This is a genomic window from Ensifer sp. Root954 (assembly GCF_001429005.1).
GTDB lineage: Bacteria > Pseudomonadota > Alphaproteobacteria > Rhizobiales > Rhizobiaceae > Ensifer > Ensifer adhaerens.
Window position 1 is genome coordinate 275,367 of record NZ_LMJM01000027.1, and the last position, 107,585, is coordinate 382,951.

The 107,585-nt window shown below is 63.0% G+C and carries 100 protein-coding genes, 1 pseudogene and 1 riboswitch; of the genes and pseudogenes, 50 read left to right on the forward strand and 51 right to left on the reverse strand.

The annotated features are described in order from the left end of the window. Positions 1 to 319: 319 nt before the first annotated feature. The gene (locus tag ASE71_RS23235; protein WP_060520717.1) at positions 320 to 6,991 is read right to left on the reverse strand and encodes a kinesin; all 6,672 of its coding nucleotides are present in this window, start codon (positions 6,989 to 6,991) and stop codon (positions 320 to 322) included. Positions 6,992 to 7,528: 537 nt separating this feature from the next. On the opposite strand from ASE71_RS23235, the gene ASE71_RS23240 reads away from it, so the two are divergent. Both ASE71_RS23240 and ASE71_RS23245 read left to right on the forward strand, forming a co-directional pair. After that, positions 7,529 to 7,897 (forward strand): Hpt domain-containing protein, encoded by a 369-nt coding sequence (locus ASE71_RS23240; protein WP_034794621.1) that lies wholly within the window; start codon positions 7,529 to 7,531, stop codon positions 7,895 to 7,897. A gap of 246 nt (positions 7,898 to 8,143) precedes the next feature. Next, the gene (locus ASE71_RS23245; protein ID WP_034794619.1) at positions 8,144 to 8,464 is read left to right on the forward strand and encodes a 2Fe-2S iron-sulfur cluster-binding protein; all 321 of its coding nucleotides are present in this window, start codon (positions 8,144 to 8,146) and stop codon (positions 8,462 to 8,464) included. Between the two features lie 436 nt (positions 8,465 to 8,900). On the opposite strand, the gene ASE71_RS23250 is transcribed toward ASE71_RS23245, so the two are convergent. Continuing rightward, entirely contained in the window at positions 8,901 to 9,530 is a 630-nt protein-coding gene (locus ASE71_RS23250) for a DUF922 domain-containing Zn-dependent protease (protein WP_060520718.1), read from the reverse strand. A gap of 107 nt (positions 9,531 to 9,637) precedes the next feature. Here ASE71_RS23250 and folP point away from each other — a divergent pair, with 107 nt between their 5' ends. The 3 genes from folP to folK all read left to right on the forward strand — a co-directional run bounded on the left by folP (position 9,638) and on the right by folK (position 11,486). Next, positions 9,638 to 10,489 (forward strand): dihydropteroate synthase, encoded by an 852-nt coding sequence (gene folP / locus ASE71_RS23255; protein ID WP_060520719.1) that lies wholly within the window; start codon positions 9,638 to 9,640, stop codon positions 10,487 to 10,489. 114 nt (positions 10,490 to 10,603) lie between these two features. Next, on the forward strand, positions 10,604 to 10,972 hold the full coding sequence (gene folB, locus ASE71_RS23260) for a dihydroneopterin aldolase (protein ID WP_034794609.1): 369 nt from the start codon (positions 10,604 to 10,606) through the stop codon (positions 10,970 to 10,972). Beyond that, entirely contained in the window at positions 10,962 to 11,486 is a 525-nt protein-coding gene (gene folK / locus ASE71_RS23265) for a 2-amino-4-hydroxy-6-hydroxymethyldihydropteridine diphosphokinase (RefSeq protein ID WP_060520720.1), read from the forward strand. Before folB ends, folK begins: the two co-directional genes overlap by 11 nt. A 78-nt stretch (positions 11,487 to 11,564) precedes the next feature. On the opposite strand, the gene ASE71_RS23270 is transcribed toward folK, so the two are convergent. Further along, positions 11,565 to 12,116: a hypothetical protein gene (locus tag ASE71_RS23270; RefSeq protein WP_034794604.1), complete on the reverse strand. Its 552-nt coding sequence runs from the start codon at positions 12,114 to 12,116 to the stop codon at positions 11,565 to 11,567. Between the two features lie 237 nt (positions 12,117 to 12,353). On the opposite strand from ASE71_RS23270, the gene ASE71_RS23275 reads away from it, so the two are divergent. Both ASE71_RS23275 and ASE71_RS23280 read left to right on the forward strand, forming a co-directional pair. Beyond that, positions 12,354 to 13,217 (forward strand): cytochrome b/b6 domain-containing protein, encoded by an 864-nt coding sequence (locus ASE71_RS23275; protein ID WP_060520721.1) that lies wholly within the window; start codon positions 12,354 to 12,356, stop codon positions 13,215 to 13,217. Then, the gene (locus tag ASE71_RS23280; RefSeq protein ID WP_060520722.1) at positions 13,214 to 14,005 is read left to right on the forward strand and encodes a molybdopterin-binding protein; all 792 of its coding nucleotides are present in this window, start codon (positions 13,214 to 13,216) and stop codon (positions 14,003 to 14,005) included. Before ASE71_RS23275 ends, ASE71_RS23280 begins: the two co-directional genes overlap by 4 nt. A gap of 13 nt (positions 14,006 to 14,018) precedes the next feature. Here ASE71_RS23280 and ASE71_RS23285 read toward each other — a convergent pair whose 3' ends face one another. The 3 genes from ASE71_RS23285 to ASE71_RS23295 form a co-directional block, all read right to left on the reverse strand. Further along, positions 14,019 to 15,104 (reverse strand): YcjF family protein, encoded by a 1,086-nt coding sequence (locus ASE71_RS23285; RefSeq protein WP_060520723.1) that lies wholly within the window; start codon positions 15,102 to 15,104, stop codon positions 14,019 to 14,021. Next, on the reverse strand, positions 15,101 to 16,597 hold the full coding sequence (locus tag ASE71_RS23290; protein WP_060520724.1) for a YcjX family protein: 1,497 nt from the start codon (positions 16,595 to 16,597) through the stop codon (positions 15,101 to 15,103). The genes ASE71_RS23285 and ASE71_RS23290 overlap by 4 nt, the downstream gene beginning before the upstream one ends. A gap of 147 nt (positions 16,598 to 16,744) precedes the next feature. Then, entirely contained in the window at positions 16,745 to 17,248 is a 504-nt protein-coding gene (locus tag ASE71_RS23295; RefSeq protein WP_060520725.1) for a SixA phosphatase family protein, read from the reverse strand. A 403-nt stretch (positions 17,249 to 17,651) separates the two neighbouring features. On the opposite strand from ASE71_RS23295, the gene dksA reads away from it, so the two are divergent. After that, entirely contained in the window at positions 17,652 to 18,071 is a 420-nt protein-coding gene (dksA, locus tag ASE71_RS23300) for an RNA polymerase-binding protein DksA (RefSeq protein ID WP_034794589.1), read from the forward strand. Positions 18,072 to 18,247: 176 nt separating this feature from the next. Here the strand turns inward: dksA and ASE71_RS23305 are convergent, their stop codons facing one another. Next, positions 18,248 to 19,249 (reverse strand): flagellar biosynthetic protein FliO, encoded by a 1,002-nt coding sequence (locus ASE71_RS23305; RefSeq protein ID WP_060520726.1) that lies wholly within the window; start codon positions 19,247 to 19,249, stop codon positions 18,248 to 18,250. A gap of 267 nt (positions 19,250 to 19,516) precedes the next feature. Here ASE71_RS23305 and cckA point away from each other — a divergent pair, with 267 nt between their 5' ends. Next, positions 19,517 to 22,135: a cell cycle histidine kinase CckA gene (cckA, locus tag ASE71_RS23310; protein ID WP_060520727.1), complete on the forward strand. Its 2,619-nt coding sequence runs from the start codon at positions 19,517 to 19,519 to the stop codon at positions 22,133 to 22,135. 62 nt (positions 22,136 to 22,197) lie between these two features. On the opposite strand, the gene ASE71_RS23315 is transcribed toward cckA, so the two are convergent. From ASE71_RS23315 to ASE71_RS23325, 3 genes are all read right to left on the reverse strand, one after another. After that, positions 22,198 to 22,476 (reverse strand): hypothetical protein, encoded by a 279-nt coding sequence (locus tag ASE71_RS23315; RefSeq protein WP_060520728.1) that lies wholly within the window; start codon positions 22,474 to 22,476, stop codon positions 22,198 to 22,200. Positions 22,477 to 22,551: 75 nt separating this feature from the next. Beyond that, positions 22,552 to 23,481 carry a pseudouridine-5'-phosphate glycosidase gene (locus ASE71_RS23320; protein WP_034794581.1) on the reverse strand — a complete coding sequence of 310 codons (930 nt, stop codon included), beginning with the start codon at positions 23,479 to 23,481 and terminating at the stop codon, positions 22,552 to 22,554. 31 nt (positions 23,482 to 23,512) lie between these two features. Next, entirely contained in the window at positions 23,513 to 24,460 is a 948-nt protein-coding gene (locus tag ASE71_RS23325) for a carbohydrate kinase family protein (RefSeq protein WP_060520729.1), read from the reverse strand. 319 nt (positions 24,461 to 24,779) lie between these two features. On the opposite strand from ASE71_RS23325, the gene recA reads away from it, so the two are divergent. From recA to ASE71_RS23345, 4 genes are all read left to right on the forward strand, one after another. Further along, positions 24,780 to 25,868, forward strand: a complete 1,089-nt coding sequence (recA, locus tag ASE71_RS23330) for a recombinase RecA (RefSeq protein ID WP_060520730.1) — start codon at positions 24,780 to 24,782, stop codon at positions 25,866 to 25,868. Positions 25,869 to 26,099: 231 nt separating this feature from the next. Beyond that, a complete protein-coding gene (alaS, locus tag ASE71_RS23335) occupies positions 26,100 to 28,763 on the forward strand; it encodes an alanine--tRNA ligase (protein ID WP_060520731.1) in 2,664 nt (887 codons plus the stop codon). A 333-nt stretch (positions 28,764 to 29,096) separates the two neighbouring features. Beyond that, positions 29,097 to 29,948: an AraC family transcriptional regulator gene (locus ASE71_RS23340; RefSeq protein ID WP_060520732.1), complete on the forward strand. Its 852-nt coding sequence runs from the start codon at positions 29,097 to 29,099 to the stop codon at positions 29,946 to 29,948. A 209-nt stretch (positions 29,949 to 30,157) separates the two neighbouring features. Next, a complete protein-coding gene (locus tag ASE71_RS23345) occupies positions 30,158 to 31,153 on the forward strand; it encodes a carbon-nitrogen hydrolase family protein (RefSeq protein WP_060520733.1) in 996 nt (331 codons plus the stop codon). Between the two features lie 151 nt (positions 31,154 to 31,304). Here ASE71_RS23345 and ASE71_RS23350 read toward each other — a convergent pair whose 3' ends face one another. Continuing rightward, positions 31,305 to 32,519 (reverse strand): NADP-dependent isocitrate dehydrogenase, encoded by a 1,215-nt coding sequence (locus tag ASE71_RS23350; RefSeq protein ID WP_034794552.1) that lies wholly within the window; start codon positions 32,517 to 32,519, stop codon positions 31,305 to 31,307. Between the two features lie 278 nt (positions 32,520 to 32,797). On the opposite strand from ASE71_RS23350, the gene ASE71_RS23355 reads away from it, so the two are divergent. From ASE71_RS23355 to murI, 3 genes are all read left to right on the forward strand, one after another. Beyond that, on the forward strand, positions 32,798 to 34,774 hold the full coding sequence (locus ASE71_RS23355; RefSeq protein WP_060520789.1) for an FUSC family protein: 1,977 nt from the start codon (positions 32,798 to 32,800) through the stop codon (positions 34,772 to 34,774). 64 nt (positions 34,775 to 34,838) lie between these two features. Continuing rightward, the gene (locus tag ASE71_RS23360) at positions 34,839 to 35,669 is read left to right on the forward strand and encodes an RNA methyltransferase (protein WP_060520734.1); all 831 of its coding nucleotides are present in this window, start codon (positions 34,839 to 34,841) and stop codon (positions 35,667 to 35,669) included. Then, positions 35,656 to 36,501: a glutamate racemase gene (gene murI / locus ASE71_RS23365; protein WP_034794546.1), complete on the forward strand. Its 846-nt coding sequence runs from the start codon at positions 35,656 to 35,658 to the stop codon at positions 36,499 to 36,501. The genes ASE71_RS23360 and murI overlap by 14 nt, the downstream gene beginning before the upstream one ends. Before the next feature lie 37 nt (positions 36,502 to 36,538). Here murI and ASE71_RS23370 read toward each other — a convergent pair whose 3' ends face one another. Beyond that, positions 36,539 to 36,724 carry a hypothetical protein gene (locus ASE71_RS23370; protein WP_060520735.1) on the reverse strand — a complete coding sequence of 62 codons (186 nt, stop codon included), beginning with the start codon at positions 36,722 to 36,724 and terminating at the stop codon, positions 36,539 to 36,541. A 304-nt stretch (positions 36,725 to 37,028) separates the two neighbouring features. Between ASE71_RS23370 and ASE71_RS23375 the strand changes: the two genes are divergently transcribed. After that, complete coding sequence (locus tag ASE71_RS23375; RefSeq protein WP_060520736.1) at positions 37,029 to 38,546, forward strand: ATP-binding protein; 1,518 nt, start codon at positions 37,029 to 37,031, stop codon at positions 38,544 to 38,546. A gap of 77 nt (positions 38,547 to 38,623) precedes the next feature. Here the strand turns inward: ASE71_RS23375 and ASE71_RS23380 are convergent, their stop codons facing one another. Then, positions 38,624 to 38,959 (reverse strand): cupin domain-containing protein, encoded by a 336-nt coding sequence (locus tag ASE71_RS23380; RefSeq protein ID WP_034794649.1) that lies wholly within the window; start codon positions 38,957 to 38,959, stop codon positions 38,624 to 38,626. 117 nt (positions 38,960 to 39,076) lie between these two features. Here ASE71_RS23380 and ASE71_RS23385 point away from each other — a divergent pair, with 117 nt between their 5' ends. The 5 genes from ASE71_RS23385 (at position 39,077) to ASE71_RS23405 (ending at position 43,382) form a co-directional block, all read left to right on the forward strand. Beyond that, positions 39,077 to 39,604 (forward strand): MarR family winged helix-turn-helix transcriptional regulator, encoded by a 528-nt coding sequence (locus ASE71_RS23385; protein WP_060520737.1) that lies wholly within the window; start codon positions 39,077 to 39,079, stop codon positions 39,602 to 39,604. A 227-nt stretch (positions 39,605 to 39,831) separates the two neighbouring features. After that, positions 39,832 to 40,449, forward strand: a complete 618-nt coding sequence (rpsD, locus tag ASE71_RS23390; RefSeq protein ID WP_034794529.1) for a 30S ribosomal protein S4 — start codon at positions 39,832 to 39,834, stop codon at positions 40,447 to 40,449. A 153-nt stretch (positions 40,450 to 40,602) separates the two neighbouring features. Beyond that, a complete protein-coding gene (locus ASE71_RS23395; protein WP_060520738.1) occupies positions 40,603 to 41,550 on the forward strand; it encodes a glutaminase in 948 nt (315 codons plus the stop codon). 129 nt (positions 41,551 to 41,679) lie between these two features. Then, positions 41,680 to 42,561: a tRNA 2-thiocytidine(32) synthetase TtcA gene (gene ttcA / locus ASE71_RS23400; protein WP_034794511.1), complete on the forward strand. Its 882-nt coding sequence runs from the start codon at positions 41,680 to 41,682 to the stop codon at positions 42,559 to 42,561. Continuing rightward, positions 42,558 to 43,382, forward strand: a complete 825-nt coding sequence (locus ASE71_RS23405; RefSeq protein WP_034794509.1) for an inositol monophosphatase family protein — start codon at positions 42,558 to 42,560, stop codon at positions 43,380 to 43,382. The genes ttcA and ASE71_RS23405 overlap by 4 nt, the downstream gene beginning before the upstream one ends. A gap of 78 nt (positions 43,383 to 43,460) precedes the next feature. Here ASE71_RS23405 and ASE71_RS23410 read toward each other — a convergent pair whose 3' ends face one another. The 6 genes from ASE71_RS23410 to purL form a co-directional block, all read right to left on the reverse strand. Then, positions 43,461 to 44,753: a multidrug effflux MFS transporter gene (locus tag ASE71_RS23410; RefSeq protein WP_034794494.1), complete on the reverse strand. Its 1,293-nt coding sequence runs from the start codon at positions 44,751 to 44,753 to the stop codon at positions 43,461 to 43,463. Positions 44,754 to 44,834: 81 nt separating this feature from the next. Then, on the reverse strand, positions 44,835 to 46,073 hold the full coding sequence (locus ASE71_RS23415) for a multidrug effflux MFS transporter (protein WP_060520739.1): 1,239 nt from the start codon (positions 46,071 to 46,073) through the stop codon (positions 44,835 to 44,837). 475 nt (positions 46,074 to 46,548) lie between these two features. Further along, on the reverse strand, positions 46,549 to 46,887 hold the full coding sequence (gene grxD / locus ASE71_RS23420; protein WP_034794485.1) for a Grx4 family monothiol glutaredoxin: 339 nt from the start codon (positions 46,885 to 46,887) through the stop codon (positions 46,549 to 46,551). A 131-nt stretch (positions 46,888 to 47,018) separates the two neighbouring features. Then, positions 47,019 to 47,264 (reverse strand): hypothetical protein, encoded by a 246-nt coding sequence (locus ASE71_RS23425; RefSeq protein WP_060520740.1) that lies wholly within the window; start codon positions 47,262 to 47,264, stop codon positions 47,019 to 47,021. A 6-nt stretch (positions 47,265 to 47,270) separates the two neighbouring features. After that, complete coding sequence (locus tag ASE71_RS23430) at positions 47,271 to 47,504, reverse strand: BolA family protein (RefSeq protein WP_034794447.1); 234 nt, start codon at positions 47,502 to 47,504, stop codon at positions 47,271 to 47,273. Positions 47,505 to 47,729: 225 nt separating this feature from the next. Continuing rightward, positions 47,730 to 49,961 (reverse strand): phosphoribosylformylglycinamidine synthase subunit PurL, encoded by a 2,232-nt coding sequence (gene purL / locus ASE71_RS23435; protein WP_060520741.1) that lies wholly within the window; start codon positions 49,959 to 49,961, stop codon positions 47,730 to 47,732. Here purL and ASE71_RS35910 point away from each other — a divergent pair. Beyond that, positions 49,948 to 50,115: a hypothetical protein gene (locus ASE71_RS35910; protein WP_156400741.1), complete on the forward strand. Its 168-nt coding sequence runs from the start codon at positions 49,948 to 49,950 to the stop codon at positions 50,113 to 50,115. The genes purL and ASE71_RS35910 overlap by 14 nt on opposite strands. Before the next feature lie 43 nt (positions 50,116 to 50,158). Here ASE71_RS35910 and ASE71_RS23440 read toward each other — a convergent pair whose 3' ends face one another. Together ASE71_RS23440 and ASE71_RS23445 are read right to left on the reverse strand one after the other, a co-directional pair. Beyond that, positions 50,159 to 50,740 carry an acyloxyacyl hydrolase gene (locus ASE71_RS23440; RefSeq protein ID WP_060520742.1) on the reverse strand — a complete coding sequence of 194 codons (582 nt, stop codon included), beginning with the start codon at positions 50,738 to 50,740 and terminating at the stop codon, positions 50,159 to 50,161. A gap of 92 nt (positions 50,741 to 50,832) precedes the next feature. Then, complete coding sequence (locus ASE71_RS23445; RefSeq protein WP_034794440.1) at positions 50,833 to 52,251, reverse strand: PLP-dependent aminotransferase family protein; 1,419 nt, start codon at positions 52,249 to 52,251, stop codon at positions 50,833 to 50,835. A 130-nt stretch (positions 52,252 to 52,381) separates the two neighbouring features. Between ASE71_RS23445 and ASE71_RS37065 the strand changes: the two genes are divergently transcribed. Next, the gene (locus ASE71_RS37065) at positions 52,382 to 52,588 is read left to right on the forward strand and encodes a DUF1127 domain-containing protein (protein WP_060520743.1); all 207 of its coding nucleotides are present in this window, start codon (positions 52,382 to 52,384) and stop codon (positions 52,586 to 52,588) included. 93 nt (positions 52,589 to 52,681) lie between these two features. Here ASE71_RS37065 and ASE71_RS23455 read toward each other — a convergent pair whose 3' ends face one another. The 4 genes from ASE71_RS23455 to purC form a co-directional block, all read right to left on the reverse strand. Continuing rightward, the gene (locus tag ASE71_RS23455; RefSeq protein ID WP_034794436.1) at positions 52,682 to 53,089 is read right to left on the reverse strand and encodes a hypothetical protein; all 408 of its coding nucleotides are present in this window, start codon (positions 53,087 to 53,089) and stop codon (positions 52,682 to 52,684) included. 54 nt (positions 53,090 to 53,143) lie between these two features. Next, on the reverse strand, positions 53,144 to 53,815 hold the full coding sequence (purQ, locus tag ASE71_RS23460; protein ID WP_034794430.1) for a phosphoribosylformylglycinamidine synthase subunit PurQ: 672 nt from the start codon (positions 53,813 to 53,815) through the stop codon (positions 53,144 to 53,146). A 168-nt stretch (positions 53,816 to 53,983) separates the two neighbouring features. Further along, on the reverse strand, positions 53,984 to 54,226 hold the full coding sequence (gene purS / locus ASE71_RS23465) for a phosphoribosylformylglycinamidine synthase subunit PurS (RefSeq protein WP_034794427.1): 243 nt from the start codon (positions 54,224 to 54,226) through the stop codon (positions 53,984 to 53,986). A 17-nt stretch (positions 54,227 to 54,243) separates the two neighbouring features. After that, entirely contained in the window at positions 54,244 to 55,008 is a 765-nt protein-coding gene (purC, locus tag ASE71_RS23470) for a phosphoribosylaminoimidazolesuccinocarboxamide synthase (RefSeq protein WP_034794646.1), read from the reverse strand. A 332-nt stretch (positions 55,009 to 55,340) separates the two neighbouring features. On the opposite strand from purC, the gene ASE71_RS23475 reads away from it, so the two are divergent. After that, on the forward strand, positions 55,341 to 55,655 hold the full coding sequence (locus tag ASE71_RS23475; RefSeq protein WP_034794424.1) for a DUF1476 domain-containing protein: 315 nt from the start codon (positions 55,341 to 55,343) through the stop codon (positions 55,653 to 55,655). 59 nt (positions 55,656 to 55,714) lie between these two features. On the opposite strand, the gene ASE71_RS23480 is transcribed toward ASE71_RS23475, so the two are convergent. Together ASE71_RS23480 and ASE71_RS23485 are read right to left on the reverse strand one after the other, a co-directional pair. Then, complete coding sequence (locus ASE71_RS23480; RefSeq protein ID WP_060520744.1) at positions 55,715 to 58,237, reverse strand: EAL domain-containing protein; 2,523 nt, start codon at positions 58,235 to 58,237, stop codon at positions 55,715 to 55,717. 177 nt (positions 58,238 to 58,414) lie between these two features. Next, positions 58,415 to 58,969 (reverse strand): RBBP9/YdeN family alpha/beta hydrolase, encoded by a 555-nt coding sequence (locus ASE71_RS23485; RefSeq protein ID WP_034794640.1) that lies wholly within the window; start codon positions 58,967 to 58,969, stop codon positions 58,415 to 58,417. A gap of 260 nt (positions 58,970 to 59,229) precedes the next feature. Between ASE71_RS23485 and ASE71_RS23490 the strand changes: the two genes are divergently transcribed. Further along, positions 59,230 to 60,045, forward strand: a complete 816-nt coding sequence (locus ASE71_RS23490; RefSeq protein WP_060520745.1) for a DUF2189 domain-containing protein — start codon at positions 59,230 to 59,232, stop codon at positions 60,043 to 60,045. 97 nt (positions 60,046 to 60,142) lie between these two features. On the opposite strand, the gene ASE71_RS23495 is transcribed toward ASE71_RS23490, so the two are convergent. The 7 genes from ASE71_RS23495 to ASE71_RS23525 all read right to left on the reverse strand — a co-directional run bounded on the left by ASE71_RS23495 (position 60,143) and on the right by ASE71_RS23525 (position 66,114). Continuing rightward, positions 60,143 to 60,448, reverse strand: a complete 306-nt coding sequence (locus ASE71_RS23495; protein ID WP_034794416.1) for a PilZ domain-containing protein — start codon at positions 60,446 to 60,448, stop codon at positions 60,143 to 60,145. Between the two features lie 154 nt (positions 60,449 to 60,602). Beyond that, on the reverse strand, positions 60,603 to 61,904 hold the full coding sequence (gene purB / locus ASE71_RS23500) for an adenylosuccinate lyase (protein ID WP_060520746.1): 1,302 nt from the start codon (positions 61,902 to 61,904) through the stop codon (positions 60,603 to 60,605). A gap of 63 nt (positions 61,905 to 61,967) precedes the next feature. Continuing rightward, the gene (locus tag ASE71_RS23505) at positions 61,968 to 62,528 is read right to left on the reverse strand and encodes a hypothetical protein (protein ID WP_060520747.1); all 561 of its coding nucleotides are present in this window, start codon (positions 62,526 to 62,528) and stop codon (positions 61,968 to 61,970) included. Then, complete coding sequence (locus ASE71_RS23510) at positions 62,525 to 63,268, reverse strand: DUF2259 domain-containing protein (RefSeq protein WP_060520748.1); 744 nt, start codon at positions 63,266 to 63,268, stop codon at positions 62,525 to 62,527. The genes ASE71_RS23505 and ASE71_RS23510 overlap by 4 nt, the downstream gene beginning before the upstream one ends. After that, on the reverse strand, positions 63,265 to 63,942 hold the full coding sequence (rpe, locus tag ASE71_RS23515) for a ribulose-phosphate 3-epimerase (RefSeq protein WP_034794395.1): 678 nt from the start codon (positions 63,940 to 63,942) through the stop codon (positions 63,265 to 63,267). Before rpe ends, ASE71_RS23510 begins: the two co-directional genes overlap by 4 nt. Before the next feature lie 76 nt (positions 63,943 to 64,018). Further along, complete coding sequence (locus ASE71_RS23520; protein ID WP_060520749.1) at positions 64,019 to 65,026, reverse strand: P1 family peptidase; 1,008 nt, start codon at positions 65,024 to 65,026, stop codon at positions 64,019 to 64,021. Further along, positions 65,023 to 66,114, reverse strand: a complete 1,092-nt coding sequence (locus ASE71_RS23525) for a branched-chain amino acid ABC transporter substrate-binding protein (protein WP_060520750.1) — start codon at positions 66,112 to 66,114, stop codon at positions 65,023 to 65,025. The genes ASE71_RS23520 and ASE71_RS23525 overlap by 4 nt, the downstream gene beginning before the upstream one ends. Positions 66,115 to 66,375: 261 nt before the next feature. Between ASE71_RS23525 and ASE71_RS23530 the strand changes: the two are divergent. The 7 genes and pseudogenes from ASE71_RS23530 to ASE71_RS23560 all read left to right on the forward strand — a co-directional run bounded on the left by ASE71_RS23530 (position 66,376) and on the right by ASE71_RS23560 (position 72,220). Beyond that, a pseudogene (locus tag ASE71_RS23530) lies at positions 66,376 to 66,902 on the forward strand (flavin reductase family protein). 125 nt (positions 66,903 to 67,027) lie between these two features. Continuing rightward, the gene (locus ASE71_RS23535; protein ID WP_060520752.1) at positions 67,028 to 67,957 is read left to right on the forward strand and encodes an AAA family ATPase; all 930 of its coding nucleotides are present in this window, start codon (positions 67,028 to 67,030) and stop codon (positions 67,955 to 67,957) included. Further along, positions 67,957 to 69,252, forward strand: coding sequence for a vWA domain-containing protein (locus ASE71_RS23540; RefSeq protein WP_060520753.1), 1,296 nt, complete (start codon positions 67,957 to 67,959; stop codon positions 69,250 to 69,252). The genes ASE71_RS23535 and ASE71_RS23540 overlap by 1 nt, the downstream gene beginning before the upstream one ends. Then, on the forward strand, positions 69,249 to 69,581 hold the full coding sequence (locus ASE71_RS23545; RefSeq protein WP_060520754.1) for an XdhC family protein: 333 nt from the start codon (positions 69,249 to 69,251) through the stop codon (positions 69,579 to 69,581). Before ASE71_RS23540 ends, ASE71_RS23545 begins: the two co-directional genes overlap by 4 nt. Positions 69,582 to 69,583: 2 nt before the next feature. Continuing rightward, positions 69,584 to 70,285 (forward strand): XdhC family protein, encoded by a 702-nt coding sequence (locus tag ASE71_RS23550; RefSeq protein WP_060520755.1) that lies wholly within the window; start codon positions 69,584 to 69,586, stop codon positions 70,283 to 70,285. After that, positions 70,282 to 71,910, forward strand: a complete 1,629-nt coding sequence (locus ASE71_RS23555) for an NTP transferase domain-containing protein (protein ID WP_060520756.1) — start codon at positions 70,282 to 70,284, stop codon at positions 71,908 to 71,910. Before ASE71_RS23550 ends, ASE71_RS23555 begins: the two co-directional genes overlap by 4 nt. Next, positions 71,903 to 72,220 carry a TfoX/Sxy family protein gene (locus ASE71_RS23560; RefSeq protein ID WP_034794374.1) on the forward strand — a complete coding sequence of 106 codons (318 nt, stop codon included), beginning with the start codon at positions 71,903 to 71,905 and terminating at the stop codon, positions 72,218 to 72,220. The genes ASE71_RS23555 and ASE71_RS23560 overlap by 8 nt, the downstream gene beginning before the upstream one ends. A 189-nt stretch (positions 72,221 to 72,409) precedes the next feature. Here the strand turns inward: ASE71_RS23560 and ASE71_RS23565 are convergent, their stop codons facing one another. The 6 genes from ASE71_RS23565 to ASE71_RS35915 form a co-directional block, all read right to left on the reverse strand. After that, positions 72,410 to 72,841: an NUDIX domain-containing protein gene (locus ASE71_RS23565; RefSeq protein ID WP_060520757.1), complete on the reverse strand. Its 432-nt coding sequence runs from the start codon at positions 72,839 to 72,841 to the stop codon at positions 72,410 to 72,412. A 9-nt stretch (positions 72,842 to 72,850) separates the two neighbouring features. Beyond that, positions 72,851 to 74,359 carry a DEAD/DEAH box helicase gene (locus ASE71_RS23570; RefSeq protein ID WP_034794369.1) on the reverse strand — a complete coding sequence of 503 codons (1,509 nt, stop codon included), beginning with the start codon at positions 74,357 to 74,359 and terminating at the stop codon, positions 72,851 to 72,853. A 185-nt stretch (positions 74,360 to 74,544) separates the two neighbouring features. Beyond that, positions 74,545 to 75,879, reverse strand: coding sequence for a M23 family metallopeptidase (locus tag ASE71_RS23575; protein ID WP_060520758.1), 1,335 nt, complete (start codon positions 75,877 to 75,879; stop codon positions 74,545 to 74,547). Positions 75,880 to 75,983: 104 nt separating this feature from the next. Further along, complete coding sequence (locus ASE71_RS23580) at positions 75,984 to 76,811, reverse strand: ferritin-like domain-containing protein (RefSeq protein WP_034794364.1); 828 nt, start codon at positions 76,809 to 76,811, stop codon at positions 75,984 to 75,986. An 8-nt stretch (positions 76,812 to 76,819) separates the two neighbouring features. Beyond that, a complete protein-coding gene (locus tag ASE71_RS23585; RefSeq protein WP_060520759.1) occupies positions 76,820 to 77,287 on the reverse strand; it encodes a peroxiredoxin in 468 nt (155 codons plus the stop codon). 55 nt (positions 77,288 to 77,342) lie between these two features. Continuing rightward, positions 77,343 to 77,570: a hypothetical protein gene (locus ASE71_RS35915; protein ID WP_143034188.1), complete on the reverse strand. Its 228-nt coding sequence runs from the start codon at positions 77,568 to 77,570 to the stop codon at positions 77,343 to 77,345. Between the two features lie 128 nt (positions 77,571 to 77,698). Between ASE71_RS35915 and ASE71_RS23590 the strand changes: the two genes are divergently transcribed. Then, positions 77,699 to 81,091, forward strand: a complete 3,393-nt coding sequence (locus ASE71_RS23590) for a DUF3971 domain-containing protein (protein WP_060520760.1) — start codon at positions 77,699 to 77,701, stop codon at positions 81,089 to 81,091. Positions 81,092 to 81,241: 150 nt separating this feature from the next. On the opposite strand, the gene tyrS is transcribed toward ASE71_RS23590, so the two are convergent. After that, on the reverse strand, positions 81,242 to 82,495 hold the full coding sequence (gene tyrS / locus ASE71_RS23595; RefSeq protein WP_034794357.1) for a tyrosine--tRNA ligase: 1,254 nt from the start codon (positions 82,493 to 82,495) through the stop codon (positions 81,242 to 81,244). A gap of 100 nt (positions 82,496 to 82,595) precedes the next feature. Between tyrS and ASE71_RS23600 the strand changes: the two genes are divergently transcribed. After that, positions 82,596 to 83,717 carry an anhydro-N-acetylmuramic acid kinase gene (locus ASE71_RS23600; protein ID WP_060520761.1) on the forward strand — a complete coding sequence of 374 codons (1,122 nt, stop codon included), beginning with the start codon at positions 82,596 to 82,598 and terminating at the stop codon, positions 83,715 to 83,717. A gap of 140 nt (positions 83,718 to 83,857) precedes the next feature. Next, entirely contained in the window at positions 83,858 to 85,057 is a 1,200-nt protein-coding gene (locus tag ASE71_RS23605; protein ID WP_060520762.1) for a sensor domain-containing diguanylate cyclase, read from the forward strand. Positions 85,058 to 85,068: 11 nt separating this feature from the next. Here the strand turns inward: ASE71_RS23605 and ASE71_RS23610 are convergent, their stop codons facing one another. Then, the gene (locus ASE71_RS23610; RefSeq protein ID WP_060520763.1) at positions 85,069 to 85,887 is read right to left on the reverse strand and encodes an alpha/beta fold hydrolase; all 819 of its coding nucleotides are present in this window, start codon (positions 85,885 to 85,887) and stop codon (positions 85,069 to 85,071) included. A gap of 204 nt (positions 85,888 to 86,091) precedes the next feature. Further along, positions 86,092 to 86,769, reverse strand: a complete 678-nt coding sequence (locus ASE71_RS23615) for an alpha/beta hydrolase (protein ID WP_034794344.1) — start codon at positions 86,767 to 86,769, stop codon at positions 86,092 to 86,094. A gap of 224 nt (positions 86,770 to 86,993) precedes the next feature. Here ASE71_RS23615 and ASE71_RS23620 point away from each other — a divergent pair, with 224 nt between their 5' ends. The 9 genes from ASE71_RS23620 to ASE71_RS23660 all read left to right on the forward strand — a co-directional run bounded on the left by ASE71_RS23620 (position 86,994) and on the right by ASE71_RS23660 (position 96,263). Further along, complete coding sequence (locus ASE71_RS23620) at positions 86,994 to 88,160, forward strand: cysteine desulfurase family protein (RefSeq protein WP_060520764.1); 1,167 nt, start codon at positions 86,994 to 86,996, stop codon at positions 88,158 to 88,160. 149 nt (positions 88,161 to 88,309) lie between these two features. Beyond that, positions 88,310 to 89,779, forward strand: coding sequence for a Fe-S cluster assembly protein SufB (sufB, locus tag ASE71_RS23625; protein ID WP_060520765.1), 1,470 nt, complete (start codon positions 88,310 to 88,312; stop codon positions 89,777 to 89,779). A gap of 80 nt (positions 89,780 to 89,859) precedes the next feature. Then, a complete protein-coding gene (gene sufC / locus ASE71_RS23630; RefSeq protein ID WP_034794631.1) occupies positions 89,860 to 90,615 on the forward strand; it encodes a Fe-S cluster assembly ATPase SufC in 756 nt (251 codons plus the stop codon). 22 nt (positions 90,616 to 90,637) lie between these two features. Further along, positions 90,638 to 91,918 carry a Fe-S cluster assembly protein SufD gene (gene sufD / locus ASE71_RS23635; RefSeq protein WP_034794325.1) on the forward strand — a complete coding sequence of 427 codons (1,281 nt, stop codon included), beginning with the start codon at positions 90,638 to 90,640 and terminating at the stop codon, positions 91,916 to 91,918. 129 nt (positions 91,919 to 92,047) lie between these two features. Beyond that, positions 92,048 to 93,289 carry a cysteine desulfurase gene (locus tag ASE71_RS23640; protein WP_034794323.1) on the forward strand — a complete coding sequence of 414 codons (1,242 nt, stop codon included), beginning with the start codon at positions 92,048 to 92,050 and terminating at the stop codon, positions 93,287 to 93,289. Between the two features lie 69 nt (positions 93,290 to 93,358). After that, positions 93,359 to 93,739 carry an SUF system Fe-S cluster assembly protein gene (locus ASE71_RS23645; protein ID WP_034794321.1) on the forward strand — a complete coding sequence of 127 codons (381 nt, stop codon included), beginning with the start codon at positions 93,359 to 93,361 and terminating at the stop codon, positions 93,737 to 93,739. Between the two features lie 93 nt (positions 93,740 to 93,832). Next, positions 93,833 to 94,225 carry a Fe-S cluster assembly scaffold SufA gene (gene sufA, locus ASE71_RS23650; protein WP_034794319.1) on the forward strand — a complete coding sequence of 131 codons (393 nt, stop codon included), beginning with the start codon at positions 93,833 to 93,835 and terminating at the stop codon, positions 94,223 to 94,225. A gap of 92 nt (positions 94,226 to 94,317) precedes the next feature. Further along, positions 94,318 to 95,823, forward strand: coding sequence for a sensor histidine kinase (locus tag ASE71_RS23655; protein ID WP_060520766.1), 1,506 nt, complete (start codon positions 94,318 to 94,320; stop codon positions 95,821 to 95,823). A gap of 11 nt (positions 95,824 to 95,834) precedes the next feature. Then, complete coding sequence (locus ASE71_RS23660; protein WP_127889067.1) at positions 95,835 to 96,263, forward strand: response regulator; 429 nt, start codon at positions 95,835 to 95,837, stop codon at positions 96,261 to 96,263. Positions 96,264 to 96,405: 142 nt separating this feature from the next. On the opposite strand, the gene gcvP is transcribed toward ASE71_RS23660, so the two are convergent. The 3 genes from gcvP to gcvT are packed head-to-tail and all read right to left on the reverse strand — an operon-like array spanning position 96,406 to position 100,788. Further along, complete coding sequence (gcvP, locus tag ASE71_RS23665; RefSeq protein ID WP_060520767.1) at positions 96,406 to 99,270, reverse strand: aminomethyl-transferring glycine dehydrogenase; 2,865 nt, start codon at positions 99,268 to 99,270, stop codon at positions 96,406 to 96,408. Next, positions 99,270 to 99,632, reverse strand: a complete 363-nt coding sequence (gcvH, locus tag ASE71_RS23670) for a glycine cleavage system protein GcvH (RefSeq protein ID WP_034794310.1) — start codon at positions 99,630 to 99,632, stop codon at positions 99,270 to 99,272. Before gcvH ends, gcvP begins: the two co-directional genes overlap by 1 nt. Positions 99,633 to 99,648: 16 nt before the next feature. After that, positions 99,649 to 100,788 carry a glycine cleavage system aminomethyltransferase GcvT gene (gene gcvT / locus ASE71_RS23675; RefSeq protein WP_060520768.1) on the reverse strand — a complete coding sequence of 380 codons (1,140 nt, stop codon included), beginning with the start codon at positions 100,786 to 100,788 and terminating at the stop codon, positions 99,649 to 99,651. A gap of 140 nt (positions 100,789 to 100,928) precedes the next feature. Beyond that, positions 100,929 to 101,016, reverse strand: a riboswitch (glycine riboswitch). A gap of 162 nt (positions 101,017 to 101,178) precedes the next feature. Between gcvT and ASE71_RS23680 the strand changes: the two genes are divergently transcribed. Both ASE71_RS23680 and ASE71_RS23685 read left to right on the forward strand, forming a co-directional pair. After that, the gene (locus ASE71_RS23680; protein ID WP_034794303.1) at positions 101,179 to 101,568 is read left to right on the forward strand and encodes a hypothetical protein; all 390 of its coding nucleotides are present in this window, start codon (positions 101,179 to 101,181) and stop codon (positions 101,566 to 101,568) included. 95 nt (positions 101,569 to 101,663) lie between these two features. Beyond that, positions 101,664 to 102,650 (forward strand): copper chaperone PCu(A)C, encoded by a 987-nt coding sequence (locus ASE71_RS23685; RefSeq protein ID WP_060520769.1) that lies wholly within the window; start codon positions 101,664 to 101,666, stop codon positions 102,648 to 102,650. Between the two features lie 22 nt (positions 102,651 to 102,672). On the opposite strand, the gene ASE71_RS23690 is transcribed toward ASE71_RS23685, so the two are convergent. Continuing rightward, positions 102,673 to 103,029 carry a hypothetical protein gene (locus tag ASE71_RS23690; protein ID WP_034794298.1) on the reverse strand — a complete coding sequence of 119 codons (357 nt, stop codon included), beginning with the start codon at positions 103,027 to 103,029 and terminating at the stop codon, positions 102,673 to 102,675. A 199-nt stretch (positions 103,030 to 103,228) separates the two neighbouring features. Between ASE71_RS23690 and ASE71_RS23695 the strand changes: the two genes are divergently transcribed. After that, entirely contained in the window at positions 103,229 to 103,657 is a 429-nt protein-coding gene (locus ASE71_RS23695) for a nuclear transport factor 2 family protein (protein WP_060520770.1), read from the forward strand. On the opposite strand, the gene ASE71_RS23700 is transcribed toward ASE71_RS23695, so the two are convergent. Both ASE71_RS23700 and ASE71_RS23705 read right to left on the reverse strand, forming a co-directional pair. Beyond that, complete coding sequence (locus tag ASE71_RS23700; RefSeq protein WP_060520771.1) at positions 103,654 to 103,968, reverse strand: chaperone modulator CbpM; 315 nt, start codon at positions 103,966 to 103,968, stop codon at positions 103,654 to 103,656. The genes ASE71_RS23695 and ASE71_RS23700 overlap by 4 nt on opposite strands. Before the next feature lie 3 nt (positions 103,969 to 103,971). Then, a complete protein-coding gene (locus tag ASE71_RS23705) occupies positions 103,972 to 104,886 on the reverse strand; it encodes a DnaJ C-terminal domain-containing protein (RefSeq protein ID WP_060520772.1) in 915 nt (304 codons plus the stop codon). Positions 104,887 to 105,113: 227 nt separating this feature from the next. On the opposite strand from ASE71_RS23705, the gene ASE71_RS23710 reads away from it, so the two are divergent. Further along, positions 105,114 to 105,356, forward strand: a complete 243-nt coding sequence (locus ASE71_RS23710) for a hypothetical protein (RefSeq protein ID WP_060520773.1) — start codon at positions 105,114 to 105,116, stop codon at positions 105,354 to 105,356. 193 nt (positions 105,357 to 105,549) lie between these two features. Beyond that, complete coding sequence (locus tag ASE71_RS37425) at positions 105,550 to 105,675, forward strand: hypothetical protein (protein WP_255380881.1); 126 nt, start codon at positions 105,550 to 105,552, stop codon at positions 105,673 to 105,675. 90 nt (positions 105,676 to 105,765) lie between these two features. On the opposite strand, the gene ASE71_RS23715 is transcribed toward ASE71_RS37425, so the two are convergent. Continuing rightward, positions 105,766 to 107,439: an ABC transporter ATP-binding protein/permease gene (locus tag ASE71_RS23715; protein WP_060520774.1), complete on the reverse strand. Its 1,674-nt coding sequence runs from the start codon at positions 107,437 to 107,439 to the stop codon at positions 105,766 to 105,768. Between the two features lie 25 nt (positions 107,440 to 107,464). Continuing rightward, a partial coding sequence (locus ASE71_RS35920; RefSeq protein WP_156411758.1) for a glucoamylase family protein occupies positions 107,465 to 107,585 on the reverse strand: 121 nt, incomplete at its 5' end.

The window sequence follows — 107,585 nt, forward strand, 5'->3', positions numbered from 1 at the left end:
CTGCGTTGAGCCGGTCCAGTCAGCACGCGTCGCCAGGCGCGGCTAAAGCATGTCGACAGCCCGTTGTTCACGACACCCGCCTACGAACCCAAATCCCCTTCGCGCAGCCGTGATTAGCGGGTAGTGGCTCGAACTTGCGACAAGGGGCAGAGTCCGGTCGTACGCGTGCCGGGAGCGCCTTAAGGAGCGCTCTGCATCATAAGGGATCGCCAGTATCTTAGCGGAAGTGATCCGTCGCTTTTCTTCTCTGATATCCCTGCAAACGAAAACGGCCCCGTCGCAAGACGGGGCCGTTTTGATTGTTTCTATCCGGGCTCGCTTAGCTGAAGCGACCGGCGGCGTGGGCGAGCATCGTATAGACCTTGCCGGTATCCGACGTCAGGTAGGTCTGGGTGATGCGCTTGTCCGGGTCGTTGCGGGCGACATCGGCGAGCAGCTTTTCGAAATCTGCGATGTAGCGGTCGACAGCGGTGCGGAATTCCGGCTCGCGGTCGTACTTGCGCTTGATCTCGTCGAAGGTCTGCTGGCCCTTCAGCGTGTAGAGGCGACGCGTAAAGACGTCGCGCTCGCCGCGCTGGTAGCGGCGCCACAGATCGACCGACGCATCATGATCGATGGCGCGGGCGATATCGACCGAAAGCGAGTTCAGCGATTCAACCACGTGGCGCGGGTTGCGGCTGTCGCCGGCCCGTGCCGTCGGCTGAGCCTCGGCCGGACGCTGCGGCGCGGGCGAGGGTGCCTCTTCGCGCGACGCCGCACGGAGCAGGTCACGCATCCAGCCACCACCTTCGGCGACCTCGTTGCTCACAGCCTGCGTCGGCGCCGGCTGGCGAACGGCGGGCTGCTCGATACCGAGGCTGCCGCGCAGCGCCGGCGCCGGTTCCTGACGGCGCGGCTGCTCGATGACGGGCTGCTGCGCTACAGGCTGCTGTGCCACCGGCTGCTGTGCCACTGGCTGGGGCTGCGGCTGTGCGACCGGTTGCGGCTGCGGGGCTGCCTGCTGCTGCACCGGACGGGCGACCGGAGCGGCGGCCGGCTGCTGGCGCAGCGGCTGGGCCACTTCGAGCTGCGTCGAGGACTTGCCGATGATGTCGGACAATTCCTGCAGCGCCTTGATCTGCTCGCCGACGGCACGACGCATGACGGCCGCATTTTCCTTGGCTTCTTCCGGCAGGTCGAAGGCGCCGCGCTTCAGCTCTTCGCGGGTCATGTCGAGTTCCTTGCGGATCTCGCCAGCCGAGCGACGGATTTCGTCAGTCGCGCCGCTGAAGCGGCCGATCGCCTCGTCGATTGCGACGCGAACGGCGTCACGCAGCTGGTCTGCGACGCCATCGGACTTCTTGCCGCTTTCGGCAAGCATGCGCTCGATGTCGGACACCGAGGCCGCAACGCTGCCGCGCAGACGCGAGGCGACTTCCTTGGAGCGCTCCTCGGCATTGGCAAAGGCACCCTCGATCGAGGCACCGGCATCTTCACCGACCTTGGCGATCGCCTGGCGAAGGGCTTCCGATGCGCCGAGCGCACGGCCTTCGACGGAGGAGAGCGTCTTGTTGACGTCGGCAAAGGAGGTCTCGACGCCCGAGCGAAGCGTGTTGGCGATCTGGCGCGAACGCTCTTCGGCACGGCTGAAGACCTGCTCGACCGAGGCGCCGGCTTCGTCACCGGCCTGGGCGAGCGTGTTGCGCATCGATTCAGCAGCTTCCGCCGCGCGCTGTTCGGCGTTCGTCAGCAGGCGACCGACATCGGCGAAGGACTGCTGGATACCGCTGCGCAGGTTGCCGGCAACGTGGCCCGAGCGTTCTTCGGCCCGCTGGAAGGCGCCGTCGACGAAGCCTTCGAGCGCACGCATCGTGCGTTCGATCTCTTCCGAGCGCTGGACGAGGCCGACCGACAGGGTGCGAAGCGCATCCTGGCGTTCCTCGAGCGTGCTGACGAGGTTCGACTGGGCCGCGCCGAGCAGGTCGGAGGCCTGGCCGAGAACGCGCGAGTGGTCTTCGAACCGGCCGACAATGCCGCCGATCTGCGACAGGGTCGAGGCGGAGATATCGGAGAGCTTGTCGACCTTGCCTTCGATGAGGCGGGTGGAGGTCGACAGCATGTCGGAGGCCTGACGGGTCGATTCCGACACGCGGGCGATCGTCGATTCCAGACGCTGGTCCATTTCGCCGAGGTTGCTGCTCGCCTGGTCGATGACCGTGGCAATGGCCGCATTGTTGTTGGCGAGCTGGTCGATCAGGCCAAGGGCGGTCGACTGCAGACGGTTTTCGACCATCTTCATCGCCTTTGCCGTCTCTTCGGCGCGGTAGGAGATCGCGTTCAGCGTCTCGCCCGTGCGCTCGGCGATGGCGTTGACGAGGGCGGCGTTTTCCGCACGCAGGCGGTCGGCGCTTTCCTGTGTCACGGCAGCGATGCGCTCGGCTGCCTCGCGGCCGGTGGCGGCATACTGGTCGATGACAGGGCGTGCCTGCTCGTCGATCAGGCGCGACAGCTCCATCGAGCGGCCGGCGAGCATCGAGTTGAGTTCGCGGGTGCGCTCGTCGAGCGTGGTGCGGATTGCTTCGCCACGGGCTTCCAGCGCCTTCTCCGTATTGCTGAGGCCCTGGTGGATGTTGTCGGCGTGGTTGGCGATCTGGCTGTGCGTTGCGGCCAGCCGTGCGCTTGCGGTGTCGGCCGCGTCGGCGATCGAGCGGGCAAGCTCGGCATGACGTGCAGCGGTCGCTGCCGCCTTCTGCTCGATCGAGTTGGCAAGCTCGGCGTGGCGCGCGGCGGTGGCGGCTGCCGTCTGGTCGATCGTGTTGGCGAAGTCTGCCTGGCGAGCGGCAAGTGCGGAGGCGAAATCGTCGCCTGCCTTCGACAGCAGCCCGGCCGAGCGGACAGCTTCCGCGTCGATTTCCTGAGCTGCACCGCTGATGGCGCCGCGCAGGCTGTTCACAAGGCCGGCGGCCTTGTCTTCCATGCGCAGTGCCTCTGCGTCGAGTTCCTGGGCGACGTCGCCAACCGCGCTACGAAGCGTGTTGACGAGGCCGGCAGCCTTGTCTTCCATGCGCAGCGTTTCTGCGTCGAGTTCCTGCGCGACATCGCCAACGGCGCTGCGGAGCGTGTTTGCGAGACCGGCTGCCTTGTCTTCCAGGCGCACGGCTTCGGCATCGAAGTCCTCAGCCACGCCGCCGACTGCGCTGCGCAGATTGGCGACGATGTCGGACGTCTTGCCTTCCAGGCGATTGGCTTCAGCGTCGATATCCTGCGTCGCCTCGTGAACGGCGCCGCGCAGGCTGGTGACCAGAACGGCCGCCTTGCCCTCGATCGTGCGGTTGACGTTATCAAGGCCGATGTTGAGGGCACGATCCATGGTGCCGAGGCGTTCGGCGATGCGTTCCGCACCGGACTCGATGGCGCCGGTGATCCGGGTTGCCGCAACTTCGCTCATGCGGTCGATGTCGCCAGCGCGGTCACCAAGGCTGTCGGCGATGCGCTGTCCGGCGCCGTCGACGATCTGGTTGACGCTGCCGACGCTGTCGCGGACCCGATCTTCCAGCGAGCTGAGGCTGACTTCCAGGCGCAGGCCGGTATCGTCGACCAGGGTGTTGACGTCGTTGACGCTGCCGCGGATGCGGTCCTGAAGGGCGCCGAGACTGTTTTCGATCAGTGCACCGGTCTCGCCGACGATCGCGTTGACGCCGCTGACGCTGCCACGGATACGGTCTTCGAGCGCGCTGAGTCCACCTTCGACACGGGCCGCCGCATCATCAACGACGGAGCCGACATTGGTGACGCTGCCGCGAATGCGGTTTTCGAGGGCACCGAGATTGCTCTCGATCCGTGCGCCGGTGTCGTCGACCACGGCGCCGACATTGCCGACGGTGCCACGAATACGGTCTTCGAGGACGCCAACGCGGGTCTCGAGATGCATGCCGGTTTCGTCGACGATCGAGCTGATGTTGCCGGCGCTCTCGCGCATGCGCTCTTCGAGTGCGCCGAGGCTGGTTTCAACGCGCATGCCGGTATCGTCAAGGCGATCGTTGAGGCCGTTGATCGACAGGTCAACGCGGTTGGTGAGGCTGTCGGCCGCCAGGCTGATCTGGTTGGCGGTTTCGGCCAGGCGCTCGGCAATATGGCCCGTGGTCGAGCGCATACGGCTGTCGAGCACTTCGCCGCTGCGGTCGATTGCGCCGGCGAGTGCCGACTGGCGCTCTTCGAGCGACATTTCCAGCATGCCGGCGCTGGTGGCGAGCGTCGTGGCGATCGCGGTCGACTGATCGGCAAGCATGCCTTCGAGCTGCTCGCGGCCCTGGCCGACGGCAAGGTTGATGGCATTGATGCGGTCGTCGAGCGTGACGCGGATCTGTTCGTGCGTGGACGAGAGCGTATCGCGCAAGTGCTCGGCGCGGCCGCTCAGCGTCTCCTCGATTTCCGCTGCCTTGCCGGCAAGCGACGCGGTCGCTTCGGTGGTGCGCGCGGTCAGCGCATCGGCGATGTGCGCGCTGGTCTCGGTCAGCGTATCGGAGATCTTGCTGACACGGCCGCTCAGATCCTCGGCGATGCGGGCACTCGTCTGGGTGAGCGTATCGGAGATCAGGCTGACGCGGCCGCCCAGGTTTTCGGCGATCGTGTTGACGCTCTCGGAGAGCTTCTGCTCGATATCACCGACGCGATCGGTCATGGTTTCGGCGACGGCGGTTGCCCGGAAGGTCAGGCTGTCGGCCACGTCTTCGGCGTGACGGCTCAGCGTATTGGCCATCTCGTTGGCACGCGACGACATCGTCGAGGTGATGGCGGCGGCGCGCTCGGCGAGTACGCCGTCAAGCGCCGTCGTCTGGTTGGTGAGCGCGTCGGAGATCGCTTCGCCGCGTTCGGAAAGGACGCGCTCCAGCCGGTCGGCCGTGCCGCTGACGGCGGTGTCGATCGAGTCCGCGCCCATGGAGAGGATCGTCGAAAGCGCGAGCGTGCGTTCCGACAGGGTGTTATCGAGGCGGTGCTGGCTGGCAGCGATCGCGCTGGTGATCTCGTCGGTCGAGCCGTGCAGGGTCTGCTCGATGCGGGCGTGCGCGGCCTGCAGGCCGTCGACGAAGGCAGCGGTACGGCTGTCGAGACCTTCGGTCAGGCGCTGTTCGCTCGTCGTCAGTGCGCTCGAAAGTGCGTCCGCACGCTGGCCGAAGCCGTTTTCGATGCGGTCCTGTGCCTGGGTGAGGGCACCCATGAGGCCGCTGGTCTTTTCGGAGAGCACGCTGTCGATGCGGGTGTGCGCATCGCCGATCATGTTGCCGAGTTCCGTGGTACGGCTCGCGATCGTCTCTTCGATGAAGTCCTGGGTCGCGCCGAGCGTGGTCGCAAGCGTCAGCGACTGGTCGGAAAGCGCCGAGCCGATCTTCTCGATGCTGCTGTCGAGCGCGCCGCCGATCGCTTCCGAACCGCCGGAGACGGTCTCGTTGATGCGGTGCAGGCTTTCCATGAGCTTGGTGTCGAGCAGGCTCGCACGCTTGTCGAAGGCGGAGGCAAACTCGTGGAACCGCTCGTCGAAGGCGGTTGCCAGCTGGCCGACGGTCGTCTGCAGCTTCTCTTCAAAGAAGCCGCCGCGAAGGTCGAGGTCCATGATCGCGTCGTCGGCGCTGGAGCGCAGGCTCTGGCGGAAGCTCGCGCCCTTTTCGTCGAGCGTGGCGTTGAGCGAGGCGAGCACGTGGTCGAGACCACCGGTGATGGCGTGCTGGCCGACGCTCAGGCTTTCGTTGAGGTCGCGGGTGCGGGCGATCAGTGTTTCGTTGAGCTGGCGGGCGCGTTCGTTGAGCGCCGCATTCAGCTTCTCGGTGCTGGCGTCAAGCGAGGAGGCGCGCGTTTCGAACTGGCTGAGCAGGTCTTCGCCGCGCTTCGTCAGCGTGTCGCTGAGCTGGTCAAGCCGGGTGTCAAATTCAGTGCTGAGACCAAGGCCGGCAGCGGTCAGGCCCGAAAGCAGCGCATCGGTGCGGGTCGTCAGCATGCTGCCGATCGACTGCAAGGCGCCGTCCGACTTCTCGCTGAGGGCAGCCGCGCGGGTGTCGATCAGCGAGGCAAAGGCTTCGCCCGAAATTGCAATGCGCGAAGCAATGTCTTCGCTTGCCTGTTCCAGGTCGTCCTTCAGCTTGCCATGCGCACCGGAGATGGCCGAACGGATACGCTCCGAATGGCCGATGATGGCTTCGCGCTCAAGCCCGAGTTCCTGCACCAGGGTGCGCACGCGCAGTTCGTTTTCGCTGTAGCTGCGTTCGAGCGCGTTGACCTCGGAATGAACCAGCGTTTCGAGTTCGGTGGCGCGGGCAATCGTGCGTTCGATGCCTTCGTTCATCGCCGAGACTTCGCGACGGACGGCCTGGCCGACCGTCATGACGCGATCGGCAGCAGCCGTTTCCGGCTCGGCAAGGCGCAGGGCGACTTCCGCCATCGAGCGCGCGGCGTTGCGCAGTTCCTGCGCGCGGGCGATCATGATGGCAAAGGAGAAGAAGAGCATGATCGGCAGAACGATGCCGATCGCGACGCCGACGGCGCCAGGGGTGGCGGCAAGGTCGCTCAGCGAACGGATCTGCCAGATCTGCGGCCCGTAAAGAAGGTTGGCGACACCGAGGCCGGCAACCGCCCAGATGACGGACACCAGCGCAGCAACGCGGATCGCGGCGCGATTGGAGCGCACGTCGAGCGCACGCAGCATCGCAGCCGGCGAACGGCGACCATCGTCGTTGGCGGCGGAAAGGGACGGGGACTTGGGCGCAGGTTCCGGAGCGAGCGTCTTGGCCGCTTCTGCAGCACGTGCCCCGCGGGACTGTTCCGGCTGAGGCCGTGCTTTCTTATTCTGATCGGGCGTCGCCGCCTGATTGGTGGGCTGAGACACATTTTCCTCCGGATCATCCAAGGAAGTCTTGTCATTCGGGCTCGATGCAAGCTCGTCGAAATCAATCTTCAGGGCAGCTTCCAGAGCCTGGAACGCCTTTTCGTCGATCGACTCATTGCTCTTTTTCGTCGCCATAGGGATACGCCTCATTACCTTTTGCCCAGAACGGAAAGCGCCTCTGGCCCGTTAGCGGGCAGGGTCTCTTCCTCATGGGCGGTGACGGCAAGATACGCGCATCGGATCTACGCAATACCCTACTGATCACCCACTGCATTGCCTCGACGGATAGTCGCATTTGTGGCCGAATGGGACCACGCGTCGAGCTTATCCACCGGAACGGTTGCCATTTTCGTACGCGGGTCCGTTCCTAAGCGTATCGTAGTGACACATTAGCTGGGTTCTTACAATTAAGAGCGCTTGGGGTTGATTAAAATCCTAATGAAATCTTAATGCGATGCAGGTCTAAAAGCCGGAAAAGATAAGGAAATCAGAGAGTTTAACGGACGTTAACCATTTTCCCAAAATACTGCCTATATTGCGCCCGGATTTGAGCCAATAGGTGCCGGAGCCCGCCGAAGATGGAAGTCTGAACAGTGCGGGCGGTGGCACCGCTCCCGATGAAGCGATGCCGGAAACAGGCCAACATCAAACAAACAATAGGGAAATTGGCTCATGGCGGCCCTCAGGATTGCCTTTGAAGCCCCGGATAGTCCGGGAAACTCTTCTGCGTCAGGCAAAAAGCCGATCGACTTTGCTCACCTCGCCGTCCAGACGATGGGTGACAAGGCGCTCGAAATCGAAGTGCTGCAACTCTTTGCGCGCCAGGCGCGCCAGGTCTTGAAGGAAATCGCCGAAGGCGAGGGCACGCCCCGTGCCCAGGCAGCCCACCGGCTAAAGGGCGCAGCCCTTGCGGTTGGTGCCGTCGACGTTGCAAGCGTTGCCGGCGCGATCGAACACAATCCGGCCGAAGCCTCGCTCTGCGACCAGCTCGCATCGGCCGTGCTCGAAGCCGAGCTCTTCATTCTGAAGCTCTGCCGCTAGCGGCTCCGAGCAGGCAGGGGGCCTAACCGACCCCTGTCTGCCGCACGATGCCCGCGCCTCGCATAGAGGGCGCCGTGCCGGCAGCCATTGCTACCGGCACGATCTGCGGCGACGCACAGAATGACGGCCGTTGTTGACTGGCCGGCCGATTTGTTGGAAGAACTTTCCCTGAATTTGCGCCCGCGGGGTTCTTTTCTCAACAGGCCTTGCGCCCGGCCAATCCACCAGTTCATTCCGGAAAGAGACATGACAAAACTTACGATCGTTGCCTTTGATGGCGCGCGCCACGAACTTGATGTCGAGAACGGCTCGACGGTCATGGAAAACGCCGTTCGCAATTCGGTTCCCGGCATCGAAGCGGAATGCGGCGGAGCCTGCGCCTGTGCGACCTGTCATGTCTATGTCGACGATGCCTGGGCTCAGACCGTCGGCGCTCCGGAAGCCATGGAAGAAGACATGCTGGACTTTGCCTACGACGTCCGCCCGACGTCGCGGCTTTCCTGTCAGATCAAGATGAGCGATGCGCTCGACGGTCTCGTCGTGCACGTGCCGGAGCGCCAGGCCTAACGCCTGCGTCCCACGCCCCTTCCTTCAGACCTCCGCACAAAAAAAGCGCCTCGCCGGTCGTTGGACAAGCGAGGCGAGGAGGGCGCATCGCATACAGATGAGGGAGGGAACATCTGCTGCACCAAGACACGCCAGGAGAACCCGTTCCGGCTCCGCTGTTCGATTTCTTCTTTTTCTTTTCAAGTGAACAACGTTGCGCAATTCAAAGTAAAGGCAACATCTAAGCTTTTCGCGCCGCAATCGCGTCGCGCATAACCTATTCAATTTGTGGGGCTAGTCTTTGTCCCGGCCCCTCTCTCATTGGTTTGAATATAGATGAGTCGCCGGCCGGCAGCCATCGTTATATTTCACCAATAAAATACTGTGGGTATTGCCGCTGAAATGGCCCGAGCCGTGACTATAGTCAGGCTCTTCTTCGGGGTTCCGGCTTTGCTATCTACTGTTGCGCTTTCTTCAGCGTCTCCAGCCTGTATTGCAGAAGACGGATCATGCGCTTGTCGAAGTTGGCGGCTTCGGTGCGGTCGAAGCGAGCCTGATCCTTGTCATGCGCCTCTATCGCGGTTGCGCTGACGCGGGCAACGCTTTCCTGCATCTCTTCGCACGTGTCCTGCGGCTTCAGCGCCAGGAACATCTTCTCCATCCGCCGCGCGTGATTGCGGGCGATTTCCGCGTGGCGCTCCTCGTGGCGTTTGATGTCGCTCGACAGCGTGTCCCACACGAGGGCGAGGTCACGTCCGGCCTGGCGGCGATACTTCCATTTGGGCAGAATGATGCGCGTGTTGAGCGTGACGCGGGCCGCGCCGACGGCGCAGCGTCCGTTGCGGCTGACATAGGTGATCGAGCCGCCGAACTTGATGCGGGTCGCGCCCGGATGCCGTGCGCCGGTCGATTTCATCATCGGGCCGCTGGCCGAGAGTGCCTTGTCCAGTTCTTCCGCAGTCCGGCCGCCGATCGAAAAATAGGAGAAGCTCTTGTTCACCACGGTTTCGCCCGAGGCCGTGCCAAGCGGGGCGGCAACCAGGAGAGCAAGAAGGGCGACTTTGAACGGGACGCGTACTCGGGACATCAATGCGTGGTTCTCTTCGGTTGAACTTCGATCAAGCTTGGGGCATAGCCAGCGCTGGCGCAACAGCAAAACGATGGCTCCCGGCCGTATGCGGATGGTGAGGGAAAATGACTTACAATCCATTTCAGAAATTTAGCTGGAAGCTGGCGCATGGACGCAGCCTCGAACTGGGGCCGCGTGGCGTTTTGATGGCGATCGTCAATGTTACCCCGGATTCTTTTTCCGATGGCGGCCGTTTTATCGATGCCGTTGCCGCGGTGGCGCAAGGGATGCGCTGCCTGGAGGAGGGCGCCTTGATCCTCGATATCGGCGGTGAATCCACACGCCCCGATGCGGCGCCCGTCAGCGCCGAGGAAGAACAGGCGCGGATCCTGCCTGTCATCGCAGCGCTTGCCCGTGATACCGATGCGCTGATTTCCGTCGACACTTACAGAGCCTCGACCGCCCAGCTTGCGGTCGACGCCGGCGCGCATATCGTCAACGATGTGCACGGCCTTCAGCGCGAACCCGACATTGCCGCTGTCGCCGCCAAGAGCGGCGCTGGCATCTGCGTCATGCATACGGGCCGGGGCCGTGAAAAACTCGCAGACGTGATCGCCGATCAGTTTCATTTTCTCGACCGGTCGCTCGAGATCGCGGCTGCTGCCGGCGTGGAGCGGGATCGCATCATTCTCGATCCGGGCTTCGGCTTCGCCAAGGACACGGATGAGAACCTGGAATTGATGGCGCGCTTCGCAGAGTTGCACCGTTTCGAGCTGCCATTCCTGGTCGGAACGTCGCGCAAGCGCTTCGTCGGCGCGGTCAGCGGCCGAGAGGCGGCCGATCGCGACATGGCGACGGCCGCGACAACGGCTCTTTTGCGCGTTGCCGGCGCCTCAATTTTCCGCGTACACGATGTCGCAAACAGCAAGGATGCACTGGCGATGGCGGATGCTATGCTGCACGCCAGAGCGAGGTGAGATTATCTCGTCCGCATTCCGCCTGAACCTGTGACGACCAATCACGCGCATGACTGCTGAGCGGCTCGACCGCGCAATCATGGCGATCCAAGAAAGCCGATGGGACTGAGAAGCATGAGCGCGACCTATATCATCACCCTCAAGAACTGCGCCTTCTTCGCGCGCCACGGCGTCTTCGATGAGGAGGAGCTTCTCGGTCAGCGCTTCTTCGTCGATGCCGAGCTCGAAGTCGAACAGGGAACGGCGCTGGTCGACGACTCGATCGAAGACACCGTGCATTACGGCATCGCCTTCCAGGAGATCGAGCGCATCGTCACCGGCCGCCGCCGCTATCTGATCGAGGCGCTGGCGCTGGAAGTGGCCAAGACGCTCTGCGTGCGCTTCCCGCAGATCAAGCGCGCCAAGGTGTCGATCCGTAAGCCGAATGCGCCGGTTCCGGGTGTGCTCGATTATGTCGAAGTGACGGTCGAGCATGTCGTCTGAGGTGAGTTGGCGGGCAGCGACACTCGGGCTTGGCGGCAATCTCGGCGATCCCCGCAAGGCGATGGCCGAAGCGCTTCGCCTGCTCGATGCCCGCGACGACTGCGTGGTCAAGGCCGTCTCGCGCCTTTATCGCACGCCGCCCTGGGGCAAGACGGACCAGGCCTGGTTCTACAATGCCTGCGCCAAGGTCGACACGACGCTCGAGCCCGAAGCCCTGCTCGACGCCTGCCTTGATATCGAACGGTCGATGAAGAGGGTTCGCGACGAGCGCTGGGGGCCGCGCACGCTCGACATCGATGTGCTGACCTTCGAGGGCATGGCGCAAGCGGGCGGGCGACTGGAGTTGCCGCATCCGAGGATGACCGAGCGCGGTTTCGTACTGATGCCGCTTGCCGATTTCGCCGCCGACATGGCTGTCGGCGGCCGTCCGGTCGGCGACTGGCTGCAGCAGGCTGACGTCGCAGGCATCGAGGTTGCGGATGGTGACATGAGCTGGTGGCGCGCAGGCGCCTGAACAGGACCGCAACATAATCCACAAACGACAAAGCCCCGGTCGATGCCGGGGCTTTGTCGTTTAATCGGGTGTTGAACGTTACTTGATCGAGCCGACAGCGATCGCGTCGATCTGGCGGTTGAGGCTGACGCCGATAACCGGCACCATCGTTTCTTCGACCTTGACCGAAATGGTGATGTTCATCGTCTGGTCGTCCTGCAGACGGGCGATCATGGCGCCATTCAGCTTCTTGCGATTGATGCCGACGACGACCTTGTCCTTGGCGACGTTGCCGGAAATGATATCCAGGCCCTTGCCCTCAGCGCCGTCGAGAAACTTGCCGGTATAGGTGTTGCCCTTCTGTGTGATCAGCGCCGACATCGGCTGCTTGAACACGCCGACACGGCAGAAGCCGTCGAGCTTGATGCCGGTGTCATCGCCCGCAACCGGTTCGCCCGAGAGATCGCAGGTGAACTTGGTGCCCTTGTACTTGCCCGCGACGATCTCGCCCGGGCCCTTCCACTGGCCCGCGACCTTCTCGAAAAAGACCTTGTCCTTGGCGCCGGAAAAAGCCGGTGTCGCAAGGCCGACGGTGGCTGCAAGCGCGAAGGCGGCAGCGCCGCGAGCGATCAAAGAAGGGCGCGAGAACATAAACGATCCTTGATGGGTCAACGTCCGAAACTGAAAGCCACATTTGCGCGCAAATGGTTAACGGACGGTTTCTGCGCGGTGCGCGGCGCGGCTTCTTTGTGGCCGAAAAGCGGATTGACCACAGCATTTTTGGCTTAGGAAATACAGTGGGTTGGCGGATTTCGGCGAGCATTGTGCGGGGACACGAAACTTGCCCCAATCGCGCTACGTATAACCATGGGAAACGGGAGATTTCCCATGGTAGCAGCAGGACATGATTCCGAATCGACCGCGTCAAACGCACAGCAGAGCCTGGTGATATCGCGGCACCGGCTGACAACCCGGCTTACCCATTGGGGATGGGCCGGCGCGCTGTTCTTTCTGTTTCTCAGCGGCCTACAGATCTTCAACGCGCACCCGGCACTCTATGTCGGGCAGCAGTCGGGTTTTGCCTTCGACAACAGCATCCTGTCGATTGGGCCTGTGCGTGAACGAAGCGGCGAGGTTCGCGGCCTGACGACAGTCTTGGGGCTGAGCGTTGACACCACCGGTGTCCTGGGCGTCAGCGGGCCGGAACAGGAGCGGGCCTATCGGGCTTTTCCGGCCTGGTTGACCGTGCCGTCCTACCAGGACCTCGCCACCGGCCGCGTGGTGCACTTCTTCTTCGCCTGGATGTTTGCCGTCGTCTATTCCATCTGGCTGGTCGCAAGCGCGATCAACGGTCACCTGCGGCGGGACATTCTTCCCGCTTTGGCCGACATCCGCGCCTTGCCCGCGACCTTCATCGCGCATCTGCGGTTGCGCTTCGAACATGACGGGCGTTACAACAGCTTGCAGAAACTCTCCTACGGCATTGTTCTCCTGGTCTTTTTTCCTCTCATGATCGCGACAGGGCTGACGATGTCGCCGGGCATGGACGCCGGCTGGCCCTGGCTGGTTCAACTTTTTGGCGGCAGGCAGACGGCCCGCACGATCCATTTCGTCGTGATGCTGCTGCTCGTCGGCTTCTTCACTGTGCACATCGCCATGGTTTTTGCCGCTGGTCCAATCAACGAGATGCGGTCGATGATTACTGGGCGTTATCGCATCAGGCGTTCGGTGGACCGGGGAGGAAGGACATGAGCGCGTTCCTCCTCAGTCGCCGGCGCTTCCTGGCGGCGGCGGGGGCGACGGCCTCGTCGTTGCCGCTCGCCGGGTGCGACGCGCTTGATGGCCTCGTTGGCAACGGCAGTCGCGTGCGCGACTTTCTCGCATCCGCCAACAGCCTTACTTACCGAGCACAGCGGCTGCTGGTGCCGGCTGATCGGCTGGCGCCGGAATTTGCCGAGAGCGAGATCCGGCAGGGGCAACGACCGAACGGCTCCACCGACCCGGGTGATGCGACCTATCTCGCGCTGAAGCAGGACGCCTTTGCCGGATACCGGCTTCGTGTTTCCGGCCTGGTCGAGCGACCGCTTCACCTGACGCTTGCAGAGCTGCGAAACATGCCGTCGCGCACCCAGATCACCCGACACGACTGTGTCGAGGGCTGGAGCTGCATCGCCAAGTGGAGCGGCGTTGCCCTTACTCGCGTCCTCGATGAAGCCCGGGTGAAGCCCGAGGCGCGTTACGTGGTCTTTCATTGCTTCGACAGCATGCCGCTCGGCCTTGGCGGCTCGGTCGCCTATTACGAATCGATCGATATGCTCGATGCGCATCACCCGCAAACGATCCTCGCTTATGGCCTGAACGGCGCGGCTTTGCCGGTCGCCAACGGTGCTCCACTGCGCGTCCGGGTCGAACGCCAGCTGGGTTACAAGATGGCGAAATACATCAAGGCGATCGAAGTCGTTGCCAATCTCGCGCCCTTCGGTCGAGGGCGCGGCGGCTATTGGGAGGATCTCGGCTACGACTGGTATGCGGGGATCTAGTTTCGCGACCGCGCTATTTCTCGCCGCTTTCGCCAATCACGCGTCCGGCGCCGGGGCTGAGGTCGGCGAGAAAATCACCGATTCCGGGACGCTTCAGCGCGCGAAACGGCATCGGGCGGCAAAGGTCCATCGCGGCGATGCCGATGCGTGCGGTCATCAGGCCGTTGATCACGCCTTCGCCCAGGCGCGCCGAGAGCTTCGAAGCCAGCCCGTGGCCGAGCACCTGCTGGATCAGGCTGTCGCCGGCGGCAATCGAGCCGGTGACGGCCAGATGAGCGATCACGTCGCGCATCAGCCGCAAGAGGCCGAGCGTGCCGGGGCGACCGCCGTAAAGTTCGGCCATGGCGCGGATCAGACGGGCGGATTCGTAGAGGACGTAGCCGAGGTCGACGAGCGCCCGCGGGCTGACCGCCGTGACGATCGACACGCGCTTGGAAGCCGCGAGAATGAGGCGCCGCGCCTCGCGGTCGAGTGGGCTGAGCAGCTCGCGCTCGGTGAGTTCGATCACGTGCGGACCGTCGATGATCTCGCCTTCGCTTTCCTTCAGCCGTGTGCGCCCGCGCGCCGTCCGCGGATTGCTGGCCAGCAGATGGACGAGCTTTGCCTGCGCCGCGCGCGCGGGTTTCGCACTGGCCAAAGCGGCCGCCGCTTCCGTTTCCGCTTTCAGCTTCTGGATCGCCGTGAGCTGCATTAGCCCCGAAAATTCGCGGCCGACGACGATCAGCAGCGCCAGCAGACCGATCGCGACGACAGCAAGCGCGGCGTAGCCGAGCCAATCGGCACGCGCGAAGAGATCGCGAAGCAGGCGGTCGACCCAGAGGCCGGCAGCCAGTGACAGGATGATGCCGAGGGCGCCGGTCGCGATCTTGCCAACTGACAGGCGGCGCTTGCGAGGACTTGCTTCTGGCAAGGCGAGGGCCTCAACCGCAAGCGTGGTCTCGCGGAACGGGTCTTCCGCATCGGGTGTCAGCACCACATTGTCGTCGAAACTTGCGGGCGCGCGTCGCGCGCGCAGCTGCGGACCGGCCTCGGCGGGCTTGTCTTCGCCAACTGAAAAGGCGCCGGGACGGCGGCTGCGACCGTTGCTGTCGTCACTCATGCGAGCCGGTCTCCGAACAGGAATTGCATGGCCCGGTCGAGGCGGATATGCGGCACCGACAGTTTCAAGCCGCCGCCGGTTTCCTCAAGATGTGGCGGGCGGAAGCGAACAAAGCTGAGTTCCGGCAGCGGATGAGCGCTTTCGATATAGGTCGTCGCGCCGGACCGGGTCTCCAACGTCTTGAAAAGAACTTCAGGATCTTCCGGCAAGTCACCGGGAAATATCGCTGTTTTCCTTTCTCCATCGAAGATTTCGCCGTTGATCTTCTCGCCGGCAATCGGGGTGCCGACGATGACCGGCAGCGCATGGCCGTCGTGGTTGACGGTCGCTTCGCGGGTGGCCCGGACCGATGCGAGCGCCATGACCTCGAGGCCGGCGCCGCTCAATCCGATGCTTTCGGCGGCGCGATCGACGAGGCGCGCGGCGATGCGCTCCAGCCGGTCGTGGCTTTCGTGATGCAGGTGATCCGCCTTGGTTGCTGCGATCAGCACCTTGTCGATCCGTCGCGTCAGCAAGGACGAAAGCCAGCTGTTGGTCCCCGGACGGAAGCAGGCAAGCACGTCGGCCAACGCCTGCTCGAGATCGAGCAGCGCCTCCGGGCCGTTGTTGATCGCCTGCAGGGCATCGACGAGCACGATCTGCCGGTCCAGGCGCGCGAAATGCTCGCGAAAGAACGGGCTGACGACATGTTTCTTATAGGCTTCGTAGCGCCGCTCCATCATGGCCCAGAGCGAACCCTTTGGTGCGCGGCCCTCGGCTAGGTCCGGAAGCGGCGAGAAGGTGAGCGCCGGCGAACCTTCGAGATCGCCCGGCATCAGGAAACGTCCAGGCGGCAGGGTTGAGGGCGAGCGTTCGTCCGCCTTGCAGGCCCTGAGATAGCCGGTGAAGCTCTCGGCGAGCCGGCGGGCGCTGCTTTCGTCGGCGGTCGCCGTCGAGCCAGCCGACGACGCAAGCGTCAGCCATTCGGCCGACAACTTCGCACGGCCAGGTGCACGGGCGCGCGCCACCGAATTGTTGCTGAACTCGCGGAAGTCCTGCGCGAGCAGGGGCAGGTCGAGCAGCCATTCGCCGGGATAGTCGACGATGTCGAGCGACAGCCGGCCCGGCGAGAACAGCCGGTTCCAGCCGCTGGCGCTCTCATATTCAAGGGTTATGCGCAGCTGCGAGATGGCGCGCGTGGAGTCTGGCCAGATGCGATCGCGCACCAGGGCTGCGATATGATCCTCATACTGGAAACGCGGCACGGCATCGTCGGGCTGCGGCTCGAGCCTGACCTTCGAGACCCGGCCCGAACGCACCGCCTCGAACACCGGCAGGCGCCCGCCGTTCAGCAGATTGTGCACCAGGGACGAGATGAAGACGGTCTTTCCCGAACGGGACAGGCCGGTAACGCCGAGCCGGATCGAGGGATTGACGAGGCCGGAGGCGCGGTCGGTGAGGTTGTCGAGCGCGATCAGCGCGTCGTCTTTGAAGCTGGTCAGGTTAGGCGCCAAGTCTTGGTCTTTCTTGCGGCGTGTTTCCCGGGGTCGTTCGCATCGTCAGGCCCGCCGAACGACGATCGGCTGCGGGCTGCCTCCGCGATATAGGCACTAATTGCGGCGCCGCAACGCGCACGTGTCAATTCTTCTTACGGTGCGCCTTCATGGCGTCGGCAACAGCAGCGATATCAGGCGGGCGGAGGCAGCGTCAGACGGCAGATCCAGAATGGCCAGGCCAGCCGGCGGATATCCATCGGGAAGCGCTTCGCGGGCGGCCTCGTCGCCCACCAGGCTGCAGAGCAATTGTTCGATCATCGGATTGTGGCCGACGAGCATCAGCGCGTTTACATGCCGGTGCGCATCGATGAGGTCGAGATAGATGCTCGTCGGACCGGAGTAGAGCGCATCGATGTAGCGGATATCCAGCTCTTCGCTGACCGTGCGGAAGAACGGCTCGGCCGTTTCGCGGCAGCGCACCGCCGTCGAACAGAGGATGCGGTCGGGGCGGATGCCCTGGTCTGCGGCCGTCTGGGCAAGCCGCTCCGCATCGATGTAGCCGACCTCGTCCAGCGACCGATCGAAATCGCGCTGGCCCGGCAGGGCCCAGCCGGAACGGGCGTGCCGCAGGAGGTAGAGGCGGAGAGCCTTGGGGGCGCTGTCTTGCATCGATCGGTTCCGGCGTTGCCTGCCGGTTGCAGCGACAGGGCAGAATTTTCTCGGCTTTCATGTCGGCCGGCAGACCGTCACCTTTCCCCGCACGCACCATAAAGATCAAGCTGGCCGCCGTGATTTTTTCGGGGACTGCCGGTGCTGCGCTTTGCCGCGGTCGTGAATGGACGGTAAAATGGCGCAAACACGTCATTGTCACTTTTCAGCGAGCAGAGGCGGCGGCTTCGGTGGGCGCAAGTTGGAAATCAAGATCCGATGTGTAATTTTGATGAAATATTCGTCAGTTAGCCTGAAACGCTAGCAACATTAAAATACGGTTGAGTGTCTGTTGCGAGGCTTGAATCACAGCTTCCATAGGTCTATACACCGCCGCAATGAGATGTTCTTCAGGAGAATCGCGTTGAGTGAGAAGATCGATCTTAGTACCTTCGTCCTTTCCGAGGACGATGAATTCATGAATGCCAACCACCGGGCGTACTTCCGGGCCAAGTTGAACGCTTGGAAAAACGACATCCTTCGCGAGGCACGCGAGACACTGGATCACTTGGCAGAGGAGAGCGCCAATCATCCGGATCTCGCAGACAGGGCTTCTTCCGAAACTGATCGGGCAATCGAGCTCAGAGCCAGGGACCGCCAGCGCAAGCTGATCTCCAAGATCGATGCGGCGTTGCAGCGTCTCGACGAAGGTACCTACGGCTACTGCGAAGAAACAGGCGAGCCGATCGGCCTGAAGCGACTGGACGCCCGTCCGATCGCGACCCTCTCGATCGAGGCGCAGGAGCGCCACGAGCGGCGGGAAAAGGTCTACCGGGACGAATAAGCTTTCGGGCTTTCGTAACAGTCTGAAAAAAAAGGCGCGGGTCAAACCGCGCTTTTTTCCGTTGTCCCGAATTTCTTCCGAAACATCGAAGCGGCTCTTCGCTTCGATGCCTGGGCTCAGACAAGTATCTCGCTGCCGTCGCGATGCCTGACGTCGCCGCCAGGCCAATGCGGCAATCAGGGCTTCCGCCCGGCGGAAATGTCGGCCAGCATGCGGTTCATCTCTTCTTCGATTGTCGGCTCCTTATGACCGCCGTCGGCGACAGGCGCGCCAAGCGTCGGCTCCTGACGGCCAGAATGGGCCGGCGCACGGTTTTCCGGAGTGACCGATGTTGCCGGACCCAGGCGCTGCAGGTCGCCGGTGATCTCCGCGTCGAGAAGGCGCTCGAAATCAGAAAGGGCGGTCGCAGGAGCCGGCTGCGGTTGGAGCTGAGGCTGCGACTGGATGATCGCTGCGGGGCGCTGAAGCTGCTGGGCCGGCTGCATCTGAATGGGTTGCGGCTGTACAGCCTGCGCCATTGCCACAGGGCGGTTCATGGCTGCATCGACGTTGACCGCGGGTGCTGCGACGGAGGTGATAGACGGGCTCTCGGGTGCGGGCTGGGCGACAGGGCGAGCGAGAGGGCGCTGCTCTGCAGCAAGGACAGGTGCTGCCACCGGGCGCTGTTCGGCCGTAACGCGCATGGGTGCCACCGGCTCGACGCGAGCGACCGGCTGTTCCTCTGTCCGGGTGATGGGGCGAACCGGCGTCGCGACGACGGGTTCGGCCTGCATCGTCGGCGCGGGCTGCTGAACGGGTTCCCTGACTGCCGGACGGCTTTCAGCCACCGGTTCGGCCACCTTGCGTTCGATGACAGCTGAGCGTTCGCTGACGGCCGGGCGCTCGTCGCCGCCGGCGACGATCCGGCTTTCGATGACGATATCCGTCGGCCCGCCAATCATGATCAGGTGCTCGACATCGTCGCGGCGCACGAGCACGAGACGGCGCCGGGTGTCCACAGCGGCAGCATCGAGCACGGCCAGGCGCGGCTGGCGGTTCTTGCCGCCACGGATGAATGGCGAGGAAGGACGGTTGCGCATGATCCAGAGCACAGCCACGAGGCACAAAAGTCCAATCGCGACCGCTGCAGCGGCGACGACGAACCGGCTGCCGTTGTCGGCGATGATCGTTTCCATCATAGGGTGAACTCCTTCTGCCTTTCGAGTGGCAGTATTTGACGGCTTTTTTCGGGCTCGGACAAGCACTTCGCCGACATTCCCTGTGAATTGGCTCGAATGCTTCCGCACAGGTGCTTTTTGCTGTTATCTCTGATTGTTAAAGATGATTCTTGTCCGAATGATCGAGGGCGTGTCGGCTATGGCCGATTTTGCCCGGCGGTTTGAGCGGATGCCGGCCGGAAGGGCTGGGCCGCGCCGCGCGCGGCGCCGGCCGCGTAAGAGGACCCGATGACGAAATTGCGGCAGTCAGGCGACTACCAGATGCCGGTTGTTGACCGTGGCGTCAGGCCCGGAACCGTGCTGCGGATCGTGCTGCTCGCGATCGTCCTCACCGTCTCGGCCATCGCCTTCGTGATCTTCCGGAACCAGATGGAAAACGAGATCGTGCTCGGCATCCTCGGCGTTCTCGCCATGGTCGGCATCTTCTTTCTCGTGTCCTCGGTCATCGGCTTCATCGAGGTGATGCCGCAATCGCGCCCGGACGAACTGGCGCGCGCCTTTCTCGATGCGCATGAGGATGGCACGATCGTCACGGACCGGAAGGGCCGGATCATCTACGCCAACGCCGCCTATGGCGCGCTCACGGGCGCGAGGAACGCTGCCGGCATCCAATCGCTCGAAACGATCCTGTCGCGCAATCGCGAGGCGACGGAAGCAATCTACCGGCTGACCAACGGCCTGCACGAGGGCAAGCAGGGGCATGAGGAATTCCGCCTGCTGAAGCCGCTTGCGACCGGTGCGGCCACCGGCTCCGGCGCCCATTGGTTCCGGCTGAAGGCACGCGTGCTGCCGCTCGAAGACAGCGAGCGCAATCCGCTCTATCTCTGGCAGATCGCCGACATCACTGCGGAACGCGATGACCAGGAGCGCTTCTTCAAGGAATTGCAGAACGCGATTGATTATCTTGATCACGCACCCGCCGGCTTCTTCTCCGCCGGCCGCAAGGGCGAGATCTTCTATATCAACGCCACGCTTGCCGACTGGCTCGGCATCGATCTCACCAAGTTCCAGCCGGGCTCGATAAGTATTGGCGATCTGGTGGCCGGTGAGGGGCTGACGCTCGTCCAGGCGGTGCAGGCCGAACCGGGTCTGAAGAAGACCAAGATGCTCGACCTCGACCTGCGCAAGTTGAACGGCCAGAGCCTGCCGGTGCGCATGATCCACCGTGTCTCCTCGACCCGCGACGGCGCGCCCGGCGAAAGCCGCACCATTGTCATGTCGCGCGACGGCGGCGAGGACAGCGACCAGTCGGCGTCGAGCGCAGCGATGCGTTTTACCCGCTTCTTCAACAATACGCCGATGGCGATCGCCTCGGTCGATGGCAATGGCCGGATCCTGCGCACCAACGCGCCGTTCCTGAAGCTGTTTTCCGGTCTCGTCTCGCAGGACGACGTCGAGCGCGGCGCGCTGATCGATGCCGTGGTGCACGAAACCGAGAAGCTTCGCCTGCACGACGCGCTGGCGGCCGCCAAGGACCGGCAGGGCGACATCGCGCCGATCGACGCGCTGCACCCGACCGATGGCGAGCGCCATTTCCGCTTCTACGTCAATGCCGTGATCGACCAGACCGATCAGGCGCCGGAGGAAGCGGCGATCATCTATGCGCTGGAGATTACCGAGCAGAAAGCGCTCGAAAACCAGATGGCGCAGACGCAGAAGATGAACGCCGTGGGCACGCTTGCCGGCGGCATCGCGCACGACTTCAACAACGTGCTGACGGCGATCCTGCTGTCGTCCGACCACCTGCTTCTGTCTGCCCGGCCGGCCGACCCGAGCTTCGCCGACCTGATGGAGATCAAGCGCAACGCCAACCGTGCCGCTGTTCTCGTGCGGCAGCTGCTTGCTTTCTCGCGCAAGCAGACGATGCGGCCGACGGTGCTCAACATGACCGACGTGATCGGCGACCTGCGCATGCTGGTCGACCGCATGACCGGAACGAACGTCAAGGTCGAGGTCGACTATGGCCGCGATCTCTGGCCGGTCCGGACCGATCTCGGCCAGTTCGAACAGGTGCTTTTGAACCTCGCGGTCAACGCTCGCGACGCCATGCCCCAAGGCGGCATCATCACACTTCGCACCCGCAATCTGCCGGCGGCTGAGGTTTCGGCCTTCGGACGCCGTGAGCTGCCGGACGAAGACTTCGTGATGGTGGAAGTTTCCGACCAGGGAACAGGTATTGCGCCCGAAATCCTCGACAAAATCTTCGAGCCGTTCTTCACGACCAAGGAAGTGGGCAAGGGCACCGGTCTCGGCCTGTCGATGGTCTATGGCATCGTCAAGCAGTCGGGCGGCTACATCTATCCGGAATCGGAAGTGGGCAAGGGCACGACCTTCCGCATCCTCTTGCCGCGCCATATCGAGGTGCCGGTTGCGCCCGAGGAGCCCGCGCAGGCAGGCACCGGAACCGTTGCTGCGCCGGTGGTGCAGACGATAGCGGCTCCCGTGGTCAAGAACGAGGAGCCGACCGATCTGACCGGCGATTCGGCAGTCGTGCTGCTCGTCGAGGACGAGGAGGCTGTTCGTCGCGGCGGCAAGCGCATGCTGGAAACGCGCGGCTACACCGTCTACGAAGCGGGCTCCGGCGTCGAGGCGCTCGACATCATGGACGAGCTCAACGGCGCCGTCGATATCGTCGTATCCGACGTGGTGATGCCGGAAATGGACGGACCGACGCTCCTGACCGAACTGCGCAAGAAGTACCCGGACCTGAAGTTCATCTTCGTCTCGGGCTATGCCGAAGACGCCTTTGCCCGCAACCTGCCGGCGGATGCCAAGTTCGGCTTCCTGCCCAAACCGTTCTCGCTGAAGCAGCTGGCGGTTTCCGTGCGCGAAATGCTCGATTCCTAGGGCCGTTGAACGCAAGGGAATATCGACCGGGGTCCGGCGCTGGGTACGTTAGGGTTCCGCCCCTAGTCGTTCTGCTGCCTTGACCAAGGCCCATTGGCCGAGGCGCGCGTTGCCGACCAGCCGGGAGGAAGATCGGCGATCTCGTCAAGGTCGGTGTGGCGCTCGACGACCTCCGCCATCGCGACCACCAGCACTTTCGCCATGTCGATCGGTGCGCCATCTGTAAACGCCCATGAATGATCGTCTTCATGATGTGTTGCGACGAGAACCGTGTGCCCCGCGAGCACCGAGCGGCAGGTTACGCAGGCAACATCAGGTGCTTGATCAAACTTCCAACGCATCGTCAGCCTTCGCCAATGTAAAAAGCCCGGCGCTTGCGGGCCGGGCTTCTCTATTTCTCGCCGTTTCTTACCGGATTACTTCACGTTCAGCGCGACGGCGATCTCGCCGGCAAGCCGGGCATTGTTCTCGACCAGCGCGATGTTGGTCTCGAGGCTGCGGCCCTCGGTCATTTCAAAGAGGTTGCTGAGCAGATAGGGCGTGACCGCCTTGCCGGTGATCTCGTCGTTCTCGGCATTGTCGAGCGCGCGGGCGATATAGATTTCCATCTCTTCGCGCGGGATCTCGGCAGCTTCCGGAACCGGATTGGCGACCAGCATGCCGCCTTCGACGCCGAGCAGCTCGCGCATGGTCTGGAAGTTGGCGATCGCGGCCGGGCTGTTCAGCATCAGCGGGCTCTTGAGGCCGCTGTCGCGCGACCAGAAGGCCGGGAAGATTTCGCTGTCATAGGTGACGACCGGAACGCCGCGGGTCTCGAGCACTTCGAGCGTCTTCGGAATGTCGAGGATCGCCTTCGCGCCGGCGCAGACGACGATGACACCCGTGCGGGCGAGTTCATCGAGGTCGGCGGAGATGTCAAAGGAGAGCTCGGCGCCACGGTGCACGCCGCCGATGCCGCCGGTCGCAAAGACGCGGATGCCGGCGCGGGCAGCTGCGATCATCGTCGCGGCGACGGTGGTCGCGCCGGTGCGGCGCTCGGCGATCGCGAAGGCGAGATCGGCGCGCGAGACCTTCATCGCGCCCTGGGTCTTGGCCAGTTCTTCGAGCTTGGCATCGTCAAGGCCGATATGCAGTACGCCATGAATGACGGCGATGGTCGCCGGCACGGCACCCTGTTCGCGGATGATCGCTTCAACGCTGCGGGCCATGTTCAGGTTGCCCGGGTAGGGCATGCCATGGGTGATGATGGTCGATTCCAGCGCCACGATCGGCGCGCCACGCGCCTTGGCGGCTGCGACCTCGTCGGAATATTCCATCGGCAGGAAGGGGGAAGCGGGTTTGGTCATGGTCTTTCCTTGGGAGTTCTGCTGGCAAATGTCATGACAGCATTTGGGGCGCGGGCACAAGGGCCAGCGCCTGTTCGAGATTGGCCGCGGACATCTCTTCGGATGCGGCCAAGGGAGAACGCAACGTTAAACCGGCGGCTGCGATGCCGTGCCGCAGGCAATCGGCGATATCGCGGCCGGCAAGGCGGGCGGAAAGGAAGCCGGAGGCGAGCGCGTCGCCGGCGCCGGTGACGTCGGCAAGGGCGGGCAGGGCCGGCGGCACGACGACACAGGCGCTGTCGCCCTCGAAGGCAACGACCGCACGGCCGCCCCGGGTCACGACGCCTCCGTTGATGCCGAGACCGCGCAACAGGGCCGGCCATTCTTCCGCCTCGGCGGCCTCCTTGCCGGTCAGCGCCCGCGCCTCGGATTCGTTCATGAACAGGAACGAGAGATGCGAGAGGCACGGCCGGTAGCGGATGACCTTGGCCGGCGAAACAGCGATCCCGGCGACGATGCGGCGGTTGCCGGCAGCCGACTGGGCAAGTGCGGCGATCGTTTCTTCCGGCAGGTTGGCGTCGGTCAGCACCAGCTTGCTCGCGGCGATGACCTCGCGGAGCGCCCGCCGCTGCAACTGCCGTGGCGAGAACAGCCGGTAGAGTTCCATGTCGGCAAGCGCAATCACCAGATTGCCGTCGTTTTCGAGGATCGCCGTATAGCTCGGCGTCTGGCGGTCAAGAAAGGTCAGGGGACTGTCGATGACGCCAGCGGCGGCCGCGGCTGCGGTCACCATCTCGCCGGCCGCATCACCGCCGCGGGTGCTGATCATGCGCACGCTGTGGCCAAGCCGCGCCAGGTTGCGCGCGGCATTGAAACCACCGCCGCCCGCTTCTTCGAACCAGCTTCCCGGATTGCTCGACCCGGGCGCTGTCGTTCCCGATATACGGCCGCGCCTGTCGATATGCGCGCCACCGAAAACGGCGATGTCAGCTTGCGTCATGAATGTTCCTCTGCTTGGCCGATCGGCCGAATATCTGTTGGCATCCTGCAATGCCGCGTCGCAAAGCGCCACGCGCCCGACCTGCTCAAAGTCTCATGCGCAGGCGAATCGGCCGAGCCTTGCCGGGCAGGTTCGAAGGGCTTGCGCCAACATTCGAAAACTCTGGTTTCGTTCCGTGAACAAGAATCGAACGTATCGTTGAAAGCTATTGTTTTTCAATGTGTTGTCGCGCTCTTGCAAATACGGAACAAAACATGTACAAAAACTCCTGCGGCGGCTTCATTGCCTCGGTAGCTTCAATAACCTAAAGGTGGACCAAATGGCACAAAACTCTTTGCGGCTCGTAGAGGACAAATCGGTGGATAAAAGCAAGGCACTTGAAGCGGCACTTTCCCAGATCGAACGTTCGTTCGGTAAGGGATCGATCATGAAGCTCGGTGGGAAGGACAGCATCATTGAGATCGAGACGGTTTCGACCGGCTCTCTCAGCCTCGACATCGCGCTCGGCATTGGCGGCCTGCCGAAGGGCCGCATTGTTGAAATTTACGGCCCGGAAAGCTCGGGTAAGACGACGCTGGCGCTGCAGACCGTCGCCGAAGCACAGAAGAAGGACGGCATCTGCGCCTTCGTCGACGCCGAACACGCGCTCGATCCGGTCTATGCCCGCAAGCTCGGCGTCGACCTCGAAAACCTCCTGATCTCGCAGCCCGACACCGGCGAACAGGCGCTTGAGATCACCGACACGCTGGTGCGTTCCGGCGCGATCGACGTGCTGGTCGTCGACTCGGTCGCCGCGCTCGTGCCGCGCGCCGAAATCGAAGGCGAAATGGGCGACAGCCTGCCGGGCATGCAGGCCCGCCTGATGAGCCAGGCGCTGCGCAAGCTGACGGCGTCGATCTCCAAGTCGAACTGCATGGTCATCTTCATCAACCAGATCCGCATGAAGATCGGCGTGATGTTCGGTTCGCCCGAAACCACCACCGGAGGCAACGCGCTGAAGTTCTACGCCTCGGTTCGCCTCGACATCCGCCGCATCGGCTCGGTCAAGGAGCGCGAAGAGGTCGTCGGCAACCAGACCCGCGTCAAGGTCGTCAAGAACAAGATGGCCCCTCCCTTCAAGCAGGTCGAATTCGACATCATGTATGGCGAGGGCGTATCGAAGACCGGCGAACTGGTCGACCTCGGCGTCAAGGCCGGCATCGTCGAAAAGTCGGGCGCCTGGTTCTCCTACAACAGCCAGCGTCTCGGCCAGGGCCGCGAGAACGCCAAGACGTTCCTGCGCGACAATCCGGATCTCGCGCGCGAAATCGAAACGGCGCTGCGCCAGAACGCCGGCCTGATCGCTGATCGGTTCCTCGAGAATGGCGGTCCGGAAGCGGACGACGGTGACGAGCCGCCGGAAGCATAAGCCGCTCGGCCCACTGAGGTTACCAGAAAACCGGTCGTCCCGTGGGCGGCCGGTTTTTTGCTGGCGTCTGGACAGTCGGATATGTGAGCGATAAAAGCCTTTGGTTCCGGCGACCCAGCGCGTTGGAGGGTGCGGTCACCACGGGTGGCCGCAGGGTTTAGGGACGATGGCTTAGTGGCGCGGCGTGGGCCGTACCCGGGCCGGAATCGGTGCTTAAGAATAGGACGCAAGATGAGCGGCGTGAATGAAATCCGGTCGACCTTTCTCGACTATTTCCGCAGGAACGGTCACGAGGTCGTGTCGTCGAGCCCGTTGGTGCCGCGCAATGACCCGACATTGATGTTCACCAATGCCGGCATGGTGCAGTTCAAGAACGTCTTCACCGGCCTGGAGCAGCGCCCCTATTCGACGGCCGTTACGGCGCAGAAGTGCGTTCGCGCCGGCGGCAAGCACAACGACCTCGACAATGTGGGCTACACCGCGCGTCACCACACCTTCTTCGAAATGCTCGGCAACTTCTCCTTCGGCGATTACTTCAAGGAGAACGCGATCGAGCTCGCCTGGAACCTGATCACCAAGGAGTATGGCCTCGACGCCAAGCGCCTGCTGGTCACGGTTTACCACACCGATGACGAGGCCTTCGATCTCTGGAAGAAGATCGCCGGTTTCTCCGACGACCGCATCATCCGCATCCCGACCAGTGACAACTTCTGGGCCATGGGCGATACCGGCCCCTGCGGCCCGTGCTCGGAAATCTTCTACGACCACGGCGACCATATCTGGGGCGGACCTCCGGGCTCGGCCGATGAAGACGGCGACCGCTTCATCGAGATCTGGAACCTCGTCTTCATGCAGTACGAGCAGATCACCAAGGAAGAGCGGGTCAACCTGCCGCGTCCGTCGATCGACACCGGCATGGGCCTCGAGCGTCTCGCAGCCGTGCTGCAGGGCGAACACGACAACTACGACATCGACCTCTTCCGCGCGCTGATCGCCGCATCGGAAGAAGCGACCGGCGTCAAGGCTGAAGGCGACCGTCGCGCCAGCCACCGCGTCATTGCCGACCACCTGCGTTCGTCCGCCTTCCTGATCGCCGACGGCGTGCTGCCGTCGAACGAAGGCCGCGGCTACGTGCTTCGCCGCATCATGCGTCGTGCGATGCGTCACGCGCAGCTGCTGGGCGCCCAGGATCCGTTGATGTGGAAGCTCTTGCCGGCACTCGTCGGCCAGATGGGCCGCGCCTATCCGGAACTGGTGCGCGCCGAAGCGCTGATCTCCGAGACGCTGAAGCTTGAGGAAACCCGTTTCCGCAAGACGCTGGAGCGCGGTCTCAATCTGCTGTCCGACGCATCTGCCGATCTGTCTGAAGGCGACCAGTTCAACGGTGAAACCGCCTTCAAGCTCTACGACACCTACGGCTTCCCGCTCGACCTGACCCAGGACGCGCTGCGCGCCAAGGGCATCACCGTCGATACCGACGCCTTCTCGGTTGCCATGGAGCGCCAGAAGGCCGAAGCCCGCGCCAACTGGGCCGGTTCCGGTGAAGCTGCGACCGAGACCATCTGGTTCGAGATCAAGGAAAAGCACGGCGCGACCGATTTCCTCGGCTATGACACCGAGACCGCCGAGGGCGTGATCCAGGCGATCGTGCGCGATGGCGCTGTCGTAGCAACCGCCGCCAAGGGCGACACCGTCCAGGTGGTGCTCAACCAGACGCCGTTCTACGGCGAATCGGGCGGCCAGATGGGCGATACCGGCACGATCACGACGGAAAGCGGCAAGCTCACCGTCACCGACACGCAGAAGCGCGGCGAGGGGCTCTTCGTCCACTTCGCGACCGTGGCCGAAGGCACGGTCAAGACCGGCGACGCCGCCCAGCTCGACGTCGATCACGCCCGCCGCTCGCGCCTGCGCGCCAACCATTCGGCAACGCACCTCCTGCATGAGGCGCTTCGCGAAGTGCTCGGCACCCACGTGGCCCAGAAGGGCTCGCTGGTAGCGCCGGAACGCCTGCGCTTCGACGTTTCTCATCCGAAGCCGATGACGGCCGAGGAGCTGAAGGTCGTTGAAGAGATGGCCAACGAGATCATCGTCCAGAACACGCCGGTGACCACGCGTCTGATGAGCGTCGATGATGCGATTGCCGAAGGTGCGATGGCGCTCTTCGGCGAGAAGTACGGCGATGAGGTTCGCGTCGTCTCGATGGGCCGCGGCATCCACGGCTCCAAGGCCAACCGCGCTTACTCCGTCGAACTCTGCGGCGGCACGCACGTGTCTGCCACCGGTGACATCGGCCTGGTGCGCGTCGTCTCGGAAAGCGCCGTCGGCGCCGGCGTTCGTCGCCTCGAGGCGCTGACCGGTGAAGCGGCACGCGCTTATCTGAACGAGCAGGACGAGCGCGTGAAGACGCTCGCCAACACGCTGAAGGTTCAGCCGGGCGACGTGCTCGGCCGCGTCGAGGCGCTGCTCGACGAGCGCCGCAAGCTGGAACGCGAGCTGACTGAGGCCAAGAAGAAGCTGGCACTCGGTGGTGGCGGCGAAGCGGGTTCGGCCGATGCCGCCCGCGAAATCGCCGGCGTTCGCTTCCTCGGCAAGGTCGTTTCGGGCGTCGAGCCCAAGGATCTGAAGAGCCTGGCCGATGACGGCAAGAAGAGCCTCGGCTCCGGCGTCGTTGCCTTCGTCGGCGTTTCCGGCGATGGCAAGGCAAGCGCGGTCGTTGCCGTGACCGACGACTTGACCTCGAAGCTCAGCGCCGTTGACCTCGTTCGCGTCGCATCCGCCGCTCTCGGCGGAAAGGGCGGCGGCGGCCGTCCCGACATGGCCCAGGCCGGCGGTCCGGATGGCGACAAGGCGGCCGAAGCGATCGAAGCGGTGGCCGTCGCACTCGCCGGCTGATTGGTACCCGCAGCAGAACAGGAAAAGGGGCGTCCGTTGCGGCGCCCTTTTTGTTTGCATCGGGCAGGGCTTGTGTAGCTTCACGCTCGCGGTCCCGCGAGCCCCCTCCGGTCGTGCGTGTCATACCCCGCCGGATCACCAGCCCACACGAACAGAGCCTCGGCGCCTCGGACGGTCAAACCGAAACGTGATTGCTGGCCAAGGCACCGTTCTGGGGTCCTATATCGCGGAAGGCTCGTACAAATCTCAGTCGAAGCACGCCCGCAACTCCGCAGGATTTGTCAAATTGATCTATGGTCTACCCATCCGTGAGCAAAGCGCGAAAGGTTGGACATGGAAGAGCGGGTAGCGTGGGCGACCTATGAACGGCGTCTGCACCGGGTCAGCGACTACATCTACGGTCATCTCGACGGCGATCTCGACCTCGATCGCCTTTCCGAGATTGCCTGTCTGTCGCCGCACCATTGGCACCGGATCTACCGGGCCGTTCACGGCGAGACGCTGGCAGGAACGGTGAAGCGGCTGCGGCTGCAGCGGGCAGCGGCCGATCTCGCCCAGACCGATCTTCCTGTCGAAACGATCGCGCAGCGCTCTGGCTATCCCAATCTGCAATCCTTCAACCGCACCTTCAAGGCCGCCTATGGGCTGCCGCCGGCGCGATACCGCAAGGAGGGGAGCCATGTCGCCTTTGAAACCGCTTCAACGGAAGGAATTCCAGACATGTATGAAGTCACCCTGAAGGACGTCGAAGCCTTCGACCTCGTCGGCGTCGCCCACACCGGCTCCTATATGGAGATCGGCAAGGCGTTCGAGACGCTCTATGGCACCCTCTTTTCACGGCAATTGTTCCGGCCGGACATGGAGATGATCGGCATCTACCTAGACGATCCGGAACTGGTGCCCGCGGAAAAACTGCGCTCCTTTGCCTGCGTCAGCGCGCGCGGACCGATGCCGGCGGAGGCGCCGTTAATCCCGCAGCATCTCGACGGCGGCCGCTATGCGGTGCTTCGCCACAAAGGCCCTTACGCGGATATGCCGAAGGCCTACCAATGGCTCTACGGCACATGGCTGCCGCAGTCCGGCCGCGATATCCGCGACAGCCTGATGTTCGAGAAATATCTCAACAATCCCCGCGAAGTTGCGCCGACCGAACTCTTGAGCGAGATCTATCTGCCTTTGAAGTGACCGACACCCGAGCACACACCCGCAATTGACGAATCAGTGTCCGAGCGGCACCTTTTGGTTCGGCGTGGCCTGCGCCGAACCTCCAAAGATCGTCCCCAGCACGATCCTTTCACGGAGGCAAAGGGGCTTCAGTCTCGGGTCGCAATCTCGGTCCCACCGTTTCGGGTCCGGTTGCTGGGGAACTTGCCCGAGACGCGAAAGGCCCTGTGATGACTGAAAACCGAAATTTCAAACGGCGTGTTCGCGCCCGTGCCGCCAATTCCGGCGAATCCTATACAACTGCACTCATGCATCTTCGCCAGGCTTCGGCGGAAGACTTGGTGGCGCAACCAAGATTGCTGCGTCTGGCCGTGGCGCAATCCGGCTATTTCGACGATCCCCGCGATGCGGCGGCACTTCACCATGCCGGCGAAGGGATCCGACACCTGATGCGGGAGGCGCATCGGGCCGGCGCGCGGGTGCTGCATTTCCCCGAGGGCGCGACGTGCTTTCCGAACAAGCGCATCATGTCGACGATCGGTCCGCGCGAAATAGGCCCGTCCGATTGGCGCCGTTTCGAGTGGACGGTTCTGCGCAAGGAGCTTGATGCCATACGGACGTTGGCGCGGGACCTCGGGCTATGGACGGTCCTTGGATCCGTTCACAAGCTCACCGAACCGCATCGCCCGCACAACAGCCTCTATGTGATCTCGGATAAGGGGGCGGTCGCGACACGCTACGATGAGCGCATGCTGTCGAACACCAAGGTCTCGTTCATGTACACGCCCGGAACGATCCCTTTGACGTTCGAGGTCGACGGCGTCCGCTTCGGCTGCGCGCTCGGCATCGAGTGCCACTTTCCCGAGATTTTCGGCGAATACGAACAGCTGAACGTCGATTGCGTGCTGTTTTCGACCTCCGGCGGCGCTCTGGCGAACGACATTGCCTTTGCCGCCGAGGTGCAGGGGCATGCTTCGATCAATCGCTATTGGGCGAGTTTTGCGGTTCTCGCGCAGCCCGGCCTGACGGCTCCTTCAGGGATTGTTTCGCCCGACGGGCAATGGGCGGTCCGATGCAGCGGGGATGGACCATCGATCGTCGTGGCGGATATCGGCAGGGACCCCGTCGATCCGGCCCGGCCATGGCGCCGGAGCGCGAGAGGCGGGATCTACGACCCACATATCGTCAGCGACGATCCGCGCAGCAGCAGCCGCGACATGTTCTAGCAGTCGCTGCCGGTAGCATGGCCGCGCTCGCCTTGAAGTCGTGCGAGTACCGGCTGCAGTCCGGCGCCGATCCGCGTTCCGGAATTTTGATCGGTCCAAAAAAGAAACCCGGCGCGAGGCTGGGTTTCGTTGTCTCTTCGACTGGAGCCTATCAGGCAGCCATGGCCTTCTGCAGGTTCTCGTCGATCTTGTCGAGGAAGCCGGTGGTCGAGAGCCACGGCTGATCGGGACCGATGAGGAGCGCCAGGTCCTTGGTCATGAAGCCGGCTTCGACGGTGTCGACGCAGACCTTCTCAAGCGTTTCGGAGAACTTTGCGAGTTCGGCGTTGCCGTCGAGCTTGGCGCGATGAGCGAGACCACGGGTCCAGGCAAAGATCGAGGCGATCGAGTTGGTCGAGGTTTCTTCGCCCTTCTGGTGCTGGCGGTAGTGGCGGGTAACCGTGCCGTGCGCGGCTTCGGCTTCGACCGTCTTGCCATCCGGCGTCATCAGAACCGAAGTCATCAGGCCGAGCGAGCCGAAGCCCTGGGCGACGATGTCCGACTGCACGTCGCCGTCGTAGTTCTTGCACGCCCAGACGTAGCCGCCGGACCACTTCAGGGCCGAAGCGACCATGTCGTCGATCAGGCGGTGTTCGTACCAGATCTTCAGTTCCTTGAACTTCTCGGCGAATTCGGCGTCGAACACCTGCTGGAAGATGTCCTTGAAGCGACCGTCATAGACCTTGAGGATGGTGTTCTTGGTCGACAGGTACACCGGAACCTTGCGCTGGATACCGTAGTTGAACGACGCGCGCGCGAATTCGGTGATCGAATCGTCCAGGTTGTACATACCCATGGCAACGCCGGCCGACGGTGCGTCGAAGACGTCGTATTCGATTTCCTTGCCGTCTTCACCGACGAACTTCATCGTCAGCTTGCCCTTGCCCGGGAACTTGAAGTCGGTGGCGCGGTACTGGTCGCCGAAGGCGTGACGGCCGACGATGATCGGCTTGGTCCAGCCCGGAACCAGGCGCGGAACGTTCTTGCAGATGATCGGCTCGCGGAAGATGACGCCGCCGAGGATGTTGCGGATCGTGCCGTTCGGCGACTTCCACATCTTCTTCAGCTTGAACTCCTCGACGCGGGCTTCATCCGGCGTGATCGTGGCGCACTTGACGCCGACGCCGTGCTTCTTGATCGCGTTGGCGGCGTCGATCGTTACCTGGTCTTCAGTAGCATCGCGGTTTTCGACGCTGAGGTCGTAATATTCCAGATCGACGTCGAGGTAGGGATGGATCAGCTTGTCCTTGATGAACTGCCAGATGATGCGGGTCATCTCATCGCCGTCGAGTTCGACGACCGGATTGGCGACCTTGATCTTTGCCATGAATATGCCTCGTAGCTTATGCGGGACAGCGGGAGCGATGTCCCTTCCTCTCTGAAAAATCCTGTGCCCTATAGCACTCAGAACCGACAAGGCAAAGCATGCTTGGCTGAAACTTTGGATGGAGGTGGAGACGGACCTCGGACGGCTCTTCGCCACCGCTTTTCGACGCCTGCTTTCGTCGCGCCGGCCTTGCAAAGATCGCATCTGCCGCTATGCAGGAAGAACCGGCGAAGGCGGCGCGCGTCCACAGGCGGCCGCGGGACAGGCAAAGGCTTCCGATGGCACTTCGTTCCCGTATGCGCGATTGGCTTCTTGCCAACGATCCGGCCTTCTCCCGCCTGCGGCAGGCCTCGCGCATCACCGCGACGATCGTCGTTTCCATCCTGCTGCTGATGGCGTTTCATTACCTCGTCGCACCGCTGCCGCCGGCCGCCTTCGGGCTTGCGGCGTCGCTGTCGATCGAAGGGGGACTGGCGGTGCGCGATCGCACCATTGCCGGCCAGCGGCTCACCCGCATCATCGCCGTCCTCGTCGGCGTTTCGATGGTGGGGCTTGCGTCGGTTCTCGAGAATCACCGCTACGTTTCCGACGTCGTCTTCCTGCTGATCATCTTTCTCGCGGTCTATGGCCGCTCCTTCGGCCCCCGCGGTTTTGCCGTCGGCATGTTCGCCTTCATGTCCTATTTCACCGGCGCCTATCTGAGGCCCACGCTCGACCAGTTGCCAGCCCTGTTCTTCGGAGCGGCCGTCTCGGCCACCGTCGCGCATCTCGTCCGCACGCGGCTGTTGCCGGATGATCGCTATCGCGACCTCCTGCGCGCCACCGCAAGCGTGCAGCGTCGCGTAGACCAGATGCTGCTGCAACTGGCGGAGATCGCCCGCAAGCCCGTTCTGTCACCGGCCGATCGTCGTCAGCTGCATGCGGCCGAAGAGCGGCTGAAGGAAGCGGTGCTGATGGCGGAAAGCTTCATTCCGACGGAAAACCGGCGGCCGGAACCGCAGCCCGGCCTTACGACCTCCGACCTCGTCATCAACCTCTTCGACCTGCATCTTGCGGCCGAAAGCGTGATGGTCGTCAGCTTCCAATCGATGCCGCCGCCGGCACTGGTGGAGGCGATGGTGGCGCGCGACGGCGGACGGATCGACGCGGAGATCGCGCGGCTCGGCGATGCCGCTCCGCGCCGCGAAGAAACGGTGAAGGCGCTGCTGTGGCTGCGCAACGTCCGGCAAAGGCTCGCCCGAAGCCTTGCAAAGCTGACGCCGGCCGATCTGGAAGAGCCGCCACTGCACTTGAGCGGCGTTGCCGCCCGCTGGAGGCCGTCGCTGAACGATCCCGCCTTGAAGGCGGCGATCCAGATCACGCTCGCTTCGGGCATCGCCATGGTGTTCGGGTTGATGCTGTCGCGGGAGCGTTGGTTCTGGGCGGTGCTTGCGGCGTTTCTCGTCTTCACCAACACGCGCTCGCGTGGCGATACGGCGGTCAAGGCGCTGCAGCGCTCGGCCGGCACACTGTTTGGCATTGTGGTCGGCATCATCGTCGGCACGCTGGTAGCCGGCAATATCTACCTGGTGCTGCCGCTCAGCGCACTTTGCGTCTTTCTCGCCTTCTATTTCCTCGCCGTCTCCTATGCGACGATGACCTTCTTCATCTCCGTCGTTCTGTCGCTGGTCTATAGCCTGATGGGCGTGCTGAGCCCGCATCTGCTGCAACTGCGCCTGGAGGAAACCATGATCGGCTCGATCGCCGGTGCGGCGGTCGCCTTCGTCGTGTTTCCGACGCGCACCCGCACGACGCTCGATGCCGCCGTCGCAACCTGGTGCGACGAACTCAAGGGCCTGCTGCAGGCGGCGCGGGACGGGGCATCGGGTCTGGTGCTCATTACCCGCTCGCAGGCGCTCGACCGCGCCTATCGTGACCTGGCCGCCGCCGCAAAGCCGCTCGGGCTTCCCTGGCAGTTGGTGACGCGTCCCGGTCATGTGCGCCAGGCGCTGGCGATCTTCATGGCCTGCACCTACTGGGCACGGGTTTTCGCGCGGCGTGTCGGCACGGATGCGGCGCTGGAAGGAACCGATTTCAAGGCGGACATCGACGCCAATCTCGCGCTCGTCCAGACGGTGCGCGACAAGGCCTCGGCCTATTTCTACCAGGTCGGCCGGATCGGTGCGCCGGTCGATCGCCACCTGCCGATTTCGAAGGACGATGCGGAGCTTGGTCTGGAAATGATCGGGGTGTCTCTCAACCGGCTTCATTTGTAGTGGACTTTAATTTCGCCCGCATTTGTGCAAGGGAAACGCCGAACGAAAGGCGAAGGCTAAGGAAATGGCAGGAACGAACAGCGAGCGCGAACTTCTGGCGGAAGGACCGGCGATCATTCTCGCCTATCCGCAGCTCGGCGAAAACATCGGTATGGTCGCCCGCGCGATGGCGAATTTCGGCCTGGCGGAGCTTCGGCTCGTCAATCCGCGCGACGGCTGGCCGAGCGAAAAGGCACGATCAGCCGCAAGCCGTGCCGACCACGTGATCGACGCTGCCAAGCTCTATGGTTCGGTCGAAGAGGCGATCGCCGATCTCAATTTCGTCTATGCCACGACCGCCCGCGACCGCGATGGCTACAAGCCGGTGCGTTCGCCGATCGTCGCGGCGCGCACGCTCCGTCAGCGCTTCCAGACCGGAGAGAAAACCGGCATCCTGTTCGGACGCGAGCGCACGGGCCTCACCAACGAAGAGGTGGCTCTGGCCGACGAGATCGTGACCTTTCCGGTCAATCCCGCTTTCGCCTCGCTCAATCTCGCCCAGGCCGTGCTTCTGATGTCCTATGAGTGGCTGAAGACCGGCATGGAGTCTGAGGACCAGACCTCGTTCCAGGCGATCGAGCAGCGGCCGGCGACCAAGGAACACCTGCAGGGTCTGTTCGAGCATGTCGAGGAAGCGCTTGAGGCGCGCAACTACTTCCGTTCCGCCGACAAAAAGCCGAAATTGGTCGAGAACCTGCGCGCGGTTCTGACCAGGCCGTCCTTTACCGAATCCGAAATCCAGGTGCTGCGCGGCGTCATTTCTTCGCTCGACCGGTTCACGCGGGAAAACCCGCGCGGCTCCGGCGCTCCGGGTGAACACAGCAGGAAAGCGCGAGACAAAGGTGACAGCGAGTGAACTGAAACCCATCCTCGTCTTCGACAGCGGCATCGGTGGCTTGACCGTGCTGCGTGAGGCGAGGGTGCTGATGCCCGAGCGGCATTTCATCTATGTCGCCGACGATGCCGGCTTTCCCTATGGCGGCTGGGAAGAGGCGGCGCTGAAAGAGCGCGTGATCGCGCTCTTCGGCCGGCTGCTTTCCGAGCATGATCCGGAAATCTGCGTGATCGCCTGCAACACCGCCTTCACGCTGGTCGGCGCCGATCTGCGCGCGGCCTTTCCTCAGATGACCTTTGTGGGCACGGTGCCCGCGATCAAGCCGGCGGCAGAGCGCACACGCTCCGGCCTTGTTTCGGTGCTGGCGACCCCGGGTACCGTCAAGCGGGCCTATACGCGCGATCTCATCCAGTCCTTCGCCAGCCAATGCCATGTGCGGCTCGTCGGCTCCGAAAACCTCGCCAAGATGGCGGAGGCCTATATCCGCGGCGAGAAACTGGACGACGAAACGGTACTAGCCGAGATCGCACCGTGTTTCGTCGAGATGGACGGCAGGAAGACCGATATCGTCGTGCTTGCCTGCACCCACTATCCCTTCATGGCGAACGTCTTCCGCAGGCTGGCACCCTGGCCGGTCGATTGGCTGGATCCGGCGGAAGCGATTGCCAGACGGGCGCGCTCGCTCGTGCCGCAGCCAAACGGCTTCGAGCCGCTGAACGGCCAGGACCCGGCGATCTTCACCTCCGGCAAACCGGATTTCGCCACGCGGCGGCTGATGCAGGGCTTTGGCCTGACGGTGGCACTTGATGCCATCGGGGAAAAGCGAGCAGGGCATGCCGAAGCGATCGGGTAGTGCCCCGTTCATGCGTTCCTATGGCCGGCACGGTGCTTTAAAGGAAGATCGCCAGCAACAGGCCGATCAGAACAGCTAGCACGCAGGCGGCGCGAAAGCGTATGCGGCTGGCGCGTTCGGCGTCGTCTTTCGAGGCGACCCGTTGCGTGTCCTTGTAAGCATCGCGCATACGGCGATCGAGATTGTTCAGTTCCATCTGCTGCGCTGTTTCGTGGTGCTGCATTCCTGCCCCGGCAAATCGCTTCGACCAAATCGCATATGGGCGTCCGTGCCTTCTCGCAAAAGTACGACATTCAACTTTATATTGTGACCGCCAGATTCTACATCTGGTTCTTTTCCGAGGAGACTTTCCAAAGCGTATTCCCTGTGGGTTATGTGCGCCGACGGCAGGATTTCCGGGAAATCCGTGCTAGGTGTCGCCCGATAGGCGGTCTCCGCGTGATCGCGAATCAATCAAGAGTATTCAGGCACAGTGCGCAACGGTATCGCATCCGGACCTGCGTAAGATTTAACATGACGAGGTGGAAATGAAGGTCGGCATCGACATGGGAGCGACGTCCGAAGGGACATCGGCCTCGCTCGATATCGAGGAGCTTCTGGCCACCCGTCTCTTGGTGCAGGGCAATTCCGGTTCGGGCAAGTCGCATCTGTTGCGCCGGCTGCTGGAACAGTCCGCGCCATGGGTGCAGCAGTGCATCATCGATCCCGAGGGTGATTTCGTCACGCTCGCCGACAAGTTCGGCCATGTGGTGGTCGAGGGTGAACGCACCGACGCCGAGCTGATCGGCATTGCCAACCGCATTCGCCAGCATCGTGTTTCCTGCGTGCTCTCGCTTGAAGGTCTCGATATCGAGCAGCAGATGCGCAATGCCGGCGTGTTCCTGAACGCCATGTTCGATGCGGATCGCGAGTTCTGGTATCCGGTGCTGGTCGTCGTCGACGAGGCGCAGATGTTTGCGCCGTCGGTTGCCGGCGACGTCACCGAAGAGGTGCGCAAGATTTCGCTCGGCGCCATGACCAACCTGATGTGCCGCGGCCGCAAACGCGGCCTTGCCGGAGTGATCGCCACGCAGCGCCTGGCAAAGCTCGCCAAGAACGTGGCGGCGGAAGCCTCGAACTTCCTGATGGGCCGCACCTTCCTCGACATCGACATGCTGCGCGCAGCCGATCTGCTCGGTATGGACCGGCGCACGGCGGAAATGTTCCGCGACCTCAAGCGCGGTTCCTTCGTCGCGCTTGGCCCGGCGCTGTCGCGCCGGCCGCTCAAGGTGACGATCGGCGCGGTCGAGACCTCGGCGCGCTCGACGAGCCCGAAGCTGATGCCGCTGCCGGAAGCGCCGCAGGACGTCGAGGATCTGATCTTCACGCCGGATCCGGAGGAGCTGACGCGGCCCATCATGCGCCGCGCCGTTGCGCCGCCGCGCCCGACGACCGACATCCTGGCCGAGCTGTCCCGCCCGCGGCCCGAGCCTGCCGCGCCGGTCGAGGCAAGGCAGGCGCAGCCGGAACTTTCCGCCGAGGAAAAAGAGAGCCTGCTCGACAGCGTCTTTGTCGAAATCCTCAGCAATCCGGAAGCAGCCTTCCGCCCCGATGCAGAACTGTTCCAGGATTTTCTGGTGCGATGCCGCATTCGCCGGCTGCCATCCGGTGCAGCCCTGTCGCTGAGCGCCTTCCGCCGCAAGATGGCCGTCGCGCGCTCCGGCATCGACGCGGAGACGGCGGCAACGGAAACCTGGGCGCAGGCCTTGCAGCTTGCCGATCGCGTTACCGAGGACTTGCAAGCCGTGTTCCTGATGATGGCGCAGGCGGCCGTCCGCAGCCTGCCGTGCCCTTCCGACGCGATGATCGCGCGCGCCTATGGCACGCACTCCGCAAGGCGGGCCCGCCGTCTGCTCGGCTACTTCGAGGAGCATGGGTTGATCGTCATCCATGCGGATTTTGCCGGAAAGCGCATCGTCGCGTTCCCGGACCTTGGCAGCGAGACCGCTCCAGGCGACGCCAACGGGCCGGATGTGACGGCTGCGGCTGCCGCTGCGGCGGAGTGAACCTCGACCTTTCGCGTAAAGGCATCAGCTATTCCGACCACGCTCAGACGGCGCTGGCGCGTTACGGTGTCGTGGCGTCAGACCCATTCCTGGATAACGTGATCGGACGCGTGGATGCAGGTCATCTGCAGGCGGCCGGTGCCGGTATTGACGAAGCGGTGCGGCGTCTCCGGATCGACGACGATGATATCGCCGGCCTTACCCATGATCTTCTGCTCTCCGACGGTGAACTCCGCTTCGCCCGAGTGCACGATCCATGTTTCCGGATAGGGATGAACGTGAAGGGCGGGCCCCTGGCCAGGCTCGGCATCCATCAGGAACAGCGAGATCGGCGTGCCGAATTGCCCACCTTCAAACAGGATCGTGCGGTTTGGGCTCTGCTTCTGTTCTGTAAGGGGAATGACATGAAACATGCTGGCCTCCATCGTCGTCCGGGTTGGCTTCCCAATGGGAATGAATTATCTTCACGAGAAGATATTATCCGAAACTATCTTCTCGTAAAGATATATTGACCGATGCCGAGGTGAACGATGCAGAATGAGAATGAGGGAAGGGACCATGTGGACCGTCTGCAAGCGCAGTGGGCGGCCGAACTGCCCGACCTGAATACCGAGCCTATGGCCATCCTCGGGCGCGCCTACCGGCTTTCCAATCTGGTGCGCCCCTCGATCGAGGAGACCTTCGCCTCTTTCGGCATCGACCGCGGCGAGTTCGACGTGATCTCGACGCTGCGGCGATCCGGCCCGCCTTACCGGCTGACGCCGACGGATCTCTATACGCTGCTGATGATTTCGTCCGGTGGACTGACGCACCGGCTCGACCGGCTGCAGAAGGCAGGATTGATCCAGCGGGAACGCTCGGCGTCCGACGGCCGCAGCAGCGTCGTCGGGCTGACGGAAAAGGGAATAGCCCTTGCGGAAACCGCCTTTCGCGCCGACATGGCGAGCGAGTCGCGCTACCTCGAGGTGCTGAACAAGCAAGACCGCACGGCGCTGGCGGCGCTCCTCAGGAAACTGCTGATTTCGTTGGAGCAAGCGCCACCGAGTGATCCGGCCTGATCAACGGCTGTTTGTCACGATTTCGTTTGACAACAGGAGCCGGACCCACTAAAGCCGCCCCAACGCCGGGCAGAAATGTCCGGTGTTTCATTTGACATGTCCCGTGGCTTCTCCGTCTGCGTGATCGTGAGAAACCTGTCAGAGCCCCGAAAATGGGTTCAGAGGAGGGCGTGTTTCCTTGATCCGGTTTGGAAACAGGCCGGTGTAACTGTTTGAAAGGAAATGCGATGAGCAAGCGCGAATCGTCCAAGTACAAAATTGACCGCCGTATGGGCGAAAACATCTGGGGCCGTCCGAAGTCCCCGGTAAACCGCCGCGAATACGGCCCGGGCCAGCACGGCCAGCGCCGCAAGTCCAAGCTCTCGGACTTCGGTGTACAGCTGCGCGCCAAGCAGAAGCTCAAGGGCTACTACGGCGACATCCGCGAGAAGCAGTTCCGCGCGATCTTCGCCGAAGCTGACCGCCGCAAGGGTGACACCCCGGAAAACCTGATCGGCCTGCTCGAATCGCGCCTCGACGCGATCGTCTACCGCGCCAAGTTCGTTCCGACGGTCTTTGCTGCCCGTCAGTTCGTCAACCACGGCCACGTCAAGGTCAACGGCGTCCGCGTCAACATCGGTTCCTACCGTTGCAAGCCGGGCGACGTCATCGAAGTCAAGGAAAAGTCCAAGCAGCTCGTAACCGTTCTCGAATCGGTTTCGCTCGCTGAACGCGACGTTCCGGACTACATCGAAGCCGATCACAACAAGATGGTCGCGACCTTCGTCCGCGTACCGGTTCTCTCCGACGTGCCTTACGCCGTCGTCATGGAACCGCACCTGGTCGTCGAATTCTATTCGCGTTAATCCGAGGCTCACGCCTTGTAACGTTTCGAAAGCCGCCCGGAAACGGGCGGCTTTTTTGTCAGTGCCGATCAGCATCCGCGCTACCGCGGACCCCAGCGAATAAGCGCCTTATCGTCGCCTCGATCCGAAAGCGATGACCAAGAGGGAAGCCCGATGCCCGAAGAGCAGAAGCCGCAGGATCTGCAGGCGATCATCGACGACATTCATCGGGACCTGAGCCCGCGGTTCGGCCAGGGCAAGGTCGCCGACTACATTCCACAGCTCGCGCGCGTGGACGCCAAGCATTTCGGCATGGCGATCGTGACCACAGGCGGCCAGATCTATCGCGTCGGCGATGCCGAGGTGCCGTTCTCGATCCAGAGCGTTTCCAAGGTTTTCACGCTGACGCTGGCGCTCGGCAAGCACGGCGAGAACATCTGGCACCGTGTCGGCCGCGAGCCCTCAGGCTCCGCCTTCAACTCGATCGTCCAGCTCGAGCAAGAGGGCGGAAAGCCGCGCAACCCCTTCATCAATGCCGGCGCCATCACCATCAGCGACCTGATCCTTGCCGGCCATACGCCGCGGGAACTGATCGGCGAGATCGTGCAGTTCGTCCGTTATCTCGCCGACGACGACCAGATCGTCATCGACCATGAGGTCGCGCGTTCGGAGACGGCCACCGGTTATCGGAACTTCGCGCTTGCCAATTTCATGCGCTCCTTCGGCAAGCTCGACCACCCCGTCGACCACGTGCTCGGCGTCTATTTCCATCACTGCGCGCTTTCCATGACCTGCAGCCAGCTTGCGAAAGCCGGGCTGTTTCTGGCCGCCGGCGGCAGCAATCCGCTGACCGGCCATAACGTCGTCTCGCGCCAGCGGGCGCGGCGCATCAACGCACTGATGCTGACCTGCGGCCACTATGACGGCTCGGGCGATTTTGCCTATCGCGTCGGCCTGCCGGGAAAGAGCGGCGTTGGCGGCGGCATTCTGGCGGTGGCGCCTGGCAAGGCGTCGGTTGCCGTCTGGTCGCCTGGCCTCAACGAAAACGGCAATTCGCTGCTCGGATCGCTGGCGCTCGAAATGCTCGCGGCGCGCACTGGCTGGTCGGTCTTCGGTCCCTGAACTCCTCCGACTAGGGCGATCTGCACGGTGCGGCCGATTTCCCTTGATCTTGACGGCTGGAGCAGGCAAGTGCTGGCCCAAGATTAGCCGGGCGCCGGTTGCGCCTGCCTGCCGCACAGGATCCCCGCCATGGACCTTTCGCTCAACGCGTCGCAAGACCAGGCCGAAACCATTTTTGAGACCGAAATCGACGCCGGCGCGCATCCGTTGTTCAGCCGTATGCCGTCCTCCGTCTCGTTTAACAAGCTGCGCAAGCGCCTTCTTCGCCAGACCCGCCAGGCGCTCGACGACTTCGGCATGCTGAAGGGCGCCAAGCGCTGGCTGATCGGCCTTTCCGGCGGCAAGGACAGCTACAGCCTGCTGGCGCTGCTCATGGACCTGCAATGGCGCGGGCTGCTGCCGGTGGAGCTCATTGCCTGCAACCTCGACCAGGGCCAGCCGAACTTCCCCAAGCACATCCTGCCGGAATACCTGGCATCGATCGGCGTCAAGCATCGCATCGAGTATCGCGACACCTACTCGATCGTGAAAGAGAAGGTGCCGACGGGGGCGACCTACTGTTCGCTCTGTTCGCGGCTGCGCCGCGGCAACCTCTATCGCATCGCCCGTGAAGAGGGCTGCGACGCGCTGGTGCTCGGCCACCACCGCGAGGACATTCTCGAAACCTTCTTCATGAACTTCTTCCACGGCGGCCGGCTGGCTTCGATGCCGGCAAAGCTCTTGAACGACGAGGGCGACCTGATGCTGCTTCGGCCGCTCGCCTATGCGGCCGAGGACGATCTCGCCAAGTTCGCCGCGGCCATGGAGTTTCCGATCATCCCGTGCGACCTCTGCGGCTCACAGGACGGCCTCGAGCGCAATGCGATGAAGGCGATGCTGGCCGATATCGAGCGACGCATGCCGGGCCGCAAGGACACGATGCTGCGGGCGCTTGGCCACGTGAACCCGTCGCACCTGCTCGATCCCAAGCTGTTCGATTTCCAGTCCCTCACACCGGAGCCTAAAGAATGAGCCATTCCGTCGACATTGCCGGCCTTGCCAATCTGCTGCAGGAAGCGGCGGTCAAAGAGATCCTGCCGCGGTTTCGCAATCTTGAAGCCGGCGACGTCAGGGTGAAATCGGAAGCGATCGACCTCGTAACCGAAGGCGACGAGGCGGCCGAACGGCTGATCAAGGCACGCATCGAAGACGTCGCGCCGGGCGCACTTTTCGTCGGCGAAGAATCGGTTGCGGCCGACCCGGCGCTGCTCGACAAGCTCGCCGATGCCGATCTCGCCGTCGTCGTCGACCCGATCGACGGCACCTTCAATTTCGCCGCCGGCGTGCCGCTCTTCGGCGTTATGGCAAGCGTCGTCGCCAAGGGCGAGACGGTTGCCGGCATCATCTACGATCCGCTCGGCAACGACTGGGTGATCGCCGAGAAGGGCTCCGGCGCCTGGATGTGCCGCGCCAATGGATCGCAGGAGCGCCTGTCGGTCACCGCAGGCGTGCCGCTCGAGGCCATGGTCGGCGGTGCCTCGACCGGTTTTTACAAGCAGGAAGCACGCCGCGAAGTCATGGCCAACATGGCCAAGGTTCGCATTGCCACCAGCTACCGCTGCGCCGCGCATGAATATCGCATGCTTGCCGGCGGTCACATCCACTTCCTGATGTACCAGAAGCTGATGCCGTGGGACCACCTGGCCGGCACGCTGATTTCGCAGGAAGCCGGCGCCTATGCCGCCCGCTTCGACGGCTCGCCCTATCTGCCGTCGCATCTCAATGGCGGCCTGCTGCTTGCCACCGACAAGGAGAGCTGGGAGACGCTGCGCCGCGAGGTCTTCACGGTCTGAGCCGTACGAAGCAGCCCAAAATAAAAAGCCCGCCCGGATCGCTCCGGGCGGGCTTTTTGTTTGCCTTACGGCGGCCGGTTACATATGGCCGCCGCCGTGATCCATGCTGACGTCCTTGTCGCCGGGATGGGTGAAGAGCTTGCCCTTCTCGGCCCAGAGCGTTGCCAGGATGGTCAGGGCCCCGAAGAGGGCGAAGCCGCCGAACAGCGGCTGCAGCGTGCCGTTGAAGAGCTGGCCGACGGCGCCGCCGATGAGCGCGCCACCGGTCGTCGAGACGAAGCCGGTGATCGCCGTAGCGGTGCCGGCAAGGTGACCCATCGGCTCCAGGCTGATCGCGGTGAAGTTCGTCGCGATGACCGCGAAAAACATCAGGAGCACCGAGAACATCAGATAGCTGACGACGAAGGCCGGCGTGCCGGAGAGCGACATCACGAAGCCCGCGACCGAGATCAGCGTAAACAGGATCATCGAGACATGCGAGATGCGGCGCATGCCGAAGCTGCGGACGAAGAAGCCGTTGGCGAAGTTGGCGACAGCAATCCCGCCGGCCGTACCTGCAAAGGCGATCGGCAGCCAGTCACCGAGGCCGTAGACCTCGCCGAAGATCTGCTGGACCGTGACGATGTAGGCGCAGATGACGGCGGTAAACATCGTCATGCCGATCATGTAGCCGCAAGTGATGCGGTTGGTGAGAACGGTCTTGAAACCCGACGCGACCGCACCGACGGAGAGCGGCATGCGCTCTTCGCGCGGCAGGGACTCCTTCATGCGGGAAAAGGCCCAGACGAAGAGGATTGCGCCGATGACGCCGATCAGGATGAAGATCCAGTGCCAGTTGGCATAGAGGATGACGAGCTGGCCGATCGACGGAGCGACGATCGGTACGATCATGAAGACGATCATCACATAGGACATGACGCGCGCCATCTCGCGGCCGCCGAAGCAGTCGCGCACGATCGCCATGGTGGTGATGCGGATGGCCGCAGCACCGATGCCCTGGATGAAGCGCAGGATCAGCAGCGTCTCGAAGCTCTGGGTGAGGGCGGCGGCAAACATCGACACCGTGAAGAAGGCGAGGCCGCCGAGCAGCACCTTGCGGCGGCCGAAGGCATCAGACAGGCTGCCGAAGAAGATCTGCGAGATGCCGAAGCCGAGGAAGAAGACGCCGATCACCAGCTGGCTGTCGTTGGTGTTGGCGACGTTCAGCGACTGGCCGATTGCCGGCAGAGCCGGCAGCATGCTGTCGATGGCGATGGCGACGCTCGCCGTCATGACGGCGATGGTGATGATGAATTCGACGATGCCCATGTTGAGGCGCTCGGCCCCCGAGACCCCGTCGACATGTTCGGATTGATTGGTGATGGTGGACATTGGGAAAACCCGTAAATTCAATCTTTGGAAAAGGCTGGCCGGCCGTTTAGAGCGCGACAGCGACAGTTGGCGCTTTAGAGATCAGCCGGCCGGCTGATGGTGCGGTTTGAACAGCTTGCCGCGTTCGGCGATGAGCACGAAGACGAGGCCGATGGCCGCGACGGTGAAGTAGCCGGTGGCAAGCGGGGTGGCCGTTCCGTCGAAGGACTGGCCGATGAAGGCTCCGATCACGCTCCCGCCGATCGTCTGCATGAAGCCGAGAACCGAGGACGCCGTGCCGGCGACATGGCCGAGCGGCTCCATGGCCATGGCGTTGAAGTTTGGCGCGATCAGCCCGAACTGGAACATCGTGGCGCAATAGAGGACCACGAAGACCGGGAAGGGCAGCGGCGCATAGAGCGAGGCCGACATCCAGATGAAGCTTGCGAGCGTAAAGCCGCAGAGGGCCGCATGGGACAACGGCCGCATGCCGAAGCGGCGGACGAGGCGGGAGTTGGTAAAGGAAGCGACCGCCATCATACTCGCGAAAGCCGCAAAGACAAGCGGAAACCACACGCCCAGATCGTAGACGCCGACCAGCACCTGCTGCGCCGAGTTGATGAAGCCGAAGAGCGCGCCAAGGATAACCGAGGTCGCGAGCGTATAAAGCAGCGACAACCGGTTGGTCAGCACGATGCGGAAACCGCTGAGGATTACCGACGGCGTGAAGGCGCGGCGGTGGGCCGGATCAAGCGTTTCGCCGAGCTTCGACAGCACGATTGCGATGTTCATCACCGCATAAAGCGCGACGATGACAAAGATCATATGCCACTCGGCAAAGCTGATGATGAGCTGGCCGATCGACGGGGCGATCACAGGCACGATCATGAACACCATCATGACCAGCGACATCACCTCGGCCATCTGCCGGCCGCCATAGACGTCGCGGACGATCGAGATAGTGATGACGCGCGTAGCAGCCGCACCCGCGCCCTGCACGAAGCGAAGGGCGAGCATGAGGCCGAAGGTCGGCACCATGGCAATTGCCACCGCACAGACGGCATAAAGGGCAAGGCCCGCCAGAAGCGGCGGCTTGCGCCCGAACCGGTCCGACAGTGGGCCGAAGAACAGCTGCGCCACCCCCATGCCGAGCAGGTAGGCGGTGATGATGTATTGCCGCTCGTTTTCCGACGCCACGCCCAGGCTGGCCCCGATTTCCTGGAGGCCCGGCAGCATGATGTCGATCGAAATCGCGTTCGTCGCCATCAGTGTGGCCATCAGCGCGATGAACTGGAATTTCGTGAGGCCGGGCAGGGCATCGTCGTTGGTCGTGCTTGTCATTTCAAAAGTCCTAGCGGCGCGGTGGGCGCCAAGCGAAACAGGTCTGGGTCCGGACCGCTCCGGAAAAAGAAGGATGTCGGCTGGCTAAATGCCGGTCGGCACAGGGATGTCAGGCGGGAGCGACCGGGAAGCCGCACCACATGGACCGGGCCTGCAGGAAGCGGCGGGAGCATCGATTGGCAGCGACGGGGTCATTTCCGTGCCGGGAGGCCGGAGCGGGAACCGCTGCTGCTTATGCCGAACGATCGCGACTGCTTCATGACAGGCCGAAAATGCGGCCCCAGGCCTCGCTGCAGAACGCCGGAAACGTTTCAGGAAGGAAGCCTGCTTTCACAAACATTCAAACGGTCATTGCGCGAACCAAGCGCGCAAAGCCTTTGGGAAGACAACAAAAATCGAGATCCGGACGGAACGTCCGAATCAAAAAAGGCGGTTGCCCGCCTTCTCCGATGGATCGGGACAAGGCGTCCTTGGATCAGGCGACAGCGCCCTTGACGGCGATACCCTGCTCCGAAAGGTGGGACTGAAGTTCGCCGGCCTGGAACATCTCACGCACGATGTCGCAACCGCCGACGAATTCGCCCTTGACGTAGAGCTGCGGGATCGTCGGCCAGTTGGAATAGTCCTTGATGCCCTGGCGCAGGTCCGCGTCGGCGAGCACGTTGATGCCCTTGTAGTCGACGCCGATGTAGTCGAGAATCTGGACCACCTGACCGGAGAAGCCACACTGCGGGAACTGCGGCGTACCCTTCATGAAGAGCACCACATCGTTCGTCTTGACTTCGTTGTCGATGAATTCGTGAATTCCGCTCATCCTGTCTTCCTTCCTGCGCCGGCTTCAAGGGCCGGATATCGATTGGGCCTTAGATAGCATGCATATTGGTGATTTTCACCACCCAATCGCAACAAATATTGATGGGCCTCAAGATGTGGTTTTAATACCACTCAAGCCGTGCGGCGCCGCGTCTTGCTGCGCGCCGCCGAGGTTTTCCGCCGGCTGACCTGTTTCTTCGCCGGCTTGCGGATGGCGGCTTCAAGGATATCCGCGAGGATGCCGCCGCCAGAGGCCGCCGGCCGCGTCCGGCGCTTCGTCCGCTTGGTGGTCGTGCGCTTGACGCCGGTCTTCCTCAGAATTTCCTTGAGCGCGCTGTCAACGACGCCGCTGACGAGTTCCTTGATCAGGTCAGCCACGCCAGCTTACTCCGGCGCGCTCGTCTGAAGTGCCAGGGCATGTAGCACGCCGCCCATATTGCCCTTCAGTGCGTTGTAGACCATCTGGTGCTGCTGCACGCGGCTCTTGCCACGAAACGCCTCGGCCACGACTTCGGCGGCATAGTGGTCGCCGTCACCGGCCAGATCGCGGATCGTGACCTTGGCTCCGGGAATCCCCGCCTTGATCATGTCTTCGATGTCGCCTGGTGTCATGGGCATGATACGCCAACTCCCTTTTTATTCTGCAACGTCAGCAGCCTGCCGACGTTGTCCATGAAACAAGGGAACCACGATTCAGGGGCGGAACGCAATTGCTGAATTGGGTGAGGGAGGGTAGTTGCCAGCGCTGACACGATCAAATGATCGCCGTCGGCAGCGCCTGCAAGCAGGCACGCAATAGGGGTGACGGGAGCCGCAGAAAGTGCGGCTCCCGTCATCGATCTCTCAGTTTTCAGGCGCGAGGTCGCCCTGCATGAAATCCGGGAACCAGCCTTCATGGGCGGCGCGGAGATCCGCAACCGAGACGGCCCTGGCGTCGCCAAGCTTGACGGCGTCGCCGCCGGTCTTGCCGATGACGGGGAGCGAGACGCCGGCAGCCTTGGCACGAGCGGCAACCGCGTCGAGCGCGCCGGCGGCAACCGTCACGACGTAGCGACCCTGGTCTTCGCCGTAGAAGGTCGCGATCGGATCATGGCCGGCAACAGCGTCGACCGAGGCGCCGATGCCCGAAGCCATCGCCATTTCGGCAACGGCAAGTGCCAGGCCGCCCGACGAGCAATCGTGCACGGCGGTTACAAGACCGTCGACGATCAGGCCGCGGACGAAGTCGCCAACCTTGCGCTCATGCGCCAGATCGACATGGGGCGCCGGGCCATCGGTGCGGCCGTGAACGTCGCGCATATAGACCGACTGGGCGATGTGCGAGCCGAGACCGGCCGGAGCGCCGGCGACGAGGATCGTTTCGCCTTCAGCGGCAAAGCGGATGCGCGCCATCTTCGACCAGTCCTTGATCAGGCCGACACCGCCGATGGTCGGGGTCGGCAGGATCGCCTGGCCGTTTGTCTCGTTGTAGAGCGAGACGTTGCCCGACACGATCGGGAAGTCGAGTGCGGTGCAGGCTTCTCCGATGCCCTTGATGGCATGAACCAGCTGGCTCATGATCTCAGGGCGTTCCGGGTTGCCGAAATTGAGGTTGTCGGTGGCTGCCAGCGGCAGCGATCCGGTTGCCGTCAGGTTGCGCCAGCATTCGGCGACCGCCTGCTTGCCGCCTTCGTAAGGATCGGCTTCGACGTAGCGCGGCGTCACGTCGGAGGAGAAGGCAAGCGCCTTGGAGGCATGACCTTCGACGCGCACGACACCGGCGTCGCCGCCCGGCAGCTGCAGCGAGTTGCCCTGGATCAGCGTGTCGTACTGCTCGTAAACCCAACGGCGCGACGAATTGTTGGCCGAACCGACGAGCTTGACGAGCGCGTCGGCGACGTCGGCTGCCGGAATGTCGTTGGTTGCGAGCGGTGCCGCGGTCTTGGCCGGGGTCCAGGGACGATCATATTCCGGCGCTTCGTCGCCCAGTTCCTTGATCGGCAGGTTCGCAACCTCTTCGCCCTGGTGCAGGATACGGAAGCGCAGGTCGTCGGTCGTCTTGCCGACGATTGCGAAATCGAGGCCCCACTTGACGAAGATCGCTTTGGCGACCTCTTCCTTGGCGGGCTCGAGCACCATGAGCATGCGCTCCTGGCTTTCCGACAGCATCATTTCATAGGCGGTCATGCGCTCTTCGCGCACCGGAACGGTGTCGAGGTCGAGCTCGATGCCGAGGTCGCCCTTGGCGCCCATTTCGACGGCCGAACAGGTGAGGCCGGCTGCACCCATGTCCTGGATGGCGATGACGGCGCCGGTCGTCATCAGCTCGAGGCAGGCTTCGAGCAGGCACTTTTCGGTGAAGGGGTCGCCGACCTGAACGGTCGGGCGCTTCTCTTCGATCGACTCGTCGAACTCGGCGGACGCCATGGTCGCGCCACCGACGCCGTCGCGGCCGGTCTTCGCACCGAGATAAACGACGGGAAGGCCGACGCCTTCGGCCTTGGAGTAGAAGATGGCATCGCTCTTGGCGAGGCCGGCGGCAAAGGCGTTGACCAGAATGTTGCCGTTATAGCGGGCATCGAACTCGACTTCGCCGCCAACGGTCGGAACGCCGAAGGAGTTGCCGTAGCCGCCGACACCGGCAACGACGCCGGAAACGAGGTGGCGGGTCTTCGGGTGGTCGGGCGAACCGAAGCGCAGCGCGTTCATCGCTGCGACGGGACGGGCGCCCATGGTGAAGACGTCGCGCAGGATGCCGCCGACGCCCGTTGCCGCGCCCTGGTAGGGCTCGATATAGGACGGGTGGTTGTGACTCTCCATCTTGAAGACGACGCAGTCGCCGTCATCGATGTCGACCACGCCGGCGTTTTCGCCCGGGCCCTGGATGACGCGCGGCCCCTTGGTCGGCAGCGTGCGCAGCCACTTCTTGGAAGACTTGTAGGAGCAGTGCTCGTTCCACATGGCCGAGAAGATGCCGAGCTCGGTGAAGGTCGGCTCGCGCCCGATCAGGCCGAGGATGCGCTCGTATTCGTCAGGCTTCAGCCCGTGCGATGCGATGAGGTCCGGGGTAATGGGGCGGGTGTTGGAAATCGTCATCGTCGACCGTCAAATCCTTCGGGCGGCGCGCAATCCACTAATGAGGAATATGGCGCGTGCGAACCGCAACAGAAACAGGGGGCGCTTTGCGGCTTCTTTAACCTATGCTGCGGCGCGGCGCGACAGAAAAATACGGGCGATCAACAGCGGTTGATGCCCGTATGAAGCTTTGTTGAGCGCGACTGCGCAGGCCTGCGTCAGAACTTGTAGCCGAGGGCGAGGCCGGCGCGTGTCAGGCCGTTGTTGGGACCGTCGCAGAGATTGGCATGCGACGCATGTTCAACGGTCGCCGAGACGTTCCAGTGTTCGTCGAGGCGCACGCCCGCGGCGGCGTATTCGCGGAAGAGGAAGCGGCAGCCGAGTTGCGGACCGGAACCGTTGGGATCGTCGAGATCGCCGTCGTGAACCGTGCCGCCCGCGCCGAACTCCACGAAGAGGCGTTGCGTCATGTCGAAGGTCCAGCTCAGGCCGGCATAGGCCTGGTTGACGCCGTTCGACGACGTGGCCACGGCAGCACCGGTATAGACGCGTGGACGCAGCAGCTTTTCGCCGAGATCCGCGGCGCCGTCCGCATTGAACGGATCGAAGTAGAGCGTGAACGACGGAAACACGCCGTCTTCCTGCTTGCCGCCGCTGGCGATCGATGTCGTCACGCCGAAGCGCATTTCGTCGAAGACACCATCTTGAGCCGCCGCCGGCGCGGCGATGACGGAGGTGGTCGTGACGAAAAGAAGGGATGCAATCAGGCGGGACGGAACCGGGCGAAGCGATAGCGGCATGCGAAATCCTTGAGGGCGAATCATCTACGCAAGACTGCTAAAACAGTATGATGCGGAAGCTTGCGCGAAAGTCACCCCGTCGATTTCGATAGTCACTCGAAACTGTCGTAGCCGGCTCGGCCGCTGTCGAGCAGCCGCTTCAGCGTCTGGAATCCGGCTCTCACCTCGGCGCGCTGCGGTGGCGAGGAAAAGCCGATGCGGATCCGATGGAAGACGCGATCGGTACGGCCGGCCTTGAACTCGTCCTCGTCGTCGACGAGCACGCCTTCCTGAAGAGCCGCCTGCTTGAAGGTTCCTGACAGCCAGGGGTCAGGCAACTTCATCCAGAGGAACGGAATGCAGGGATGGGACGCGAACTCGATACCCTCAAAGACCTCGCGCGCCATTGCTTCGCGGGCGCGAACCTCCTCGATGCCCTGGCTGCGCAAGGCTGCAGCCGAGCCGGAGAGCACCAGCCGGGCGCAGAGTTCCGCCAGGATGAACGGCAGGCCGCCGCTGACCATCTTGTGGGCGATGCGGATGCGCTGGCCGAAATGCGGAGGGCAGGCGACCCAGCCACCGCGAACGCCTGCGGCAACCGACTTCGAAAGACCGCCGACGAGGAAGGTGCGTTCGGGCGCAAGCTCGGCGAGCAGCGGCGTTTGATCGCCGGTCATGGCGCCGTAAAGATCATCCTCCACCAGCCAGACGCCGTATTTGCGGGCGATATCGGCGATCGCCTGGCGGCGGGCGAGCGGCATGACGGCCACTGTCGGGTTCTGCGCGCTCGGCATCAGGAAGGCGAGCTTCGGATGCTGCTGCGCGCAGACGCGCTCGAAGTCGTCGGGGATCATGCCGAAGGCGTCGGATTCGACCAGCGTCGTGCGGCGACCAATCAGGCCGGCGCTGCGGCTGACCTGCGAATAGGTGAGCGTCTCGAAGGCGATGCGGTCACCTGGGGCCGTCACCGCCGCGATTACGGCAACGACGGCCGCATGCGCACCGAGCGTCGGCACGATGTTTTCGGGCTTAGGACGAAACCCTCCGCGCGCCAGCCATTGGCAGCCTGCCTCGAACCAGTGATCCGGGAAGTTCCGCGCGTAGCTGGCAATATCGGCGTGATGCTCGTGACTGATTTCGCTCAACACTTCGCTCAGCACCGTTCCCTGGCCGATATCCGGCGCGGCGGTGCTGTCGAACCTGAGCTTGCCAACGGGCGCGACCAGGGGCCGGGTGCCGGCAAGGGACGTCGTCAGCGGGTCCGCCTGCTCCGGCGGCCGGCTTTCGGGATGGTCGAGCACATAGGTGCCGCGCCCGACTTCGCCGCTCACAAGCCCGCGCTCGCGGACAATATTGTAGGCGCGCCCGATCGTGCCGATTGTCACCCCGATATCGTAGGCGAGGTTGCGTTGCGGTGGCAATTTGGCGCCGACGGGCAAGGCCCCGTTGCCAATTGCCAGTTCGATTTGATCGGCGATCCGTGCGTAGAGCGGACCGTGACCCTGCTGAATGTCGGGGAGCCAATTTGTCATAGTGACAATTCTTTAGATTACAGCGGAAAATATGTCAATTATCACCAAGACAACGATAGCAATCGCTGCATTGGGATTGTCAATGAGTACAATAGATACAATTTGTTTGTCCCGCTCGGAAGCGACGTCCGTGGGCTGCACCGGCACATTACTGGGCGGCGACTATTCGGACGAACGCGATGGTCTGCTGAAGCGGCTTTGGACCCGCTATTGCGAGCTGGCGGCGAAGCGACGCGGCCGGTTGGCGCTTGAGGAGATGAGCGAGTGGCAGCTCAAGGATATCGGCGTTTCGGAGAAGGACGCGCGTCAGGAATCGACTGTCCCATTCTGGCGCTAACCGATCGGATAGGACCGACTGTCCGAAATGCAAAGGGCCGGCAACCTTGAGGTCAACCGGCCCTTTAATCAATTCGACAAGTTCAGCTTGGGGCTATTTGCAGCCCTGTCCGCCAGCGGCCCAGCGCTTGATGTCTGCGGCCATGCGCGTTCCCGTCGGCTCGCTCATCAGCGGCCCGAAGGCCTGCAGGCGGGCCGGATTGCCCTCGGCCTGAACGACGGCGAGGGGGCGTGCCTCCGGCGACTTGCGCGGCACGATCAAGATGCGCGGACGGCCGGAGAAGGAATTGAGCTCGGGCGCCAGGCGATAAGACTTGAATTCCGCATCGCCCGACTTGAACCAGCAGCTGTTGGCGCCGAGCGCCACGCGCTCCATGGTCGGCAGCGCCGCCGTGTTCGGGCTCGGGGCCGGCGGCTTCGGCGATTGGCACGAGGCCAGAAGCATTAGGCCGAAGGCCGTGCAGGCAAGGCCGGTCAGGCGTGCAGGGGCAAATGAAGGCATCGACGGTCTCGCTCGCAAATGGGAATGGGTCGGATGCCTTCTACAGCCCGATGGTTAAGCGGCGATTACTTCGAGCGCAGACGCGAAGAGGCCGCGGCCGTCGGAACCGCCATGGGCGGCTTCGATCAGGTTTTCCGGATGCGGCATCATGCCGAGAACGTTACCCGCAGCGTTCATGACGCCGGCGATATCGTTCATCGAACCGTTCGGATTGGTGCCTTCGGCGTAACGGAAGACCACCTGGCCATTGCCTTCGATCGTCTTCAGCGTCTCGGCATCGGCAAAGTAGTTGCCGTCGTGATGGGCGACCGGCGAACGGATGACCTGGCCCTTGGAATAGGCGCGGGTAAAGTCGGTGTCGGCGTTGACAACTTCGAGCTTGATCTCGCGGCAGACGAATTTCAGCGAGGCATTGCGCATCAGCGCGCCGGGCAGGAGGCCGGCCTCGACGAGGATCTGGAAGCCGTTGCAGACGCCGAGAACCTTCACGCCCTTTTCGGCCTTGGCCTTGATCGCCTGCATGACCGGCATGCGTGCAGCGATCGCGCCGCAGCGAAGGTAGTCGCCATAGGAGAAACCGCCGGGAATGACGATCAGGTCGACATCCGGAATCTCGGTCTCGGTCTGCCAGACGGTGACAGGCGCCTTGCCGGAGATCTTGGTGAGGGCCGCGATCATGTCGCGGTCGCGGTTGAGGCCCGGAAGCTGGACGACGGCTGACTTCATATCTCTGTCTCCGATACGGCGAGATCAATCTTGATGGCGCGCTCCGAAGAGCTGGCATCTGCTGCGACTATGGCAGCGGCGTTCCCGAGGGGACCAGCGGCTGCTCCGGCATTTCGTAACGTCTGGTTCCGCGCCCGAAGACGCGGAACGATTCCGTCGCCTGCAGGATCAGGCGAAGGAGATGCTGTAGTTCTCGATCACCGTGTTGGCGAGCAGCTTTTCGCACATGGCCTTGAGGTCTTCCTCGGCCTTGGCCTTGTCTGCGGATTCGATCTGCAGGTCGAAGACCTTGCCCTGGCGAACCTGGCCGATGCCGTCGAAGCCGAGTGCGCCGAGCGCACCTTCGATTGCCTTGCCCTGCGGATCGAGAACGCCGTTCTTCAGCGTCACGGTTACACGTGCCTTGATCACTTTGATTTTCCCCGAAGTTACTTCACGAGAACCGGACCGGTGCCGCGCACGGGTTCGTTCTCATTCATGATGCCGAGACGGCGGGCGACTTCCTGGTAGGCCTCGACGAGGCCGCCGAGGTCGCGGCGGAAACGATCCTTGTCGAGCTTCTCGCGCGTCTCGATGTCCCAGAGACGGCAGCTGTCCGGCGAGATCTCGTCGGCAAGCACGATGCGCATCATGTCGCCTTCGAACAGCCGGCCGCACTCGATCTTGAAATCGACGAGCTGGATGCCGACGCCGAGGAACAGGCCCGAGAGGAAGTCGTTGATGCGGATGGCGAGCGCCATGATATCGTCGAGTTCCTGCGGGCTTGCCCAGCCGAACGCGGTGATGTGCTCTTCGGAGACCATCGGGTCTTCGAGCGCATCGGCCTTGTAGTAGAACTCGATGATCGAGCGGGGAAGGACCGTGCCTTCCTCGATGCCGAGACGCTTGGCCAGCGAGCCGGCGGCGACGTTGCGCACGACGATCTCAAGCGGGATGATCTCGACTTCCTTGATCAACTGCTCGCGCATGTTGAGGCGGCGGATGAAGTGCGTGGGGATGCCGATCTTGTTGAGGTGCGTGAAGATGTACTCGGAAATCCGGTTGTTCAGCACACCCTTGCCGTCAATGACGTCGTGCTTTTTCTTGTTGAAGGCGGTCGCGTCGTCCTTGAAGAACTGGATGAGCGTGCCCGGCTCTGGACCCTCATAGAGGATCTTGGCCTTGCCCTCGTAGATACGGCGGCGACGATTCATGGATTTTGTCTCTGTAGTTGTTGGCGCTCTCGGGACGCGCGTGGAACATCTCTCGGGGTCCATAGCCGAAAAGAACCGATTTCACAATCGGCGTATCTGCCCGTTCCCCTGATTTGCATGGGGCGCCGCGCGCCTTCTCAAAGTGCGCCAAGGTTGCTGCCGCCTCACGAAGCGGCGATGTCCTGATCCTTGATCAAATGCGATCTGAGGAACCGCACAAAGGGTAACATGAAAGTCATCAAACCGGAAAAGTTCACATTGCAGTTTGACCCGCGTTTTGATTTATGGCGATAAACTGATTTCAGACATGGAATTCTCAGGGAGATTGATTGATGACGTCGATGCAGGATCGCGAAAAGGCCTTCGAAGCAAAGTTTGCGATGGACGAAGAGCTTAGGTTCAAGGCTGAAGCGCGTCGCAACAAGCTGCTCGGTCTGTGGGCCGCCGGCCTGCTCGGCAAGGCCGACGCCGACGCCTATGCCAGCGAAGTGGTGGCTGCCGATTTCGAAGAAGCGGGCCATGAAGACGTCGTTCGCAAGATCAAGGCGGATTTCGACGCGGCAGGCGTTGCCCAGACCGAAGAGCAGATCCGCGTGCGGATGCTCGAACTGCTCGGCGAAGCCGTCCAGCAGCTCCAGAGCAAGTAAGCCGAAAGGCTGTTGCCGCATTCATTGAAGCGCCGCCCGTCCATCTGGCCGGGCGGTTTTTATTTGTCCGGACCGCCGAACACCGGCTTCCAGCCGCGGCGCAAACGCTGCTCCAGCTCCAGCCGATCCATCGGCCTCGCAAGCGCATAGCCCTGCAGCACGTCGCAGCCGAGGTCCCGCAGCATCGCCGCGTGCTCCCAGGTCTCCACGCCTTCGCCGACGACAGCGATGTTGAGCGAGTGGCCGATGTCGACGATCGCCCGCACCAGCTTCGCCTGCTTGGCACCTTCGGTCATCGGTCCGACGAGCGCCCGGTCGATCTTGAGCCGGGCCGGATTGAGGTTGAGCAGGCCGATGATCGAGGCATGCCCGGTGCCGAAATCGTCAATCTCGATTTCGATGCCGAGGTCACCGAGTGCTGAAATGGTCCCGGCGATTTCGTCTTCCGGGTCATCGAGGAAGATGGACTCGAGCAGCTCGAAGGAAAGGATGCCCGGCGGGATCCGCATGTCGCGCAGATCGGCGATCAATCCTGGGTCGCGCAGCCGCGGCGACGACATGTTGACCGAGATCTTGGGAACGCCGAGCCCTTCGTTTTGCCAGGACTGAAAGTCGCGATAGGCGAGCTCGACCACCTTCCTGTCGATCGCCGGCAGGACGTTGATCTCTTCGGCCACCTTCAGGAAATGGAAGGGGGTGAGGATGCCGCGCTCCGGGTGGTTCCACCGCACCAACGCCTCGACGCCGGATATCTCCAGCGAGCGCGCATGGAACTGCGGCTGGTAATAGACGGTGAACTGCCCTTCCTCGATCGCCTGGCGAATATCGTCGCCGATGCGCTTGGCGTTGAGGATCTGGGTTTGAATGAGCTCGGAGAACACTTCGACGCGATCGCGCCCGACGCTCTTTGCCCGATAGAGGGCGATGTCGGCATTCATCAGCAGCTGTTTGGCGTCGATGTCTTCGCCCCCCTTGAAGGCGATGCCGATGCTTGCGCCCAGGCGGCAGAGCTGACCGTCATAGGGAATGGGGCGGCGGAAGGCATGGACGATGCGCTCGGCAAGCTCGGTCAGCTGCGGCAGGTCGCGGTCCCGGCGGCAGAGGATGACGAACTCGTCGCCGCCGATGCGGGCGATAAAATCGTCGTGGCGGGCGTGGGCACGCAGGATCGCGGCCGCATGCGTCAACATCGCGTCTCCGGCCTGGTGTCCGAGCGTATCGTTGATCTGCTTGAAGCGGTCGAGATCGATATGCAGGATCGCGTTGACTGCGACATTCTCCGTCAGCATCTGATCCAGGTAGCGACGGTTGGGCAAGTCGGTCAGGTAATCGTGCAGCGCGTTGTACTCGATCCTGATCCGCGCCTGCTCGAGTTCACGGTTGCGCGCTTCGGCCGAGGCTTTCGCCTGGCGCAGTTCTTCCTGCAGCGCGATGTCCTCGGTAACGTCCCAGTTGGCGCCGATGAGCTTGCGCGTTCCGAGATGATCGACATAGGTCGCGGCATTGGAGCGGATGTGGCGGACGGAACCGTCCGGGCGCACGATACGGAAAGCATTGCTGTAGGGTTTACCCGAGGCGATGCCTTCGTTGGTTCTGAGGACCACGGCATCGCGATCGTCGGGGTGAAGGGAGTTTTCCCAGGTCTCAGAGCTTGGTGCGCCATCGGCGGGGTCGAGACCATAAATCTCGAACATGCGCTCGTCCCAGTCGTCGCGCAGTGCATCGAGATTGAAGTCAAACACGCCAATCTTCGAGACGCCGAGCGCCAGCCTCAGTCGGCGGGAGACCTCCTCGAGCCGGGCCTCGGCCTCCTTGCGGGCGGTGATGTCGGTATCCGTCCCGATGATGCGGCTCGGCCTGCCATCCGGCCAGTAGGCAACCGAGGCGCCGCGGCTTTCGATCCAGATCCAGTGACCGTCGGCGTGACGCTCTCGATACTCGAAAGTGTTGAAGATCGCCTCGCCGGAATCCTGCCGCTCGATCGCGGCGCGCACATGCGCATGATCGTCGGGGTGAACGTTCTGGATCCAGTTTTCAAGGGTACCATCCACCTGGGCGTCTTCGGACAACCCACGAAGCCGCCTCCAGGTGGCCGAGTAAAACAGGTCTCCGGTTTCGAAGTCGTGATCCCAGACACCCTCAAGCGCGCCGTCCAGGGCATATTTCCAGCGGGTCTCGTCGTTGCGCAATCCGGCGATCTCGTTGACGAAGTCATCGGCCGGCAGCATCAGCAGCAGCGAGGCGGCTTCATCCGCGAACCGCACCGGCGAACAGGCAACGAGCATCGGCACGGAGCGGTCGGGACCAAGGAAATGGATCGTCTCGGCGACCGTCGATGTGGCGCGCGGCGGCACGCGCGACCGGTCCTCTTCCGCCACGAAGTCATTCAGAAAGGCGTGTCGCAACTGTACAAGCGTGCGGCCGAACACTTCGCCGGCAAGGACGTTAGCGGCCAGGATCCGTCTGTGCGCATCGACAACGACAGCGCCTGCCGGCAACCGTTCCAAGGTGGCCTGCGTCAGAGCATCCGGATGCGCCGGTGCGCCTTGCGCACCTTTGGTGAGACGTTCGTTTACGGCCACTTCCCATGTCCAGTATCTGCGGCCGGGCAACCAAGCGGAACGATCCGGTCAATGCCGGCGCAGATCAAGGTTGACAGCGCTCGGCACCATCATGAGACGAGTCGCGTCGTGCCGGCGATGATGACCGCGGACAATGAACGTCGGATTAATAAGGCGTCGACAGGTTGATCGGGCGCGTCAGGGTTTAAGCCGGCTCAAGAACTGGGCGAACACCATCGTTCCCTCCGGCCACGGCCCGTGGCCGGACTCGGTGTTGATGTGGCCGGACTCTCCGGCATCGACGAGCAGCGAACCCCAGGCGTTGGCGATGTCGTCCGCATGCTCGTAGGAACCGAACGGATCGTTGCGGCTGGCGACCATCAGCGACGGGAAGGGAAGCGGATCGCGCGGGTAGGGACCGAAGGTCATCAGATGCTTCGGACGGATCGCCGGGTTGGCAACATCCGGAGGTGCCACCAGGAAGGCGCCGGCGATCGGCTTGGTGAAATGGGGTAGGGCGTGCACGGCGGTTGCGACGCCAAGCGAATGGGCGACGATGACCACAGGCTTTTCCGCCGCATTGACCTCTTCGATCATGCGCGCCACCCAATCCTCGCGGACAGGCTTTGCCCACTCCGCCTGCTCGACGCGGCGTGCGGTCGACATCTTGCGCTCCCAGCGGGTCTGCCAGTGCTCCGGTCCGGAGTTGGTGTAGCCTGGAACGATGAGGATATGAGCGTCGGATACTTTCATGGTGGCCGCGATGTGGCGCTGAAAGGCGCGGAAGTCAAGACCTTCAGCATTACCCGTGCTTCAGGGCCTCGAAGCCACCCATGGGAGCCCGCCCGACGAGCCCGATGTTCGCGTTCCAATAGGCCGCTTAACGCGGCGAGAGGCGGCAGGCGACAGCGGTCGCATTTTCTGTATAATCGAAGGGACGGTCGCGGATGGTGCGGCTTGGTTCGTCGCATCTTTGTTCCGTGGCCGCTCTGGTTCGTTGAGGAGTGTGAGCCATGACAACATTCCATGTCCTGTCGGGAGCGGACGCGAGTGTCGCCCATCCCGGAATAAAAAAGATTGGCGTCGCGGATGTATTCGACGCCTTACGCTTGGGCTTTGACGATTTTCGCGAGAAACCATCGCACTACGTCTTTCTTTGCCTGATCTACCCGATCGCCGGTGTCGTTCTGATCACCTGGAGCGCTGGCGCCAACATGCTGCCGCTGCTTTATCCTCTTGTCTCCGGCTTCGCTCTGATCGGCCCAGTCGCTGCGATCGGGCTTTATGAAATCAGCCGACGGCGAGAACTCGGCATGGACTACTCCTGGCCGCACGCCCTTCGCCTGCACCGCTCTCCGGCGCTGCCGTCGATCATGGCCGTCGCCGCCATGCTGTTCGTTGTCTTCATCATCTGGCTGCTCGTCGCCCAGGCGCTCTATGTGCAGATCTTCGGGGCGGAACCGCCGGATTCGATTGCAGCCTTCTGGAACGGTATCATCGGCACTGATCAGGGCTGGAACCTGATCCTCGTCGGCAACGCCGTCGGCTTCGTCTTCGCCGTCATCGTTCTGGCGACATCCGTCGTGTCGTTTCCGTTGCTGATCGATCGGGACGTCGGCGCCGTATCGGCGGTCGAGACTTCCATTCGCGCAACGCTCGTCAACCCGGTGCCTGTCGCCATCTGGGGCTTCATTATCGCCGCCGGCCTGGTCATCGGCTCGATCCCGGTCTTCGTCGGCCTCGCCGTCATCATGCCGATCTTCGGACACGCCACCTGGCACCTCTATCGCAAGATGGTGGAGCCCGGTCCGCGCGCGCGTTCACACTGATCGCCGACAGCCGAAGGCGGGATGTAACCGCTCAACGAAAAAGCGCCGCATGTCGATCGACCTGCGGCGCTTGTGGCGTGTCGCCGAGAAGTCCGGCCTAGCGAAAATGCTTGTAGTAAGATGAGATCTGCGCCGCGGTGTTGGACGACAGGTTGAGCTTGATGCCGATCTTGTCGCCGCGATACCAGCGCACCATGCCGGTCAGGAAGCCGAGTTCCTCGCTTCTGATCGTCACTTCCTGTCCCGTCTTGGCGCCGATGTCGAAGAGCAGCTGAAAGCAGATGCCCTCGGCAGAAAGGTCCTTGACGATGCCGCTGCTGGAGCCGGACTTGACGGTCACCGTACCTGTAATTTTCGTTTGCGTGCGCTGCGTCGCCCGCTCGACACTGTCCTTGTAGGCCATGTGATCCTCAGAACCTGGATTGACAGGCCCTGAGCTTTGCACGCAATGCGTGAATTTCCTGCTAACGCAAATGCCCGCATTTGAGCGATGTGCTCCAAATGCGGGCATGGCAACAAAAACCAAAGGCCTACGGCCGTCCGCTCAGCGCAGAACCTCAGCCGAAGACGCGCTTGAAGATCGTGTCGACGTGCTTGGTGTGATAGCCGAGATCGAACTTTTCGCGGATATCTTCTTCAGAAAGGGCCGCACGGACTTCCGCGTCGGCGAGCAGTTCTTCGAGGAAGTCCTTGCCCTGTTCCCAGACCTTCATGGCGTTGCGCTGCACGAGGCGGTAGGCGTCCTCACGCGACACGCCGGCCTGCGTCAGCGCCAGCAGCACGCGCTGCGAATGCACGAGCCCACGGAACTTGTTCATGTTGTTGATCATGTTCTCGGGGTAGATGAGCAGCTTGTCGATAACGCTGGTCAGACGAGCGAGCGCGAAGTCGAGCGTCACCGTTGCATCCGGGCCGATCATGCGCTCGACCGAGGAGTGCGAAATGTCGCGCTCATGCCAAAGCGCAACGTTTTCCATGGCCGGGATCGAGAAGGCGCGAACCATACGGGCGAGACCCGTGAGGTTTTCGGTCAGAACCGGGTTCCGCTTGTGCGGCATCGCCGACGAGCCCTTCTGGCCCGGCGAGAAATACTCCTCCGCTTCGAGCACTTCGGTGCGCTGCAGGTGACGGACTTCCGTCGCCAGGCGCTCGATCGACGAGGCAATGACGCCGAGGGTGGCGAAGTACATGGCATGGCGGTCGCGCGGGATGACCTGGGTCGAAACCGGTTCCGGCTTCAGCCCGAGCGCCTCGGCTACGTGTTCTTCAACGCGCGGGTCGATGTTGGCGAAAGTGCCGACGGCGCCGGAGATCGCGCAGGTGGCGACTTCTTCGCGTGCGGCCAGCAGGCGCTGCTTGCAGCGGTCGAACTCGGCATAGGCGAGCGCCAGCTTGACGCCGAAGGTGGTCGGCTCGGCATGGATGCCATGCGAACGGCCGATCGTCACAGTATCCTTGTGTTCAAAGGCGCGGCGTTTCAGCGCTTCGAGCAGCTTGTCGAGGTCGGCCAGCAGCAGGTCGGTCGCGCGGACCAGCTGCACGTTGAAGCAGGTATCCAGAACGTCGGACGAGGTCATGCCCTGGTGGATGAAGCGGCTGTCCGGGCCGACGAATTCGGCGAGATGCGTCAGGAAGGCAATGACGTCATGCTTGGTGACGGCCTCGATCTCGTCGATGCGAGCGACGTCGAAAGTGGCAGCGCCGCCTTTTTCCCAGATCGTGCGCGCAGCATCCTTCGGGATCACGCCGATTTCGGCAAGCGCATCGCAGGCGTGGGCCTCGATCTCGAACCAGATGCGGAATTTCGTTTCCGGCGACCAGATGGCCACCATTTCCGGTCGGGAGTAACGGGGGATCATGGGCTTAAGCTTTCGTCGTCAGTGGAGGGATGGTCGTGCCTCTAGCAAAGATAGCCGCGAAGCTCAACGCCGTTGCGCACGGCGATCGCTTGCCAGCCACAGGCAGACGGCGAGCAGTATAACACCGCCGATCGGCAAATAGAGGCGAAGGCCCATGACGAGAAACTGGTAGAAGGCGATCAGCGTCGTAAAGGCGAACTGGAAGAGCCAGGTCGTGGTTCCGATCGGGGCGTGCCACTGCGCATAGAACTCGCGGTAGTCGAGCGCAAAGAGCAATGCCGTCATCCCGATCGTGCCGAGCGAAAGGAAGAAGAGATAGGCGGCGAAACGCGTTTCTATTCCGCGTCCGATCGCCGCGAAGCGGGCCAGAAACAGCGCCGGCGGCCAGGCGAGCAAAGCGCCGGCCCCGAAGACCCAAAGAAGTTCGGCCAGATGAAAGGTCACGTCCCGTTCCCGCAGCCACAGCGCAAACCACGCCGATAGCGTCATCGACACGCTCCACAAGGGGGCGCCAAGGAGCAGCAACGGAACGCTCGGCACGGACCGGGCAAGGCGGGTCCGCTTCCGGGCACCGACCGCCGCACGCCCTGCTTTCGCTTCGACGCTGGCGGCCGCTTCGTTCATTTCGCGATCCGCGTCGGGACCGCGATCCAGCGCCCGTCCGTCGTGCCTTCAAAGCCGAGCGACTTCACAAGCACCATGATCACATGGGTTTCCGAACCGTCGTCGTTGCGGTGGGTGATGGCGCCACCCACCTGGTAGCCGGTGGGGCAACGGCGGCTTTCCGGTATGCGACTGTCGTCCTGAAGCATGTCGCTTGCCGGTGCGCCCGCCTTCATCGTCATCGACAGACGGAAACCCTTGGCTTCCTTCAGGAAGTCTTTGCAGATGCCGTCCGGCTCGAAGGTCTTTTCCTCGAGCGTTACCGTATAGGTCTCTCGGAACGCCTCATCGGCTGCAAAAGCATCGTAGGTCAGCGAGTGCGGCTTGGCGTTGGCTTCCGTGATCGGGTTGAAGGCTGCGAGCAGCCCGGGCGCATCGGCCAGGCGATAGGCATCGATCAGGGGCGCAGCCCGACGGCGGGCTTCATGGCGCGCCTTCGACAGCGGGCTGCCATCTTCGCGACTGACAGCGCGCACCGGTGCACCCGGCAGGAAGCTGTCATTGCGCGTGTCGATCACATAGATGGTCGAATAGGGAAAGCCGGAGCCGTCCTGAACGCCATATTCCTCGAAGGCAAAGACATTGCCATCAGCGGAAAAGCCGATCGGCTGAAGCGCGGCATAGTCGCCAGCAAGCGCCGGCGACGCAGTGGCGGCCGCGGCCAGGCAACAAAGGCCGGAAATTGCCGCGCGTGTCGTCATCGATAAGCCTTCTCGGCCGGCGCACGGATCGCTTCGATCGCCGAGCGATAGGCCTCGACCGAACCGCCCTTGAAGATCGCCGAGCCGGCAACGAGAACATTGGCGCCGGCGCCGGTGGCAATGGCTGCCGTTTCAGGCGCAATGCCGCCGTCGACTTCGATCTCGATCGGTCGATCGCCGATCATCGCCTTGATGCGACGGATCTTTTCCGCGGTGGCGTCGATGAACTTCTGCCCACCGAAGCCCGGATTGACGGTCATGACGAGGATCAGGTCAAGCTGATCGAGCACGTATTCGATCGCGCTTTCTGGCGTTGCCGGATTGAGCGACACGCCGGCCTTCTTGCCGAGCGAACGGACCGTCTGCAGCGAGCGGTGCAGGTGCGGACCGGCTTCCGCGTGAACCGTCAGGATATCGCAGCCGGCCTTGGCGAAAGCTTCGAGGAACGGGTCGGCCGGCGAAATCATCAGGTGGCAGTCGAACGTCGCATCGGTGTAGCGGCGCAGAGACTTGATGACATCCGGGCCGAAGGTGATGTTCGGCACGAAATGACCGTCCATGACATCGAGATGGATCCAGTCCGCGCCGGCATCGACGACATCGCGAACCTCCTGGCCGAGCTTGGAGAAATCGGCCGCCAGGATCGACGGGGCAATGCGGATAGGGTGGGTCATGGCGCACTCCAGCGTGTTTTCCGCGGGAATAGCACCGCCGAGCCCCGCAAACAACATGCCTGCGATCAAAGCTGCGTCAGCTACGCTCTGACCAACATGGCATGAGATCGTTTTCCGCCGGCGTTGCGTCGTGGACGCCGCGGGCGATCGCGCGCGCCATGGTCGAGGCTGCAACGGCGCCGAGATCGATGAAATCCTCTGTTGTCGGCGTCTTGCCGCTGGCGCCGGTCGCAAGCGCGAAGATCAGATCGCCGTCGAGCGGCGTGTGCGCCGGCCAGAGCCCGCGGGCGAAGCCGTCATGGGCGGCAATCGCCAGGCGCTTGGCTTCGGCCTTCGTCAGCACGGCGTCCGTCGCAATGACCGCAATTGTCGTGTTGGCGACGGCGGCCTGACGGTCGCGGAACTTGATGCGGATGTCGGCCGCATCGGCCGGCATCGGGTGGGGCAGGCCAAGTCCGCCGAACTCGCTCTCCAGTTCGAAGGGCGCAGACCAGAAATGCCCGGTGTTGCCGACGGTGGCGGATCCAAGCGCATTGACGGCGACGAGGGCGCCAATGGTGATACCGTTCGGCAGAACCGTGGATGCCGAACCGAGACCGCCCTTCAGGCTCGCGGTCAGCGCGCCTGTGCCGGCGCCTGCCGAACCGGTCGAAAATGTCGCGCCGGCCCGCCCGACGGCCTCGAAGCCGAGTTCGCGATAGGGCGGGAAGCGGCCCCAATCCTTGTCGCCACCGTTGATGAGGTCGAAGAGGATCGCCGTCGGTACGATCGGTATCCGGTGTGGGCCGACGGCGAAGCCGCGACCCATTTCCCTGAGCGCCGCCTGAGCACCGGACGCGGCATCGAGCCCGAAGGCCGAACCGCCGGAAAGAACGAGCGCATCGACCGTCTGTACCGTATTGTGCGGATCGAGCAGGTCGGTCTCCCGGGTTCCCGGCGCACCGCCCAGGACCTGGACCGCAGCCGTCGCCGGCGGGTCGCAGACGATCGCGGTGACGCCCGATTTCAGGCGATGGTCCTCGGCGTTGCCGACCGTCAGACCTTTGACATCGGTGATCAGGTTCAGCGGTCCGGGACGCATCATGGGGCGGCTCCTTCAGCGGCCGCGGGCGCGAAATGGCCGCCTTGCCACTGCATCAAACGGTAGGGATTGTCGGCGCGCTCGTGCCCAGCGTTGAAGGCGGTGAGGCCGAGAACGGTCGGGTAGGGCCCCTTGCCGGCGATCGCTTCGATCAGCGACTTGTCGTCCTGTGCTGCCCGGTCCTTGGCTTCCTCCAGCAAAGCCATCACGGCGAAAGCCGGCATCACATAGCCTTCCGGCTCGATGCCGGCGGCGCGCATCTCGTCGGCAAAGGGCTTGCCCTCCGGCGACTGCGCCGCATCCGGCAGCGTTACCGCAAGCACGCCATCGGCAAGCGGGACAGTGAGATCAGCTGCGTTCAAGGCATCGCCGCCAAGCAAGGTGAGGCTCGCGCCTTCGCCAAGGGCATCGCGGGCGATCACGGCGGTATCCTGCCGGTCGCCGCCGGTGAAGACGTGGGTTGCACCGCTTTTCACCAGGCGCCGCACGAGGTTGATCTGCTGCTCCTGCGCCGGCCGGTAGGTGTCGCTGAAGACCGGCGTCATGCCGATTTCGGCGAGTGCTGCGCGCACCGCCTCGACCAGTTCCCGGCTGTGAATCGTGCCATCGTCGACGAGCGCGATGGGCTTGTCCTTCCAGCGGTTGACGATGGCATCGACGATCGCCGTAGCCTCGGCATTGCCGCTCGGCGCGAGGCGGAAGAGCGGCCATTTGTTCTTGAGCGCGTCTTCCATCAGGATATCGGAGCGCACGCTGAGCGTGATCGCCGGCAAGCCCGCCTCGGTCAGTGCCGGAAGCGCCGCATCCAGGCTTTCGGTGCAGAGAAAGCCGACTGCGGCCTCGGCACCTGCGGCAAGCAGCGCTTTGGTCAGTGCCTCGCTGCCGGCGGTATCGCAGGTCTCGGGAATGACGACGATCTCGCTGCCACGATCACCGGCCTTGAAGCCGGCGCCGTCGACAATCTGCTTGCCGAGCGGCGCGAACGGACCTTCCACAGGCGCCACGACCGCCACCTTGATGCCGGCCGCCAAAGCCGGCGTTGCCTGTACCAGTCCGGCAAGGATAAGGCTGCTGACAATGGATCGACGCATTCACTTACTCCGCCGCCGCAGGCTTTCCCGACCGAACCGATCCGGGGCAAAGTCCTACGGCGAGCCACCACAGCTTCCTGTTCCGTTGCCGCTCGCGTCAGACGCGAGGCACGGTCGTTGCCGCATGTTTTAAGGATGTGCCTCCCGGCGTCAAAGGAAAAGATGCCGCTCCTGGCGAAGAAGGTTCAATCTGCGTCACGGCCACGTCGCAGATGTGCAAGATTCTCCCTCCGGCGGGTTTCATATTTTCCGCCAGCGTCTATGTATGTGCCTGACATCGCCCGGAGAAAGATGTGTTGGAGAAGACCCGGCTGGACCCTATCAGTTATCGCGACGCGATGAGCCGCCTGGCCGGTCACGTGCAGATCATCACCGCCGCTGACGGCAGCGAGCGGCGCGGCGTCACTGTGACTGCGGCCTGCTCGGTTTCCGACAGCCCGCCGACGGTTCTCGTCTGCCTGAACGGCGCCAATCCGCGCAACGATATCTTCACGCGCAGCGACAGCTTTGCACTCAACCTGCTCGGCGACGAGCACCGGGCGCTTGCCCATGGCTTCTCCGGCCGCGACCAGCTCGACATGGATCTGCGTTTTGCGCTCGGACAGTGGACGCGGCTTACAACCGGTGCGCCAATCCTCGTCAATGCCACCGCCGCTTTCGATTGCCGTCTGGTCGAGGTGAAGACGATCGCCACGCATCTGGTACTATTTGGCGAGGTCGTCGACGTCGCGATCGGGCCGTCCCGCCCGCCGCTTATTTATGTGGACCGCGGATACCACTCGCTATAAGTTTTTTGCTCAGCGGTCGACTGCTCATCGCAACATGAGAAGATCGCTCTAAGTCGTTGAGTTGGCCGGTGGATTTTGCCCCCTTCCAGCATCCAGCGATCGATTCGGGCCGCGGTGGAGGAGACATGGCGACACAGGCGGCAACGGGCCTGCCACAGTCCATCGAAGAGACGATGGCACTGCTGGAGGCACATGATTATCTCGCCGGCACGGCGCTGGCGACGGTGCTGTTTCTTGCACTCCGGATGAAGCGCCCGCTTTTTCTTGAGGGCGAAGCCGGCGTCGGCAAGACGGAGATCGCCAAGGTTCTGGCCAAGGCGCTCGACCGGCCGTTGATCCGGCTGCAATGCTACGAAGGTCTCGACGTCGCCTCGGCCGTCTACGAGTGGAACTATCCGGCGCAGATGCTCGAAATCCGCCTGTCGGAAGCATCCGGCAAGGTCGACCGCAAGCGGGTCGAAAGCGACATCTTCTCCGAACGTTTCCTGATTCGCCGCCCGGTTCTGCAGGCCATTTCCTCCAATTCGGGACGTGCGCCCGTTTTCCTGATCGACGAGCTCGACCGGACAGATGAAGCCTTCGAGGCGTTCCTGCTGGAAGTTTTGTCCGATTTCCAGGTGACAATTCCGGAACTTGGTACGATCCGGGCGGACGAACCGCCTGTTGTCATCATCACCACCAATCGCACCCGCGAGATCCATGACGCACTGAAGCGCCGCTGCCTCTATCATTGGGTCGATTATCCCAAGGCGGCGCAGGAACTGGAGATCATTCGCCGCAAGGTTCCCGGCTGCAATGCCACCTTGTCACGGGAAGTCATCGCCTATGTGCAGCGGCTGCGCACGATCGACCTCTTCAAGAACCCGGGCGTTGCCGAAACCATCGACTGGGCAACGGCGCTGACGGAACTCGACCGGCTGGCGCTCGATCCAGAGACGATCGCCGACACGCTTGGCACCCTACTCAAATACCAGGACGACATCGCCAGGATAGAGGGGGCAGAGGGGCGAAAGCTGCTCTCCGAGGTCAAGGCGGAATTGCTGGCGGCAAGCTGATGACGGAGGCGCGGGAACAGCACAGGGACGATGTTCCCCCGCAAATCGCGACAGGCGACGGACGGCTTGCCGACAATATTGTCTTCTTCGCGCGCGCGCTCCGGCGCGCCGGCATCAAGATCGGGCCAGGCGCCATCGCCGACGCCATCGATGCGGTGGCGCTGATCGGGATCGGTGGACGCGACGCGTTCTACGCCGCGCTGCAATGCGTCTTCGTCAAACGTCACGAGGACCAGCCGGTCTTCGACGAGGCGTTTCGCTTGTTCTGGCGGTCGCGCGGTCTCGTCGAAAAAATGATCGCGATGATGTCGCCGCTGGCGCCGGAACGCGAGAGCGAACGGCAGCAGCGCCGGGCAGGCGAGACCCGCGTCAGCGACGCGCTGCTTTCTGGCCACGAGGCCGATCGACCGCCGCGCGACGAGCCGGAGATCGAAGTCGATGCACGTTTCACGGTCTCCGGTCGCGAGCTTCTGCGCCGGGCCGACTTCGCGCAGATGAGCGCTGCCGAGCTTGCCGAGGCCAAGCGCGCGCTTTCGGCATTGACACTACCGATGGACCGCGTCGTCACGCGCCGCTTCCGCCCCTCGAAGCGTCAGATCCGCATCGACCCGCGCGCCACCATGCGCGACGCCATGCGCTTTGGCGGCGAACTGATCCTGCCGCGGTTTCGGGAGCGGCGCGTCGTCCATCCGCCGCTTGTCGTCCTCGCCGACATCTCTGGCTCGATGAGCCAATACACCCGCATCTTTCTGCACTTTCTGCATGCGCTGACCGAGGAACGGCGGCGCGTTCATACCTTCCTCTTCGGAACCCGGCTGACCAATGTCTCGCGCCAATTGCGCAATCGTGATCCCGATGCGGCGATCGACGACTGCGTGGCTACGGTCAAGGACTGGTCCGGCGGCACGCGCATCGGCGAGACCTTGCATGAGTTCAACCGGCGCTGGTCGCGGCGCGTGCTCGGGCAGGGCGCGATCGTGCTTCTGATCACCGACGGTCTGGAGCGCGATGACGTCGCCGATCTCGAAATCGAAATCGACCGCCTGCACCGATCCTGTCGGCGGCTGATCTGGCTGAACCCGCTGCTGCGCTTCGACGGCTTCGAGGCGCGGGCGCGCGGTGTGCGGGCGATGCTGCCGCATGTTGACGAATTCCGGGCCGTGCACAATCTTGAATCGATTGGCGAACTGGTGAAGGCGCTGTCCGGGCAGCGCTCCCGCCAGGCGGACCCGCGGCGGTTCCTAGATCCTGGCCGGGCCACGGTGACCGGCGCGCATGGGAGGTGGCACGCATGAGGCAGGCAGTGAATGTTCTCGATCCGCTCGACATCGCCGAAGCCTGGCTGAAGGAAGGACGCCGGGTGGCGATCGCAACAGTGATCGAGACCTGGGGCTCGGCACCACGGCCGGTCGGCAGCCATCTGGTGATCGATAGTGACGGCAATTTTCAGGGCTCTGTTTCGGGAGGATGCGTCGAGGGCGCGGTCATCACCGAAGCGGCCGACGTGATCGCCTCTGGCACCTCGCGCGTTCTCGACTTCGGCGTCGCGGACGAGACCGCCTGGCGCGTCGGGCTTTCCTGCGGCGGCCGGATCCGGGTCCTCGTGGAACGGGTTAACGGCTGACGATGGAACAGGCGATCCTGGAAACACTCAATCTTGCGCGCGCGGCCCGCCGCGCCGCCGTCACCGTCAGCGATCTTACCGGTGGTGTCCGCGTCTACCTCGAAGGTGACGACTGTCCAGAACCCTGGGGCGAAGCCGTTGCCCGTGCCTTGCGGTCCGGCCGGGCCGGCATCGTCGAGACCGGGCAGGGCTCCTTCTTCCTCAATGTCTACCTGCCGCCGCCGCGCATCCTCGTCATCGGCGCGGTGCATATTTCACAGGCCCTGGCGCAGCTTGCGCCCGTTGCCGGCTTCGACATGACCATCATCGATCCGCGTACGGCCTTTGCCACGCCGGAACGTTTTGCGGGCGTCGACCTCATCGCCGATTGGCCGGAGGACGCACTGAAACTCAGACCGCTCGACCGCTTCACGGCACTTGCAGCCGTGACGCATGACCCGAAGATCGACGACGAACCGATCCGGGCGGCACTGTCGGCCGGTTGTTTCTATGTCGGTGCGCTCGGCAGCCTCAAGACACATGCCACACGGATCGAAAGACTGCGGCGTGCGGGTGTCGCCGATGCCGACATGGCTCGCATCCGTGCGCCGATCGGTCTCGATATCGGCGCGGCAAGTCCCGCCGAAATCGCGGTTGCGATCCTCGCCGAAATCATCGAGGCGCTGCGACGGCGGGACGTTGCTTCCGCAGGGAGTGGAGTATGAGGTTCGGCCCGATCAAGGTCGCAGAAGCAGAGGGCGCGATGCTCGCGCATGCGGTGAAGGTCGGTGATGCCAGGCTGCCGAAGGGGCACCGGGTCACAGCCGCCGACATCGTCGCTTTGACCGCTGCAGGCGTCGAGCAGGTGGTGGCCGCCCGCCTTGATGCCGGCGACCTCCCGGAAGATGAGGCGGCCACGCGCATTGCCGCGGCCGTAGCCCCCGATCATCTCCGGTTTTCGCGGGCAGCGACCGGCCGCGTCAACGTCTATTCCGAGGTCGCAGGCCTCTTCGTTGCGAGCCGCGAAATTGTCGATCGCTTGAACCGCCTAGATCCCTCCATCACCTTCGCCTGTCTCGACGACCATATGCCGGTGCAGCCCGGCGATATGGTCGCAACGATCAAGATCATCCCGCTTGCGGTCGCAGGCGCCTTCGTCGAGCAGGCGGAGAGGCTTCTGCGCGACCATCGCGCCTTCGAGGTCAAGCCGTTTGCGCCGCGCCGCGCGGCCTTGATAGCAACGGAGTTGCCGAACCTCAAATCCCAGGTCATGGACAAGACCCATGCCATCCTCGCGGCACGGCTGCGACAGGCCGGAAGCGAACTCTTCACCGAACGGCGCGTCGCGCATAGGGAAGACGCCGTGGCGGCGGCGATCGCCGAAATGCGATCAACGCACGACCTGCTGATCGTCTTCGGCGCTTCGGCGGTTGCCGATCCCGAAGACGTCATTCCGGCGGCGATCCGGCGGGCCGGCGGCGTGGTCGATCATGTGGGAATGCCTGTTGACCCCGGCAATCTTCTCGTTCTCGGCCGCGTCGGCGAAACGCCGGTCATCGGTGCACCCGGCTGCGCCCGCAGCCCGCGCGAGAATGGTTTCGACTGGATCCTCGACCGTATCCTTGCCGGCGAGTGGCCGAGTTTCGACGATATTACCGGCCTTGGCGTCGGCGGCTTGTTGAGTGAGATCCCGACCCGGCCGCAGCCACGCGAACATGCAACGGAGTTGTCATCCGGCTCGGTTTCAGTCGTCGTTCTGGCCGCTGGCCGGGCCAGCCGTATGGGCGCTGACGGCGGGCACAAACTTCTCGCAACTTTCGATGGCGTGCCGCTCGTGCGCCGCAGCGTCGAAGCCGCGCTTAAGGCCGCTCCGGGCAAGGTCAGCGTCGTGACCGGCCACCGCGAGGCCGATATCCGCCACGCGCTGCAAGGGCTGCCGGTGACGTTCGTTTCCAACCCCGACTACATTTCGGGCATGGCCTCTTCGCTGACGGCCGGGCTTTCGGCAGTCGGGGCGCGGGCGCCGGGCATGCTGGTGATGCTTGCAGACATGCCCGGGATAACCGGCGACGATCTGCGCCGGCTCATCGAACGTTTCGTCGCCGAAGGTGGCCGCTCCATCATCCGCGCGACCGCAGGCGGACAGCGCGGCAATCCGGTGATCCTGCCGCGACAGACATTTTCAGCGATCAAGCAACTGGTCGGAGACGTTGGTGCAAGGCACATTATCGAAAAGAGCGGGCTGCCGGTCATCGATGTCGAACTCGGCGCGGCGGCGCGCCTCGATCTCGACACGCCGGAACAGATCGTCGCCGCCGGCGGTATCTTGGAGGAACAGACGCGTGGATAATGCCGCAATCGAAGACATGTTCGCGGTCCTCGGGCCGGTGACCATCAAGCGGATGTTCGGCGGCAAGGGCATTTATTGCCAGGGTGTGATCTTCGCCCTTGAGGTCGATGGCGAAATTCTGCTGAAGGGCGACGAGCAAACAGCGCCGGCGCTGGAGGCGGCCGGTTCGCGGCAATGGGCCTATGACGGCAAGGGCAAGCCGGTGAAGATGCCCTATTGGAGCATTCCGGACGACGCATTCGACGATCCCGACGAGATGGCGCGGTGGGTGCGGCTTGCCTATGAGGCGGCGCTACGCTCCAGGAAGTAAGCCGTCAAGCCTATGCGCGGCAGCTGCGCCTCAGATGAAAATATTGACACGATCACCACGTTTGCCATCGTCGCGCCTAAGTGACATCGGCCGGATCCGTTGGTGCCCGCGGAACGCCGCCAACAACGGCACCAGCAATGCGCAGAACGAGGGACGTACGAAGAATACCGGCCCCCCGGTGGGCGGCTGCTATGCGGCGACGCCCTGTTCATGCCTGCGCAAGGCTTCGACGGCATCGGCGGTAAAGCGGGATAGCGGTTGGGGCAGGGCGTCGAGGCTAAACCAGCCGAATTCGGAAAGCTTGTCCGGCTCGGTGAGTTGAGGTTCACCTGAGAAATCCCGGGTCACATAGATCATAGAGATCCAGTGCTGGCGGTCGGCGTCGATCACCTGTTCGCTGAGGCAGAGGAATTCGGTCGAGCCAATCTTGAGGCCGGATTCTTCTTCGGCCTCGCGGCAGGCCGCAGCCTGCGAACGCTCCATGTGATCGACCTTGCCGCCGACGATGTTCCAATGCCCGGCCTCAGGCGCATTGACGCGCCTGTAGAGCAGAATCTTGCCATCGCGCACGATGACAAGTCCGCAGCCGAAGCCCGGAAAATCGATGCCCGGCTGGCCCATCCTTTCGGATCAGGCCTTGCCGGCAATCAGCATGAAGGCAGGGATTTCGTCGCCGAAGCCGACGGGCGTCGGGCCGTCGTCATAGTCGCGGCGGTGACGGTTGCGGCGGTCGCGATTGTCGTCGTTGGCAGGGTTCGATGCACGCACCGGACGATCGCCACGGTTGTTCTGTGCCTGCTTGTTCTCTGCGCTGCGTGCCGGTTTCACCGATTCCGCCCTTTCCACGACTGTTTCAATTTCGGCCTCACTATCGGCGCGCACGGTATCGGATTTATGATCGGAACGGGCCTTGGAGCCGCGATCCCCATCTTTTTTCCGGTCCTTGCGGCCATCACGACCGCGTTCACGGCGGCCGGTATCGTGGCTTTCCATCGGCTCAGGCAGATTGGAAAGGTCGCCGTTCAGCCATTCGACCTTCTGGCCGATCAGCTTTTCGATGGCGTCGGAGAATTTCGTGTCGCGCTTGGTCACCAGCGTGAAGGACGCGCCCGAGCGGCCGGCACGGCCGGTACGGCCGATGCGGTGGACGTAGTCTTCCGCATGGATCGGAACGTCGAAGTTGAAGACGTGGCTGACATCAGGGATATCGAGGCCGCGGGCCGCAACGTCGGAGGCGACGAGCAGCTTGATGTTGCCGTCCTTGAAGTTGGCCAGCATCGTCATGCGCGACCGCTGGTCCATGTCGCCATGGAGCGCACCGACGGAGAAGCCGTGGCGGTCGAGCGAACGGAAGAGGTCGGCGACATCCTTCTTGCGATTGCAGAAGATGATCGCGTTCTTCAGTTCGTCCTGGGCGCGAATCAGATCACGCAGTACCGCGCGCTTCTCGTAATCCTTGGCATGCGCTGCAACGAAGCGCTGCGTCACCGTCTGAGCCGTGGAAGCCGGGCGGGCGACTTCGACGCGCTCCGGGTTCTGCAGGAAGCGGTCGGCAAGCTTCTGGATTTCCGGCGGCATCGTCGCCGAGAAGAACAACGTCTGGCGCGTGAACGGGATCAGCTTGGCGATGCGCTCGATATCGGGAATGAAGCCCATGTCGAGCATACGGTCGGCCTCGTCGATGACCAGGATTTCCACGCCGCTCATCAGCAGCTTGCCGCGCTCGAAGTGGTCGAGCAGGCGGCCGGGCGTGCAGATCAGCACATCAGCGCCACGCTCAAGCTTGCGGTCCTGCTCGTCGAAGGACACGCCGCCGATCAGAAGCGCGATGTTGAGTTTGTGGTTCTTGCCGTACTTGTCGAAGTTCTCTGCGACCTGTGCGGCGAGTTCGCGCGTCGGCTCCAGAATGAGCGTACGCGGCATGCGCGCGCGGGCGCGGCCCTTTTCGAGCAGCGTCAGCATCGGCAGCACGAACGAAGCGGTCTTGCCCGTGCCCGTCTGGGCGATGCCCAGAATATCACGACGCTGCAGCGCCGGCGGGATAGCGCCTGTCTGGATCGGGGTCGGGATTGTGTAGCCCGCATCGGTGACAGCGGAGAGAACTTTTTGGCTCAGGCCAAGGTCAGCAAAATTGGTCAAAGGGAAATCTGTTTCCGTTCCGGTTCAATAGAACACTGATCGATCGATGGAAAACGCACGAGCACGTGGCCGCGCTCTTAAGCTGAACGCCGCCGAAAGTCAAGAAATCCAGCACGTTGAAGCAGTAAAAGGTAAATAGTGGCGAATCTGTCGCATTTCTTGTCAAGCGGAACCACGCGGCAGCGTCAGTTCATATAGCTCGCAAGCTTGGTGCTCGCATCCAGAAACCGCATGGGGTCCACGGCATTGCCGTTCAGCCGGATTTCATAGTGCAGGTGCGGACCGGTGGAGCGCCCGGTGTTGCCGGACTTGGCAATGACTTCGCCAGCCTTCACCCGGTCGCCGGCTTTCACCAGCACGGTGGAAAGGTGGGCGTAGCGCGTCGCGACACCATTGCCGTGGTCGATCTCGACCATGTTTCCATAGCCGCCCGTCAACCCTGCATTGGTCACCGTTCCAGGCGCTGCCGAGCGGATGCGCGTGCCGACCGTTGCGCGAAAGTCGATGCCGGCATGCAGCGCCAGACGCCCGAGAAACGGATCAAGCCGGTTACCGAAATCGCTGGTGATGTCGCTGGCCGGCGAGGGGTTGCCGAAGGGCAGCTTGCGGACCTCGGCGCGCGTGCGGTCGAGCTCCAGGAGTGCGGTATCGAGCGCGGCAAGCGAACGGCCAAAATCGTCATCGTTCACAGGCTCGACGAAGGGACCGCCGATCGCCGAGTCGGCCGAGCCGGATATGTCGTTGGCCGGAATCAACTCGGCGACATCGTCAACGGGCAGGTCGACACCGGTGCGCCCGACGATCGAGCGAATCGCATCCGACGTCTTCGCCGCACCGTCCGTCAGTCGCTGGACCCGTGTCATCTGCTCGCGCTCGACATCCTTCAGCGAGAGCGTCACTTTTGAGAAAATCCGGTCGGCGCGGTCGGAACTTGATTCGCCCGCATCGGGTGCTGCATAGGCGAGGGCGGGGACAGCCGCAGCACTGACCGGCGCAACGGTCAGTCCCATCAGCTTCTCGATCGCCTTGACACTGCCGCTGCTGCTCGCATCGGCGCGTTTTTCATAGGCAAGCGGCTCGACGGCCGCAGGCGCATCGGTTGCGGTCGTGACGCCGGAATTTTCGGCCCTTTCGACCAGGGCGCCGAGCTTTCCGTTGCGCGAGGTCAGCGCCATCTGCTGGCGCAGCAGCTTCTCGACCTTTTCCTCGACCACCTGCTGGTCGAGCAGTTGCCGGCTGGTGACCCGATCGACCTGCGCCCTCAGCGCGGTGATCCGATCCTCGTATTCATGCTGCATGCGGGCCTGGCGGGCAATCGTGCCGCCGATCAGGTCGTCGCGCAAAACCAGATAGGAAGTGGCCGCGAGATAGCCGATGCTGCAGACGCCTGCAAAGGAGACAGCGATCGCCGCCATCCACGGGCGCACGGTCATGTGCCGGACCTTGTCGCCGCTGGCCAGGATCAGGACGTGATTCTGCTTGCGTTTTCCAAAGGTACGATTTGCCTGATGTCCAGACACCCGTTCTCTCCCGCCATGTGCGCGTTGCCTCGCATCACCTGGGGATCATTACACTTTGTTAGGGTTAACAATCGGTAAGCAAGATTGCGGGAAGGTGATGTCCGCTATCGATTGGTCGAAGCGGTCATCGAGCGGTAGAACGACGGCGTCAGGCCGGCCTCGGCGCGGGCGATATCGTTGAACGGCGCCTTCAGGGGACCGCGGAAATTGGCGCGCACCAGCTGCTGGAAGGTCGCTGCCGGGTCCTTCTTCTCGCGGGCGCAGAGGAAGCGGAACCATTTGGCGCCAACGGCGACGTGGCCCTTCTCGTCCTCGTAGATGACGTCGAGCACGGCCGCACTCTCGAAGTCGCCGGTTTCGCGCATCTTGGCCTGAAGCGCTGGCGTCACGTCGAGACCGCGCGCTTCGAGAATGAGCGGCACGACGGCGAGCCGCGCCGTCAGGTCGTTGCGCGTATCGTGCGCCGCCTGCCAGAGGCCGTCATGGGCAGGCAGGTCGCCATAGTCGGCGCCGAGGTCGTTCAGGCGCTGGCGGACCATGCGGAAGTGCTTCGCCTCTTCGAAGGCGACACGCATCCAGCCGTCGAAGAAGGAATTGGGCACCGGCTCGGTTGCAAAGCGGGCGACGATATCAAGGGCGAGATCGACGGCGTTCAATTCGATATGGGCGATGGAGTGCAGAAGTGCGATTCGGCCCTTCAGCGAACCGAGAGACCGGCGCTTGACCTGCGTCGGTGGCGTCAGCACCGGCTTGTCCGGTCGGCCCGGGCGCACCGGCACCGGCCGGTCGAGCGGCGAGCGCAGCGACAGCGTGCGGCGCTGCCAGCGCCGGGCGGCTTCCTGCGCGAGCGCCGTCTTGACCTCGAGGTCGGCGGCGCGGATCGCTTCGACTGCACCGCCCCGCAGGCTGTGGAACACGGGCAACTCGGTCATCGGCGCCCTCAGATCGCCTTTGCGGCGTCAAGGACCTCGCGGGCGTGGCCGTCCACCTTCACCTTTTCCCAAACCCTGACGACGACGCCGTCGGCGCCGATCAGGAAGGTGCTGCGCTCGACACCCATGTACTTGCGCCCGTACATCATCTTCTCGACCCAGACGCCATAGGCTTCGACGACCGATTTCTCCTCGTCGGCAGCGAGCGGCACCGTCAGGTTGTGCTTCTTGGCGAAGCGGTCGTGCTTCTTCACTGAATCGGGCGAAAGCCCGATCAGGGCAATGCCGGCTGCGGCGAATTCGTCGGCAAGTTCCGAAAACGAGATCGCCTCAAGCGTGCAGGCCTGCGTATCGTCCTTCGGATAGAAGAACAGAACAACCGGGCGCCCGCGCAGGGCCGAGAGCGAAATCGTACCGCCGCCGTCACGCGGCAGGGTGAAGTCGGGAGCGACATCTCCGGGAGCGGGTCTTGCCATGATTAAACCTTCCTTCCGCCAAGTTTTGCAGACAATCGCGCGCTACTGCATGTTTTCATTGGTCTTTGCCGACCAGAGGGCAAAACGTGCAGTGCTCAAGGTAGTCGAGCGACATTTGCGCGCCACAAGGCGCGCGGCGCTCTTGGGCATAGCGAAAATCGTCGACTGCCGTCCAGCGCATTTGTGCTAGATTCGACAGGTTTCGGACGGCATGGGCCGCTACGAAACGTTGCAGTCGCCTGCGCGCGCGAATTCCATCGCAGGTGGTCGCTTTCCACAGCATGGTCCCGCGTCCCTTGGTGACTCGGCACGATGACATGTGGTCTACAAGAAGCGAGAAGTGGTCGCCCCGAAATGACAGAGACGGAGGGCGACGACGAAGCTCGTATCGTATGGAGGACGCCCGCGCTGATGAGTGAGATCCGCGGCGAAAAAGTCGGCTTTCGCAAGAAAGACATCGTCGCGTTGCATGCGTTGCCTTCGGCGCAGGCGCACGAACCCATGATCGTGCACGCGCCGCGCAAGAACAAAGCCGCGCGCTTCTGTGCCAAGATCGCACTGCTGACATCGCTGCTCGCGCTTTCCATCGCGGCGATCCTCATTGTCGTCATCGAAAGCGGGGTGATGGACAGCACGCTTAACGCGCGCGCCCGCACCGCACTCAATGCAGCGCTCGGCGATGCCTACCGCGTAGAGGTCGGCAGCACTGTGGTGCGCATGACCGCGAGCGGCGCGATTGCGCTCAGAGCCCGCGAAGTGGCGCTCAGCGAAGCGTCCTCAGGCCAGCCGGTCGCCAAGCTCCGCGCGATCTCGATCGCGCTCGACCCGCTGGCGTTGATGACCGGACGCATCGCCGTCTCCAACCTCGAAGCGGAAGGCGGCGATTTCGATTCCGGGTTGCTGCCGCGCGGCGAACCGCTCGATCTCACCAAGATCCGCATTGCCGACGTTGGCGATACGCTGGAGGCAATCTTCTCCCACGTCGACCGCATATCGCAGATGGCGGCCGGCCGCGGCAGCCAGAAGGTCACGCTGTCGGATTTCAGCTTCTCCGTCATCGGCTCCCGCGATCGCGTCGTGCCCGTCGTCGCCAACGCGCTCGAGTTCAACCGTGACGCCGGCGGCTCGATGAGCGTCAAGGGCAGCGTCACCGTCGACGGGGTGGACGTCGATCTCAGCGCCGACGCCCTTGGCGACAAGGGGCACATGACCGGCTTCGAAGCGTCGATCACCAATCTGCCGCTCGCACCGTTCTTCTACCACGGTAAAGTCGGCTCGGAGCCGCCCTTCGGCGTCGTCGCATCGGCCGGGCTGTCGCTGAAGGCGACGCGGGCCGCCGGCAATGCGAAACCGGATCTGCGCGTGACAGTGCGCACGTCCAAGGGCGAGTTCCACGCAGGCAACCTCGTCTCGACGCTCAACGCCTCGCAAATGGACGTCGCCTATGACTTCGAGCGCTCGTCCGTCGAAATTCTGCCGTCGGCCGTCAAGATCGGCCGTTCGACCTTTCCGTTTACCGGGGCGATTATCGACCTCGACAAGATTGCCGGCGCAACGGAGAAGGGGTTTGCCATCGACCTCCTGCTTAAGAACGCAAGCTCCGCCCCGGAAGACGTCGCCGACGCGCCGCTGATCTTCGATGCCAAGGCAAATGGCCGGTTTGTGTCGGACAAGCGCCAACTGATCTTCGACCAGCTCGCCGTGTCGACCCCGCTCGGTTCGATGTTCGGATCGCTTTCCGTCGCCTTCGGCAAGACATCACCGCAGATCAGCTTCGCCTCGGTCAGCGATCGCATGGAGGCGACCGCCGTCAAGCAATTGTGGCCGTGGTGGTTGGCCAAGGGCGCGCGGCGCTGGGCGATCGCCAACCTCTTCGGCGGCACGGTCACCAATGCCCGCATCGAAGTATCGGTCGCCGAGGGGCGGATCGCCACCAACGAAGGCGAGCTCAAGCTCAACGAGCAGGAGCTCAATATCAACTTCGATATCGACGACACGCGCATCAACATCACCGGCGAGATACCCCCGCTGCGCGACACCTCCGGCAAGTTCAAGCTGAGCGGCCAGCGCATGACAGCCGAGATCGAGAAGGGGACTGCCTTCTTCCCGTCTGGACGCGCGGTCGCGCTCAACGGCGGCGACTTCATCCTTCCCGACGTCTACACGAAACCACTGATGGCGGAGATGAAGATCGAGGTTGGCGGCGATGCCGATGCGATCGCCGAGCTCGTGAGCTACAAGCCGATTCAGGCGCTGCAAAAGACCCCGCTGCTGCCGGAAGATTTCAGCGGTCCTCTGTCGGCCGTCGTGGGCGCCCGTTTCGGCCTGATCTCGGATCAGAAGCCGCCGAAGCCGCTCTATCAGGTACAGATGCAGCTCGATAAGGTCACGGTCCAGAAGGCCATGTTCGGGCGCGCCGTAGAGGATCTCGTCGGCACATTTCGGGTCGATAACCAGCAGGCGGTCCTCGATGCGGATGCCCGTATCGAAGGCGCGAAGGTCAAGGTCGCGCTGACGGAACCGGTCGATTCCGGTTCGACCGTCAAGCGTTCGCGCGAGATTTCGGGCTCGCTGGAGCAGGGTGTCTGGCAGAAACTGATACCTGGGCTTTCTCGGATCGTTTCCGGACCGATCACGATCGACGTTGCAATCGACGAGGCGAGCCGGCAGACGGCAGAGATCGACCTCACGAAAGCCCAGCTCTCGCTTCCCTGGATCGGCTGGAGCAAGGGCGTCGGGATTCCGGCCGAGGCGCAGTTCACGTCCTCGATGGACGGCAAGATCGCAACAATCAGCAATTTCGCGGTTGCCGGCGACGGCTTTGGTGCGCGCGGCAAGCTGCAGATCGACGATGGCGGTCTGCTCTCGGCGGATCTCGACAATGTCCGCCTGGCGCAGGGCGACGACTTCAAGGTCTCCATCGACCGCACCAGGGGCGGCTACACGGCGTCGCTCAGCGGCGCTGCAGCCGATATCAGGCCGATCCTGGCGCAATTGAAGACCGGAAGCGACCAGAACCAGGGTGGTGGCGACGACATTGCCATCAAGGCCCAGCTCGATCGCGTCACCGGTTTCAATGGCGAATCGCTCTCGAACGTCAATCTGGTCTACGGCGAGCGCGGACGTCAGATCGAGGACGTCAACCTCTCGGCCGTGACGAGCAGCGGTCAGGCGCTGGTTGCCCGGCTCGCCAAGGCCGGTGCCGACAACACGCTAGAGCTGACCACGGGCGATGCCGGCGCGCTGGCGCGGTTTGCCGACATCTACCAGAACATGCGCGGCGGCCTGCTCAATCTCAAACTGCGTGACCGTGGCGGGCGCTCCTGGCGCGGCAGCGTCGATATCCGAAAGTTCCAGCTGGTCGGCGAGCAGCGCCTGCAATCGATGGTGTCGACGCCCACCGGTGCCGACGGCCGAAGCCTGAACCAGGCCGTGCGCCGTGACATCGACGTCAGCTCGGCCCGCTTCGAACGCGGCTTCGCGCAACTGGCGCTCGATCGCGGCGCGATTCGCGTCGAAGGCGGTGTACTGCGCGGCACCGATGTCGGCGCGACCTTCCAGGGAACGGTGCGCGACAACAATGGCATCATGGACATGACTGGCACTTTCATGCCGGCCTATGGGCTGAACCGCATCTTCGGCGAACTGCCGCTGATCGGCGTGCTGCTCGGCAACGGCCGCGACCGCGGCCTGCTCGGCATCACCTTCAAGCTCAACGGCCCGTTCAACCAGCCGAAGCTGACGATCAATCCTTTGTCGATCATCGCGCCGGGCGTCTTCCGCAGCATCTTCGAGTTCCAATGAAGAAGGCCGACGCACTGCATGTCCTTAAATCGTCGCCGATTTAAGGACAAAACATGCAGCACTTCAAAGTTCTACAGCGACCTTTGCGCGTCTTAACAGACGCGCGACGCTGTCGGGCCGGCCCTTCAAATTCTTGAGTGGCGCTCCGGTTCAGGCCGGGCGCACCAGAATGTGCTTCTTCTTGCCGAGCGACAGCTTGACGACATTGTCGGCGGTCACGTCGCCGGTGCCGATGATCCGACGCTCGTCGCTGACGGCCTCGTCGTTGATCCTGACGGCACCGCCCTGGACATGGCGACGAGCCTCGCCGTTGGAAGCGGCAAGACCGGCGCGTACGATCAGCGTTAGCAGGCCGAGGCCGGCTTCAAGCTCAGCAGTCGGGATCTCGACCGAGGGCAGGTCGGCGGCGAGCGCGCCTTCCTCGAAAGTCTTCCGAGCGGTCTCCGCCGCCTGCTCGGCGGCCGGTCGGCCGTGCAGCATGGCGGTGATCTCGGTTGCCAGGATCTTCTTGACCTCGTTGATCTCAGAGCCGCCAAGCTCGGAGAGCCGATCGATCTCGGCCATAGGCAGGGTCGTGTAGAGCTTCAGGAAGCGGGTGACGTCCGCATCCTCGGTGTTGCGCCAGTACTGCCAGAAGTCATAGGCCGACAGCATGTCCGGGTTCAGCCAGATGGCGCCGTTGACCGACTTGCCCATCTTTGCGCCCGACGAGGTGGTCAGAAGCGGCGAGGTCAGGGCATAGAGCTGCTCGGTGCCCATGCGGTGGCCGAGGTCGATGCCGTTGATGATGTTGCCCCACTGGTCCGAGCCGCCCATCTGCAGGCGGCAGCCGGTGCGCTTGTGCAGCTCGACGAAGTCGTAGGCCTGCAGGATCATGTAGTTGAATTCGAGGAAGGACAGCGACTGCTCGCGATCAAGCCGCGTCTTGACGCTGTCGAAGGACAGCATGCGGTTGACCGAGAAATGACGGCCGACGTCGCGCAGGAATTCGAGGTAGTTGATGCCGAGCAGCCAGTCGGCGTTGTTGATCATCAACGCGTCCTTGGGGCCTTCGCCATAGCTGAGGTAGTTGGAGAACACCGTCTTGATGCTGGCGATGTTGGCGTCGATCGTCGCCGGCGTCATCAGCTGGCGAGCCTCGTCCTTGAAGGACGGGTCGCCGACCATGCCGGTGCCGCCGCCCATCAGCGAGATCGGCCGGTGGCCGGTCGCCTGCATCCAGTGCAGCATCATGATCTGGATCAGGCCGCCGGCATGCAGGCTCGGCGCCGTCGGGTCGAAGCCGATATAGGCCGTCACGGTTTCCTTCCGGAACAGTTCGTCCAGGCCAGTCTCGTCGGAGATCTGGTGGATGAAGCCACGCTCGCTGAGGGTGTGAAGGAAATCGGACTTGAAACCGGACATGATCTGTCTCTCTTGCGGGGGGAGTTTTTGAACGAACGGGCGTTTAGCACTGTTTTTGCGCATAATCACTTCAAAAGTGATTCTGGAAATATTGACCCGCATGACACAGACAAGAACCGCAATCGGCCTGATGAGTGGCACGAGCATGGACGGCATCGACGTGGCCCTGTTGCGAACCGACGGGGAGACCGTCGTCGAGCGCGGACCATCCGCCAGCTTTCCCTATGACGCGCGATTTCGGGATCGCTTGAAGCAGGGACTGGTTGAAGCGAAGGCGATCACGCAACGTGACCAAAGGCCGGGCGCCCTTGATGCGCTTGAGCGCGACCTGACGCTGCGACACGCAGAAGCGGTTAGGACCTTCCTCAAACAGAACAACCTGTCGGCGGCTGATATCGACGTGCTCGGCTTTCACGGACAGACCGTGCTGCACCGCCCGGACGAGGCCCTGACGGTGCAGATCGGCGACGGCGCGCTCCTTGCCGGAGAAACGGGCATCGATGTCGTCTACGACATGCGCGCCAACGACATGGAACATGGAGGGCAGGGCGCGCCGCTGATCCCCGCCTACCACGCGGCACTGGCGCGAGGCGCGGCCGGCCTTCCAGCACCGGTTGTCTTCGTCAACATCGGCGGCATTTCCAACCTGACCTTCATTGGCGAAGGCGAGACGCTCATTGCCTATGACAGCGGTCCCGGCAACACGCTGATCGACCAGTGGGTCGAAGCGCATGCCGGCATTCCCTTCGACCAGGGCGGCATGATCGCCAGCGAGGGAACGGTGCTGCCGGCGCTTGCCGAACGCTATCTCACCAATGCCTTCTTCACCGCGGCCACGCGCCGCTCGCTGGACCGGAACGATTTTGCACCACCGGCCGGAAGCGATGCCGGCCTTGCCGACGGCGCACGTACGCTTGCCCATGTCACGGCGGCAGCGATCATCAAATCGGCGGGGCACTTGCCACAGCGGCCAGTCACCTATGTCGTCTGCGGCGGCGGCCGGCTCAATCCGGTGATCATGCGTGACCTCGCTTCGCTTGCCGAAGTAGAGGGCGCGACAGTGCTTGCGGCGGAGGCGGTGGGCTTCAACGGCGATTCGATGGAGGCCGAGGCCTGGGCCTACCTCGCCGTGCGTGCCTTGCGAGGCCTGCCGCTTACCTATCCGGGAACGACGGGCGTGCGGCAACCGGTCAGCGGCGGCCGGCGCGCGGCAAGAACTTGAAGTTGATCTCGCGTTTCGCCATAAGTCCGTCATCCCAACGGATTAATCAAATTTTCGCAACAGCGAATTAGGATCTCAGCCGCTGCCACTGGAGGTGGTGAGGAGCGGCTTGGTGCCGCACGAGGGTTTCGGGTTCGTCGATGGGTGGTGCGATTTCTCTGCTGGCCGTGAATTTCATCATCGCGCAGATCTTCACGGCCGCATTTCTCATCATTGCCACAAAGAGCCGGCAGCGGCGTGCGGCGCTCTGGTGCGCTGCCGGATTTGCCGTCGCCTCGCTTGCAGCCGTCTGCGAAACGATCGTTCCCTTTTCCTCGACCCCGCGGCTCTTTGCCGTCAGCGCCTTTGCCTGCGTGCTCGGCGGCTTCTGTCTTCTGCGTTTTGGCCTTGGCCTTTTCTACCAGGTGCCGGTGCGCCTGCCGTTGCTCTGCGCCTTCTTCGTTGCCGGCGTTTCCCTGGACCTGGCGATCTACGACCTGCCGAGAGGTACCTGGGAGCATGCGCTCCCGTACCAGGCGCCCTTTGTCGTGATCCAGGCGTGGACGGCATCGGTCGTCCTTCGCTCCGGCCGCCGCACCTTCTTTGACTGGCTGTTGTTCGGCCTGCTGGCGCTCTCGGCCGTCTACTACCTCGTAAAGATCTATGCCGCGGTCGTCGCAGGCTCGGGCGTAACGGCCCAGGACTATGTTTCCAGCCCGTTTGCGCTCATCTCGCAGGCGCTCGGTGCGATCCTCATCGTCGGCGCCGGCCTTGCCATGCTCGGCGTGATGGTCAAGGAGATTGTCGACGACGCGCAGGCGCGCTCGGAAATCGACCTGCTCTCCGGCCTCTACAATCGCCGTGGCTTCATCGAACGGGTCATGCCGCTCCTGCACGCCCGCACCACCCAGACGCCGGGAACAGTCATTCTCGCCGATCTCGATCGCTTCAAGTTGGTCAACGACACCTATGGCCACCTCACGGGCGACGAAGTCATTCGCCGATTCGCCCGGGTGCTGATGGACGTGATGCCCAACCGCGCCGTCGCCGGCCGTCTCGGCGGCGAAGAGTTCGCGGTGTTTCTGCCCTGCACGGACCTGTCGGAAGCACGCGTCGTCGCCCATGGCATGCGTGCGGCGATCATGTCCCAGCAAATCGGCGGCCTTCCGGAAGCAGCAAGGGTGACGGCAAGCTTCGGCGTCACGGCCGTCGGCATCGGCGAGGCGCTCGATCCGGTGATACAGCGCGCCGACGAGGCGCTCTATACGGCCAAGGCCAACGGTCGCAACCGTGTCGAATGTGCCGAAGCACCGACCACGGTCGTCAACCCAAGCGTTCCACACTGGATCGGGCGGTCATAGACGACCGGCGTCTAGGCGATGCATTTCTCTCGGAGAAACCGGAGGATGTCTTCGGTGAACTGGTGCGCGTTCTGCAGTATCGAAAAATGGCTGACTTCAGGCTGGATCAACAGGCCGGCCCCCGGAATGTTGTCGGCGATGAACAGCGTGTCGTCCCGTTTGATGGCTTCCTCATGGTCGCCATCCACCACCCAGACAGGGACCCGGATTTTCTGGAGGTCGCCGGCCGTGATGTTCGGCTGCGAAGTCCACATCGCCATCATCTCGTCGAAGAAGCGCTTAAATCCCCCTGGCGTCGACGACAGCAGGGCGTACTCTTCGCCCGTTCGCGCGACATAGGCGTTGAAGACAACGCTCTTGGTAAAATCGTGTGTTCCGGATGGATTGCTGTTTGCCCCGAAGGAAAAGACACCGGCTATGAGATCGGGATGCCGCATCGCCAGCAGGAGCCCGATAATCGCGCCGTCGCTCCAGCCGACGATGACCGCCTTTGGCAACGTCAGGTGAGCCATCAGTGCCATGACATCGCCTGCCATGAGTTCATAGCTCATGCTCCCACCACCTCGGGAGCTGCGTCCGTGCCCCCGGCTGTCCATCACGATGACCTGACAGGTTTTGGCGAGCTCCGTGACCTGAAGCCCCCAATAGTCGGAATTGCCGAGCCCGCCATGTAGCAAAATGACGGGAGCACCCGAACCATACACCGCGTGCCAGATCCTGGCGTCCGCGAGCTCGACAACACCCTCACGTCCGCCAGCCGGAAGCTGCGGAGTGGCGGGCAGGGTTAGCCACCTCGGCTCGCACGCCGACATATTCGACACCTGCGACATGGCTCCCTCCCGTGAATGCTGCTCGGCTCTGCCCCACCCAGACAGCCTAGACTTGCACTATACGCCGATCACACGGCGCTGAAACTCATCCTATCGGGTGAGAGTTGTGCAGCCTTCGGGCGCACGACCATGGGGCGCATTTGTCCATAAGAAACGCCGCGCACCCGAAGGGGTACGCGGCGCTCCTGTACGTGGCCCGGGTTTTCAGCGAATACGCTTGGCGGCCGGCTCCGGCGTCAGTTCGCCGTTGAGGCGACGGTCGAGGTAGTCCTCGCATTCCGTCATCAGGCCTTCGACCTGGCCGTTGAAGAAGTGGTTGGCGCCGGGCACCGTCTTGTGGGTGATGAGAATGCCCTTCTGCGCCTTCAGCTTCTCGACGAGGCCGTTGACGTCCTTTTCCGGCGCGACCTTGTCGGAATCACCATTGATGATCAGGCCCGAGGACGGGCAGGGCGCCAGGAACGAGAAGTCGTAGATGTTCGGCTGTGGCGCGACGGCCATGAAGCCTTCGATTTCCGGGCGGCGCATCAGGAGCTGCATACCGATCCAGGCACCGAAGGAATAGCCGGCAACCCAGCAGCTCTTCGAATCCGGATGCAGGCTCTGCACCCAGTCGAGCGCGGATGCCGCATCCGAAAGCTCGCCGGCGCCGTGGTCGAATTCGCCCTGGCTGCGACCGATGCCGCGGAAGTTGAACCGGAGCGTGGTGAAGCCGCGCTTCTGGAACATATAGAAGAGCTGGTAGACGATCTGGTTGTTCATCGTGCCGCCGAACTGCGGGTGCGGGTGCAGGATGATGGCGATCGGCGCGCTCTTCTGCTTCGAAGGCTGATAACGGCCTTCGAGGCGGCCGGCGGGTCCGTTGAAGATGATTTCGGGCATTGGCTCTCCGGGAGTGTTCCTGGTTCGAATCTTGGGTTCAGATCGCGATGAGTCTTGACGAAAGCAGTCAGCTTTTCTAAAACCTAGTTTAGAACCGTTCAAAACTTCTGTGCGGGCATTCCGCCTTGTGCTTCGTCTCATAAGGCAAGCGGCGCGGAAAATTCAAGGAAAATGCATCGCCAGAGGTTGCGGGCCTGTGACCTGTTGATCTAGCGAAGGAAATCATGTCGAGTTCGCGCATCTATATGGACTGGAACGCCACGGCGCCGCTTCTGCCCGAAGCGCGCGAGGCTTGCCTGTCGGCGCTCGACCTCCTTGGCAACCCTTCTTCCGTTCACGGAGAGGGCCGCGCGTTGCGCACGTTGATCGAAAACGCCCGTCGCGACGTGGCAGCGCTCTGCGGCGCCAAGCCTGGCAGCGTCATCTTTACCAGCGGCGCCACGGAAGCGGCCAACCTGGTGCTTACGCCCGATTTCCGCATGGGCCGCACGCCGCTGAAGATCGGCCGGCTCTATGCCTCGGCGATCGAGCACCCGGCCGTGCGCGAAGGCGGACGCTTTCCGCGCGAAGCCCTCAGCGAAATCCCGGTGATTTCAGACGGCGTCGTCGATCTCCCGGTGCTGAGGGAGCTGTTATCCGCGCATGATCGCCAGCTCGGCTTGCCGATGGTTGCCGTCATGCTGGTCAACAACGAGACGGGCATCATCCAGCCGATCGCCGCGATCGCCGAGATCGTTCGCGCCCATGGCGGCATTCTCGTCGTCGACGCGGTGCAGGCCGCCGGCCGCGTGCCGCTTTCGATTGAAGACCTCGCCGCCGATTTCCTGATCGTCTCCTCGCACAAGATCGGCGGCCCGAAGGGCGCCGGCGCGCTGGTGGCGCGCGGCGAGGTTATGATGCCCGCACCGCTGATCCGCGGCGGCGGACAGGAAAAGGGGCACCGTTCCGGGACTGAAAATCCGGTGGCGATTGCCGGCTTTGCAGCGGCCGCCCGGAAGGTCGGCGAAGATGTCGGCCAACGAATGGGCGTGGTCAGCGCGTTGCGCGACATGCTCGAAGGCGAGATGCTGGCCGCGGCAACCGACGTGGTTATTCACGGCCGCGACGTTTCGCGCGTTGGCAACACGATCTTCTTCACGCTTCCTGGCCTCAAGGCCGAGACCGGGCAGATTGCCTTCGATCTCGAAGGTGTGGCGTTGTCGGCGGGTTCCGCCTGCTCCTCGGGCAAGGTCGGGCAGAGCCACGTGCTGACGGCGATGGGTTACGATCCGCGCCAGGGCGCACTTCGAATCTCGATCGGCGAGGGCACGACACAGGCTGATATCGACCGTTGCGCCGCGGTCTTTGCAAAGGTAGCAGCAAGAAGACGAGCGCCCGGGCAAGCAGCCTGAGCGGAACGACCGGACGAAATTGCGGAAAAGCAATTTTCCGCTTGGCAAACAGGGTGAAAAGCGCCTTTTAGCCATTACATAAGCGGTGTGCCAAGCGCATCGTGTTGACAAGCTGCCGGACCTTGGATCCGGCAAGATTGGAGAACGACATGCCTGCCGTGCAGGAGACCATTGATCAGGTCCGTCAGATCGACGTTGACCAGTACAAATACGGTTTTGAGACGACCATCGAAGTCGAGAAGGCCCCGAAGGGTCTCTCGGAAGACATCATTCGCTTCATCTCCGAGAAGAAGAACGAGCCGGAATGGATGCTGGAATGGCGTCTTGAGGCCTATCGCCGCTGGCTGACGCTCGATGAGCCCACCTGGGCTCGTGTCAGCTATCCCAAGATCGACTTCAACGACATCTACTACTACGCGGCGCCGAAGGGCATCACGGGTCCGACGTCGCTTGAAGAGGTCGACCCCGAGATCCTCAAGGTCTACGAAAAGCTCGGCATTCCGCTGAAGGAACAGGAAATCCTGGCCGGCGTGCAGAAGTCGAAGATCGCCGTCGACGCCGTCTTCGACAGCGTCTCGGTCGTTACCACCTTCAAGGAAGAGCTGAAGAAGGCCGGCGTGATCTTCATGTCGATCTCCGAGGCGATCCGCGAGCACCCAGATCTCGTCAAGAAGTATCTCGGTTCCGTCGTTCCGACGACCGACAACTACTATGCGACGCTGAACTCCGCAGTCTTCACCGACGGCTCCTTCGTCTACGTGCCGAAGGGCGTTCGTTGCCCGATGGAACTGTCCACCTACTTCCGTATCAACGAGAAGAACACCGGCCAGTTCGAGCGCACGCTGATCATCTGCGAAGAGGGCGCCTACGTGTCCTATCTCGAAGGCTGCACCGCACCGCAGCGCGACGAGAACCAGCTTCATGCCGCCGTCGTCGAACTCGTTGCGCTCGATGACGCAGAGATCAAGTACTCGACGGTCCAGAACTGGTATCCGGGCGACAAGGAAGGCAAGGGCGGCATCTACAACTTCGTCACCAAGCGTGGCGATTGCCGTGGCAAGAACTCCAAGATCTCCTGGACGCAGGTCGAAACCGGTTCGGCGATCACCTGGAAGTATCCGTCCTGCATCCTGCGCGGCGACGGTTCGCGCGGCGAGTTCTACTCGATCGCGGTGTCCAACGGTCACCAGCAGATCGACAGTGGCACCAAGATGATCCACCTCGGCAAGAACACGTCGAGCCGCATCGTCTCCAAGGGTATTGCTGCCGGCGTCTCGGAAAACACCTATCGCGGCCAGGTTTCGGCCCACCGCAAGGCCGAGAATGCCCGCAACTTCACCCAGTGCGATTCGCTGCTGATCGGCGACAAGTGCGGCGCGCATACCGTTCCTTACATCGAGGCGAAGAACTCGACGGCACAGTTCGAGCACGAAGCCACGACGTCGAAGATTTCCGAGGACCAGCTGTTCTACTGCCTGCAGCGCGGCATCCCGACCGAAGCGGCGATCGCGCTGATCGTCAACGGCTTCGTCAAGGAAGTCATCCAGGAACTGCCGATGGAATTCGCCGTCGAAGCGCAGAAGCTGATCGGCATCTCGCTTGAAGGCTCGGTGGGCTAAGGCCCTGGACTGAAAATTGAATGGCGCGCACCGAGAGTTTGCGCGCGAACGAACGTTCGTTTCCCAAGAGGACGATAGAAATGCTTGAAATCAAGAACCTGCACGCCCGCATCGCCGAAGACGGCACCGAGATCATCCGTGGCCTGAACCTGACCGTGAAGGCCGGCGAAGTTGCCGCCATCATGGGCCCGAACGGCTCCGGCAAGTCGACGCTCTCCTACATCCTGTCGGGCCGCGAAGATTACGAAGTCACCGAAGGCGACATCCTCTACAACGGCGAAAGCATCCTGGAACTCGACGCGTCCGAGCGTGCGGCCAAGGGCATCTTCCTTGCCTTCCAGTACCCGGTCGAAATCCCGGGCGTTGCCACCATGCAGTTCCTGAAGGTGGCGATGAACGAACAGCGCAAGTATCGCGGTGAAGACGAGCTGACGACGCCGGAATTCATGCGCCGCGTCAAGGAAGCCGCTGCCGAGCTGAAGATCGCACCGGAAATGCTGCGTCGCCCGCTCAACGTCGGCTTCTCCGGCGGTGAGAAGAAGCGCGCCGAAATCCTGCAGATGTCGCTGCTCCAGCCGAAGCTTTGCGTGCTCGACGAAACCGACTCCGGCCTCGACATCGATGCGCTGAAGATCGTCGCCGACGGCGTCAACGCCCTGCGTTCGCCGGATCGCGCCGTCGTCGTCATCACCCACTACCAGCGCCTGCTCGACTACATCGTGCCCGACACGGTGCACGTCCTCTACAAGGGCCAGGTGATCAAGTCGGGCGACAAGACGCTGGCGCACGAACTCGAAGCCAACGGCTACGCGGATATCATCGAGGCCGCAGCTTAGAGCCTGTTGAAGGAGTGTTCGAATGAATATGCAACAGGCAATCAAGATGACGGCGGCCGAGACGGCGCTCGTCGACGCCTATACCGCGCAGATCGGCGATCTGCCGGGTGACGGTTCGGTGCTTTCGGTTCGCGACACGCTGGTGCACGAACTGAGGACTGCGGGTCTGCCGACCCGCCGTGTCGAATCCTGGCACTACACCGACCTGCGCACGCTGCTGCGCGCGGTGCCGGCTACCGATCCGACGGCTTTTGCCGATCGCGTCGACGCGCTGGTTCCGGGCTCGACGGTGTTTTCGGTCCGAAACGGCCAGGCCGAGGTCAAGGGCAACCTTCCCGAGGGCGTGACGGTCCGTTCCTATGTCGACAGCCTGCTCGACGGTTCGGCCACGGCTGGCCTCGCTGTGCTCGGCTTTGACGACGCGATCGGCCGCATCAACGGCGGTCTCGTGCGCGGCGGTCTCGAAATCGCCGTCGGCGATGATGCAACGGTCGAAAATCCGCTGGAAATTCAGCTGGTACAGAGTGTCGGCCAGGCGCATACGCGCTTCCCGGTGACGTTCGGCGCCAACGCCAAGGCAACCGTGATCGAGCGGCATCTGTCGACCAAAGACGGCGAGAGCTTCGTCTCCTCCGTTAGCGACATTACGCTTGCCGACGGTGCTGATGTCATCTGGATCATCCTGCAGCAGCAGGGCGCTGCCGATACCCATCTCGGCCAGATCCGCTTCGATCTCGGCAAAAACGCCAAGCTGCATCTCTTCGTGATCAACGCCGGCGGCAAGCTGGTGCGCCAGGAGATCCATGGCAAGACGAGCGGCGAGGGTGCGGATTTCAAACTGCGCGGCATCAACCTGCTCGGCGGCGAGAGCCACACGGACGTGACCTTCACGCTCGGCCACAACGTACCGCACACCACGTCGACGGAGATCATCCGCAACGTCGTGTTCGATCGTGCCAAGGGCGTGTTCCAGGGCAAGATCCTGGTTGCCAAGGACGCGCAGAAGACCGACGCGAAGATGGCATGCAACACGCTGCTTCTGTCCGACGACGCCGATCTCTCGGCGAAGCCTGAGCTGGAGATCTTCGCCGACGACGTGCAGTGCGGCCACGGTGCGACGGTTGCCGATATCGACCACACGCAGCTCTTCTACCTGATGGCGCGCGGTGTTCCGGAAAACAAGGCTCGGGCCATGCTCGTCAATGCCTTTGTTGCCGAGATCGTCGAAGAGCTGGAAGATGACGAGGCGCTGGTCGAGGCGCTGGAAGAGGTCATCTCGACCTGGCTCGACAAGCACGCCTGACGGGCTGTCTGCGTAATTCCTTAAATCGGCGTCGATTTGGGGTAAAATTGCGCAGGACTTCAACATGTTGCAGTGCGCTTAGCGCGTCCTCAGGGACGCGCGGCGACGTGGCGAAATTGGATTGAAGACATGGAACACTCTGTACCGGTGCCCGCCTACGACGTCGAAACGATCCGCAAGGATTTTCCGATCCTGTCGAAAACCGTCTACGGCAAGCCGCTCGTCTATCTCGACAACGGCGCATCGGCACAGAAGCCACAGGTCGTGATCGATGCGATCTCCCATGCCTATTCCAACGAATACGCCAACGTCCATCGCGGCCTGCATTTCCTGTCGAATGCCGCGACGGAAGCCTATGAGGCGGCACGCGAAAAGGTGCGCCGCTTCCTCAATGCCCCGTCGGTCGACAACGTCATCTTCACCAAGTCCTCGACCGAGGCGATCAACACGGTCGCCTATGGCTACGGCATGCCGAAGCTCGGCGAGGGCGACGAGATCGTGCTGTCGATCATGGAGCACCACTCCAACATCGTTCCCTGGCATTTCATCCGCGAACGCCAGGGCGCCAAGCTCGTCTGGATCCCGGTCGATGACGACGGCGCGTTGCACGTCGAAGATTTCGTCAAGTGCCTGACGGACAAGACCAAGCTCATCGCCATCACCCATATGTCGAATGCGCTCGGAACCGTCGTTCCGGTCAAGGAAATCTGCCGCATCGCCCGCGAGCGCGGCATCCCTGTACTCGTCGACGGCAGCCAGGGCGCCGTGCACATGCCAGTCGACGTCCAGGACATCGATTGCGACTGGTACGTGATGACCGGCCACAAGCTCTACGGCCCCTCCGGTGTCGGTGTGCTCTACGGCAAGACGGACCGGCTGAAGGAGATGCGACCGTTCCTCGGCGGCGGTGAGATGATCGAGGTGGTGACCGAGGATTATGTTACCTACAACGATCCGCCGCACCGCTTCGAGGCCGGCACGCCCCCGATCGTGCAGGCAATCGGCCTTGGCTATGCGCTCGATTACATGGACAAGCTTGGTCGTGCAGCGATCCAGGCGCATGAAGCCGATCTGACGGCCTATGCGCGCGAGCGCCTCTCGTCGGTCAATTCGCTGCGGGTCTTCGGCAACACGCCCGACAAGGGTAGCATTTTCGCCTTCGAGCTTGCCGGCATTCATTCGCACGATGTGTCGATGGTAATCGACCGTGCCGGTGTCGCTGTTCGCGCCGGTACCCATTGCGCCCAGCCGCTCTTGAAACGTTTCGGCGTGACCTCCACATGCCGTGCATCCTTCGGGCTCTACAACACACGGGCCGAGGTCGATGCGCTGGTCGACGCGCTGGAGCATGCACGAAAGTTCTTCGCCTAAGAAATTTGTAAAAAGTTCAGGGATTTATCCCAATCTGCTGAACCACTAGAGAAAGTCCAGGAGGCCGACATGAGCCTTGATGCAACGGAAGAAAAGGTCGACGTCCGCGAGGGCATCGTGCATTCGGCGATCCCAACCGAAGAGATTGCGCGCCTCAGCGACGACATCATCGCGGCGCTGAAGACCGTCTACGACCCGGAAATCCCGGCCGACATCTTCGAACTCGGTCTCATCTACAAGATCGACATCGAAGACGACCGCATGGTCAAGATCGACATGACGCTGACAGCACCCGGCTGCCCGGTGGCGGGCGAGATGCCGGGCTGGGTCGAGAACGCCGTCGGCGCCGTCGAGGGCGTCTCGGGTGTGGAGGTCAAAATGACCTTCGATCCGCCGTGGACGCCGGACCGGATGTCCGAGGAAGCACAGGTCGCCGTCGGGTGGTACTGAGCCTCGCGTATTGATCCATTAAGGCACGGATACTACATTTGATTCTGTAAGGCGCCGGGCCTTTACCCCGGTGACGACAAGGAGAATGAGCCCATGGGCTTTGCCGTGATGAGCCTGACCGATGCTGCTGCCGGCCGCGTGCGCGCGATCGTCGAGAATTCCGGCGCCGATGCCAAGGGCATTCGCGTCGGCATCAAGAAGGGTGGCTGCGCCGGCATGGAATATGCCGTCGATCTCGTGACCGAGCCGAACCCCAAGGACGACCTGATCGAGCATCAGGGCGCCAAGGTCTGGATTGCGCCGGAAGCCGTGCTCTATCTGCTCGGCACGCAGATGGATTTCGAAGTGACGACGCTGCGCTCCGGATTCACCTTCCACAATCCCAACCAGACATCCGCCTGCGGATGTGGCGAATCGGTCGAGCTGAAGCCGGCCGATCTGGCCGCACTTGCGGCACAGGGTGACGCCGTAGTGCGCGCCAACTGAGTTTTACCATTCCTTCAATTGAATAGGTCGGCCCGGTTTTCGCCGGGCCTTTTTTCTGCTGAGATACACATCTATGGAATAGGGAGAGGGACATGGCGGCGTTGAACGAAGATCTCGTCTTCAAGGCGCTCTACGAAACGTTTCCCGATCCCGTGATCATCATCGACGCCGAGCGTATCATCCGTTCCGCGAACAATGCAGCACTTCGCCAGTTCGGTTATCCGTCCGCGGAGTTCATCGACAGATCCGTGCGCCTGATCTACGCGACCGATGCGGAATATGCCAAGCGCCTGCAGAACCGGGCGGCGCGCGTGGACGAAACCGCCCCCCGGACTTCGAACTATCTTTATATCAGGCGTGACGGATCGACATTTTCCGGGCATCTGCGCACCACGCCCCTGATCAACGACCAAGGCGAGGAACTGGCGCTTATCGGTATCATCAGAGACGTTTCGGACCTGACCGAAGCGGTGAGCGAACGGCAGAAGGCTTCCGAGATGCTGAATGCAGCCCTCGAAGCAATGCCTGAAGGCTTTGCCATCTTCGACAGGGAGGAACGGCTGGTCGTCTATAACAGGGCCTATCAGGCGATCTGCGGGCCTGCCGGTCCGGCACTCAAGCCCGGCATCACCGCCGAGGAAATCCTGCTCTTGGCGCGCCAGGGCGGTCACTACCCGGACGCCTTGCCGGGCACGCGCGAAGGCAACGAATGGATCGCCTCGCGTCTGCGCGATTTCCGCTATCCGGACGGAAAGCCGAAGATCCACCGCTATGCCGACGACCGCTGGCTGAGGGTGGAGAACATCAAGGCCAAGGATGGCAACACGGTCGTCGCGCGTGTCGATGTCACGGATCTGAAGCGCGCCGAGCTCGCGCTCGAGCGGCAACGGCAGGAACTGGAACACAAGAACGAGGCGCTCGATCAGTTCACCGCCACCGTCTCCCACGATCTCAAGGCGCCGCTTCGGCACATCTCGATGTTCTCCGAGATGATCGAAGACGACCTCAAGGCAGGCAATCAGACCGAACTTGCGGAAAATGCCCGGCACCTGCGCGACAGCGTCCGGCGCATGAACCGCGTGGTCGACAGCCTGCTCGACTATGCGCAGATCGCGCATCGCATCACCGACTGGACCCAGGTGCGGCTGAGCGACGTCGTCTCGGAGACGCTGACGATTCTCGCCGGTGACGCAAACGACGCAAACGCAACCTTCCAGGTAGGCCCACTGCCGGAACTGGAAGGGGATCCCGAGCTGCTGCGCCGCCTGGTCCAGAACCTCGTCGGCAATGCAATCAAGTACCGGCACGCCGACCGCCCCCCGGTCATCCGCATCCACGGCAGCGTTTTGCACCAAACGGTGGAACTGGTCGTCGAGGACAACGGCATCGGCATCGATCCGCGGTTTGCGACGCGCATCTTCGAAGTGTTCCAGCGGCTGCACAAGGATGAGACGGTCTATGGCGGCACGGGAATCGGCTTGTCGCTCGCCAAACGCATCGCCGAAAGCCATGGCGGTTCGATCTGCCTTGACACGAGCTTCCGAGAAGGCGCACGTTTCATCGTGTTGCTTCCGAGGTGGCTGAGGAAGGCGAAGTAGGGCGGAACAAGGTGACCTCGACGCCAAAGCGATTGCTCTTGGTGGAAGACGACGCGCACGATGCGCGTTTCGTGATGCGCGCCTTTGCCCAGATCGACAAATCGATCGAACTCGTCCTGGTGACCGACGCGGACGAGGCCGTGGAACAGCTCTCCAGCGGGCACTTCGACTACATGCTGATGGATATCAAGCTGCCCGGCAGCGATGGGATCGAGCTCCTAAGGCGCGTGCGCAAGAGCCGTGCCACTGCGCTCATCCCGATCATCGTGCTGACGTCCTCGATCAATCCGGCCGACGTGCTTCACTGCTACGGTGCCGGCGCCAATGCTTATGCGGCAAAGCCGTCTTCGGTCATCGAATATCGTCGCTTCGCCGAAGCGTTCATTCGCTTCTGGGTCGAAAGCACAATCCTGCCACCGGGCATGAGCGCGCGCCGATAGGCCAGCTGTCTTCACGCGATCGATAGTACACGCCACGTTTTTTTGGGGAATGGGGTCGAGCGCACAGGCGCGCATCCGTCCGGGCGCAGCCGCGCCGGAGAAAACAACCGGCGGAGCATTGCTGCTCCGCCGGTCGATGTCGTTACTCTGCGGCTTCCGCGTAGCTTTCGAGCGGCGGGCAGGTGCAGACGAGGTTGCGGTCACCGAAGACGTTGTCGACACGATTGACCGGCGACCAGTACTTGTCGACCCGGAAGGCGCCCGGCGGGTAGCAGGCCTGCTCGCGCGAATAGGGGCGATCCCATTCGCCGACCAGGTCTTCGACCGTGTGCGGAGCGTTCTTCAGCGGGTTATTGGTCTTGTCCATGCGACCTTCCTCGATCGCACGGGCTTCCTCGCGGATGGCAAGCATTGCCTCGCAGAATCGGTCGATCTCGGCCTTGGTTTCCGATTCGGTCGGCTCGATCATCAGAGTTCCGGCAACCGGCCAGCTCATGGTCGGGGCGTGAAAACCGCAGTCGATCAGGCGCTTGGCGACGTCGTCAACGGTCACGCCGGCGCTTTCGACCAGCGGACGGGTGTCGATGATGCATTCATGCGCGACACGCCCCTTCGACGACTTGTAGAGCACCTCGTAGGCGCCCTTCAGCCGCGCGGCGATGTAGTTGGCGTTGAGGATCGCCACCTTCGTCGCCTGGGTCAGGCCTTCGCCGCCCATCATCAGGCAGTAGCTCCAGGAGATCGGCAGGATCGAGGCCGAGCCGAAGGGAGCAGCCGAAACCGCGCCGTCCTGGCCGTCCGTTTCCGGGTGGCCGGGCAGGTATGGCGCCAAATGCGCCTTGACGCCGATCGGGCCCATGCCGGGACCGCCGCCGCCGTGCGGAATGCAGAAGGTCTTGTGCAGGTTGAGATGGCTGACGTCGGAACCGATGTCGCCGGGGCGGGCAAGGCCGACCATGGCGTTCATGTTGGCGCCGTCCATGTAGACCTGGCCACCGTGCTTGTGCACGATCTCGCAGACCTCACGCACGTTCTCCTCGAACACGCCGTGCGTCGAGGGGTAAGTGATCATGCAGCACGAGAGATTTTCGGCATACTGCTCGGCTTTCGCACGGAAATCATCCATGTCGATGTCGCCGTTTTCGCTGACCTTGATGACGACCACCTTCATGCCGGCCATCTGGGCCGACGCGGGGTTGGTGCCGTGCGCCGAGGTCGGGATCAGGCAGACGTCGCGATGGGCGTTGCCCTGCGCAAGGTGGTATGCACGGATCGTCAGGAGACCGGCATATTCGCCCTGTGCACCGGAGTTCGGCTGCATGGAGATCGCGTCATAGCCGGTGACGGCGCAGAGCTTCTCCGACAGGTCCTCGATCATGTGCTGGTAGCCAGCCGCCTGATCCTTCGGCACGAAGGGATGGATCTCCGAGAATTCCGGCCAGGTGATCGGCAGCATCTCGGCGGTCGCGTTCAGCTTCATCGTGCACGAGCCGAGCGGGATCATCGCCCGATCGAGCGCCAGGTCGCGGTCCGACAGACGGCGGATGTAGCGCGTCATCTCGCTCTCGGCGCGGTTCATGTGGAAGATCGGGTGCATCAGGTATTCGCTGGTGCGCAGCAGCGGCTGCGGCAGGCGGTAACCCGGCTCGAACTCTTCCACCTTGAAGTCGCCACCGAAGGCGCGCCAGACGGCTTCGAGCGTGACGGGGCGCGAGCGCTCGTCGAGGCTGATGCCGATCTTGGTCTCGCCGATCTTGCGCAGGTTCACTTCCTCGGCGACTGCGGTCTTGAGGATGATGCCCTGCAGCTTGCCGACTTCGACGGTGATCGTGTCGAAAAACACATCGGGCTCGACCGTGTAGCCGAGCTTTTCGAGGCCCATGGCGAGACGAACGGTCTTCTGGTGAACGCTCTGGGCGATCGCCTTGATGCCCTTCGGTCCATGGAAGACGGCGTACATCGAGGCCATGACGGCGAGCAAAACCTGCGCGGTGCAGATGTTCGACGTCGCCTTTTCGCGGCGGATGTGCTGTTCGCGGGTCTGCAGCGACAGGCGATAGGCGCGGTTGCCGCGCGCATCGACCGAGACGCCGACGAGACGGCCGGGCATCGAGCGCTTGTGTGCATCCTTGACGGCCATATAGGCCGCATGCGGACCCCCATAGCCGACCGGAACGCCGAAGCGCTGAGTGCAGCCGATGGCGATATCGGCGCCCATTTCGCCAGGCGACTTCAGAAGCGCCAGCGCCAGCGGATCGGCGGCAACGGTCGCGATAGCGCCAGTCTGGTGCAGGCGGGCAATCAGGCCGGTGAAGTCGTTCACATGGCCGTAGGTGCCCGGATACTGGAAGATCGCGCCGAAGACGTCGACCGGATCGAGATCGGCGAAGGGATTGCCGATGACAATCTGCCAGCCGAGCGGCTCGGCGCGGGTCTTCAGAAGCGCGATCGTCTGCGGATGGCAGTTTTCGTCGACGAAGAAGGTCTTGGCCTTCGACTTCGAAACGCGCTCGGCCATCGCCATCGCTTCAGCGGCTGCGGTCGCTTCATCGAGAAGCGACGCGTTGGCAACGTCGAGGCCAGTCAGGTCGCAGACCATGGTCTGGTAGTTGAGCAGCGCTTCGAGGCGGCCCTGGCTGATTTCCGGCTGGTAGGGCGTATAGGCCGTGTACCAGGCCGGGTTTTCCAGGATGTTGCGCTGGATGACTGGCGGCGTGATCGTGCCGTAGTAGCCCTGGCCGATCAGCGACACGAGCTTCTGGTTGCGGTTGGCCGTTTCGCGCATCTTGTCGAGCGCCTCGCGCTCGGTCATCGGCGCGCCCCAGGCAAGCGGCGTTTTCTGGCGGATCGACGGCGGCACGGTGTCGTCGATCAGCGCATCGAGCGTCGGGTAACCGACGACCTTCAGCATCTCGTCCATTTCGGCCGGCGACGGACCGATATGACGCCGATTGGCGAAGTCATACGGCTTGTAGTCCGTAAACGTGAAATCCTTGGGCATGCTCATCAGGCGACGAGCTCCTTGTAGGCCGCTTCCTCAAGGAGGGCATCGGCATCGCTGGGGTTGGCAAGCTTCAGCTTGAAGAACCAGGCAGCACCCTGCGGGTCGCTGTTGACGAGCGACGGGTCGTCGACGATCGCCTGGTTCACTTCGACGATTTCGCCGTCAAGCGGACAATAGACGTCGGAAGCTGCCTTGACGGATTCGACGGTGGCGGCGCTATCGCCCTTGGCAAAGTTCGAGCCGGTTTCCGGCAGTTCAACGAAGACGAGATCGCCGAGCTGGCCGGCGGCATGCTCCGTGATGCCGACGGTTGCGACACCAGCTTCGATCTTCAGCCACTCGTGTTCCTCAGTGAACTTCAACATGTGCGCTCTCTCCTGATCAGCGTTTGTAGGTTTGTTTGACGAAGGGAAGGGCGGCGACCGCCACCGGCAGGTACTTGCCGCGCACTTCCGCAAAAAGGGTGGTGCCGTTCTCGATATGGCCGGCATCGACATAGCCCATGGCGACCGGGCCATCGACCGAGGGGCCGAAGCCACCCGAGGTCACCTGGCCGACCGGGGTCTTGCCCTCGGCATCGGCAAAGAGGTTAGCGCCGCCGCGAACCGGCGCGCGTCCCTCGGGCTTCAGGCCGACGCGACGGCGCGAGGCGCCAGCGGCGAACTGGCCGAGGATACGATCGGCACCGGGGAAACCACCTTCGCGGGCGCCACCGGCGCGGCGCGCCTTCTGCAGTGCCCATTCGAGCGCCCCTTCGACCGGGGTCGTGGTGGTGTCGATGTCGTTGCCATAGAGACAAAGACCGGCTTCAAGGCGCAGCGAATCGCGGGCGCCAAGGCCGATCGGCTTCACATCGGGATGTTCGAGCAGGCGCTGGGTAACATCGACGGCGGAGGCAACGGGAATGGAGATCTCGAAACCGTCTTCGCCGGTATAGCCCGAGCGGGAAATGATGCAGGTGACGTCATGCAGGTCGGCTTCGGCGACGTCCATGAAGCGCATGGCGGAGACATCAGCCCAGAGTTCTCCGAGCACGGCTTCGGCGTGCGGGCCCTGAAGCGCGATCAGCGCGCGATCGTCGAGCATCGTCACGTCGCAGGTATCGGAGAGACCGGCCTTCAGGAGCTCGAAGTCGGCGTCCTTGCAGGCGGCGTTGACGACGAGGAAGAGATGGTCGCCGCGGTTGGTGATCATCAGGTCGTCGAGGATGCCGCCTTCGGCATTGGTGAAGAGGCCATAACGCTGGCGGCCCTCGGCAAGGCCGAGCACATCGACCGGCACCAGCTTTTCGAGCGCCAGGGCCGCGTCCTCGATCTTGCCGGACTTCGGCCGAACGATGACCTGGCCCATATGCGATACATCGAAGAGACCGGCAGCAACACGGGTGTGCTGGTGTTCCTTCATCACGCCATCGGGGTACTGCACCGGCATGTCGTAACCGGCAAAGGGTACCATGCGCGCGCCCAGCGAAAGGTGCAGCGCATGCAGCGGCGTCTGTTTCAAATGAGGATTGTTTTCCAAATCCGGCCTCCAGGTCTGGCGCTCCCGCGCCGGCTCACACTTCCGGCGTCAATCGCCGTCGATTCGAGCCCCCTCTGTCCCTTTGCCTGAGATTGTTATCCCTTCGGCGAGCGTAAAACGCTTCTCTCCAGAGTCCTACCGGCACCTTGCTGGTCCTTTGGCCTGAGAGTTTCCGGGGCGGTTGCTCCTTCGGCACCGGAGTGAACCGGCTTCTCCCAACAAGATCGTCTCCAGATAACGGCGAAGGCCAGAGCTTGGCAAGGGGGCGGTGTCGCGCCGAAACACATTTTTGTCGCATGACCAAAAGACGCAGCCGGGCAGGGTGCGGCAATTCTGCCTTTGCATTCTTCTCCGGTTGAGGATAACCCAAGACAGATACCGGGGATAACCATGACAGGGCGCGACGGAAAATTCGGGATAGCAGTGCGGCTGATCGCCGTCTTTGCGCTCGTTTTCCTGACCTTTGCCCACAAGCCGCTCAGCGCCAAGAGCCTCAGCCCGGCCGAAATTTCCGCCTACCAGCTGCCTGACGGAACGATCGCCGAAATCTGCTTCGGCATGGATGGCGTCGACCACGAAAGCGGCAAGGGCCAGGCGATGGCCCCGGTCTGCGAGGCCTGCCGTCTTTCGGGCTCTATCCTGCTGCCGGCTCCGCCAACCGAGAGCGTTCGCGCCGAAACGGGCGCGTGGCAGGTTTCGACAGCTGTCGCTGAATACGCGACGCCCCATCAGCATTTGCGGTTGCTGCCGCCTTCGCGCGGGCCTCCCGCGCGTTCGTAATTCTCCTCTCGCATCCCAATACAATTTGCCGCGTTCAAGCGGCTTGGACCACCGGACATCGGGCAAAGCCCGGCGCGTGGTCAGGAGATTACGACATGACAAAGACCAGGATCGTTTCGCTTTCGCTCGGCCTTACCCTTGCCGCAAGCGGCATCGCCCACGCCCATGCCACCTTCGAGAAAGACACGGCGCCGGTGGAGACCACCTTCAAGGCGGTGCTGCAGGTTCCGCATGGCTGCGACGGCAAGCCGACGACGGAAGTACAGATCAAGCTGCCGGAAGGCTTCGTCTTCGCCCAACCGCAGCCGAAGCCCGGCTGGGAAATCGAGATCATCAAGGGCGATTACCAGAAGACCTATGACAATCACGGCAAGAAGGTCTCGTCCGGCCCACTGGAGATCCGGTGGAAGGGCGGCAATCTTCCCAACGAATACTACGACACCTTTGTCGTGCGCGGCAAAGTCTCGGGCTTCGACAAGGAGACAGTGCTGGCCTTCCCGACCACACAGCTTTGCGGCACCGAAGGCAAGGTCGTCTGGGACCAGGTGGCTGCCGAGGGCCAGAACGCACATGACCTGAAAAGCCCGGCACCGACCGTAACGGTAACGATGGCCGATGCCGCTGATCCGCACGCCAGCCATGGCGGACATATGGCTGCGGTCGGCGGCTCGGCGAAGGTCGGCGATCTCGATATCTCCGGTGGCTCGGTGAAGGCCATGCTGCCGGGCGCCAAGGTCGGCGGCGGCTTCCTGACGATCAAGAACGGTGGGGCAGGTGAAGACCGGCTCGTTGCTGTCGAGAGCCCTGCGGCCGCGCGTGTCGAGATCCACGAGATGAAGATGGAAAACGACGTGATGCGGATGCGCAAGCTCGACGACGGCGTGGCATTGCCGGCCGGCGAAACGGTGGAGCTCAAGGCCGGCGGCCTGCATCTGATGTTCATGGACGTGAAGACGCCCTTCAAGGAAGGCGATACGGTTCCCGTCACGCTCGTCTTCGAAAAGGCCGGCAAGGTCGATGCGACGTTCCCGGTCGGCTCGGCCAAGGGCGGTGAGGCAGCCGGCGGCCAAAAGCATCATTGACCCGAGAAATCGCGATACCGCCTCAGGCGGCGTCGCTTTCATCCTCCTGGCCGGCGGGTTCATCCTGCCGGCCTTCGTTTTCCTGTTTCTCGGAACCGCCGTCGTCATCGCGCATGAATTCGAGATAGCGGCGCAGGGCTTCGGCTTCCGAGCGCTCCGGCAGACGGCCGTCGGCCGTGGCCAGCATGAAGGAGAGGGGCAGGGCGCCTTTGGTCTTCGGGATCGAGACCGGCGTCAACTTGGGCTCTTCGGTGCGCCGCGCCGAGAGCAACGTGATCGCTTCATCGGTCGGACCGTCGCCACGCACACGTGCAGACGGCTTCAGCGCTTCTGCCGCATAAGCCGCCGTCGTTGCGGATACTGTGACGACCTGTGTCACGTTTTCTCTGCCTTCCCGTTAGCAATCCATTCTTGTCGCTCAGTTTCACCTGAAGGCGGGTAAAAACTGGTGGTTGCATTTTAGGAAAACTCTAACGATGGTCACTGCGACCGGTGCGAAGCGGGCCGGAACACCACTAATACTTGCGCGATCACTAAAGTTAAAACACACTCGTTCTAATAGAAACGGGGAGGCTGTCATGACTGAGCGAAGCATGCTGGAATTCAGGGTGCGGGCCCTTTATCTCGCCCGCGATGTCAACGACCTCGACACCATGATGGCGCAACTTGATCCGGACTTCAGCTTCCGCATCGTGGGAAGCGGCAGGCTCGGCACGTTGGCACTGGCCGTCAACACGCCGGAAACAGTGCGCGACAGTTTCTCGACGCTCGTCAAGAACTGGGACCTGAGCGAGATGGAGATGGTCGGCTGCTATGCCGATGGCGATACCGTCATCGTCCACCGCGCCGGCTTTGTTCGCTTCATCCCGTCACAGACCCGCGAGCGAACCGAAATCATCGACAAGTTCACGTTCCGGGACGATCGGATCGTCGACCTTACGGAGTTCGTCGATACCCTGTTTGTCGCCGAAACGATCGGGCTGCTGAACGAGCCGGCCGTTGCCTAATCCTCCTCGGCGCTCGACAATATGAGCTTTTGAACCGCCGGCTCCTGGGAGCGAATGGCGTTCATCAACACCGCTAGGCGACCCCGTAGGCTGTGGACCTGGTCGAGCAGTTGCATGGCCACGTCGACGCCGTTGTCATTGACCCCCATGGGGCCCGTCAGATCCTGGATCAGACGCGCGCGCGCAAGGTCGGCATCCTCGAACAGCCAGCCGGCGTCAGCCTCCTGGGGCATCAGCCAGCGCTGCTCGACCCAGATGCGCAGAACCTTGACCTCGATATCGAGATGTTCGCAAAATTCACGGTCGTTCATAGGTCATCCTCCCATGCCCTTGCGCGGATCTTCCGTCTTGCCGGCGGCCCAGCCTTCGACGAAGGCGGAAAGCGCCGGGTCGGGGGCCTGCGGCAGCACGATCTTCAGGCTGACATAGGCATCGCCATGGCCACCGCCCGGCTTGTGCAGTCCCTTGCCCTTCAGCCGCAGCGTCTTGCCCGTGTTGGTGTGCGGAGCGATCGAAACGTTCACGGCACCATCGATCGTCGGAACGCGGATCTTGCCGCCGAGCACGGCCTCGCTCAGCGATATCGGCACCTCGTAGCGCACGTCGTCACCATCCGTGGCAAAGAGCGGATGCGGGCGGACGCGAATGTCGATCAGCGCGTCGCCAGCCGGTGCGCCGTCGCGACCCGGTTCTCCCTTGCCGCGCAGCCTCAGCGTCTGGCCATCGCGCGTGCCGGGCGGAATGGTCAGGTCGAGCGCCGGTCCGCCGCCGGGCAGGGTGATCTGGGTCTTGGTGCCATTGGCCGCGTCGAGAAATGCGATCTCCATCGAGAAATGGGTATCGCGACCGCGCTGGCGCTGCTGCTGCCCGCCCGCGCGCCGTGAAAAGAAGCTCGAAAAGATATCGTCCGCTTCGGCGAAATCAGAAAAGCCATGCGCGCTTTCGTAACGTGCCCCCGCATCGCCTGATTGGGCATAGTCGCGGTAGTAGTGCCGGGGCGGCGTTTCCGCTCCGGTCTCGTCGATCTCTCCGCGATCGTATTTTCCGCGTTTGTCTTCGTCTCCAAGCAAGGAATAGGCCGCTGAAACCGCCATGAAGCGGTCCTCCGCGCCCTTGTCTCCCGGATTGAGATCCGGGTGCAGCTTCTTGGCAAGCTTGCGATAGGCGCTCTGGATGTCCTTTTGCGTCGCGTCGCGGCTGACACCGAGCGTTTCGTATGGGCTCGTCATGCGATCTCCTTTGGGCGAGCGCGGATCGACCACGTTCCCCGAGCCTTGCCGGGCCGGCGCGTGCGTCTTCAATCGCTCGCCTAAAAGCATAGAGCAGATTTGCGCCCGCGACAGGGGCGAGACGCCGCGCGAACTCCACCATTTCGCGAATGAGAGCGGTCTGCTACAATCCGCCGCGCAAATGCACGCTTAAGGGGCGTAGCGCCCCGAAGCTTCGGGAGGTCGAAATGTCCGTCCGCCTGCAACTCGCGATCATGGTCGGCCTGATGATCAACGCCATTCTGTTCGCCATCGGGATCCTGATCGTTCTGTCGGTACCGGCCCTCACGGCCAACGCCAAATATGCGATCCCGATCGTGGTCGTCAGCTGTTTCCTCGTCACGCCGTTCATCGCCTGGATCATGGCGCCGCGACTTCGGCTGCAGTACTGGAGAGAGCGCGAACAGACCAACCGGCAGCGCCCGATCTAGGCGACCTATTCATCCATTGTTGACCGTGTCCGGATTGCCGCCCCATAGCGGGCGGCAATCGTTGAAGATTGCATCTTCAACGATCATAGATTTTGTTATACCACCATTTTAGTACTTGTTTTCTAACCGGCTCCGCCTCAGATTCTCCCAAGTCTCAAGGACATAGCCGGCATGCGGGCCAGAAGGGGACTTCATGAGAACGATCGTATTGTTGCTTGCGCTCACCACGCTGGCCGCCTGTTCACAAACCTACAATGGTCCGCCGCGGGTCGTCGGCGGTGATGGCGACTACTACCAGGGCATCGTCGCGCCGCGGTAAGTGCCGGCGTCAGAATCGGTCATCGGGCGATCGCTCGGCGGGGCATGCCGGTCAGGTCTCGGCCTTGAGTGCGTGCCGGGATGGGGCTGATCAAGTCCGATCGTCTTTCCACGTCCAGCTGCCATCCTCCCGGCAATCCAGGAAGGCGCCGTAAAGGTCGCGTGTATCGCCTTCCTCGCCGTTGTTGATGCAGGTGATCGAACTCTGGCGGAGAAGGCTCAGGGTGTTGCGCAAGGCCTCACGACCAAGCGTTGCCTCGATCCGGTCGAGAAACACATACCGTGGCCTGGCGAGAAGCACCTTGGCGAGGGCCAGGAGCTGCTGGTCGCCCAAGGACATATCCCGATCCTGTTCCTTCTCCAGCCCCTCGGCGCCATCGGCGAGCCCATCGAGACCGAGGCTGCGCAAGACATTGAGCACCTGGCTATCGGAGATGCCTTCGGAACTTCCAGGCGGCAGAAGATATTGCCGAAGAGGACCCGGCGGCAGATAGGGTCGTTGCGGCAGAAACATCAGACTTTCCGGGCGCTCGATCCGCCCGGTGCCGGGGGTCGGAATTCCCGCGGTGGCCCGGAAGAGCGCAGCCCCCGCGGCCGCATGCGGCCCTGAGATCAGCACAGGCGTTCCCATTGGGATCGACAGCGACAGATCGCGAAGCAATGGGTGGGTGACTGCCGATCCCAGCGTTACCTGGTCAAAGGCCAGATCGCCGTCTTGCTTCACCAGTTCGATGCTCGAGACGCTGCTTTTTCGGCTTTCCTCGATCGCCTCCAGCAAGGCGCTCAGTCGAGAAACGACGACGGCGAAATTCGAGATCGAGTTGAACTGCCTGACGATCAGCGAGAATGCGCCGACAAGCATGGCGAAGGCTGCACCTGATTGGGTAATCACCCCAAACTCGATTTCGCCGCGCATGAAAGCCGGAGCGATGATCAAATCCGGGATGATCTGGATCATCCAGTTGTAGCCGCTGGTAAAAAAGGCCAGGTTGCGATTGACGGCGGTAATCGTCAGGATGTTGACGACCAAGGCATCGAGGCGATCTAGCAATCGCGTCTTCTGCTGCCCCTCGACGCTGGTCACCATCACCGCTTCTGCGTTTTCGCGCAGGTGCATGAGGCTCGACCTCAAGTTCGCCTCCCTGTCGAGCCGCTCATAGTTCAGGCCGATCAGCGGCCGACCGAGCACGATCGTCATATACGAGCCGCAGGCGGCATAGAAAACAGCGACGACAAACAGCAGCGGGCTGATCGACCAGAGCACGCCTGAGAACGTCACCACCGTCAGCGTGCTGCTGAACAGCATGATGATGTAGGAAAGCGTGGTGACGGTGAACGCCTGGATGTCCTCCGATATCCGCTGGTCCGGATTGCTTAGCGTCCCCGAGACTTCCACGCGATAATAGGTCTCCTCCTCCAAATAGAGATCGACGGCGCGTCTCGTCATGAATTCACGCCACAGCAGCGCCAGCCGTTCTTCGACAAAACGTGCGATAACACCGGTGACGGTGAGAACGGCAAAGACGCAGACGTAGAAAACCGCTTGCCGAATGAACTCGTTCATCTGGCGCTCGGCGATCGCCGTCATAAAGTTTCGGCCGACGTAGTTGTTGACGACGTTGAGGCCGTTCAGACCGAAAAGCAGCGCAATAAGCCCGGCAAACATCAACTTGGCACGGCCTCCGACCTCGGAGGTCAGCAGCATCCGGACAGCCCGTGCGAAGCGAAGTGCGGTTGTTCTGATCGGCACTGGCTGGCTGTCCATCAGAGTACCTTTGTTGCTTTGGCCGTCAGAGCCAGCCGCCGGAGAAGCCTGCCCGTCGCAATCCCACCACCATCGGCTCGCAGCGGCGCATGATGTTCCACAGCAGGCCGGTCCTGTAGTTCTCGATCATCAGCACCACGGGGCCT

Coding starts and splice junctions, on each gene's coding strand:
- ASE71_RS23235 (WP_060520717.1), bottom strand. CDS start 6,991: ATGGCGACGAAAAAGAGCAATGAGTCGATCGACGAAAAGGCGTTCCAG.
- ASE71_RS23240 (WP_034794621.1), top strand. CDS start 7,529: ATGGCGGCCCTCAGGATTGCCTTTGAAGCCCCGGATAGTCCGGGAAAC.
- ASE71_RS23245 (WP_034794619.1), top strand. CDS start 8,144: ATGACAAAACTTACGATCGTTGCCTTTGATGGCGCGCGCCACGAACTT.
- ASE71_RS23250 (WP_060520718.1), bottom strand. CDS start 9,530: ATGTCCCGAGTACGCGTCCCGTTCAAAGTCGCCCTTCTTGCTCTCCTG.
- folP (WP_060520719.1), top strand. CDS start 9,638: ATGACTTACAATCCATTTCAGAAATTTAGCTGGAAGCTGGCGCATGGA.
- folB (WP_034794609.1), top strand. CDS start 10,604: ATGAGCGCGACCTATATCATCACCCTCAAGAACTGCGCCTTCTTCGCG.
- folK (WP_060520720.1), top strand. CDS start 10,962: ATGTCGTCTGAGGTGAGTTGGCGGGCAGCGACACTCGGGCTTGGCGGC.
- ASE71_RS23270 (WP_034794604.1), bottom strand. CDS start 12,116: ATGTTCTCGCGCCCTTCTTTGATCGCTCGCGGCGCTGCCGCCTTCGCG.
- ASE71_RS23275 (WP_060520721.1), top strand. CDS start 12,354: ATGGTAGCAGCAGGACATGATTCCGAATCGACCGCGTCAAACGCACAG.
- ASE71_RS23280 (WP_060520722.1), top strand. CDS start 13,214: ATGAGCGCGTTCCTCCTCAGTCGCCGGCGCTTCCTGGCGGCGGCGGGG.
- ASE71_RS23285 (WP_060520723.1), bottom strand. CDS start 15,104: ATGAGTGACGACAGCAACGGTCGCAGCCGCCGTCCCGGCGCCTTTTCA.
- ASE71_RS23295 (WP_060520725.1), bottom strand. CDS start 17,248: ATGCAAGACAGCGCCCCCAAGGCTCTCCGCCTCTACCTCCTGCGGCAC.
- ASE71_RS23305 (WP_060520726.1), bottom strand. CDS start 19,249: ATGATGGAAACGATCATCGCCGACAACGGCAGCCGGTTCGTCGTCGCC.
- cckA (WP_060520727.1), top strand. CDS start 19,517: ATGACGAAATTGCGGCAGTCAGGCGACTACCAGATGCCGGTTGTTGAC.
- ASE71_RS23315 (WP_060520728.1), bottom strand. CDS start 22,476: ATGCGTTGGAAGTTTGATCAAGCACCTGATGTTGCCTGCGTAACCTGC.
- ASE71_RS23320 (WP_034794581.1), bottom strand. CDS start 23,481: ATGACCAAACCCGCTTCCCCCTTCCTGCCGATGGAATATTCCGACGAG.
- ASE71_RS23325 (WP_060520729.1), bottom strand. CDS start 24,460: ATGACGCAAGCTGACATCGCCGTTTTCGGTGGCGCGCATATCGACAGG.
- recA (WP_060520730.1), top strand. CDS start 24,780: ATGGCACAAAACTCTTTGCGGCTCGTAGAGGACAAATCGGTGGATAAA.
- alaS (WP_060520731.1), top strand. CDS start 26,100: ATGAGCGGCGTGAATGAAATCCGGTCGACCTTTCTCGACTATTTCCGC.
- ASE71_RS23340 (WP_060520732.1), top strand. CDS start 29,097: ATGGAAGAGCGGGTAGCGTGGGCGACCTATGAACGGCGTCTGCACCGG.
- ASE71_RS23345 (WP_060520733.1), top strand. CDS start 30,158: ATGACTGAAAACCGAAATTTCAAACGGCGTGTTCGCGCCCGTGCCGCC.
- ASE71_RS23350 (WP_034794552.1), bottom strand. CDS start 32,519: ATGGCAAAGATCAAGGTCGCCAATCCGGTCGTCGAACTCGACGGCGAT.
- ASE71_RS23355 (WP_060520789.1), top strand. CDS start 32,798: ATGGCACTTCGTTCCCGTATGCGCGATTGGCTTCTTGCCAACGATCCG.
- ASE71_RS23360 (WP_060520734.1), top strand. CDS start 34,839: ATGGCAGGAACGAACAGCGAGCGCGAACTTCTGGCGGAAGGACCGGCG.
- ASE71_RS23370 (WP_060520735.1), bottom strand. CDS start 36,724: ATGCAGCACCACGAAACAGCGCAGCAGATGGAACTGAACAATCTCGAT.
- ASE71_RS23375 (WP_060520736.1), top strand. CDS start 37,029: ATGAAGGTCGGCATCGACATGGGAGCGACGTCCGAAGGGACATCGGCC.
- ASE71_RS23380 (WP_034794649.1), bottom strand. CDS start 38,959: ATGTTTCATGTCATTCCCCTTACAGAACAGAAGCAGAGCCCAAACCGC.
- ASE71_RS23385 (WP_060520737.1), top strand. CDS start 39,077: ATGCAGAATGAGAATGAGGGAAGGGACCATGTGGACCGTCTGCAAGCG.
- rpsD (WP_034794529.1), top strand. CDS start 39,832: ATGAGCAAGCGCGAATCGTCCAAGTACAAAATTGACCGCCGTATGGGC.
- ASE71_RS23395 (WP_060520738.1), top strand. CDS start 40,603: ATGCCCGAAGAGCAGAAGCCGCAGGATCTGCAGGCGATCATCGACGAC.
- ttcA (WP_034794511.1), top strand. CDS start 41,680: ATGGACCTTTCGCTCAACGCGTCGCAAGACCAGGCCGAAACCATTTTT.
- ASE71_RS23405 (WP_034794509.1), top strand. CDS start 42,558: ATGAGCCATTCCGTCGACATTGCCGGCCTTGCCAATCTGCTGCAGGAA.
- ASE71_RS23410 (WP_034794494.1), bottom strand. CDS start 44,753: ATGTCCACCATCACCAATCAATCCGAACATGTCGACGGGGTCTCGGGG.
- ASE71_RS23415 (WP_060520739.1), bottom strand. CDS start 46,073: ATGACAAGCACGACCAACGACGATGCCCTGCCCGGCCTCACGAAATTC.
- grxD (WP_034794485.1), bottom strand. CDS start 46,887: ATGAGCGGAATTCACGAATTCATCGACAACGAAGTCAAGACGAACGAT.
- ASE71_RS23430 (WP_034794447.1), bottom strand. CDS start 47,504: ATGCCCATGACACCAGGCGACATCGAAGACATGATCAAGGCGGGGATT.
- purL (WP_060520741.1), bottom strand. CDS start 49,961: ATGACGATTTCCAACACCCGCCCCATTACCCCGGACCTCATCGCATCG.
- ASE71_RS23440 (WP_060520742.1), bottom strand. CDS start 50,740: ATGCCGCTATCGCTTCGCCCGGTTCCGTCCCGCCTGATTGCATCCCTT.
- ASE71_RS23445 (WP_034794440.1), bottom strand. CDS start 52,251: ATGACAAATTGGCTCCCCGACATTCAGCAGGGTCACGGTCCGCTCTAC.
- ASE71_RS23455 (WP_034794436.1), bottom strand. CDS start 53,089: ATGCCTTCATTTGCCCCTGCACGCCTGACCGGCCTTGCCTGCACGGCC.
- purQ (WP_034794430.1), bottom strand. CDS start 53,815: ATGAAGTCAGCCGTCGTCCAGCTTCCGGGCCTCAACCGCGACCGCGAC.
- purC (WP_034794646.1), bottom strand. CDS start 55,008: ATGAATCGTCGCCGCCGTATCTACGAGGGCAAGGCCAAGATCCTCTAT.
- ASE71_RS23475 (WP_034794424.1), top strand. CDS start 55,341: ATGACGTCGATGCAGGATCGCGAAAAGGCCTTCGAAGCAAAGTTTGCG.
- ASE71_RS23485 (WP_034794640.1), bottom strand. CDS start 58,969: ATGAAAGTATCCGACGCTCATATCCTCATCGTTCCAGGCTACACCAAC.
- ASE71_RS23490 (WP_060520745.1), top strand. CDS start 59,230: ATGACAACATTCCATGTCCTGTCGGGAGCGGACGCGAGTGTCGCCCAT.
- ASE71_RS23495 (WP_034794416.1), bottom strand. CDS start 60,448: ATGGCCTACAAGGACAGTGTCGAGCGGGCGACGCAGCGCACGCAAACG.
- purB (WP_060520746.1), bottom strand. CDS start 61,904: ATGATCCCCCGTTACTCCCGACCGGAAATGGTGGCCATCTGGTCGCCG.
- ASE71_RS23505 (WP_060520747.1), bottom strand. CDS start 62,528: ATGAACGAAGCGGCCGCCAGCGTCGAAGCGAAAGCAGGGCGTGCGGCG.
- ASE71_RS23510 (WP_060520748.1), bottom strand. CDS start 63,268: ATGACGACACGCGCGGCAATTTCCGGCCTTTGTTGCCTGGCCGCGGCC.
- rpe (WP_034794395.1), bottom strand. CDS start 63,942: ATGACCCACCCTATCCGCATTGCCCCGTCGATCCTGGCGGCCGATTTC.
- ASE71_RS23520 (WP_060520749.1), bottom strand. CDS start 65,026: ATGATGCGTCCCGGACCGCTGAACCTGATCACCGATGTCAAAGGTCTG.
- ASE71_RS23525 (WP_060520750.1), bottom strand. CDS start 66,114: ATGCGTCGATCCATTGTCAGCAGCCTTATCCTTGCCGGACTGGTACAG.
- ASE71_RS23535 (WP_060520752.1), top strand. CDS start 67,028: ATGGCGACACAGGCGGCAACGGGCCTGCCACAGTCCATCGAAGAGACG.
- ASE71_RS23540 (WP_060520753.1), top strand. CDS start 67,957: ATGACGGAGGCGCGGGAACAGCACAGGGACGATGTTCCCCCGCAAATC.
- ASE71_RS23545 (WP_060520754.1), top strand. CDS start 69,249: ATGAGGCAGGCAGTGAATGTTCTCGATCCGCTCGACATCGCCGAAGCC.
- ASE71_RS23550 (WP_060520755.1), top strand. CDS start 69,584: ATGGAACAGGCGATCCTGGAAACACTCAATCTTGCGCGCGCGGCCCGC.
- ASE71_RS23555 (WP_060520756.1), top strand. CDS start 70,282: ATGAGGTTCGGCCCGATCAAGGTCGCAGAAGCAGAGGGCGCGATGCTC.
- ASE71_RS23565 (WP_060520757.1), bottom strand. CDS start 72,841: ATGGGCCAGCCGGGCATCGATTTTCCGGGCTTCGGCTGCGGACTTGTC.
- ASE71_RS23580 (WP_034794364.1), bottom strand. CDS start 76,811: ATGACCGAGTTGCCCGTGTTCCACAGCCTGCGGGGCGGTGCAGTCGAA.
- ASE71_RS23585 (WP_060520759.1), bottom strand. CDS start 77,287: ATGGCAAGACCCGCTCCCGGAGATGTCGCTCCCGACTTCACCCTGCCG.
- ASE71_RS35915 (WP_143034188.1), bottom strand. CDS start 77,570: ATGCTGTGGAAAGCGACCACCTGCGATGGAATTCGCGCGCGCAGGCGA.
- ASE71_RS23590 (WP_060520760.1), top strand. CDS start 77,699: ATGAGTGAGATCCGCGGCGAAAAAGTCGGCTTTCGCAAGAAAGACATC.
- tyrS (WP_034794357.1), bottom strand. CDS start 82,495: ATGTCCGGTTTCAAGTCCGATTTCCTTCACACCCTCAGCGAGCGTGGC.
- ASE71_RS23600 (WP_060520761.1), top strand. CDS start 82,596: ATGACACAGACAAGAACCGCAATCGGCCTGATGAGTGGCACGAGCATG.
- ASE71_RS23605 (WP_060520762.1), top strand. CDS start 83,858: ATGGGTGGTGCGATTTCTCTGCTGGCCGTGAATTTCATCATCGCGCAG.
- ASE71_RS23610 (WP_060520763.1), bottom strand. CDS start 85,887: ATGTCGCAGGTGTCGAATATGTCGGCGTGCGAGCCGAGGTGGCTAACC.
- ASE71_RS23615 (WP_034794344.1), bottom strand. CDS start 86,769: ATGCCCGAAATCATCTTCAACGGACCCGCCGGCCGCCTCGAAGGCCGT.
- ASE71_RS23620 (WP_060520764.1), top strand. CDS start 86,994: ATGTCGAGTTCGCGCATCTATATGGACTGGAACGCCACGGCGCCGCTT.
- sufB (WP_060520765.1), top strand. CDS start 88,310: ATGCCTGCCGTGCAGGAGACCATTGATCAGGTCCGTCAGATCGACGTT.
- sufC (WP_034794631.1), top strand. CDS start 89,860: ATGCTTGAAATCAAGAACCTGCACGCCCGCATCGCCGAAGACGGCACC.
- sufD (WP_034794325.1), top strand. CDS start 90,638: ATGAATATGCAACAGGCAATCAAGATGACGGCGGCCGAGACGGCGCTC.
- ASE71_RS23640 (WP_034794323.1), top strand. CDS start 92,048: ATGGAACACTCTGTACCGGTGCCCGCCTACGACGTCGAAACGATCCGC.
- ASE71_RS23645 (WP_034794321.1), top strand. CDS start 93,359: ATGAGCCTTGATGCAACGGAAGAAAAGGTCGACGTCCGCGAGGGCATC.
- sufA (WP_034794319.1), top strand. CDS start 93,833: ATGGGCTTTGCCGTGATGAGCCTGACCGATGCTGCTGCCGGCCGCGTG.
- ASE71_RS23655 (WP_060520766.1), top strand. CDS start 94,318: ATGGCGGCGTTGAACGAAGATCTCGTCTTCAAGGCGCTCTACGAAACG.
- gcvP (WP_060520767.1), bottom strand. CDS start 99,270: ATGAGCATGCCCAAGGATTTCACGTTTACGGACTACAAGCCGTATGAC.
- gcvH (WP_034794310.1), bottom strand. CDS start 99,632: ATGTTGAAGTTCACTGAGGAACACGAGTGGCTGAAGATCGAAGCTGGT.
- ASE71_RS23680 (WP_034794303.1), top strand. CDS start 101,179: ATGACAGGGCGCGACGGAAAATTCGGGATAGCAGTGCGGCTGATCGCC.
- ASE71_RS23685 (WP_060520769.1), top strand. CDS start 101,664: ATGACAAAGACCAGGATCGTTTCGCTTTCGCTCGGCCTTACCCTTGCC.
- ASE71_RS23695 (WP_060520770.1), top strand. CDS start 103,229: ATGACTGAGCGAAGCATGCTGGAATTCAGGGTGCGGGCCCTTTATCTC.
- ASE71_RS23700 (WP_060520771.1), bottom strand. CDS start 103,968: ATGAACGACCGTGAATTTTGCGAACATCTCGATATCGAGGTCAAGGTT.
- ASE71_RS23705 (WP_060520772.1), bottom strand. CDS start 104,886: ATGACGAGCCCATACGAAACGCTCGGTGTCAGCCGCGACGCGACGCAA.
- ASE71_RS23710 (WP_060520773.1), top strand. CDS start 105,114: ATGTCCGTCCGCCTGCAACTCGCGATCATGGTCGGCCTGATGATCAAC.
- ASE71_RS37425 (WP_255380881.1), top strand. CDS start 105,550: ATGAGAACGATCGTATTGTTGCTTGCGCTCACCACGCTGGCCGCCTGT.
- ASE71_RS23715 (WP_060520774.1), bottom strand. CDS start 107,439: ATGGACAGCCAGCCAGTGCCGATCAGAACAACCGCACTTCGCTTCGCA.